87 protein-coding genes are annotated in these 92,129 nt (G+C 60.6%); 56 read left to right on the top strand and 31 right to left on the bottom strand.

The window, feature by feature from the left end:
* The 9 genes from AC07SU_RS22025 to AC07SU_RS21985 form a co-directional block, all read left to right on the top strand.
* The coding region (locus AC07SU_RS22025) for a hypothetical protein (protein ID WP_494998225.1) at nt 1–281 on the top strand (281 nt) is incomplete at its 5' end.
* Nucleotides 207–1,302 (top strand): peptide chain release factor 2 gene (prfB, locus tag AC07SU_RS22020; RefSeq protein WP_095943132.1). Its coding sequence is split into 2 segments (ribosomal slippage): nt 207–278 and nt 280–1,302, totalling 1,095 coding nucleotides; the frame shifts between segments, so codons are not numbered across the junction. The genes AC07SU_RS22025 and prfB, both read left to right, overlap by 75 nt.
* 79 nt (nt 1,303–1,381) lie before the next feature.
* A complete protein-coding gene (lysS, locus tag AC07SU_RS22015; protein WP_008431110.1) occupies nt 1,382–2,884 on the top strand; it encodes a lysine--tRNA ligase in 1,503 nt (500 codons plus the stop codon).
* A gap of 106 nt (nt 2,885–2,990) precedes the next feature.
* The gene (locus AC07SU_RS22010; RefSeq protein ID WP_176999365.1) at nt 2,991–3,707 is read left to right on the top strand and encodes a TetR/AcrR family transcriptional regulator; all 717 of its coding nucleotides are present in this window, start codon (nt 2,991–2,993) and stop codon (nt 3,705–3,707) included.
* A gap of 128 nt (nt 3,708–3,835) precedes the next feature.
* Entirely contained in the window at nt 3,836–4,384 is a 549-nt protein-coding gene (locus AC07SU_RS22005) for a hypothetical protein (RefSeq protein WP_494998222.1), read from the top strand.
* Nucleotides 4,385–4,405: 21 nt separating this feature from the next.
* Nucleotides 4,406–5,683 (top strand): flavohemoglobin expression-modulating QEGLA motif protein, encoded by a 1,278-nt coding sequence (locus AC07SU_RS22000; protein WP_494998221.1) that lies wholly within the window; start codon nt 4,406–4,408, stop codon nt 5,681–5,683.
* A 311-nt stretch (nt 5,684–5,994) separates the two neighbouring features.
* On the top strand, nt 5,995–6,900 hold the full coding sequence (locus tag AC07SU_RS21995) for an alpha/beta hydrolase (RefSeq protein WP_494998220.1): 906 nt from the start codon (nt 5,995–5,997) through the stop codon (nt 6,898–6,900).
* The gene (locus AC07SU_RS21990) at nt 6,897–7,223 is read left to right on the top strand and encodes a PA3694 family proteiin (RefSeq protein WP_176999369.1); all 327 of its coding nucleotides are present in this window, start codon (nt 6,897–6,899) and stop codon (nt 7,221–7,223) included. Before AC07SU_RS21995 ends, AC07SU_RS21990 begins: the two co-directional genes overlap by 4 nt.
* A 123-nt stretch (nt 7,224–7,346) precedes the next feature.
* On the top strand, nt 7,347–7,493 hold the full coding sequence (locus AC07SU_RS21985; protein ID WP_494998219.1) for a hypothetical protein: 147 nt from the start codon (nt 7,347–7,349) through the stop codon (nt 7,491–7,493).
* A gap of 49 nt (nt 7,494–7,542) precedes the next feature.
* Here the strand turns inward: AC07SU_RS21985 and lptF are convergent, their stop codons facing one another.
* The 3 genes from lptF to AC07SU_RS21970 form a co-directional block, all read right to left on the bottom strand.
* Nucleotides 7,543–8,328 carry a lipotoxin F family OmpA-related lipoprotein LptF gene (gene lptF, locus AC07SU_RS21980; protein WP_176999371.1) on the bottom strand — a complete coding sequence of 262 codons (786 nt, stop codon included), beginning with the start codon at nt 8,326–8,328 and terminating at the stop codon, nt 7,543–7,545.
* A 55-nt stretch (nt 8,329–8,383) separates the two neighbouring features.
* Nucleotides 8,384–8,809 (bottom strand): DUF4398 domain-containing protein, encoded by a 426-nt coding sequence (locus AC07SU_RS21975; protein WP_494998218.1) that lies wholly within the window; start codon nt 8,807–8,809, stop codon nt 8,384–8,386.
* Nucleotides 8,810–9,092: 283 nt separating this feature from the next.
* Complete coding sequence (locus AC07SU_RS21970; RefSeq protein ID WP_176999373.1) at nt 9,093–9,437, bottom strand: pilin assembly protein; 345 nt, start codon at nt 9,435–9,437, stop codon at nt 9,093–9,095.
* A 185-nt stretch (nt 9,438–9,622) separates the two neighbouring features.
* On the opposite strand from AC07SU_RS21970, the gene ppc reads away from it, so the two are divergent.
* The 6 genes from ppc (at nt 9,623) to AC07SU_RS21940 (ending at nt 16,120) form a co-directional block, all read left to right on the top strand.
* Entirely contained in the window at nt 9,623–12,250 is a 2,628-nt protein-coding gene (gene ppc / locus AC07SU_RS21965; RefSeq protein WP_494998217.1) for a phosphoenolpyruvate carboxylase, read from the top strand.
* A 280-nt stretch (nt 12,251–12,530) separates the two neighbouring features.
* Complete coding sequence (gene adk, locus AC07SU_RS21960; RefSeq protein WP_010212617.1) at nt 12,531–13,178, top strand: adenylate kinase; 648 nt, start codon at nt 12,531–12,533, stop codon at nt 13,176–13,178.
* 90 nt (nt 13,179–13,268) lie between these two features.
* Nucleotides 13,269–13,955 (top strand): tRNA (adenosine(37)-N6)-threonylcarbamoyltransferase complex dimerization subunit type 1 TsaB, encoded by a 687-nt coding sequence (gene tsaB, locus AC07SU_RS21955; protein WP_176999375.1) that lies wholly within the window; start codon nt 13,269–13,271, stop codon nt 13,953–13,955.
* 160 nt (nt 13,956–14,115) lie between these two features.
* A complete protein-coding gene (locus AC07SU_RS21950) occupies nt 14,116–14,406 on the top strand; it encodes a hypothetical protein (RefSeq protein WP_494998216.1) in 291 nt (96 codons plus the stop codon).
* The gene (locus AC07SU_RS21945) at nt 14,406–15,266 is read left to right on the top strand and encodes a DUF72 domain-containing protein (RefSeq protein WP_494998215.1); all 861 of its coding nucleotides are present in this window, start codon (nt 14,406–14,408) and stop codon (nt 15,264–15,266) included. The genes AC07SU_RS21950 and AC07SU_RS21945 overlap by 1 nt, the downstream gene beginning before the upstream one ends.
* A 26-nt stretch (nt 15,267–15,292) precedes the next feature.
* Nucleotides 15,293–16,120 carry an isocitrate lyase/PEP mutase family protein gene (locus AC07SU_RS21940; RefSeq protein ID WP_494998214.1) on the top strand — a complete coding sequence of 276 codons (828 nt, stop codon included), beginning with the start codon at nt 15,293–15,295 and terminating at the stop codon, nt 16,118–16,120.
* A 1-nt stretch (nt 16,121) separates the two neighbouring features.
* Here AC07SU_RS21940 and AC07SU_RS21935 read toward each other — a convergent pair whose 3' ends face one another.
* Nucleotides 16,122–16,742 (bottom strand): energy transducer TonB, encoded by a 621-nt coding sequence (locus tag AC07SU_RS21935; protein ID WP_494998213.1) that lies wholly within the window; start codon nt 16,740–16,742, stop codon nt 16,122–16,124.
* A gap of 96 nt (nt 16,743–16,838) precedes the next feature.
* Here AC07SU_RS21935 and AC07SU_RS21930 point away from each other — a divergent pair, with 96 nt between their 5' ends.
* Nucleotides 16,839–17,621: a class I SAM-dependent methyltransferase gene (locus AC07SU_RS21930; RefSeq protein WP_176999380.1), complete on the top strand. Its 783-nt coding sequence runs from the start codon at nt 16,839–16,841 to the stop codon at nt 17,619–17,621.
* A gap of 114 nt (nt 17,622–17,735) precedes the next feature.
* Here AC07SU_RS21930 and AC07SU_RS21925 read toward each other — a convergent pair whose 3' ends face one another.
* Nucleotides 17,736–18,371: a TetR/AcrR family transcriptional regulator gene (locus AC07SU_RS21925; protein WP_494998212.1), complete on the bottom strand. Its 636-nt coding sequence runs from the start codon at nt 18,369–18,371 to the stop codon at nt 17,736–17,738.
* Between the two features lie 93 nt (nt 18,372–18,464).
* On the opposite strand from AC07SU_RS21925, the gene AC07SU_RS21920 reads away from it, so the two are divergent.
* The 4 genes from AC07SU_RS21920 to AC07SU_RS21905 all read left to right on the top strand — a co-directional run bounded on the left by AC07SU_RS21920 (nt 18,465) and on the right by AC07SU_RS21905 (nt 23,659).
* Nucleotides 18,465–19,565 carry an efflux RND transporter periplasmic adaptor subunit gene (locus AC07SU_RS21920; RefSeq protein ID WP_494998211.1) on the top strand — a complete coding sequence of 367 codons (1,101 nt, stop codon included), beginning with the start codon at nt 18,465–18,467 and terminating at the stop codon, nt 19,563–19,565.
* A gap of 6 nt (nt 19,566–19,571) precedes the next feature.
* Entirely contained in the window at nt 19,572–22,637 is a 3,066-nt protein-coding gene (locus AC07SU_RS21915) for an efflux RND transporter permease subunit (RefSeq protein ID WP_494998210.1), read from the top strand.
* A 2-nt stretch (nt 22,638–22,639) separates the two neighbouring features.
* The gene (locus AC07SU_RS21910; RefSeq protein ID WP_494998209.1) at nt 22,640–23,233 is read left to right on the top strand and encodes a LysE family translocator; all 594 of its coding nucleotides are present in this window, start codon (nt 22,640–22,642) and stop codon (nt 23,231–23,233) included.
* Between the two features lie 159 nt (nt 23,234–23,392).
* On the top strand, nt 23,393–23,659 hold the full coding sequence (locus AC07SU_RS21905; protein WP_494998208.1) for a hypothetical protein: 267 nt from the start codon (nt 23,393–23,395) through the stop codon (nt 23,657–23,659).
* 70 nt (nt 23,660–23,729) lie between these two features.
* On the opposite strand, the gene AC07SU_RS21900 is transcribed toward AC07SU_RS21905, so the two are convergent.
* The 3 genes from AC07SU_RS21900 to plsB are packed head-to-tail and all read right to left on the bottom strand — an operon-like array spanning nt 23,730 to nt 27,427.
* A complete protein-coding gene (locus AC07SU_RS21900; protein WP_176999385.1) occupies nt 23,730–24,419 on the bottom strand; it encodes a DUF4197 domain-containing protein in 690 nt (229 codons plus the stop codon).
* Between the two features lie 35 nt (nt 24,420–24,454).
* A complete protein-coding gene (locus AC07SU_RS21895) occupies nt 24,455–24,856 on the bottom strand; it encodes a YbaY family lipoprotein (protein WP_494998207.1) in 402 nt (133 codons plus the stop codon).
* Nucleotides 24,857–24,907: 51 nt separating this feature from the next.
* Nucleotides 24,908–27,427, bottom strand: coding sequence for a glycerol-3-phosphate 1-O-acyltransferase PlsB (plsB, locus tag AC07SU_RS21890; RefSeq protein WP_494998206.1), 2,520 nt, complete (start codon nt 27,425–27,427; stop codon nt 24,908–24,910).
* Between the two features lie 181 nt (nt 27,428–27,608).
* On the opposite strand from plsB, the gene AC07SU_RS21885 reads away from it, so the two are divergent.
* Nucleotides 27,609–27,818: a cold-shock protein gene (locus tag AC07SU_RS21885; RefSeq protein ID WP_003219353.1), complete on the top strand. Its 210-nt coding sequence runs from the start codon at nt 27,609–27,611 to the stop codon at nt 27,816–27,818.
* 163 nt (nt 27,819–27,981) lie between these two features.
* On the opposite strand, the gene AC07SU_RS21880 is transcribed toward AC07SU_RS21885, so the two are convergent.
* The 4 genes from AC07SU_RS21880 to AC07SU_RS21865 all read right to left on the bottom strand — a co-directional run bounded on the left by AC07SU_RS21880 (nt 27,982) and on the right by AC07SU_RS21865 (nt 33,203).
* Nucleotides 27,982–28,359 (bottom strand): hypothetical protein, encoded by a 378-nt coding sequence (locus AC07SU_RS21880; protein ID WP_176999388.1) that lies wholly within the window; start codon nt 28,357–28,359, stop codon nt 27,982–27,984.
* Between the two features lie 48 nt (nt 28,360–28,407).
* Nucleotides 28,408–29,217 carry a putative RNA methyltransferase gene (locus AC07SU_RS21875; RefSeq protein WP_494998205.1) on the bottom strand — a complete coding sequence of 270 codons (810 nt, stop codon included), beginning with the start codon at nt 29,215–29,217 and terminating at the stop codon, nt 28,408–28,410.
* A complete protein-coding gene (gene dapE, locus AC07SU_RS21870) occupies nt 29,217–30,368 on the bottom strand; it encodes a succinyl-diaminopimelate desuccinylase (RefSeq protein ID WP_494998204.1) in 1,152 nt (383 codons plus the stop codon). The genes AC07SU_RS21875 and dapE overlap by 1 nt, the downstream gene beginning before the upstream one ends.
* A 243-nt stretch (nt 30,369–30,611) precedes the next feature.
* On the bottom strand, nt 30,612–33,203 hold the full coding sequence (locus tag AC07SU_RS21865; RefSeq protein ID WP_176999391.1) for a glycosyltransferase: 2,592 nt from the start codon (nt 33,201–33,203) through the stop codon (nt 30,612–30,614).
* A gap of 217 nt (nt 33,204–33,420) precedes the next feature.
* On the opposite strand from AC07SU_RS21865, the gene tcdA reads away from it, so the two are divergent.
* On the top strand, nt 33,421–34,230 hold the full coding sequence (gene tcdA / locus AC07SU_RS21860; RefSeq protein ID WP_494998203.1) for a tRNA cyclic N6-threonylcarbamoyladenosine(37) synthase TcdA: 810 nt from the start codon (nt 33,421–33,423) through the stop codon (nt 34,228–34,230).
* Between the two features lie 124 nt (nt 34,231–34,354).
* Here tcdA and AC07SU_RS21855 read toward each other — a convergent pair whose 3' ends face one another.
* The 4 genes from AC07SU_RS21855 to AC07SU_RS21840 all read right to left on the bottom strand — a co-directional run bounded on the left by AC07SU_RS21855 (nt 34,355) and on the right by AC07SU_RS21840 (nt 37,404).
* Nucleotides 34,355–34,762, bottom strand: coding sequence for a SufE family protein (locus AC07SU_RS21855; RefSeq protein WP_494998202.1), 408 nt, complete (start codon nt 34,760–34,762; stop codon nt 34,355–34,357).
* On the bottom strand, nt 34,759–35,964 hold the full coding sequence (locus AC07SU_RS21850) for an aminotransferase class V-fold PLP-dependent enzyme (RefSeq protein WP_494998201.1): 1,206 nt from the start codon (nt 35,962–35,964) through the stop codon (nt 34,759–34,761). Before AC07SU_RS21850 ends, AC07SU_RS21855 begins: the two co-directional genes overlap by 4 nt.
* 64 nt (nt 35,965–36,028) lie before the next feature.
* The gene (dapD, locus tag AC07SU_RS21845; RefSeq protein ID WP_494998200.1) at nt 36,029–37,063 is read right to left on the bottom strand and encodes a 2,3,4,5-tetrahydropyridine-2,6-dicarboxylate N-succinyltransferase; all 1,035 of its coding nucleotides are present in this window, start codon (nt 37,061–37,063) and stop codon (nt 36,029–36,031) included.
* A 32-nt stretch (nt 37,064–37,095) separates the two neighbouring features.
* A complete protein-coding gene (locus AC07SU_RS21840) occupies nt 37,096–37,404 on the bottom strand; it encodes an arsenate reductase (RefSeq protein ID WP_494998224.1) in 309 nt (102 codons plus the stop codon).
* Between the two features lie 267 nt (nt 37,405–37,671).
* On the opposite strand from AC07SU_RS21840, the gene AC07SU_RS21835 reads away from it, so the two are divergent.
* Nucleotides 37,672–39,315 (top strand): Na+/H+ antiporter, encoded by a 1,644-nt coding sequence (locus tag AC07SU_RS21835; RefSeq protein ID WP_494998199.1) that lies wholly within the window; start codon nt 37,672–37,674, stop codon nt 39,313–39,315.
* Here the strand turns inward: AC07SU_RS21835 and AC07SU_RS21830 are convergent.
* From AC07SU_RS21830 to map, 4 genes are all read right to left on the bottom strand, one after another.
* Entirely contained in the window at nt 39,308–40,045 is a 738-nt protein-coding gene (locus AC07SU_RS21830; RefSeq protein ID WP_494998198.1) for a M12 family metallopeptidase, read from the bottom strand. The genes AC07SU_RS21835 and AC07SU_RS21830 overlap by 8 nt on opposite strands.
* Before the next feature lie 124 nt (nt 40,046–40,169).
* Nucleotides 40,170–41,369, bottom strand: a complete 1,200-nt coding sequence (gene dapC, locus AC07SU_RS21825) for a succinyldiaminopimelate transaminase (RefSeq protein ID WP_494998197.1) — start codon at nt 41,367–41,369, stop codon at nt 40,170–40,172.
* A 144-nt stretch (nt 41,370–41,513) separates the two neighbouring features.
* Nucleotides 41,514–44,216, bottom strand: coding sequence for a [protein-PII] uridylyltransferase (locus tag AC07SU_RS21820; protein WP_494998196.1), 2,703 nt, complete (start codon nt 44,214–44,216; stop codon nt 41,514–41,516).
* A gap of 64 nt (nt 44,217–44,280) precedes the next feature.
* Entirely contained in the window at nt 44,281–45,075 is a 795-nt protein-coding gene (gene map / locus AC07SU_RS21815; RefSeq protein ID WP_176994689.1) for a type I methionyl aminopeptidase, read from the bottom strand.
* 387 nt (nt 45,076–45,462) lie between these two features.
* Between map and rpsB the strand changes: the two genes are divergently transcribed.
* The 23 genes from rpsB (at nt 45,463) to ispD (ending at nt 71,687) form a co-directional block, all read left to right on the top strand.
* Complete coding sequence (gene rpsB / locus AC07SU_RS21810) at nt 45,463–46,200, top strand: 30S ribosomal protein S2 (protein WP_003189158.1); 738 nt, start codon at nt 45,463–45,465, stop codon at nt 46,198–46,200.
* 202 nt (nt 46,201–46,402) lie between these two features.
* A complete protein-coding gene (tsf, locus tag AC07SU_RS21805; protein ID WP_176994690.1) occupies nt 46,403–47,266 on the top strand; it encodes a translation elongation factor Ts in 864 nt (287 codons plus the stop codon).
* 211 nt (nt 47,267–47,477) lie between these two features.
* Nucleotides 47,478–48,221 carry a UMP kinase gene (gene pyrH, locus AC07SU_RS21800; protein ID WP_003189161.1) on the top strand — a complete coding sequence of 248 codons (744 nt, stop codon included), beginning with the start codon at nt 47,478–47,480 and terminating at the stop codon, nt 48,219–48,221.
* Complete coding sequence (gene frr / locus AC07SU_RS21795) at nt 48,218–48,775, top strand: ribosome recycling factor (RefSeq protein WP_016974404.1); 558 nt, start codon at nt 48,218–48,220, stop codon at nt 48,773–48,775. The genes pyrH and frr overlap by 4 nt, the downstream gene beginning before the upstream one ends.
* Nucleotides 48,776–48,792: 17 nt before the next feature.
* Nucleotides 48,793–49,548, top strand: a complete 756-nt coding sequence (gene uppS / locus AC07SU_RS21790) for a polyprenyl diphosphate synthase (protein ID WP_016974405.1) — start codon at nt 48,793–48,795, stop codon at nt 49,546–49,548.
* Nucleotides 49,549–50,358 carry a phosphatidate cytidylyltransferase gene (locus AC07SU_RS21785; protein ID WP_494998195.1) on the top strand — a complete coding sequence of 270 codons (810 nt, stop codon included), beginning with the start codon at nt 49,549–49,551 and terminating at the stop codon, nt 50,356–50,358. It abuts the gene before it with no gap.
* Complete coding sequence (ispC, locus tag AC07SU_RS21780) at nt 50,355–51,545, top strand: 1-deoxy-D-xylulose-5-phosphate reductoisomerase (RefSeq protein WP_494998194.1); 1,191 nt, start codon at nt 50,355–50,357, stop codon at nt 51,543–51,545. Before AC07SU_RS21785 ends, ispC begins: the two co-directional genes overlap by 4 nt.
* A gap of 52 nt (nt 51,546–51,597) precedes the next feature.
* Nucleotides 51,598–52,950 (top strand): sigma E protease regulator RseP, encoded by a 1,353-nt coding sequence (gene rseP, locus AC07SU_RS21775; protein ID WP_494998193.1) that lies wholly within the window; start codon nt 51,598–51,600, stop codon nt 52,948–52,950.
* A 74-nt stretch (nt 52,951–53,024) separates the two neighbouring features.
* The gene (gene bamA / locus AC07SU_RS21770) at nt 53,025–55,412 is read left to right on the top strand and encodes an outer membrane protein assembly factor BamA (RefSeq protein WP_176994694.1); all 2,388 of its coding nucleotides are present in this window, start codon (nt 53,025–53,027) and stop codon (nt 55,410–55,412) included.
* Between the two features lie 45 nt (nt 55,413–55,457).
* Nucleotides 55,458–55,961: an OmpH/Skp family outer membrane protein gene (locus tag AC07SU_RS21765; RefSeq protein ID WP_003172279.1), complete on the top strand. Its 504-nt coding sequence runs from the start codon at nt 55,458–55,460 to the stop codon at nt 55,959–55,961.
* Between the two features lie 3 nt (nt 55,962–55,964).
* Nucleotides 55,965–57,020 carry a UDP-3-O-(3-hydroxymyristoyl)glucosamine N-acyltransferase gene (lpxD, locus tag AC07SU_RS21760; protein ID WP_176994695.1) on the top strand — a complete coding sequence of 352 codons (1,056 nt, stop codon included), beginning with the start codon at nt 55,965–55,967 and terminating at the stop codon, nt 57,018–57,020.
* Between the two features lie 110 nt (nt 57,021–57,130).
* A complete protein-coding gene (fabZ, locus tag AC07SU_RS21755; RefSeq protein ID WP_003172281.1) occupies nt 57,131–57,571 on the top strand; it encodes a 3-hydroxyacyl-ACP dehydratase FabZ in 441 nt (146 codons plus the stop codon).
* The gene (gene lpxA / locus AC07SU_RS21750; protein ID WP_176994696.1) at nt 57,568–58,344 is read left to right on the top strand and encodes an acyl-ACP--UDP-N-acetylglucosamine O-acyltransferase; all 777 of its coding nucleotides are present in this window, start codon (nt 57,568–57,570) and stop codon (nt 58,342–58,344) included. Before fabZ ends, lpxA begins: the two co-directional genes overlap by 4 nt.
* A gap of 2 nt (nt 58,345–58,346) precedes the next feature.
* Entirely contained in the window at nt 58,347–59,486 is a 1,140-nt protein-coding gene (lpxB, locus tag AC07SU_RS21745) for a lipid-A-disaccharide synthase (RefSeq protein WP_494998192.1), read from the top strand.
* Complete coding sequence (gene rnhB, locus AC07SU_RS21740; RefSeq protein WP_178919020.1) at nt 59,483–60,115, top strand: ribonuclease HII; 633 nt, start codon at nt 59,483–59,485, stop codon at nt 60,113–60,115. The genes lpxB and rnhB overlap by 4 nt, the downstream gene beginning before the upstream one ends.
* Before the next feature lie 73 nt (nt 60,116–60,188).
* Entirely contained in the window at nt 60,189–63,710 is a 3,522-nt protein-coding gene (dnaE, locus tag AC07SU_RS21735; protein WP_494998191.1) for a DNA polymerase III subunit alpha, read from the top strand.
* Nucleotides 63,711–63,838: 128 nt separating this feature from the next.
* A complete protein-coding gene (locus AC07SU_RS21730; RefSeq protein WP_016974415.1) occupies nt 63,839–64,786 on the top strand; it encodes an acetyl-CoA carboxylase carboxyltransferase subunit alpha in 948 nt (315 codons plus the stop codon).
* A gap of 192 nt (nt 64,787–64,978) precedes the next feature.
* Nucleotides 64,979–66,298, top strand: a complete 1,320-nt coding sequence (gene tilS / locus AC07SU_RS21725; RefSeq protein ID WP_494998190.1) for a tRNA lysidine(34) synthetase TilS — start codon at nt 64,979–64,981, stop codon at nt 66,296–66,298.
* A gap of 273 nt (nt 66,299–66,571) precedes the next feature.
* Nucleotides 66,572–68,203, top strand: a complete 1,632-nt coding sequence (pyrG, locus tag AC07SU_RS21720; protein WP_034096253.1) for a CTP synthase — start codon at nt 66,572–66,574, stop codon at nt 68,201–68,203.
* Between the two features lie 5 nt (nt 68,204–68,208).
* Nucleotides 68,209–69,054: a 3-deoxy-8-phosphooctulonate synthase gene (gene kdsA / locus AC07SU_RS21715; RefSeq protein ID WP_176994701.1), complete on the top strand. Its 846-nt coding sequence runs from the start codon at nt 68,209–68,211 to the stop codon at nt 69,052–69,054.
* 171 nt (nt 69,055–69,225) lie between these two features.
* Nucleotides 69,226–70,515, top strand: coding sequence for a phosphopyruvate hydratase (eno, locus tag AC07SU_RS21710; protein ID WP_176994702.1), 1,290 nt, complete (start codon nt 69,226–69,228; stop codon nt 70,513–70,515).
* Between the two features lie 183 nt (nt 70,516–70,698).
* Entirely contained in the window at nt 70,699–70,977 is a 279-nt protein-coding gene (gene ftsB / locus AC07SU_RS21705; protein WP_017137157.1) for a cell division protein FtsB, read from the top strand.
* A complete protein-coding gene (ispD, locus tag AC07SU_RS21700; RefSeq protein WP_494998189.1) occupies nt 70,974–71,687 on the top strand; it encodes a 2-C-methyl-D-erythritol 4-phosphate cytidylyltransferase in 714 nt (237 codons plus the stop codon). The genes ftsB and ispD overlap by 4 nt, the downstream gene beginning before the upstream one ends.
* 75 nt (nt 71,688–71,762) lie before the next feature.
* Here ispD and AC07SU_RS21695 read toward each other — a convergent pair whose 3' ends face one another.
* On the bottom strand, nt 71,763–72,665 hold the full coding sequence (locus tag AC07SU_RS21695) for a LysR substrate-binding domain-containing protein (RefSeq protein WP_176994704.1): 903 nt from the start codon (nt 72,663–72,665) through the stop codon (nt 71,763–71,765).
* 109 nt (nt 72,666–72,774) lie between these two features.
* Here AC07SU_RS21695 and AC07SU_RS21690 point away from each other — a divergent pair, with 109 nt between their 5' ends.
* The 8 genes from AC07SU_RS21690 to rpoS all read left to right on the top strand — a co-directional run bounded on the left by AC07SU_RS21690 (nt 72,775) and on the right by rpoS (nt 79,904).
* A complete protein-coding gene (locus tag AC07SU_RS21690) occupies nt 72,775–73,887 on the top strand; it encodes an S-(hydroxymethyl)glutathione dehydrogenase/class III alcohol dehydrogenase (protein ID WP_010212435.1) in 1,113 nt (370 codons plus the stop codon).
* Nucleotides 73,888–73,895: 8 nt separating this feature from the next.
* On the top strand, nt 73,896–74,741 hold the full coding sequence (gene fghA, locus AC07SU_RS21685; RefSeq protein WP_176994706.1) for an S-formylglutathione hydrolase: 846 nt from the start codon (nt 73,896–73,898) through the stop codon (nt 74,739–74,741).
* Nucleotides 74,742–74,795: 54 nt separating this feature from the next.
* Nucleotides 74,796–75,269 carry a 2-C-methyl-D-erythritol 2,4-cyclodiphosphate synthase gene (gene ispF / locus AC07SU_RS21680; protein ID WP_176994707.1) on the top strand — a complete coding sequence of 158 codons (474 nt, stop codon included), beginning with the start codon at nt 74,796–74,798 and terminating at the stop codon, nt 75,267–75,269.
* On the top strand, nt 75,266–76,324 hold the full coding sequence (gene truD, locus AC07SU_RS21675) for a tRNA pseudouridine(13) synthase TruD (protein WP_494998188.1): 1,059 nt from the start codon (nt 75,266–75,268) through the stop codon (nt 76,322–76,324). The genes ispF and truD overlap by 4 nt, the downstream gene beginning before the upstream one ends.
* Entirely contained in the window at nt 76,312–77,061 is a 750-nt protein-coding gene (surE, locus tag AC07SU_RS21670) for a 5'/3'-nucleotidase SurE (RefSeq protein WP_494998187.1), read from the top strand. Before truD ends, surE begins: the two co-directional genes overlap by 13 nt.
* A 41-nt stretch (nt 77,062–77,102) precedes the next feature.
* Nucleotides 77,103–77,738, top strand: coding sequence for a protein-L-isoaspartate(D-aspartate) O-methyltransferase (locus AC07SU_RS21665; protein ID WP_169850588.1), 636 nt, complete (start codon nt 77,103–77,105; stop codon nt 77,736–77,738).
* 209 nt (nt 77,739–77,947) lie between these two features.
* Entirely contained in the window at nt 77,948–78,790 is an 843-nt protein-coding gene (locus AC07SU_RS21660) for a peptidoglycan DD-metalloendopeptidase family protein (protein WP_494998186.1), read from the top strand.
* Nucleotides 78,791–78,896: 106 nt separating this feature from the next.
* Entirely contained in the window at nt 78,897–79,904 is a 1,008-nt protein-coding gene (gene rpoS, locus AC07SU_RS21655) for an RNA polymerase sigma factor RpoS (RefSeq protein ID WP_176994711.1), read from the top strand.
* Nucleotides 79,905–80,143: 239 nt separating this feature from the next.
* Here the strand turns inward: rpoS and AC07SU_RS21650 are convergent, their stop codons facing one another.
* On the bottom strand, nt 80,144–80,353 hold the full coding sequence (locus AC07SU_RS21650; protein WP_002554837.1) for a cold-shock protein: 210 nt from the start codon (nt 80,351–80,353) through the stop codon (nt 80,144–80,146).
* Nucleotides 80,354–80,743: 390 nt separating this feature from the next.
* Here AC07SU_RS21650 and dcd point away from each other — a divergent pair, with 390 nt between their 5' ends.
* On the top strand, nt 80,744–81,310 hold the full coding sequence (gene dcd, locus AC07SU_RS21645; RefSeq protein ID WP_016973172.1) for a dCTP deaminase: 567 nt from the start codon (nt 80,744–80,746) through the stop codon (nt 81,308–81,310).
* A gap of 107 nt (nt 81,311–81,417) precedes the next feature.
* On the top strand, nt 81,418–81,618 hold the full coding sequence (locus AC07SU_RS21640) for a hypothetical protein (protein ID WP_176994712.1): 201 nt from the start codon (nt 81,418–81,420) through the stop codon (nt 81,616–81,618).
* Nucleotides 81,619–81,648: 30 nt separating this feature from the next.
* Here AC07SU_RS21640 and pdeM read toward each other — a convergent pair whose 3' ends face one another.
* From pdeM to AC07SU_RS21595, 9 genes are all read right to left on the bottom strand, one after another.
* On the bottom strand, nt 81,649–82,299 hold the full coding sequence (gene pdeM / locus AC07SU_RS21635) for a ligase-associated DNA damage response endonuclease PdeM (protein ID WP_176994713.1): 651 nt from the start codon (nt 82,297–82,299) through the stop codon (nt 81,649–81,651).
* On the bottom strand, nt 82,299–84,779 hold the full coding sequence (locus AC07SU_RS21630) for a ligase-associated DNA damage response DEXH box helicase (protein ID WP_494998223.1): 2,481 nt from the start codon (nt 84,777–84,779) through the stop codon (nt 82,299–82,301). The genes pdeM and AC07SU_RS21630 overlap by 1 nt, the downstream gene beginning before the upstream one ends.
* Nucleotides 84,780–84,836: 57 nt before the next feature.
* Nucleotides 84,837–85,601: an ABC transporter ATP-binding protein gene (locus AC07SU_RS21625; RefSeq protein ID WP_012722621.1), complete on the bottom strand. Its 765-nt coding sequence runs from the start codon at nt 85,599–85,601 to the stop codon at nt 84,837–84,839.
* Nucleotides 85,602–85,614: 13 nt separating this feature from the next.
* The gene (locus AC07SU_RS21620; protein WP_494998185.1) at nt 85,615–86,733 is read right to left on the bottom strand and encodes a succinylglutamate desuccinylase/aspartoacylase family protein; all 1,119 of its coding nucleotides are present in this window, start codon (nt 86,731–86,733) and stop codon (nt 85,615–85,617) included.
* Between the two features lie 9 nt (nt 86,734–86,742).
* Nucleotides 86,743–87,453 (bottom strand): ABC transporter permease, encoded by a 711-nt coding sequence (locus tag AC07SU_RS21615; protein WP_176994715.1) that lies wholly within the window; start codon nt 87,451–87,453, stop codon nt 86,743–86,745.
* Nucleotides 87,450–88,178, bottom strand: a complete 729-nt coding sequence (locus tag AC07SU_RS21610; RefSeq protein WP_176994716.1) for an ABC transporter permease — start codon at nt 88,176–88,178, stop codon at nt 87,450–87,452. Before AC07SU_RS21610 ends, AC07SU_RS21615 begins: the two co-directional genes overlap by 4 nt.
* Nucleotides 88,179–88,237: 59 nt before the next feature.
* Complete coding sequence (locus AC07SU_RS21605; protein ID WP_176994717.1) at nt 88,238–89,017, bottom strand: transporter substrate-binding domain-containing protein; 780 nt, start codon at nt 89,015–89,017, stop codon at nt 88,238–88,240.
* A 328-nt stretch (nt 89,018–89,345) separates the two neighbouring features.
* Nucleotides 89,346–90,980 carry an ATP-dependent DNA ligase gene (locus AC07SU_RS21600; protein ID WP_494998184.1) on the bottom strand — a complete coding sequence of 545 codons (1,635 nt, stop codon included), beginning with the start codon at nt 90,978–90,980 and terminating at the stop codon, nt 89,346–89,348.
* Nucleotides 90,977–91,981: a ligase-associated DNA damage response exonuclease gene (locus AC07SU_RS21595; RefSeq protein ID WP_494998183.1), complete on the bottom strand. Its 1,005-nt coding sequence runs from the start codon at nt 91,979–91,981 to the stop codon at nt 90,977–90,979. The genes AC07SU_RS21600 and AC07SU_RS21595 overlap by 4 nt, the downstream gene beginning before the upstream one ends.
* Nucleotides 91,982–92,129 lie beyond the last annotated feature (148 nt).

Here is a 92,129-nt window from a genome sequence, read left to right as displayed (position 1 = left end):
CGAGTGTTGGGGCAAGAGCCCTTTGCTTACTTTGGGGCTTTTCCAAAGTGAGTCGCCGTAAGGGCGAAACCATACTCCGCCATCACCCAAATAACGGATATGCCCACCACCAACCCCAACCCTTTTCGCCCAGCGGACTGCCGCTCCCCCCCATTTCCCGTTATACTCGCCGGCTTTCAAAAGTTCGCCAACGAGTGCTGCCCGCCATGGAAATCAACCCGATCCTTAACACCATCAAGGACCTGTCCGAGCGCTCCGAAACTATTCGGGGGTATCTTTGACTACGATCAAAAGCATGAGCGTCTGACCGAAGTCAATCGCGAGCTTGAAGATCCTGCTGTCTGGAACAAACCCGAATACGCCCAAGAGCTGGGCCGCGAGCGCGCTGCGCTGGCGCAGATCGTCGACACCCTCGACGAACTGAACACCGGTCTGGCCGATTGCCGTGACCTGCTGGACATGGCCGTCGAAGAAAACGACGAAGGCGCAGTGGGCGATGTCGTCGCCGAGCTGGCCCGTCTCGAGGAAAACCTCGCCAAGCTTGAATTCCGCCGCATGTTCAGCCATGAAATGGACCCGAACAACGCCTACCTGGACATCCAGGCCGGCTCCGGTGGCACCGAGGCCCAGGACTGGGCCAACATCCTGCTGCGCATGTACCTGCGCTGGGCGGACAAACGCGGTTTCGACGCGACCATCATGGAACTGTCGGCCGGTGAAGTCGCCGGTATCAAGGGCGCGACCGTGCACATCAAGGGCGAATACGCCTTTGGCTGGCTGCGGACCGAGATCGGCGTACACCGTCTGGTGCGCAAGAGCCCGTTCGACTCCGGCAACCGTCGCCACACGTCGTTCTCCGCCGTGTTCGTCTCGCCAGAGATCGACGACAAGGTGGAAATCGAGATCAACCCGGCTGACCTGCGGATCGACACCTACCGTTCCTCCGGTGCCGGTGGCCAGCACGTAAACACCACCGACTCGGCCGTACGTATCACCCACGTACCGACCAACACCGTGGTCAGCTGCCAGAACGAACGTTCCCAGCACGCCAACAAGGACACCGCCATGAAAATGCTGCGGGCCAAGTTGTACGAGCAGGAAATGCAGAAACGCAATGCCGCGTCGCAAGCGCTGGAAGACACCAAGTCGGACATCGGCTGGGGTCACCAGATCCGCTCCTATGTGCTCGATGCGTCGCGGATCAAAGATCTGCGCACTAACATCGAACGCAGCGACTGCGACAAGGTGCTCGACGGCGACATCGACGAATACCTGGAAGCCAGCCTGAAATCAGGCCTGTAACACCCCCTGTAGGAGCCGGCTTGCCGGCGATCCCCGGCCGCAGGCCGGGGGCAACGAACCTGATGGAAAATCTAAAGACATGAGCGACCAACAACTCGACCCGCAAGCCCTGCAACAGGAAGAAAACTCCCTGATCGCCCTGCGCAAGGAAAAGCTTGCTGCCGAGCGCGCCAAGGGCAATGCCTTCCCCAACGACTTCCGCCGCGAAAACTACTGCGATGCCTTGCAGAAACAGTACGCGGACAAGACCAAGGAAGAGCTGGCAGAGGCTGCGATCCCGGTCAAGGTGGCAGGTCGCATCATGCTCAACCGTGGCTCGTTCATGGTGATCCAGGACATGACCGGTCGCATCCAGGTCTACGTCAACCGCAAGACCTTGTCCGAAGAAACCCTGGCCTCGGTGAAAACCTGGGACATGGGCGACATCATCGCGGCCGAAGGCACCCTGGCCCGTTCCGGCAAGGGCGACCTGTACGTTGAAATGACCAGCGTGCGCCTGCTGACCAAGTCCCTGCGCCCACTGCCGGACAAGCACCATGGCCTGACCGACACCGAGCAGCGCTACCGCCAGCGCTACGTTGACCTGATCGTCAACGAAGAAGTGCGCCAGACCTTCCGCGTACGTTCGCAAGTGATTGCCCACATCCGCAGCTTCCTGATGAAGCGTGACTTCCTGGAAGTGGAAACCCCGATGCTGCAAACCATCCCCGGTGGTGCCGCAGCCAAGCCGTTCGAGACCCACCACAACGCGCTGGACATGGAAATGTTCCTGCGTATCGCGCCAGAGCTGTATCTGAAGCGTCTGGTGGTTGGCGGCTTCGAAAAAGTGTTCGAGATCAACCGCAACTTCCGTAACGAAGGCGTTTCGACCCGTCACAACCCAGAATTCACCATGTTGGAGTTCTACCAGGCCTACGCCGACTACGAAGACAACATGGACCTGACCGAAGAACTGTTCCGCGAACTGGCACAGCTGGTCCTGGGCAGCACCGACGTGCCGTACGGCGACAAGGTGTTCCACTTCGGCGAGCCGTTCGTGCGCCTGTCGGTGTTCGACTCGATCCTCAAGTACAACCCTGAGCTGACCGCTGACGACCTGAACGACATCGACAAGGCTCGCGCCATTGCCAAGAAAGCCGGCGCCAAGGTGCTGGGCTTCGAAGGCCTGGGCAAGCTGCAAGTGATGATTTTCGAAGAGCTGGTGGAGCACAAGCTGGAACAGCCGCACTTCATTACCCAGTACCCGTTCGAAGTGTCGCCGCTGGCCCGTCGCAACGACGACAACCCGAACGTCACCGACCGTTTCGAGCTGTTCATCGGCGGCCGTGAAATCGCCAACGCCTACTCCGAGTTGAACGACGCGGAAGACCAGGCCGAGCGCTTCATGGCCCAGGTGGCCGACAAGGACGCCGGTGACGACGAAGCCATGCACTACGACGCCGACTTCGTGCGTGCCCTCGAATACGGCATGCCGCCAACGGCCGGTGAGGGGATCGGCATCGACCGACTGGTGATGTTGTTGACCAACTCGCCGTCGATCCGCGACGTGATCTTGTTCCCGCACATGCGGCCACAAGCGTAACCGTAGCGAAATCCGAAGCCGCCTTTTATAAGGCGGCTTTTTTATGTGGCGTTTATAAGCGTCAAGCGAACAGCGCCAGGTTTTGATCTATTCAAGGATGTGTGTCGTGAACCGCGTAATGGCTCAAGAAGGCGCCGCCGGCATTGCGGCTGCCGTGGCTGAAAGTGTCCAGTACCAGGGCCGCAAGGCCAGTCGCCGGGGCAGCGAGCAACGCAGGCAAGACATTCTCGACGCGGCCATGCGCATTGTGGTCCGTGAAGGTGTGCGTGCGGTGCGCCACCGGGCGGTGGCGGCGGAGGCGGGGGTGCCGCTGTCGGCCACCACCTATTACTTCAAAGACATCGATGATCTGCTCACTGATACCTTCGCCCAGTACGTCGAACGCAGTGCCGCCTTCATGGGCAAGCTGTGGGTGCGCAACGAAGGGCTACTGCGCGAGATGGTCGCCTACGGTGATGGCAGCCCGCAGTCACGCTCGCAACTGGCCGATGACATTGCGCGCCTGACCGCCGACTACGTGATGCGCCAACTGACCAACCGCCGCGAACACCTGATGGCCGAGCTGGCTTTTCGCCAGGAAGCCCTGCTGAACCCGCGTCTGGCGGAGTTGGTGCGCTCCCACCAGCAAATCCTGCTGCAGGGCACCGGGCAGTTTTTCCAGGTATTGGGCTCCCGAGAGCCGCAGCAGGATGCCAAAGTGTTGACGGCGATAATCAGTCGGATGGAATATCAGGGCCTGCTGGGCGGCGCAGAGCCTCTGACCGGTGAAGAGATGCTTGAGATCCTCAAGCGTTACATGCATTTGGTGTTGGCCTCGGTCTAGCCAAACCCGCGTGCGATCCGCTTTATGTGGGAGCTGGCTTGCCTGCGATAGCATCACCTCGGTTTACCTGAAGCATCGAGGTGCCTGTATCGCAGGCAAGCCAGCTCCCACACTTGATGGGGAATGTAATGAAAACCTGGCGCGTCGCGGTAATTGCCTTATCGTTCCTGCTACTGAGCGGTTGCCTGGTGACCTTCAAGGACCCGCTGCCGGCCCACGAAGCCGCGCCGCCCGGGCTGATCGGCCAGTGGGCCAGTAAAAACGCCTGGGGCGAATCGCTCAACCTGCAGATCACCCGCGCCGGGGACCACCGTTACAAAGCCGTGAGCTACCCTACAGGCAAACCCGGCCAGCGCGATGAGTACCTGTTTACCGTGTCGCGCCACGGCAGCCGCTGGTATTTGTCGGCACCGTTGCCGGCAAAACTCGGTGGGCATTACATCCTGGCCGGCTTTGAGTTCGACGAAAAACACGAATTGGTGGTCTACAACCTGGATCTGGAGCAGATCCACCAGGCCATCGGCCAAAAGGCCTTGCACGGCTCTACCGTGGACACCGTCGAAGGCGCCGGTGTCGTGGTCGACAGCCCCATGGACCAGGTGTTTGCCTACCTGGATGACCCGGCCAATGCCGATGTGTTCGTTGAAGCCGTGCGCTACCAGCGCACGGGCAAATAACGTTTAAAGAGGAAGTACCGGGTGGACGATTACCAGCAGACGATACGCACCTTGTCTGATCGCATTGTGCTGGCGCAAACACCGATTCGCGTCCTCGACGCCGTGAAGTGGGACGAGAACATTCGCCAGGGATTCCTCAAGGCCAAGGGCAAGGCACTGCCCGCCGTGGACCGCGATTACTACCTGAACCGGCCGCTGTCGTTCGATTCCAGTGCAGTGAAGCTGGAGTTCCAGAACATCGAGCGCGATATCACCCGCCGCCTCGGCCAGTTCAGCCCCGTGGGGCAGATCATGCGCCGCATGTGCCGCGAATACCGCATGGTGGTGCGCATGCTGGAAGCGCGTGGCACCGAGGATTTCGGCCTGATTTCCCAAGAGCTCTATGGTGCCGCGTCCGATGCGTTCCACGCCGGTGACCCGACCCTGGCCGACCTGGGCCTGATGCTCTCTGACTACCTCAACAACATCGACGGCCGCGGCGACTTGAAGGATGAGGCCAAGACCCTCACCGCCAAGGACGCGGTCAGCTTGCTGCAAACCCGCCTGAACAAGGTGTTTGGCGAGGCTGAAGAGACCATTCGCGTGTTCGAGTCTGACGGTATCGTCGCCGACGCGGCGGCGGGCGCCGACTACATCAAGATCCGCGCCGATGCGATGTTCAACGAGCGCGATGTGCGTGCGCTGGAAGTGCATGAAGGTCTGGTGCATGTCGGTACCACCCTCAATGGCCAGAACCAGCCGATCTGCACCTTCCTGTCCAAGGGCCCGCCGTCGTCCACCGTGACCCAGGAAGGCCTGGCGATCCTGATGGAGATCATCACGTTCGCCTCCTACCCGAGTCGCCTGCGCAAACTCACCAACCGCACCCGCGCCATCCATATGGTGGAGGAGGGCGCCGACTTCCTGCAGGTGTTCGAATTCTTCCGCGAGCAAGGCTTTGAAATGGCTGAAAGCTACGGCAACGCCAGTCGCGTGTTCCGTGGCTCGATACCGACCGGTCTGCCGTTTACCAAGGATTTGTCCTACCTCAAGGGCTTTATCATGGTCTACAACTACATCCAGCTGGCTGTGCGCAAAGGCAAGCTGGAACAAGTGCCGCTGCTGTTCTGCGGCAAGACCACTTTGGAAGACATGCGTACCCTGCGCCAATTGGTGGATGAAGGCCTGGTGGTGCCGCCCAAGTACCTGCCGGAACAATTCCGCGACATGAATGCGTTGGCGGCCTGGATGTGTTTCTCCAACTTCCTCAACCACCTGAGCCTGGACCGGATTGAGGCGGATTACTCCAATATCCTCTAACGGCACCCCATGACCCTGTAGGAGTCGGCTTGCCGGCGATAGCGGTGCATCAGCCACCACTGTTTTAGCTGAAAAAACGCCATCGCCGGCAAGCCGGCTCCTACAGGGTTAATGGTTGTGGCCGACGAAACCGAACCAAAAATGTGGGGTTTGGTGGTGATGGCTGACGAAACCGGGTCAAAAATGTGGGAGCTGGCTTGCCTGCGAAAGCGGTCTTTCAGCTAATACAATGCCGGCTGGTACCGCGCCATCGCCGGCAAGCCGGCTCCTACAGGTGATCTCCTGTGCTCTTAATTACGAGGCTTCAACGGATGAGAATCCTCGGCATTCTATGCCTGCTACTCACTTTGAACGGCTGCAGCTCCCTGCTGTTCTACCCCGAACCCGGCCTGCCGTTCACGCCGGAAAAAGCCCACCTGGCCTACCGTGACGTCACCGTGGTCACCGCCGATGGCGTGAAGCTGCATGCCTGGTGGCTACCGGCCAAACCCGGCGTTCCGCTCAAGGGCACCGTGCTGCACCTGCACGGCAACGGCGGCAACCTGGCCTGGCACCTGGGGGGCAGTTGGTGGTTGCCGGAGCAGGGTTATCAGGTGTTGCTGCTGGACTATCGCGGGTATGGCCTGTCTGGAGGCAAACCCTCATTGCCGGCGATCTACCAGGACATCGATGCGGCCTTCAACTGGCTCGACAAGGCGCCTGAAACCCAGGGCCAGCCATTGGTCATCCTCGGCCAGAGCCTGGGCGGCGCACTGGCGGTGCATTATTTGGCGGCCCATCCCGAACGCCAGGCGCAGCTCAAAGCTTTGGTTCTGGACGGAGTGCCAGCCAGTTATCGTGACGTAGGACAATTCGCCCTCAGCACCTCGTGGTTAACATGGCCCTTCCAGGTGCCCTTGTCCTGGCTGGTGCCGGACGCCGACAGCGCGATCAATGCCATGCCGCAACTGACCGGTGTGCCGAAGTTGCTATTCCACAGCCTGGACGACCCGATCGTGCCACTGTCCAACGGCATTCGCCTGTACCAGGCTGCGCCGCCGCCCAGGGTCCTGCAATTGACCCGTGGGGGGCATGTGCAGACCTTTGCCGACAAGACCTGGCAAACCGTGATGCTGCGTTACCTGGATGACCCGCAGCATTTCAACGGCCTGCGCCGCCTGGGCGAGATTCCGAACTACCCCATTCCCAAAGTTGATTCATCAGAGAGCCCGCAATGAGCGAAGAACGCAACATGATCCCGCTGATCCTCACCGGCATCGGCACCATCATCGGTACTGTCGGCTGCCTGTGGTACTACGGTTACCTGCACTTCGCCAAGCCGGAAGATGCGTTGCTGCTCAGCGACTTCACCATGCTCAAGACCATCCCCGGCGAGGACTACAAGATCTCCCTGACCCCGGCCGCACAGGTGGCACAGTGCGTCGACGGTGTGCTGGTGATGTTCGACACCGAGCAAAAAGGCTTGAGCGGCGTGCTGGTGAACAACAAGAAACAGGCCGTGCGTTGCATGGGCCAGGAAACACCGCAATTGGAGCAATAAAGCCGCATCCTCGAAATATTTGGAACCGTATTCCCTCAGACGCCACAGATTCCCTCGTAACTTAGGCAGAACGGGGCAGGGACGGTGGCGATAACCATTGGTGCGATACGCAACATGCTGGACATGGCCAGAGGGCAAGAGGCGCTGGAGCGCCAGGACGCGCAAGCGAATGCACTCAGCCAGCTACTGGAGAGGCTGTCGGATAATGCTTATGGCGTGAAGGCCATCAAGCTGCCAGACGATAACGACAGTCCAATCACCTTTGGCTAGCCAAAAAAAACCCACCATACGGTGGGTTTTTTCATGCCGCTTGAATCACTCAGTTAGCAACCGAAGACCGTGGCTTGACCGGCTGGTTGTCGTTGGAAATGGTCACTTCCACACGACGGTTCATGGCACGGCCCGACACGCTGCCGTTGTCGGCAACCGGGTATTCCTTGCCATAACCCTGGGTCACGATGCGCGAGATATCCACGCCCTGTTGCGCCAGTGCACGTTGCACAGAGGCTGCACGGCGCTCCGACAGGCTCTGGTTGTACGAGTCGGAACCGGTGCTGTCGGTGTAGCCTTCGACGATCACTTTACGGTCCGGGTTGTCGCGCAGGAACTGCGCCAGCTTGGTGATGTTCACCAGGCCGCTGGACTTGAGGTCAGACTTGTTGGTGGCAAACAGCACGTCACCAAAGGTCACCAGCGTACCGCGATCGGTTTGCTTGGCATTCAAGCTGTCTTGCAGTTGCTTGATCTGCGCGTCGCGAGCTTGCAGCAGCGCGCGGGCACGTTCGTCGCCAGCGTTTTTCAGCTTGGCTTCGGATTCGCGCAGCACGATGGTGTCCTTGGCCACTTCAACGCGCTGGTTGGTCAGGTAGGCCAGTTGGTCGACCTTCTTCTGGTCTTCCTTGTCGCGGTAGGCTTTGTCAGCCTTGTCCAGCCATTCGCTGGCGTCCTTGGTTTCCAGCGCCGCGAGCTTGGTGGCCTGCGGGTTGGTCTGCAGGGACGAGAAGTTGGTCCGTGCGTTTTCCAGGTTCGCGTTCGGCGGGGTGGAGCAGGCCGCCAGGGCAACGCTCATCGCCAGCAGGGCAGGGATCATCAATTGTTTACGCATAGTCGTGTCGTCCTTTCAATTCGATATCGGGTGCAATGCAATCAGGGGCGGCGGCTTATTGCTGTGGGATAACAGCCGGGCGCATGCCTTCCTGACGCAGCTCCTGAACAGCTTTCTGGGAGTCCTTCACAGCCTGTTCAGCCTTGGCGGCCTGGGACTTGCGTTCGGCTACGCGAGCATCCCACTCGGCTTGTTCGGCCAGGCGGCGGGCTTCGTCATAGTTCTTGTCGTGCATGGCGATTTCGGCTTGCTTGAGCTTGTCCTGGGCCGACTTCATTTCCACGGCGGCGTGCTCGGTACCGCCGGCGCTGACAGCGCTGTTGACCGCCGATTGAGTCACCGCGTATTGCTCGGTCGGCGGGTTACCGGCGCAGCCCGCCAGAACGAAGCTGGTGCCGATTGCCAGCGCGGCCAATTTGAGCCCGCGCAGGTGGTTAAACGAGGATTTGGCAGTGCTGGTCTTCATCGTCTTCAACTCCATTGGATAACTCCTGAAAAACATCAACATCCATCTCAGGTGGTCAGCGGCTAAGGGCCCGGCAGTGATGCGCATGGCGCCTTTCAAACGGCTGTTCCAAGTGATGGCTTACTCGGTGTGACCGGAGGCTTTTTTGAATAGTTCAGAGAAGATGGCGATTTGCCTAAAAAAATATCTGACTGTTTGGTCAGCGTATAAAAGTTGGAACTTTCAGAGAGCGCGGCGGTACACCGAGCCTCTGCGAGGCCCGGAATACGCGGGTTGGGTGGGATTCAGCGGATGTTTATCAATGCTTCTTCTCGTCGGCACTGGCTGACAAATCATGCAGATAGCGCCGCGACAATGTCAGGAAGCGCGGGGTAGGGCCGACGTCTTCGTACAGCGGGTCGCCCTCTTCATCGGTGGCAATCACCTGTTGCCCCTTGATGTAGGGAAAGCTCGCTTCAAGCTCTTCCAGGGCGGCGCCGATCAGCTCGCCGAGCAACTCTTCGGTGCGGCGCTTGGGGTACATTTCGGCAATCGCCGCCAGCCGCGCGGCGGATTCCACGTCCAAATGGATCGCGTATTCAGTCTTGGTCAGGCGACCCTTGGCGTTCTCTTCCCACTGTTGGGCCAATTCTCGAATTTTCATGGCAACCTCAGTAAAGCCCGCGGTAGCAGGCGGTGATGAGTGACCCGCCGCCCGCGTGGATAAACACAGGCGACTTAATGTTGAGACTAGCTGCAACCCACAAGGTTTAAAGTCTTGTCATAAATGGATGCTGGCGGCACTCTGGAAACCCTGCGCGTCCCGGATTTCTGGCTGGAGATTGGCTGATGAGTGATATCGATGCACGCTTGCGTGAGGATGTTCACCTGCTGGGTGAGCTGTTGGGCAACACCATTCGAGAGCAGTACGGCGATGAGTTTCTCGACAAGATCGAGCAGATTCGCAAAGGTGCCAAGGCCGACCGGCATGGCGCCGGTGATGAACTAAGCGCCAGCCTCAACCAGTTGCAGGAAGACGAACTGTTGCCCGTGGCCCGGGCGTTCAACCAGTTCCTCAACCTGGCCAATATCGCCGAGCAGTACCAACTGATCCATCGACGCGATGAGTCGCAACCGGCACCGTTTGAATCCCGTGTATTGCCCGAGTTGCTGGCGCGCTTGCAAAGCGAAGGCCACAGCAACGAATCCCTGGCCCGCCAGTTGGCGCGGCTGGACATTGAGCTGGTGCTCACCGCCCACCCCACCGAAGTTGCCCGCCGTACCCTGATCCAGAAGTACGACGCGATCGCTGCGCAACTGGCGCTGCAAGACCATCGCGACCTCACCACGGCCGAGCGCACGCAGATCCGCGAACGCTTGCAGCGGCTGATCGCCGAAGCCTGGCACACCGAAGAAATCCGCCGCATTCGGCCCACCCCGGTGGACGAAGCCAAGTGGGGATTCGCGGTGATCGAGCATTCGCTGTGGCACGCCATCCCCAACTACCTGCGCAAGGCTGACCAGGCGCTGCACGCCGCGACCGGCCTGCGTTTGCCTCTGGAGGCGGCGCCGATTCGCTTTGCCTCGTGGATGGGTGGCGACCGTGATGGCAACCCGAATGTCACCGCGCCCGTCACCCGTGAAGTGCTGTTGCTGGCGCGCTGGATGGCTGCCGATTTGTACTTGCGTGATGTCGATCACCTGGCCTCGGAGTTGTCCATGCGCCAGGCCAGTCCGGCCCTGCAGGCCAAGGTCGGCGACAGCGTCGAGCCTTACCGCGCGCTGCTCAAGCAGTTGCGCGAACGTCTGCGCGCCACGCGCCAATGGGCGCACACGGCGTTGACCTCCAACACCGTGGCGCCGGCTGACGTGCTGCAAAACAACCGCGATCTATTGGACCCGCTGGAGCTGGTCTACCAATCGCTGCACGAGTGCGGCATGGGCGTAATTGCCGACGGCCCGTTGCTCGATTGCCTGCGCCGTGCGGTGACCTTTGGCCTGTTCCTGGTGCGCCTGGATGTGCGCCAGGATTCCAGCCGCCATTGTGCGGCGATGACCGAAATCACCGATTACCTGGGCCTGGGCCGCTATGAAGATTGGGATGAAGAAGCGCGCATCAGCTTCCTCACCCAAGAACTGGCAAACCGCCGGCCATTGCTGCCGGGTTACTTCAAGCCGTCGGCAGACACGGCTGAAGTCTTGAATACCTGTAAGGAAATTGCCGCCGCACCGGCCGCTTCGTTGGGGTCGTACGTCATCTCCATGGCAGGAGCGGCGTCGGACGTATTGGCAGTGCAACTGTTGCTTAAAGAGTCGGGTGTGCAACGGCCTATGCGCGTGGTGCCGCTGTTCGAAACCCTGGCCGACCTGGACAACGCCGGGCCGGTGATGGAGCGCTTGCTGCAATTGCCGGGTTACCGCGCGCGCTTGCAAGGCCCGCAGGAAGTGATGATCGGCTATTCCGACTCGGCCAAGGACGCGGGCACCACCGCAGCGGCCTGGGCACAGTACCGCGCGCAGGAACGCCTGGTGGATATCTGCCGCGAGCAGCAGGTGGAACTGCTGTTGTTCCACGGCCGCGGCGGCACCGTTGGCCGCGGCGGCGGCCCGGCCCACGCAGCGATCCTGTCGCAGCCACCGGGCTCGGTAGCGGGGCGTTTCCGCACCACCGAGCAGGGCGAGATGATCCGCTTCAAGTTCGGCCTGCCGGACATTGCCGAGCAGAACCTCAACCTTTATCTCGCCGCCGTATTGGAAGCCACGTTGCTGCCACCGCCCCCTCCGGAGCCGGCCTGGCGCCATTTGATGGATGAATTGGCGGCAGACGGTGTCAGCGCCTATCGCGCCGTGGTGCGGGAAAATCCGCAGTTCGTCGAGTACTTCCGTCAATCCACCCCTGAGCAGGAACTGGGGCGCTTGCCGCTGGGCAGCCGTCCCGCAAAACGACGTGCCGGTGGGATTGAAAGCCTGCGTGCGATCCCGTGGATCTTCGGCTGGACTCAAACTCGCCTGATGCTGCCGGCCTGGCTCGGCTGGGAAGCGGCGCTGAGCAAGGCGCTGGAACGCGGCGAAGGTGATCTGCTGGAGCAGATGCGCGAGCAGTGGCCGTTCTTCCGCACCCGCATCGATATGCTGGAAATGGTGCTGGCCAAAGCGGACGCCGACATCGCTCAGCTCTATGACGAACGTTTGGTGCAGCCAGACTTGCTGCCGTTGGGTGTGCACTTACGCGACCTATTGTCGCAGGCGTGCAGCGTGGTGCTTGGCCTGACTGGCCAGTCGCAACTGCTGGCCCATAGCCCAGACACCCTGGAGTTCATCCGCCTGCGCAACACCTACCTCGACCCCTTGCACCTGTTGCAGGCCGAGTTGCTGGCGCGGTCACGTCAGCAGGAAGCGGCGCAGGACAGCCCTCTGGAACAGGCGCTGCTGGTGTCTGTGGCCGGTATTGCCGCCGGTTTGCGCAACACCGGTTGAGGTTTCTTGCGTGTTCTCAATAGCTTGCAGATGAACCACACAGGCCGTCCCGAGAGGGGCGGCCTGCGTTTGCAGGGCGGGGTTGCACTCAGGCGCACCCTTCCTATGGCGCATGCCCGACGAGGGTTCCTGCGACTTTTGGCGGCTTGTATGGTGAGGGCCCGCTGTGTATCTTGATCAGCCTTTGGCCGTTTGATTGGCCTAGACCCATATTTCTACGAGATTGGCCCCACGCGGCGAATCCGAGCGTCATCTCTATAAAAAATTGAGGAGCACATCGATGCGCGTCATTCTGCTGGGAGCTCCCGGGGCCGGTAAAGGTACTCAGGCAAAGTTCATCACTGAAAAATTCGGCATTCCACAAATCTCCACTGGCGACATGCTGCGCGCTGCCGTCAAGGCCGGCACCGAGCTGGGCCTGATCGCCAAGAGCGTGATGGACAGCGGTGGCCTGGTTTCCGATGACTTGATCATCAACCTGGTCAAGGAACGCATCAGCCAGGAAGACTGCAAGAACGGTTTCCTGTTCGACGGTTTCCCGCGCACCATTCCCCAGGCTGAAGCCCTGGTGAAAGCTGGCGTCGAGCTGGACGCTGTGGTTGAAATCGCCGTTGAAGACGAAGAAATCGTCCAGCGCATTGCCGGTCGCCGTGTTCACGAAGCCTCGGGCCGTGTGTACCACACCGTCTACAATCCGCCAAAGGTTGAAGGCAAGGATGACGTCACCGGCGAAGACCTGGTGCAGCGTAAAGACGACACTGAAGAAACCGTACGTCATCGCCTGTCGGTCTACCATTCGCAGACCAAGCCGCTGGTGGATTTCTACCAGAAGCTGTCTGCCGCCCAAGGCAAGCCGAAGTACAGCCACATCCCTGGCGTTGGCTCGGTAGAAGCCATCACCGCCAAGGTGCTGCAAGCGTTGAGCTGATCCTTCGGTCGGCTTCACAGACAACGGCCCGCTTGCGGGCCGTTGTTGTTTATACTGGCGCACTTTTTTTCGACCTGGACACCCGCACCGATGAGCACCCTGTTGGCCCTGGATACCGCGACTGAAGCTTGCTCCGTTGCCCTGCTGCACGATGGCAAGGTCACGAGCCACTACGAGGTGATCCCGCGCCTGCACGCGCAGAAGCTGTTGCCGATGATCAAACAACTGCTGGAAGACGCCGGCACCACCTTGTCGGCAGTCGATGCCATCGCCTTTGGCCGTGGCCCGGGCGCGTTTACCGGTGTGCGCATTGCCATCGGTGTGGTGCAGGGGCTGGCGTTTGCGCTGGAGCGTCCGGTGTTGCCGGTGTCCAACCTAGCGGTGCTGGCGCAGCGCGCTTTGCGTGAACACGGCGCCAAGCAAGTGGCAGCGGCAATCGATGCACGCATGGACGAAGTCTATTGGGGTTGCTACCGCGAAACGGCAGGTGAGATGCGCCTGGTAGGCGAGGAGGCCGTGCAGGCACCGGAGGCGTCGGCACTGCCGCAGGATGCCAGCGGTGACTGGTTCGGTGCTGGCACCGGTTGGGGGTATGGCCAGCGCATCGGTGTTAAAACGGTTGGCCAGGACGCCACGATGCTGCCCCACGCTGAAGACTTGCTGGCCCTGGCACGCTTTGCGTTCGAACGCGGCGAGGCCATCCCGGCCGACCAGGCGGCACCGGTTTACCTGCGCGATAAGGTGGCGCAGACCAAGGCCGAACGCGGGATTATTTGACGCCAAAAATGCTGGCATTTTGGTGTGAATTTCACCAATCGTCAGAATTTGCCCGTGTGTTTAAACCTTTTTCAAATTATGTGTTCTAGTTATCACCAGAGCATTTGCGCACTACGGACAGTGCTGCCAAAATGCCATTACTGATAGCGAGTTCGCGCCCATGCGTATTGATGGCTTTTCCTCACAGTCGTACCCGATCAAGCGCAAGCCGCGTAAGGCCAGCGCTACGGTGGACGATTCCGTCGAGGATTCGCCGGACTTCATCGAAGTCCAGTCCGATGCGCAAGCCAATGGCCAAGCGCGTATCAGCGGTCTTCCCGCCCGTCAGCAAGACATGGTCTTCCCCCGCTCCATGAGCAAAAACGTCGCCACCGCCCTGGCCAGTTACCTGACCACCGCCGGTTTTGTCGAATGGGATATGGAAGTGCTGGGTCTCGACATCCACATCTGATGCGCCTGCCTTACTACATCGGCTGCCCGTCCTGGAGTGAAAACGCCTGGCGCGAGTACCTGTACCCCGCCGATGCCCGCTCCAGCGATTACCTTGGCCTGTATTCCCAGGTCTTCAACGCCGTTGAAGGCAACACCACGTTTTACGCTCGCCCCTCGGCCGCCACGGTGCAGCGCTGGGCCGAAATCATGCCCGATGATTTTCGGTTCACGGCCAAATTCCCGGGTGATATCAGCCATGGTGGCGACTTGCGCGAACAGTTGCCGGCTGCCGAGAGTTTTGTCGGCTTGATGAGCCCGTTGGGTGAGCGTGTTTCGCCACTGTGGCTGCAACTGTCTGCGAGTTTCTCGCCGCAGCGCCTGGGCGAGCTGGCCGGGTTTATCGACGGCCTCGAGCGCCCCTTGGCGGTAGAAGTGCGCCACCCGGAGTTCTTCGCCAAGGGGGATGCCGAGCGCATGCTCAACCGCTTGCTGCGTGATCGGGGTGTGGAGCGCATCTGCCTTGACCCGCGTGCGTTGTTCAGTTGCACCTCGACCTCGGCGGCGGTGCTGCACGCCCAATCGAAAAAGCCCAAGGTACCGCCCCGTCCGGCAGCGCTCACTCAATTCCCACAGGTGCGTTTCATTGGCCACCCGGAGCTGGAAGCCAACGATCCGTTCCTGATCCCCTGGGTTGAAAAGATCGCCACCTGGATCGAAGAGGGGCGCACGCCCTACGTCTTTTTGCACACCTCGGATAACCGCCTCGCAGCGCAACTGGCGCTGCGCTTTCACGACAGGCTGATGGCGCGCCTGCCCGGTTTGCCAGCGTTGCCGACCTTGCATCGGGAACCCGCTGCGGAGCAACTGGGGTTACTCTAAGGCTCCTTTTTCGCCTGGAGTCAGCCATGGATGCCCAAACCCTTCGCGCCGAAACCTTCAAGGCCCTGCATGAGCGTGATCGTGCCTTCGTGATGCCCAACCCGTGGGATGCGGGTTCCGCGATCATGCTGGCGAGCGTTGGCTTCGAAGCCCTGGCCACCACGAGTGCGGGCTTTGCCTTCAGCCTCGGCCGGCCGGATGCAGAAGGCGCGCTGTCCCTCGAAGACACCCTGGGCAACGCCGGCACCATCGCCCGCGCGACTTCGCTGCCGGTGGCGGCGGACCTGGAAAACGGCTTCAGCGATACCCCCGAAGGTTGTGCCCAGACCATTCTGCGGGCGGCGGCCACGGGTATTGTCGGTGGCTCTATCGAAGATGCCACCGGCATTGCTGCTGACCCGATCTATCCTTTCGATCTCGCCGTCGAGCGCGTAGAAGCAGCCGTCGCCGCCGCCCGCAGCTTGCCATTCCCATTCACGCTGACGGCGCGTGCGGAAAACCTCCTGCATGGTCGCCTGGATTTGCCCGACACCATTCGCCGCCTGCAAGCCTACGCCGAAGCCGGTGCCGACGTGCTGTACGCGCCGGCGTTGCGCAATGCCGAAGAAGTGCTGGCGGTGGTCAAGGCAGTCGCCCCCAAACCGGTGAACGTGTTGATGTCCGGTGGGCTGAACCTCAGCGTGGCGCAATTGAGCGAGATGGGGGTGCGGCGTATCAGCGTCGGTTCGGCCCTGGCCTTGGCAGCCTATGGCGAGTTCTACCGTGCAGCGCAGGAGGTGTTTGAGTTGGGCACGTTCACGTTTACCGAACGCAAGATGCCCTTTAGCCAGGCCAACGCCTTTTTCAAGGGGTGAGTCAGGCTGCCAGGCGCAGGTTCTGAGTGACCAGCGGGCGGGCCCAGTAGTAGTCGAAGTCCAAGGCCTTCTGTTGTGCCACCAGCTCTTCGGTGGGATACGGCGTCGCAGCCGGTGGCAGGAGGTCCAGTTCGAACTCGGCAATCGGCAAGTGCAGTGGGCGCGGGTCGGGGGCCGGGCCTGGTTCTGGCAGGGGCTGGCCTGCGTTCAATACGAGCGGGCGGACCCATTCGCTGTCGAAATTCTGTTGGCGTTGTTGCGCGACGATTTCGTCTGCCGGGAATGGCGTCGCGGCCGGTGGCAGCAAATCGGTTTCGAATTCGGCGATCGGCAGGAACAGCGGCTCAGGCGGAGCGATTTCGGTGTCGGTCACGTCGCACTCACGCTGGGTGAGGATCTGCGACAGCAGGTCGGCGCCTTCGCGCGGTTCTACCGTTGGGTCTGCCGGTGCAGGCGCCTTGGCGGCGAGCGCGTCCGGCGTTTCGCCAAGCTGCTCGGCCAGCGCACGGGCGAAGAAGTCCTGCCACACATGGCTCACCCCGGCCAGCGCTTGGGTATTGCGCAGGCCGTAGTGGTTGTGGGTCGGCAGTACACCGATGGTTAGGGGAAGAATGTCTGACATTTTTCTCGGTCGACGCTCAGCTCTGGCAAAATACCTGACTGTTATTTTTATCGGCCGTTGTTTGCCGATCCTTAATATTTTTGAGCGTAGCGATTGATGAGCGAACAACCAGCGGCCAGCCGCATTCAGGTCGAAGCCTTGGCCGAAGGTTTCCAGGCCCTTGCCGAGCAGTGGGCGGCGCGACTTGGCTTGCCGTTAGCGCTGGCAGACGCGGACTTTTCCCTGCAGGTCGGCGAACAAGGCCTGCAGTTGCAACAGCTCGGGCCTGACGCGCCGGGGCCGGTGCGGGTGGACTTTGTTGAAGGTGGCGCGGCCCATCGGCGGTTGTACGGCGGTGGCAGCGGGCAGATGATTGCCAAGGCGGTCGGCATTGCCCAGGGCGTGCGCCCCCGGGTGCTGGATGCCACGGCGGGGTTGGGCAAGGACGCGTTCGTGCTGGCCAGCCTGGGCTGCGACATGAGCCTGATCGAGCGCCAGCCGCTGATTGGCGCCTTGCTGGAGGACGGCCTGGCGCGCGGTGCCGACGATTTTGAAGTGGCCCCCATTGTGGCGCGCATGAAGCTGCTCAAGGGCAATTCCATTGAGGTGATGCGCAACTGGGAAGGTGAGCCGCCCCAGGTGATCTACCTCGACCCGATGTTTCCTCATCGTGAGAAAACCGCCCTGGTGAAGAAGGAAATGCGCCTGTTCCGGCCCTTGGTGGGCGATGATCCGGATGCCCCCGCCTTGCTGGCTGCGGCGTTGGCATTGGCCAGCCACCGGGTGGTGGTCAAGCGCCCGCGCAAGGCGCCGTGCATCGAAGGGCCCAAGCCGAGCCATGCGCTGGATGGGAAATCCAGCCGGTATGACATTTATCCGAAGAAGGCGCTCAAGGCCTGACTCTTCATTGGCCTTTAGGGCCCTATCGCAGGCAAGCCAGCTCCCACATTGGAATGCATTCCCCTGTGGGAGCCGGGCTTGCCCGCGATGGCGTCCGCCCAAGCAATGAAATATTCAGGGGCGATACGCCCGCATAAACAACCCCACCACATCCTGCACATGCGCTTCGGCGGCTTCCTCACTCAGGTGCCCGCCACAGCCATACAGCAGACAGAAATTTGCCGTGCCCTTGAGCAGGCAGAAGAAGTGCTCGGCTGCCGTAAATGGCTTGTCGATGCTCAGGGCGCCGCTCTGGTCGATCCGGCTGAGCAGGCGCTCCATGCCTTGCAGCATGCGCATCGGGCCTGCCTCGAAGAAGATCTGCGAGAGTTTCACGTCCTGGTTGCCGGTGGTCATCATCAGGCGATGCAGGTTCACCGACTCTTCGCTGTTGATCAGCCGATGGAACCCCCGCGCAATATTCAGCAGCACCGTTTCCACGGGCATGCCTTCGGGCAATTCGAAATACATCACCGGTAACTGTTCCTCGCACGTCGCCACGACGGCCGCGGTGAACAAGGTCTCTTTGTCGGTGAAGTGGCTGTAGACGGTCAGCTTCGACACGCCGGCTTCCAGCGCCACGGCATCCATGCTGGTGCTGGCGTAGCCATTGCTCAAAAACAGGATTTTCGCGGCTTCGAGGATAGCCTGGCGTTTTGCCATGTCCTTGGGACGCCCGGGGCTATTGGTGTTGGTGGGATTGTCGGACATTTTCACCTTTAATACTGGACTGGTGAGTTTGGTATTAATAACATACCCGCCAGTATAATTATTCCTAGCTCCATTTGCGAAAGGTCCTTCAGCATGCGCAGTACTTTCCTGCCCCTTGCGTTGCCTGCCAGCCTGGTCTTCCTCTTGGCCGCTTGCGGCCATGAAGAAGCGGCCCAGACCACCGTCCGCCCGGCCATGGTGGTGCAACCACAGCCGTCGGCGCAGGCGATGGACAGCTACCCGGGCGAGGTGCGCGCGCGTTACGAGCCGGACCTGGCTTTTCGCATCGGTGGCAAGGTCAGCAAGCGCCTGGTGGAAGAGGGTGAACGGGTCAAGGCCAACCAACCGCTGGCTGAACTTGACCCTCAGGACGTACGCCTGCAACTGGAAGCCACCCGCGCCCAAGTGGCCGCCGCCGAGGCCAACCTGAGCCTGGTGCGCGCCGAGCGCGACCGCTACAAGACCCTGATGGACCGTCAGATGGTCAGCCGCTCCCAGTACGACAATTCCGAAAACCTCTACCGATCCGGTGAAGCACGCCTCAAGCAGATCAAGGCCGAGTTCGACGTGTCCAGCAACCAGGCCGGCTATGCCGTGTTGCGGGCGCCCCAGGACGGTGTGGTCGCCAAGCGCGCGGTCGAAGTGGGCCAAGTGGTGTCCGCTGGCCAGACCGTATTCACCCTGGCCACCGATGGCGAACGCGAGGTGTCTATCAGCCTGCCCGAGCAAGGCTTCGGCCGTTTCAAGATCGGCCAGCCGGTGTCGGTGGAGCTGTGGAGCCAGCCGGACCAGCGTTTTGCCGGGCGCATCCGCGAGCTGTCGCCGGCCGCAGATCCCAAATCCCGCACCTTTGCCGCCCGTGTGGCCTTCACCGGTGGCAAAGTCCCCGCCGAGCTGGGCCAGAGTGCCCGCGTATTCATACAAGCCGACGGCGTGATTCCGTTGTCGGTGCCGTTGTCGGCCCTCAGCGCGGAGAACGGCGCGTCCTACGTGTGGCGCGTGCAACCGGACAACACGCTCAAACGCACCCCGGTGCGCATCGGTGCGTTTGGCGAGAAAACCGTGCCGGTGCTCGAAGGCTTGAGCCCCACCGATTGGGTGATCGCAGCCGGTGTGCATGTACTCCATGAGGGGCAGCAAGTGCGCCCGGTGGATCGCTCCAACCGAGTTGTGAATCTGGCGGCCAAGGAGTAGTCCCCGATGGGTTTCAATCTTTCCGAATGGGCGTTGCGTAATCGCCAGATCGTACTGTTCCTGATGATCCTGTTGGCCGTCGTCGGCACCTTGTCCTACACCAAACTGGGGCAAAGCGAAGATCCTCCCTTCACCTTCAAGGCCATGGTCATCAAGACCAATTGGCCGGGGGCGACGGCCCAGGAAGTCTCGCGCCAGGTCACCGAGCGAATTGAAAAGAAGCTGATGGAAACCGGCGAGTACGAGCGCATCGTGTCCTTCTCGCGCCCGGGGGAATCACAGGTCACCTTCATGGCTCGCGACTCCATGCACTCGGCGCAGATTCCCGAGCTGTGGTACCAGGTGCGCAAGAAGATCAGCGACATCCGCCAGACCTTGCCGCCGGATATCCAGGGGCCGTTTTTCAACGACGAGTTCGGCACCACCTTCGGCAATATCTACGCCCTGACCGGTGACGGCTTCGACTACGCCGTGCTCAAGGACTACGCCGATCGCATCCAGATTCAACTGCAACGCGTGCCGGATGTGGGCAAGGTTGAGTTGCTGGGTCTACAAGACGAGAAGATCTGGATCGAACTGTCCAACCTCAAGCTGGCTACCCTGGGCCTGCCGTTGGCCGCAGTGCAGCAGGCCTTGCAGGAACAGAACGCGGTCTCCACCGCGGGCTTCTTTGAAACCCCGACCGAGCGTGTGCAACTGCGGGTGTCGGGTAACTTCAAAAGTGTGGAGGAAATCCGTAATTTCCCGATTCGCGTAGGCGACCGTACCTTTCGCATCGGCGATGTCGCCGACATCCACCGTGGTTTCAACGACCCGCCCGCGCCGCGCATGCGCTACATGGGCGCCGATGCGATCGGCCTGGCCGTGGCCATGCGTGACGGCGGCGACATCCTGGTACTGGGCAAGGCGCTGGAAGGCGAGTTCGCACGCCTGCAGAAGAACCTTCCGGCCGGCATGGAGCTGCGCAAGGTGTCAGACCAGCCGGCGGCGGTGAAAACCAGCGTCGGTGAATTCGTCCAGGTGTTGGCCGAAGCCTTGGCGATTGTGTTGCTGGTGAGCTTCTTCTCCCTCGGCGTGCGCACCGGCATGGTGGTGGCCCTGGCGATTCCGTTGGTGTTGGCGATGACCTTCGCCACCATGTATTACCTCGGCATCGGCTTGCACAAGATTTCCCTCGGCGCGTTGGTGCTGGCGTTGGGCTTGTTGGTGGATGACGCGATCATCGCCGTGGAAATGATGGCGATCAAAATGGAGCAGGGGTTCGACCGGCTCAAGGCCGCCAGCTTTGCCTGGACCAGCACCGCGTTCCCGATGCTCACCGGCACCCTGATTACGGCGGCGGGCTTTCTGCCGATTGCCACCGCGCAATCGAGTACCGGCGAATACACCCGCTCGATTTTCCAGGTGGTGACCATCGCGCTGCTGGCCTCGTGGGTCGCGGCGGTGGTGTTTGTGCCGTACCTGGGGGAAAAACTCCTGCCAGACCTGGCGAAGATTCACGCGGCCAAGCATGGCACCGACGGCCCTGATCCCTACGGCACGCCGTTCTACCAGCGTGTAAGGCGCTTGGTGGAGTGGTGCGTGCGTCGGCGCAAAACCGTGATCGTCCTGACCCTGCTGCTGTTTATCGGCTCGGTGGCGCTGTTTCGTTTTGTGCCGCAACAGTTCTTCCCGGCTTCCGGTCGCCTGGAGTTGATGGTCGACTTGAAACTGGCCGAAGGCGCCTCCCTGAGCAACACCGCCGATCAGGTCAAGCGCCTGGAGGCACTGCTTAAGGAACACGCGGGCATCGATAACTACGTGGCCTATGTCGGCACGGGCTCACCACGTTTCTACCTGCCTCTGGATCAGCAATTGCCTGCCGCCAGCTTCGCCCAGTTTGTCGTGCTGGCCAAAACCATCGAGGAGCGTGAAAGCCTGCGTACCTGGCTGATCGAGACCCTCAACGAACAATTCCCCGACCTGCGTTCGCGTGTCACCCGTTTGGAAAACGGCCCGCCTGTAGGCTACCCAGTGCAATTTCGCGTGACCGGTGAACACATCGAAGAAGTGCGTGCGCTGGCGCGCAAGGTGGCAGCCAAGGTTCGCGAAAACACCCACGTGGTCAACGTGCACCTGGACTGGGAGGAGCCGAGCAAGATCGTCTACCTGAATATCGATCAGGACCGCGCCCGTGCCCTCGGCGTGAGTACCGCCAACCTGTCGAAATTCCTGCAGAGTTCGTTGACCGGCTCCAGCGTCAGCCAATACCGGGAGGACAACGAGTTGATCGAGATCCTCCTGCGCGGCACCGTGCATGAGCGCACCGAGTTGTCGCTGCTGCCAAGCCTGGCGGTGCCGACCGACAACGGCAAAAGTGTTGCGCTGTCGCAGATCGCCACCCTCGAATACGGTTTTGAGGAAGGCATCATCTGGCACCGCAACCGCCTGCCAACGGTCACCATCCGCGCCGATATATATGGCAAGGAACAGCCGGCCACCCTGGTCCAGCAAATCCTGCCGACCCTGGAAGGTGTGCGCGCCGAATTGCCGGACGGCTACCTGCTGGAAGTAGGCGGCACGGTTGAAGACTCCGCCCGTGGGCAGAACTCCGTCAAAGCCGGTGTGCCGCTGTTTATCGTGGTGGTGCTGACGTTGCTGATGCTGCAACTGCGCAGTTTCTCACGTACCGCGATGGTGTTTCTGACCGCGCCATTGGGCTTGATCGGGGTGACCCTGTTCCTGCTGGTCTTCCGCCAGCCCTTTGGCTTCGTGGCCATGCTGGGCACCATCGCCCTGTCGGGGATGATCATGCGTAACTCGGTGATCCTCGTGGACCAGATCGAACAGGACATCAAGGCCGGCCTGGCCCCGTGGCAGGCGATCATCGAGGCCACTGTCCGACGTTTCCGGCCGATCGTTCTCACCGCCCTCGCGGCGGTGCTGGCGATGATCCCGCTGTCACGCAGTGTGTTCTTCGGCCCGATGGCCGTGGCGATCATGGGCGGCTTGATCGTGGCGACGGCGTTGACCCTATTGTTCTTGCCAGCCCTGTATGCTGCGTGGTTCCGAGTGAGGAAGGACGTCGCGTAATCATGCTGGCCACCGTTTCAGCCCTGCTGTTGTTGCTGCTTGCCCCCGGCCCGACCAATACCCTGTTGTTTCGCGCCGGGGTGTTGTTCGGGTATCGGGCGTCGTGGCGGCTGGTGCTTGTCGAATGCCTGGCGTACCTGCTCCAGGTCTCCGTGTGGGGCGTGGCGCTGCTGTACCTGGCAACCTACTCGCCGTGGGCGTTGAAGCTCACCCAGTTGGTCGCGGCCTGTTACTTGCTGTATGTCTCGTTCAAGTTATGGCAGCGAAAAAGTGGCGACAGCGATCCTGGAAGGGATCGTTTCAGCGGGCTGTACTTTTTCTGGCTGACAGTGATGAACCCCAAAGGCCTGCTGATTGTTTCGTTTATCGCACCGATAAACGCATTTGCCACGCTGCAAGGGTATGCGGGCTTCATGCTGACGCTCGCGTTGGTGGTGATACCGGTAGGGACGGCTTGGATCCTGTTGGGCAGTCGGTTCGAAGGTATTCAGAAGGCGTGGCTGACGCCGTTGAAGATCAACCGCGCGACGTCCGTGGCGATTTGCTGCTTTGCCACACTCATGATGGGCCGGCTGGCCGACTCGGTTTTTCACTGAAGCCGCTTTGTGCGGTTTTACATGCAGATGCAAACGGGCGTCAGGGCGTTCGGAACGTTTGCCCGTGGCACTCCACTCAGACTCGCCTGATGGACAGGCACAGGCCTGGACCTCGCCAGTGGCGAGCCGGCCTATTTCATTGAGTGTATGGAGTATCACATGACGATTTTCAAGGTGATTGCAGAAATCAAAGGCGCGTTTCTCGGGGCCTTGCTTGGGAACAACCTGCCACACAAGGGCTTTGAGCCTGCTAACCCACAGAGGCCTTGGTATGGGGGGCCTGGACATCATCACCGCCCACATCCAACCCAGCCAGGCTACGGTCACGGCCATCACTGCAAGCCTGGTCACGGCAAGCCCTACCCCGATGCCGGGCAGGCCTATCCCCACCGACCTTCGTACCCGCTGTTTTCGATTAATCGCTAAACGGATCGTCTGAAACAACTGCGCCCAGATCCGTGGTCAGCGATCTGGGCGCAGTGAAAGGGTAGGGCGCTTATAGCGCGCCAAACACCTTTTTCGCCAGGCTGGTGGCTGCCGCCGCCGGGTTCTTGCGAATGGTTTCTTCCTGTTGGGCAATCATCTTGAACAGGCCGTCCAGCGCTTGTTCGGTTACATAGTTCTCGACGTTGGCGCTCTTGGCATCCACTGCGCCAAAGGCCGCAGCCTTGCCGGCCAGGGCGTTGTATTGCTGGGCCACGCCGACCTTGTCGGTCGCTGCCTTGACGATGGGCAGGAACTTGGCGCGGATCTCTTCGCGGCTGCTCTTGTTCAGGTATTGGGTTGCCGAGTCCTGGCCTCCGGTGAGGATGCCCTTGGCGTCGGTCACGCTCATGTTTTTCACCGCATTGACCAGGATCGGCTGAGCCTGGGTCACGGCAGATTCAGCCGCCTTGTTCATGCTGGTTTCCAGTTGCGTGACCTGGTCACCCATGCCGAACATCTTCAGCTTGTCGGCCACTTTGCCCAACTTGCCTGGCAGGCCGATCTTCACTTCAGGGTTGTTGCTGAAACCACCGGGCACACCCAGTTGTTTCACGGCGATCTGCGCGCCTTGAGTCAGTGCGTCCTTGAGGCCGCCAGAGGCGTCGCCCTGGGACAGGCTGCCAAGGTCCAGGGCCATGGCGTTGGCACCGAGCAGCAGGCCGGCACACAGGGCAGTGAGGCGAAGGGAGTTACGGAGCATGGGCGCTTCCTTTTGATCGGGTGTACTGGAAAGTGTCAGTGCGCGACGGCGTCAACCCGCAGGCGCAGCGGTTGTGGGTCCTGGCCGTTGAGCTGCACAGCGTGCCGCTCGGTGGTGATAAACAGTAGCTTGCCATCCAGCTCGATGCGAGCGCTCACCGAGTAACTGTGGCCTGGCTTGACCTGGGCAGGGTCGTAGCTCAAGTGAAACGGCAGCGGCACCTGGCCTTTGACCGGGCCTTTCTGTTCGGCGAGGGTCACGGCCGGCGCGTCCATCAACGACACGTCTTGCAGGCTCACGCTCAGGGTGGCCGCGGGTGGCAGGGCGATGCGTTGCAGGTAGAACACTTCGCCGTCGAGGCTGGCTTTCGGCGCAGGGTTCATCGATTGGCAGGCTCCGAGCAGGGCCGTGAGGCCGAGGAGAATGATCTTTTTCATGCTACAGCTCCTTGTCAACGGCGTCGGAAACCGCCCGACGCCTTATTCAATCTAGCGGCTTTCTTCAGGTTTGGGCGCTTCGGGCTCCACCGGCGCTTCGGCAGCACCGTCGACGCGATGCAACGCCACTTGGCGAATCGACAGGCGAATCTCGGCGGGCAGCACGCGTTTGGCCGCGCCTTCGGCCAGTTCGCCGAGCAGGTCGTGGTAGCTCAGCTTGCCGGCTTCATCGCGGCGCAGTACATCTTGCTCCAGCAGGGTCTGGATGAAATGTCGGAAAAGGCTCTTGTCGAAGAATTCCGGCGCGTTCAGGCCATGCAGGATCGACAGGCGTTGGGCCATGATCGTGCACAGGTCTTCCAGCTCTTCGGCACTGATGCTGTTCTGGCCACTGTTGAGCAGCAACGAGATCGCCATGTAGAAGCGTTGCAGGGTCTGGGCAATGCTCTTGGACAGCAGGGTCAGCAACACAAAGTGCCGCGAACTGGGCGCCGGGCGCAGGTACACGTTGTTTTCGAAACGGAGCAGACCTTGCTCGACAAAGGCTTCCAGCCATTGGTCGATCACTGTGTCCAACTCGTCCAGCGACCAGCGGATGAACAGCTCCGATTGCAGGTACGGGTACAACGCGTGGGTGTAACGCAGAATCTGTTCGCGACTCATGCGCGAGCTGCTCTGGAAGAAGCTCGCCAGCAACGCCGGCAGGGCAAAGATGTGCAGCACGTTGTTGCGGTAGTAGGTCATCAGGACGGCGTTTTGTTCGTCCAGGTACAGGATCTTGCCCAGAGCATCACTTTGCTCCGACAGCAGGTCCATGTCCTTCACATGCTTGATCAGCGCCAGGCCATCGCCTTCGGGCAAGGTGGTATGGGGCGAATAGGGCACACGGCGCAGCAGGGCCAGGTACAGGTCAAGCTGGCGCGCCATGGCCTGTTCGTCCAGGGCCAGGCGGGTGGTGGACAGCAGCGCCAGCGCCACCAGGTTGACCGGGTTCACCGCCGCGGCTTCGTTCAAGTGGCGCGCCACCTGTTCGCCGAGGCGGTTGGTGGTTTCATTCAGCCAGGCCGGTTTGTAGTTCGGGCCCAGCTCCTGGGCGCGCCAGTCTGGCTGCTCGGCGTCGAGGAACTCTGCCAGCTTGATCGGTTCGCCGAAGTTGACCGCAACCTGGCCAAACCGCTGCTTGAGGGCGCCGACCACTTTGAAGATATCGAAGATCGATTCTTTCTTCTTGCTCGCGCCCCGCAGTTCGCCGAGATAGGTACGGCCTTCGAGCACGCGCTCATAGCCGATATACACCGGCACGAACACGATGGGCATGCGCGAGGAACGCAGGAAACTGCGCAGGGTAATCGCCAGCATGCCGGTCTTCGGTTGCAGCATGCGCCCGGTGCGCGAACGCCCGCCTTCGACGAAGTATTCCACCGGAAAGCCCTTGGTGAACAAGGTGTGCAGGTATTCGTTGAACACCGAGGTGTACAGCGGGTTGCCCTTGAAGGTGCGGCGCATGAAAAACGCACCGCCACGGCGCAGCAGGCTGCCGATGACGGGCATGTTCAGGTTGATCCCGGCGGCGATGTGCGGCGGGGTCAGGCCGTTCTTGAACAGCAAATAGGACAGCAACAGGTAGTCGATGTGACTGCGGTGGCAAGGCACGTAGATGACCTCGTAACCCTGGGCAACCTTTTGCACACCTTCGATGTTATTGACCTTGATGCCGTCGTAGATCTTGTTCCAGAACCAACTCAGCACCACTTCCAGGAAGCGGATCGCGGTGTAGGTGTAGTCCGAGGCGATCTCGTTGCCGTAGCGCAGGGCCTGGGCCTTGGCCTTTTCCGGGCTGATTTTTTCTCGCTCGGCCTCGTCGGCAATGGCCTGGCGCACCAGTGGCATGTTGACCAAGCCTTTCACCAGGTTGCGACGGTGGGACAAATCGGGACCGATTACGGCGGTTTTCAGGTTACGAAAGTGCACGCGCAGGATGCGCTGGGCCATGCGCACGGTGCGTTCGTGGCCTTTATTGTGCTCGATCAATTCACGCAGGTTGATAGGCGCAGAGAATTGCACGCGGGTCTTGCGACCCAGAATCAGGATGCTCAACAAGCGGCGCAGACGCCCGGTGACGGCCCAGCTGTCGGCAAACAGCAGCTTCCACGGGCTGGACTCGCTTTCGGGTGACTGGCCCCAGAACACACTGACCGGAATGATTTGTGCATTCTCTTCGGCGTGCTCGGTCAGGGTGTTGACCAGCCGGGTCAGGGTGGGCGGTGCGCCGCGTTTGTCCTGGCGGCCGAGCCAGTCGGGCTCCGGCGTGAGGTAGAAGAACGCCGCCGGTTCCATCAACGGGCCGACTGACACCGGCAACACCGGGCGCGGCAGGCCGGCCTTGGTGCACTCGGCATCGACCACCGCCAGTTCGGTGAGGGAGGGCGATTGCAGGACGTAGAACACCGGCCGGCTGCGGTCCAGGTTAAGGGTTAGGGACGACTGGTTGATCGTCTCCGAGCGAACCCAGAGGTACAACAGTCGGCGCAAGGTGCCAAACACCAGACGGCGGAACGGGGAGCGGGTCATAGGCGTGCTGCTTCAAGTGGAAAAAACCGAGCAGATGCTCGGGCGGGTAGTGTGCCGTATTCGCCGAAAATCGGCAAAAAAGCGGCTAAATAAACTTGAGTTGAAGCTTTTTGAGCCTGTCATATACTCGGCAGTTCAATGCGACTGACTCAACAATAAAAAGCATGTGGGAGCAAAACAGATGGCAACGCGCGAAACCGGCAATGTGAAGTGGTTCAACGATGCAAAGGGCTATGGCTTTATTCAGCGCGAGGATGGCAAGGATGTGTTCGTGCACTACCGCGCCATTCGCGGTGAGGGCCACCGTTCCCTGGCTGAAGGCCAGCAGGTGGAGTACGCCGTGGTGACCGGCGAGAAGGGCTTGCAGGCTGAGGATGTGGTGGGGCTGTAAGGCTAACCAAATTCTACTGTGGTAACCCAATCAAACTGTAGGAGCCGGCTTGTGTGGGAGCTGGCTTGCCTGCGATAGCATCACGCTGGTCTGCCTGACAGACCGAGGTGCTTGCATCGCGGGCAAGCCCGGCTCCCACATTGATCGGCTTTGTGGTGTCAGGTCAGGCCGTTTTCCAGGTGATCTGCTCTTCACCGTCGGCGCTGATGCGAACCCAGGTGTCGGCGCTTTCTTCACCTTCTTCCTCGACCCAGGTCCCCGGCGCGCAACGCACTTCAACGTTCAGCGCAGCAAACGCAGCGCGGGCGCAGGCGATGTCGTCGTCCCACGGCGTCTGGTCGCTTTCCAGGTACAGGCTGTTCCATTTGCCTACCGCTTTCGGCAGCCAGGTGACGGGCACGCTGCCGGCCTTGCACTTGTAGGTCTGGCCTTTCTGGACCCAGTCGGAGCACGGGCCCAGAGCGGCGCCCAGCCAGGCGGCAATGGCCTTGTGGTCGACGTCGGCGTCCTTCAGGTAAATCTCGATATCAGGTTGGCGCATGGATGTTCCTCGTTGCGGGATTCGAAAATCCATTCGCGGAAAAGTCGGTTATTGAAGCACGAAATAATCGTAGCGCATCGACACCGTGACCTTCAGTGGTTCGGCGGCCTCGATCACTTCGTTGCGGCGCTCGGCGCTGGCCCGCCAGCCGTGGGGCGTCATGGCCAGCAGGTTGGCGCGGTCTGCAGGCTCGGCCAGGCTCAGGGTGAACTCTAGCGTCTCGCTGTGAGCCAGGCTCATGCCCTCTGGGACCAGGGCCAGGTGCTTGTCGTCGGTGTACTCGCGCACTTCGTCGTACAAACGCTCGCGCAGTTCCATCAGGTGGCCACTGGTCGGGCCGACCTTCATCAAACCACCGCCAGGGCTGAGCAGGCGTTTGGCCTCTTCCCAATCCAACGGGCTGAACACGCTGGCCAGAAACTGGCAACTGCCTGACGCCAACGGCACGCGGGCCATGCTCGCAATCAACCAGGTCAGCGCCGGGTTGCGCTTGCAGGCCCGCTTGACCGCTTCCTTGGAGATGTCCAGCGCGTAGCCATCGGCCTGGGGCAGGGCGTCGGCGATCTGGGCGGTGTAGTAACCCTCGCCACAGCCGATGTCGACCCAGCGCTGCGGTGCGCGTTCGGCGGCCAGTTCCGCCAGGCGTTGGGCCACCGGGGCGTAGTGCCCGGCGTTGAGGAAGTCGCGGCGCGCCTCCACCATCGCCAGGTTGTCACCCGGGTCGCGACTGTTCTTGTGCTGCACCGGCAACAGGTTCAGGTAGCCCTGGCGCGCGCGGTCGAAACGGTGCCCGGCCGGGCAGGCCACACCGTTGTCCACCGCGTTGAGCGGGGCGCTGCAAAGGGGGCAGGCGAGCATCAGGCGAGCAACTTGATCAGGGTCTGGTAGTAGATTTCGGTCAGCACATCGAGGTCGCTGGCCAGGATGCGTTCGTTGACCTGGTGGATCGTCGCGTTGACCGGGCCCAGCTCGACCACTTGGGTGCCGAGGGTGGCGATAAAACGCCCGTCGGAGGTGCCACCACTGGTGGACGCCTTGGTTTCACGGCCGGTGACCGCCTTGATGCTGGCCGAAACGGCGTCCAGCAGGGCACCGGGTTCGGTGAGGAACGGCAGGCCCGACAGCGCCCACTCCACGTGCCAGTCCAGGTTGTGCTTGTCGAGAATCGCCGCAACGCGTTGCTGCAGGCCTTCGACGGTGGACTCGGTGGAAAAACGGAAGTTGAACACCGCCGTCAGATCGCCCGGGATCACGTTGGTCGCGCCGGTGCCGGAATTGAGGTTGGAGATCTGAAAACTGGTTGGCGGGAAGAAGGCATTGCCGTCATCCCAGTGCTCGGCCGCCAGTTCAGCCAGGGCCGGTGCAGCCAGGTGGATCGGGTTCTTCGCCAGGTGCGGATAGGCCACGTGGCCCTGCACACCGCGTACGGTCAGGGTAGCGCCGAGGGAGCCGCGACGGCCGTTCTTGACCACATCGCCCACCAGTGTGGTGCTCGATGGCTCGCCGACGATGCACCAGTCCAGGCGCTCCTTGCGGGCTGCCAGGCGTTCGATCACGGCTTTGGTGCCATGGTGCGCCGGGCCTTCTTCATCGCTGGTGATCAGGAACGCGACCGAACCGCGGTGGTCCGGGTAGTCGGTGACGAAACGCTCCGACGCCACGAGCATGGCCGCCAGGCTGCCCTTCATGTCTGCCGCGCCACGCCCGCAGAGCATGCCGTTTTCATCGATCAGTGCGTCGAACGGGTCGTTCTGCCAGGCCTTGACCGGGCCGGTGGGCACCACGTCGGTGTGACCGGCAAAGCACAGCACCGGGCCTTCGTGCTTGCCGTGGGTGGCCCAGAAGTTGTCCACGTCTTCAATGCGCATCGGCTCGAGCGCAAAACCGGCGTCGCCCAGGCGCTGCATCATCAGCTTCTGGCAATCGGCGTCGATCGGCGTGACCGAGGGGCGACGGATCAGGTCGATGGCAAGTTGAAGGGTCGGCGAAAGGTCGGCATGGGCCGTCATGGAAAGCTCCGGAAGCGTGTAATGGGCGCAGGACGCATGTGGACTTGAAACAACGCAGATCCAATGTGGGAGCTGGCTTGCCTGCGATAGCATCGCCACGGTCTACCTGCCAAACCGCGGCGTTTGCATCGCAGGCAAGCCAGCTCCCACAGAGAGCAGCGCTCGGCTAAGACCCACAAAACGGCCGTTATCTTATAGCAAAACGGCGGCCAGAGGCCGCCGTTTAGTGCATTGCGCAAGTTTTTACACGGCCGGTTCAGGCGCCGGCGTCGCTGCGGGTTTGGGCAGCGACGAAAGGAACGCCATGATCAGCGCCGCCACGTACGGCAGCGACTGCACCAGCAGCATCACCACCCAGAAGCGGATGTCATTGCTGGGCAGGCCTTGCACCAGGTAGATCCCCAGTGCCGCGCCCCAGAGCAGCAGCATGATGAACATCTCTTCCCGGGCTTCGGAAATCGCGACCCAGAAGCCGTGGTTGTCGGCGTTCTTCGGTGTACGGAAGAACGGAATGCTACTGGTGAAGAAGCCGTACAGCACCGCCTTGGCGATGGTGTGCGACAACGCCAGGCCCGCCAGGGCCGCGCAGAACGCGTCCTTGAGGTTCACGCCCACGGCGCGGCGGTACAGGAAGATGATCTTGCCCACCTTGAACACGAACAACGCCAAGGGCGGGATCGCGAAAATCAGCAGCGGCGGGTCGACCCGCGTTGGCACGATGATCATCGCCGCCGACCACAACAGCGCGCCCACGGTGAAGAAGATATTCATGCCGTCCGCCACCCACGGCAGCCAGCCCGCGAGGAAGTGGTAGCGCTGGCCACGGGTCAGCTCGGTGTCCTTGCCGCGCAGCAGGCTGGCGGTGTGGCGCTTGATGATCTGGATCGCGCCATACGCCCAGCGGAAACGCTGTTTCTTGAAGTCGATAAAGGTATCCGGCATCAGGCCTTTACCGTAGCTGTCGTGGTAATACGCCGCCGACAGGCCTTTCTCGAACACGCGCAGGCCCAGTTCGGCGTCTTCGCAGATACACCAGTCGGCCCAGCCCAGTTCCTCGAGCACCGAGCGACGGGTCATGGTCATGGTGCCGTGCTGGATGATCGCGTCCCGGTCGTTGCGGGTGACCATGCCGATATGGAAGAAACCCTTGTATTCGGCGTAGCAGAGCTTCTTGAAGGTACTTTCGTTCTGGTCGCGGTAGTCCTGCGGCGACTGCACCACGGCGATTTTCGGGTCGGCGAAGTGCGGCACCATGTGCTTGAGCCAGTTCGGCGACACGCAGTAGTCCGAGTCGATCACCGCGATCACTTCGGCATCCTTGGCGGTGTGCGGGATCAGGTAGTTCAGCGCGCCGCCCTTGAAACCGGCCAGGGGCGAGACGTGGAAGAACTTGAAGCGCGGGCCGAGGGTTTCGCAGTAATCACGCACGGGTTCCCAAACAGCCGGGTCCTTGGTGTTGTTGTCGATGATCAGGACTTCGTAGTCCGGGTAATCGAGTGCTGCCAGGGCGTCGAGGGTCTGTTTGACCATCTCCGGCGGCTCGTTGTAGCACGGCACGTGGATCGACACTTTCGGGCGGTAATCCGAATCCCCTTCAACCGGCAGGAATTCACGCCGGCGCTTGTGGGTCCACACCGCCTCAGCCAGTTCATGGGCTTCGGTCAACAGCACGATAAACACGCCGAGGGCGCCGAGTGCCAGCAAGATACCCACGGTCACGCTGAACCAGGTGCTGTATTGCTGGCTGTAGTCGTAGCCGATCCACACCAGCACCGAACCGCACAGGAACGCGATAAAGGTCAGGAAGGTACGGCCACGCTGGCGCAGGGCCGAGCCGTCGATCATCAGCAGGGTCAGCGACAGCAGTGCCAGTACCACCGAGCCGATGGCCAGTACGCGCCATTGCGGGATCGCAACCACCGGGCCTTCAAAGTTGAATTTCTGCTGGCGCGCGGCGTTGTACACGCCCCAGTAGGCGCCGGCAGAACCTTCGTCGCTGACCTTCCACGGCTGGTCGAACGCTTCGATCACGAAGTAGTTGTAGCCCTGGCGGTTGAGCTTGTTCACCAGCGTGCGCAGGTAAATGGCCTGGTCGGCTGGCGACGTTTCGTTCCCACCGCGCATACGGCCGTTACTCGGCCAGCCCACTTCCGACAGCAGCAAGGGCTTTTTCGGGAACAGTTTTTTCAGGTCTCGGGCACGGTCGAGTACGTATTGGCCGGCCTTGTCCATCGGGATGTATTCCCAGAACGGCAGGATGTGCGCGGCGATCAGGTCGACGTGCTTGGCCAGTTGCGGGTTCTTTTCCCAGATGTGCCATTGCTCGGAGGTGGTCACCGGCACTTTCACGGCGGCGCGCACCCGGTCGAGCAGCACGATCAGCGCTTCGGGGGTGATCTCTTCGCGGAACAACGCTTCGTTGCCGACCACCACCCGCACCACGCTGCGCGAGCTGTTGGCGATTTCGATGGCGCGCTGGATCTCACGTTCGTTGCGTTCCAGGTCCGGGCTGATCCAGATCCCCAGGGTCACTCGCAGGCCGAATTCTTCCGCCAGCTTGGGGATGTCCCCCAGGGTGCCGTCAACCGAGTAGGTACGGATGTTGTCCGTCAGCTTGCTCATGATCGCCAGGTCCTGGCGCATCTGATCGTCGGTCGGGTATTGGTCTTTCTGTGGGAACTGGCCTTGTTGGAACGGCGAGTACGAAAACCCGGAGATCTGTTCAGGCCAGTTGGGGGTGGTGACCGGGCGGTTGATCAGCGCCCAGAAGCCGGTGAACAGCGCGGCGATTGCCAGCACGATCACCAGGTTGAGTCCAAATTTACGCGATGCCATGGCTATTTCGGGTTCCAAAGGGTGTGGAACGAAAAGAGGTGTCGGCCTGCGCCGAACGGCGCGCATCCTACACCGGCCCTTCCCTGACCGTACAGCAAGCAGAGAAAAACCGGACATTAGTCAGCGAAAGGCCATCTAAGTTCTTTACTTGTAGCTTGTCGCTTCGAACTTGTCGCTCTGTAGTCCATAATGCGCGCCGGTTTTTGGGGTAATGGTCATGAGTACAGAAGATCCACGGTTTGCAGGCGTCGCCCGCTTGTATGGCATTGAAGGCCTGGAACGCTTGAAAGCGGCCCATGTGGCGATCGTCGGCGTCGGCGGCGTGGGCTCCTGGGCGGCGGAAGCCATGGCCCGTTGCGGGGTGGGCGAGATTTCGCTGTTTGACCTGGACGACGTCTGCGTCAGCAACAGCAACCGCCAGTTGCATGCCCTGGACAGCACCGTGGGCAAACCCAAGGTCGAGGTGATGGCTGAGCGCCTGCGCGGCATCAACCCGGATTGCACGGTGCACGCGGTCGCGGACTTCGTGACCCGCGACACCATGGCCGAATACGTCACGCCAGACATCGACTGCGTGATCGACTGCATCGACGCGGTCAACGCCAAGGCGGCGCTGATTGCCTGGTGCAAGCGCCGCAAGATCCAGATCATCACCACCGGGGGCGCCGGCGGGCAGATCGACCCGACGTTGATCCAGGTGTGTGACCTCAACCGTACCTTCAACGATCCGTTGGCTTCCAAAGTGCGCTCAACCCTGCGCCGCGACTACGGCTTCTCGCGCACCGTGACCCGCCATTACAGCGTGCCGTGTGTGTTTTCCACCGAGCAACTGCGCTATCCCAAGCCGGATGGCAGCATCTGCTTGCAGAAGAGTTTTGTCGGGGATGGGGTGAAGCTGGACTGCGCGGGTGGGTTTGGCGCGGTGATGATGGTGACGGCGACGTTTGGCATGGTCGCGGCGACCAAGGCGGTGGACAAGATCGTTGCCGGGGTGCGTAGGCCGTCGGAGCGAACCAAACCCGCTTAGATTTCGCTGCCCTGCACATATTCAAAATGTGGGAGCTGGCTTGCCTGCGATTGCAGTATGTCAGTCACTGAAAATGTTGACTGATCCACCGCTATCGCAGGCAAGCCAGCTCCCACATTTGTTTTTATGTATGGCCCAACGCTCGCATGCGCTGCAGGACCGCGTTAAGGCCATTGCTGCGGGACGGCGACAGTTGGCGGGAAAGCCCCAGCTGGTTGAACCAGTCCGGCAGATCAACAGCCTGCAACTCAGCGGCCGTCAACCCATTGACCCGCGCCAGCAACAGCGCCACCAACCCGCGAATCATCCGTGCATCGCTGGCGGCAGCAAACTGCCAACGGCCATCCTGCAAGTGCCCCACCAACCAGACCAGGCTTTCACAGCCCTGCACCAGGTTGGCGTCGACTTTATCCCCGTCGGCCAGGGCCGGCAGACGTTCGCCCCATTGCATCAGCATCCGCGCGCGCTGTTCCCAACTGCCGACAGCCTGGAAGGCTTCAAGCGCTGCCACTGCATCCACCGGCAAACTCATCGCAGCATATCCAGCGCTTGATCCAGCGCTTCAAAGAAACGCTCCAGATCGTCGGAGTCGTTGTACAGCGCCAGGGACACACGAATCGCCCCCGACAGCTGCATCGCCTTGAGCAACGGCATCGCACAATGATGACCGGCCCGCACGGCAATGCCTTGCTCAGTCAGCAGGTGGGCGAGATCAGCGTTGTGCACGCCCTCGACCACAAAACTGACCAAGGCCACCTGTGGCGCTCCGAGTACCTGCACGCCATTGCGCGCTTTGAGCCCGCGCAACAAATAGTCGTGCAAGGCGGCTTCGTGGGTGATCACTGCGTTTTGGTCCAGCGAACCCAGGTAGTCCAGGCTGGCCCCCAGGCCGATTACGCTGGCGATCGGCGGCGTGCCGGCTTCGAAACCCAGGGGCGCCGGGCGAAAGCTGGCGCTGTGGTAGTCGGCCTGTTGCACCATCTCGCCCCCGAACTGCCAGTGGCGCAGGTGATGCAGGGCTTCGTTGCGACCAAACAGCACGCCGACGCCGTCCGGCCCGTAGAGTTTGTGGCTGGAGAAGACATAGAAGTCGCACCCCAGGGCCTGTACGTCGTGACGGCCATGGACGATGCCCTGGGCACCGTCAATGATGGTCAGTGCGCCATGTGGCTGGGCCAGCGCGAGCAGGGCGTCGAGTGGCTGCCAGGCGCCGAGCACGTTGGACAACTGGCTCACCGCCAGCAGGCGCGTGCGCGGGCCGATCAGTTCGGCGGCGGCGGCAAGGTCAATCACGCCGTCTTCACCCAGGGGCAATACCACCAGGTTCAGCGCGCGGCGTTTGGCCAGTTGCTGCCAGGGCAGCAGGTTGGCGTGGTGCTCCAGGGCGCTGATGACAATCTCATCGCCCGCATTGAATAAGTGCTCAAGGCCATAGGCCAAGAGGTTCAGCGACGACGTCGCGCCGTGGGTGAACACGATTTGCCCGCTGTCACCTGCATTCAACCACTGCGCGACCTTGCTGCGGCTGTCTTCAAACGCCTGAGTCGCGTGAGCCCCTGGCAAATGCTGGGCACGGTGCACATTGGCTGCGCCATTGGCGTAGTAATGGCTGATGGCATCCAACAGGGCTTGGGGTTTTTGTGTGGTGGCGGCGTTGTCCAGGTAGGTCTGGTCTTGCCGTTGCAGGGTGGCGATGGCCGGAAAGTCGGCGCGCCAGGGAGAGGGCACAAGCATGGTGATAAAGACTCGTATAAGCGAGCCCCGGGGTAGGGGCCCGCTAGTGGCATCGAGTGGCTGCTTAGTTGTGAGCGTGCAGCGCTTCGTTCAGTTCGATGGCCGATTTGTGGGTTTTGCACTCCACAGCACCGGTCTCGGAATTGCGGCGGAACAGCAGGTCCGGCTGGCCGGCCAGTTCGCGTGCCTTGACCACCTTGACCAGTTGGTTCTGCTCGTCCAGCAGCGCAACCTTGGTGCCAGCGGTGACGTACAGGCCCGATTCCACGGTGTTGCGGTCGCCCAACGGGATACCGATACCGGCGTTGGCGCCGATCAGACAGCCTTCGCCCACCTTGATCACGATGTTGCCGCCACCCGACAGGGTGCCCATGGTGGAGCAACCGCCGCCCAGATCCGAGCCCTTGCCGACGAACACGCCAGCCGATACACGGCCTTCGATCATGCCCGGGCCTTCAGTGCCGGCGTTGAAGTTGACGAAACCTTCGTGCATCACGGTGGTGCCTTCGCCCACGTAGGCGCCCAGGCGCAGACGCGCTGCGTCAGCGATACGCACGCCGGCCGGAACCACGTAGTCGGTCATTTTCGGGAACTTGTCCACCGAGAACACTTCCAGCAGCTCGCCACGCAGGCGCGCTTCCAGTTGGCGTTCGGCCAGTTCGCTGATGTCGATGGCGCCCTGGCTGGTCCAGGCCACATTCGGCAGTTGCGGGAACACACCGGCCAGGCTCAGGCCGTGGGGCTTGACCAGGCGATGGGACAGCAGGTGCAGCTTGAGGTAGGCCTCCGGCGTGGAGGTCAGTGCGGCGTCTTCGGCCAGCAGGGTGGCGACCAGTGGCGTGTGGCTTTCAGCCAGGCGATTGAGCAGCGCGGATTGGGTCGCATCGACATTCTTGAGCGCATCAGCCAGTTGCAGTGCTTGGCTGATGGTGAAGGTGATCGCCTGGTTGCCTTCGGTGTAACCGAGGATCGGTGCAATGGCGGCGATGATCTCGGCCGATGGGTTGAGCAGCGGTTGTGCGTAAAACACTTCCAGCCAAGCACCTTGGCGGTTCTGAGTGCCGACGCCGAAGCCCAGGCTGAACAGGGAATTGGACATGCTGTTACCTCTACAAAATGGAAAGGGCTGGCCTACTTGAGGGCCGCCGAATAACTATCTGGCTTGAAGCCAATCAGGGTTCTGTCACCGAGATCAAGCACCGGGCGCTTGATCATCGAAGGTTGCGCGAGCATCAATTCAATGGCTTTCGACTGATCGAGATCGGCTTTGCGTTCGTCTTCGAGTTTGCGAAAGGCGGTGCCCGCACGGTTCAAAACCACCTGCCAACCGTGCTCGTTGCACCATTGGGTCAAGTGTTCGCGGTCGATACCGGCTGTTTTGTAGTCGTGGAACTCATAGCTCACAGCGTGCTCATCGAGCCAGGTGCGGGCCTTTTTCATGGTGTCGCAGGCTTTGATGCCGAAAAGGTGCAACGTTTTGCTTGAAGCGGTCAAGGAATTGCCCCCTTTGAGCGTGTGAAAACGGAAGGTCACGGATTATGCCACGACCAGCGGGTTTGGGTGCCGCTCGTCATGCCGGCGTGCGACTTATGTGCAAATGTCAGGCTACAGCCAGGTGGGTAACATAGCTGGGTTATATGGCACTTCAACGGCGAGTTGTTGCCGTATGTGTGTCGTTGCACGTCGATTGTCCGGGAAACCCGCGTTATGCAAACCGCCTACACCGTTCTTATTCTGCTGATGCTGGTCAGCGTTTCGCGTCTGGTCGGGCGTGTCATTCCTCTGCCGTTGCCCCTGGTGCAGATTGCCGCCGGCGCCTTGCTGGCGTGGCCTACGCTGGGGTTGCACGTGGCACTGGACCCGGAGCTGTTCCTGTTTCTGTTCCTGCCGCCGTTGTTGTTCTCCGATGGTTGGCGCATGCCCAAGCGAGAGCTTTGGCGGCTGCGCGGGCCGATCCTGACGCTGGCGGTGGGGCTGGTGCTGTTCACGGTGGTCGGTGCCGGTTATTTCATTCACTGGATATTGCCTACGATCCCGCTGCCGGTGGCCTTCGCCCTGGCGGCGGTTTTGTCGCCGACGGATGCTGTGGCCGTGTCCGCCATTTCCCAGAACCGTTTGCCTACTCCGCTGATGCACATGTTGCAGGGCGAGGCATTGATGAATGATGCGTCGGGCCTGGTGACCTTCAAGTTCGCCCTGGCGGCGGCGTTGACCGGGGTGTTTTCCCTGGCCGATGCCAGCCTCACGTTTGTCTTGGTGGCCGTCGGTGGCCTGGCCGTGGGGGTTGCGCTGAGCTGGCTGGTGGGCCGTTTGCGTGCGTGGATGATTGCCCGGGGTTGGGATGACCCGGCGACCCACGTGGTGTTCATGTTGCTGCTGCCGTTTGCCGCTTATGTGTTGGCTGAGCGTTTGGGCGCGTCGGGGATTTTGTCGGCGGTAGCAGCGGGCATGATGCAAAGCTGGCTCGACCTGCTGCCGCGCCAGACGAGCACGCGTTTGCTCAACCGCAGCGTCTGGTCGTTGTTGGAGTTTGCTTTCAACGGCTTGATCTTCCTGCTGCTGGGCCTGCAGTTGCCGGACATTATCAAGGCGGTGGTCAGCCATGAGCCGACACTGTGGCCAACTCTGTTTTATCGCTGCCTGGATGTGGTCGCGATCTTCCTGGTGCTGGTGGTGCTGCGTTTTATCTGGGTGCAGAGCATCTGGCGGCTGTCGGGTTTACTGCGCAGGTTGCGTGGGAAAAGTGAATTGACGCTGGTACCGACCGCCCGTTCCTGCTGGCTGTTGACGGTCGGCGGCGTGCGCGGTGCGGTGACGTTGGCGGGTGTGATGTCGGTGCCGTTGTTGCTGGCGCCTGGACAGGTTTTTCCTGAACGTGACTTGCTGATTTTCATCGCGGCCGGGGTGATTCTGTTGTCGCTGATTGCCGCCTGTATCGCTTTGCCATTGTTGCTGCGAGGCATTGAGAAGAGCCCGGACGAAAAACGCCACAAGGAAGTGCGCGAAGCCTGGAAGAAGACTGCCGTCGCGGCAATCCATGCGCTTGAGGCAGAAGAGCCCGCAGACGCCGAAACTCAGGACGCCGCCCAAGCCGCGCTTGCCACTGAGCTCAAGGCACGGCTGATGTCGGAATATCGTCATCAATTGGACGTGTTCAACGACTCCGCCGAAGCCCAGGCGCTGGCACAGCAGATGGACCTGTTGGAGCGAAAATTGCGGCTCAAGGCCCTGCGGGCGCAGCGGTTGGAGTTGTACAGTCTGAGTCGTCATCACCAGATTGGTGATGACGTGCTACGTGAGGTGCTGGCGGATCTGGATATGAGTGAGGCGAACCTGGGCAAGATCAGGTGACTGGCGACTCAGTTGGCTGTTCTTTGGGGTAGGCTTTTTTCGCCCAGGCAATATCGCCGTCACTCAACGACCAGGTTTCGGACTGGCCCCAGCTCCCATCCGTAACGTCCGGCTTGATTTCATAGTGCATGATAGAGTCTCCGTCATAGGGAAGCAGGTCGTATTTCGGCCGTTTGGGCAAGGGGAGGACATTGTTGTCTACTTCAGACTTACCCATGTTGTGGGTTTTCTTGTAGTACTCGTAGGTCTTATCTCTGTTCCACGGAATGTTCGAGTCTGGATGTTGGTGGGCGTGATGAGCCCCCAGCATATGTCCAAACTCATGCATGACAACGTATGCGAACCTGGGGTGCTTGTGGTCTGTCGGTAGTGTCATGGACGGGATCGCCTGGCCCATGCGATTCGACGTTTTGCCGATGACTGAGTGGCCGGCGCTGTTTCTGACGGCTTCAATTCGAACATCGCCTTTGTTGCCTGCCACGAATTCGAATTTGAGATTGATATGGGGCAACCACTCGCTCGCGGCTGCTTTGACCGCCTTCGCATATTCACTGTCCGGGGCGTGTTCGAATAGGGCGATTTTGATCGTGCTGTTCTGCGGCCAGTACTTGCGAGGCTCACCAATGTTGCGCCGATGCCTTGAAAGAGCGGGCGCGTCGGTGGTGGGGTCAGCGCTTTGAGTGGTGGCTGGTGAGTAGCGAGTAGCTGGATGAGCGGCTGCACTGATCATGGTTGTTCCTGTGGTCAGGTAGGACGAAGGTATTGGTTTATTCGTCCAGACCACAAGAACGTTCCTGATCATGCTGTGTGAGAGTGTAAGCCCATGTATGTGTGGAGCGCGTGGGCTCGGCCTTTCATCGTCTGCGTTGAATAAAGTCGCGAATCCGCTCCGCTGCTTCCACGCACTCCGCCAACGGCGCGACCAGTGCCAGACGTACACGACCGGCGCCTGGGTTAAAGCCGTCCACCTCGCGAGACAGGTACGAGCCCGGTACCACGGTCACGTGTTCTTCCACGAACAGGTCGCGACAGAACGCGGTGTCGTCGCCCTTCACATTCGGCCACAAATAGAAGCCGCCATCCGGGCTCTCTACGTCCAGCACCGGCTTGAGAATCGCCAACACAGCGTCGAATTTTTCGCGATACAAGTCACGATTGTCGAGCACGTGGGCTTCATCCTGCCAGGCTGCAATGCTGGCCAGTTGCGTCTGCACCGGCATCGCGCAGCCGTGATAGGTGCGGTACAGCAGGAACGCCTTGAGGATGTCGGCGTCGCCGGCCACAAAACCGGAGCGCAGGCCTGGCAGGTTGGAGCGCTTGGACAGGCTATGGAATACCACGCAGCGCTTGAAGTCCTGGCGGCCCAGCTCGACGCAGGCGCTCAACAGGCCCGGTGGTGGGGTTTGTTCGTCGAAGTACAGTTCGCTGTAGCACTCGTCGGCGGCGATGACGAAGTCATGTTCGTCGGCCAGGGCGATGAGTTTTTTCAGGGTATCGACCGGGATCAGCGCGCCGGTCGGGTTACCCGGGGAGCACAGGAACAGGATCTGGCAGCGTTTCCAGATGTCCGGCGTCACGGCATCGAAATCCGGGTTGAAGCCGTTGGCATCCAGGCAAGGCAGGTAGTGTGGCTTGGCACCGGCCAGGAACGCCGCGCCTTCGTAGATCTGGTAGAACGGGTTCGGGCTCACCACCAGGGCGTCGTCACCGCGATTGACCACGGTCTGGGTGAAGGCAAACAGCGCCTCGCGGGTGCCGTTCACCGGCAGGATGTTGCGCGCAGGGTCCAGCCAGCCCTTGGGCACGTTGAAACGGCGTTCGCACCAGGCGCCAATGGCCTCGCGCAAGGCCGGGATGCCCAGGGTGGTCGGGTACACCGCCATCTGGTCGAGGTTGTCGGCCAAGGCCTTGGCGACGAACTCCGGGGACGTGTGCTTGGGTTCGCCGATGGACAGCGCGATCGGGCGCTTGTCCGGGTTGGGCGTGACGCTGCCGAGCAGGGCGCGCAGTTTTTCGAACGGGTAGGGCTGGAGCTGGTTCAGGGCGTTGTTCATGTAAGCCTCTATCACGGTAAACACAGACCCTGTAGGAGCTGGCTTGCCAGCGATGGCATCGCCTCGGTACACCTGAGGCACCGAGGTGGCCGTATCGCCGGCAAGCCGGCTCCTACAAAAGGGTGTGTTCACAAAGTTGAAAATTCAAAGGGTCAGGCGCGTGAGCTCGACGCCGGGTTCCTGGGTCACGCTCAACTGCTGCACGATGGCTTCCTGCAAGCGCAGGCACAGCTCCGGGTCGGACAGCGGTTGGTTATCGGCGTCGGTGATGAAGAACACGTCTTCCACGCGCTCGCCGAGGGTCGCAATCTTGGCGTTCTGCAACGACAGGTCGAACTCCAGGAAAATCCCGCCGATGCGTGCCAGCAGGCCCGGGCGGTCCGGTGCGCTGAGTTCCAGCACGGTCACCGGCCGTTGGGCGTCGTTGGAGATGGTCACCTGGGGCGCAAACGCAAAGTGCTTGAGCTGGCGCGGTACCCGGCGCTGGATGATGGTCGGGTAGTCGTCAGGGTTGCGCAGGGCCTCGGTAAGGCCTTCGCGGATCTTTTTCACCCGCACCGGGTTGTCACCGATCGAGTCGCCGTCGGTGTCGAGCACAATGTAGGTGTCGAGGGTGAACTGACTGCTGGAGGTGATGACCCGTGCGTCATGAATGTTCAGGTTGAGCTGGTCCATGGCGGCCACGGTCACGGCGAAGAAGTCGTGCTGGTCCGGCGCATAGATGAAAATCTGCGTGCCGCCTTCGAATTCGCGCTGGGTGGTTTCCTTGATCAGCACCAAAGGCCCGCCATCGGCCGGCTGCTGCAGGATCGCGTCACTGTGCCAGGCCACATCGCCGGCGGTGTGGCGCAGAAAGTAGTCGTCGCCCAGTTGCGACCAGAGTTGCTCGACATCGTCCGGGTCGTTGCCGCCACGCACCAGGATGTCCAGGGCTGCGCTTTGGGTGCGGCGGATCTGCTCTTCGCGGTCCACTGGGTTTTCCAGGCCACGGCGCAGGGCGCGCTTGGTCTCGGTGTAGAGCTGGCGCAGCAGGCTGGCGCGCCAGGAGTTCCACAGCGTGGGGTTGGTGGCGTTGATGTCGGAGACCGTCAGCACATACAGGTAGTCGAGGCGGGTTTCATCGCCAACGATGCCAGCGAAGTCGTGGATCACCTGCGGGTCGGACAAGTCCTTGCGCTGGGCGGTGGTTGACATCACCAGGTGGTTCTGCACCAGCCAGACGATCAGGCGGCTGTCCCACAGCGGCAACTGGTGGCGCTGGCAGAACGCCTCTGCGTCGACGGCGCCGACTTCGGAATGATCGCCATGGCGGCCCTTGCCGATGTCGTGGTACAGGCCGGCGAGGTAGATCAGCTCGGGCTTGGGTAGCTTGGCCATGAGTTTGCTGGCCAGCGGGAATTTCTCTGACACCTGGGTGTACTGCAGCTTACGCAGGTGCTTGATCAGGTTCAGGGTGTGGGCGTCCACGGTGTAGATGTGGAACAGGTCGTGCTGCATCTGCCCGACGATAAAGCCGAACTCCGGCAGGTAGCGCCCGAGGATGCCGTAGCGGTTCATGCGCCGCAGGTTGCGGTGGATGCCGATCTTGCACTTGAACAGCTCGATGAACAGGCTGGTGTTGCGGATATCGTTGCGAAAGTCATCGTCGATCAGGTGACGGTTTTCCCGCAGCAAACGGATGGTGTCGGCGCGCACGCCCTTGATTTCCGGCTGCTGGGCCATCAGCACGAAGATTTCCAGCATGGCGAACGGGGTGCGTTTGAAGACGTTGTCGTTGCGCGCCTCGATATAGCCGTCGTGCAATTGGAAGCGTGAGTTGATCGGCTGAGGTGGTGCTTCGTCCTCAGGAGCGAGGATCACTTCTTCGAAGTGCTGGATGATCAGGTCGCTGAGCTGGGCAATGCTCATGACCACCCGGTAGTACTGCTGCATGAAGCTTTCGATGCTGGTCTTCGCGTCTTCGCCTTCAAACCCCAACAGGGTGGCGATGGAGCGTTGGTGGTCGAACAGCAGGCGGTCTTCGGAGCGCCCGGCGAGCATGTGCAAGGCGTAGCGCACTTTCCACAGAAACTCCTGGGAGGCGGCCAGCAGGGCGTTTTCGCTTTCCACCAGGAAGCCTTCGCCCGCCAGGGCACGCAGGTTCAGGGTGCCGTACTGGCGACGGGCAACCCACAAAATCGTCTGGATATCCCGCAGGCCACCGGGCGAGCCTTTGACGTTGGGTTCCAGGTTGTATTCGGTGTCGTTGTATTTGTGGTGCCGGGCCTTCTGCTCGGCGCGTTTGGCCAGGAAGAAGTCCTTGCTCGGCCACATGTGCGCGGTGCTGGTGACTTCGAGCATGCGCTGGCGCAGGCGTTCGGGGCCAGCGATGGTGCGGCTTTCCATCAGGTTGGTGATGACGGTCAGGTCGGCGCGGGCCTCTTCGGCGCATTCGTCCACCGAGCGCACGCTCTGGCCAACTTCCAGGCCGATGTCCCACAGCAACGTGAGAAAACGCTCGATGGAATCGCGAAAGATCTCATGGTCGGCGCTGTCCAGCAGGATCAGCAGGTCGATGTCGGAGTAGGGGTGCAGTTCGCCGCGCCCGTAGCCGCCGACCGCCACCAGAGCGATGTCGGCGTCTTCGCTCCAGCTGAACTGCTCCCAAGCCTTTTGCAGGATGTTATCGACGAACCAGGCGCGGTCCTCGATCAGCCTGCGGATGTCCCGGCCACTGCGAAAGCGCTCATCGAGCACCTCGCGGGCCTGGCGGATAGCCTTCTTGAAGGCGGCGATGGGGCTTGCCTTCAACGCCAGTTCGGCCTGGAACTGGCCACGGTCGAAGAGTTCGGGATCCACCTGGGGCATCGATCGGCTTTCCTTTCTATCTATCAGTCAGTCACAACACAGTGGGGGAAAACCTAAGCAAGCTTTACGCCGAAGCCGCACCCGACGTGCGCGGGATCGTGTCGTCGGCGCGCAGGGTGAAGATCTCGTAGCCGGTTTCGGTGACCAGCAAGGTATGTTCCCACTGGGCCGAGAGCTTGCGGTCCTTGGTGATGGCAGTCCAGCCGTCGCCCAGCACCTTGGTGTCGGCCTTGCCCTGGTTGATCATGGGCTCGATGGTGAAGGTCATGCCTGCTTTCAGCTCCATGCCGGTGCCGGCGCGGCCGTAGTGCAGGATCTGTGGCTCTTCGTGGAACACGGTGCCGATGCCGTGGCCGCAGAACTCGCGCACCACCGAGAAGCCGTTCTTTTCCGCGTGCTTCTGGATCACTTCACCGATGTCGCCCAGGCGGCAGCCGGGTTTGACGATTTCGATGGCCTTGTACATGCATTCCTGGGTCACCTGGGACAGGCGCTCGGCCCAGACCGGCACAGTGCCGACATGGAACATGCGGCTGGTGTCGCCGAAGTAGCGGTCCTTGATCACGGTGACGTCGATGTTCAGGGTGTCGCCGTCCTTCAGGGGTTTGTCGCCCGGGATCCCGTGGCAGACCACGTGGTTGACCGAGGTGCAGATCGACTTGGGGAAACCCTTGTAGTTCAGCGGGGCAGGGATGGCCTTTTGCACATTGACTATATAGTCGTGGCAGATCTGGTTCAGGGTGTCGGTGGTGACGCCGGGCTTGACGTGTTCGGCGATCATTTCCAGCACGTCGGCAGCCAGTTTGCCGGCGATGCGCATGCCGGCGATGTCTTCGGCGGTTTTCAAACTTACGGTCATACAGGCTCTCTCTAGCGCGACGCGCTGAAATCAATACGGTTTACGGGCGTGCGACAAAAGGTTACAGAATTCGCACAAGCCACAAAAAACGCGATTCTAACAGACGATGGCGTCAAATCATGAGCCTCTGATAATCGCTTCTCTCTATAAGGTAGGGGGTTGTGGGCTCTATTCAAGGGCTTGCGTGAAAGCGGTCGACGGCAGATGTGATTGCGGGTTTCGTTTTCGTCGATGCTGTGGTATAAAATGCGCCGCTTTCCGGGGATACCCCGCAAAGCTTAAATCCACACACGTGTCGACACGATGACCTGGGTGCCGGAGGCCTTGATGCCGCTGGTTGGTCATTGGGATACGTGGAGGCCAAACCCGACTTATTAAGGAACTATCATGTCCCAAGTCAACATGCGCGATATGCTGAAGGCCGGTGTGCACTTCGGTCACCAGACCCGTTACTGGAACCCGAAAATGGGTAAATACATTTTCGGCGCGCGTAACAAGATCCACATCATCAACCTTGAAAAAACCCTGCCAATGTTCAACGAAGCTCTGACTTTCGTAGAGCGTCTGGCCCAGGGCAAAAACAAGATTCTGTTCGTCGGCACCAAGCGTTCCGCTGGCAAGATCGTTGCTGAAGAAGCAGCACGTTGCGGTTCGCCGTACGTCGATCACCGCTGGTTGGGCGGCATGCTGACCAACTTCAAAACCATCCGTGCTTCCATCAAGCGTCTGCGTGACCTTGAAGTACAAGCCGAAGACGGTACTTTCGCCAAGCTGACCAAGAAAGAAGCGCTGATGCGCTCCCGTGACCTGGAAAAGCTCGATCGTTCCCTGGGTGGTATCAAGGACATGGGCGGTCTGCCTGACGCACTGTTCGTTATCGACGTTGATCACGAGCGCATCGCGATCACCGAAGCCAACAAGCTGGGCATCCCTGTTATCGGCGTAGTCGATACCAACAGCAGCCCGGAAGGCGTTGACTACATCATCCCAGGCAACGATGACGCAATCCGCGCTATCCAGCTGTACATGGGTTCGATGGCTGACGCTGTAATCCGTGGTCGCAACCACGTTGCTGGTGGTACCGAGCAGTTCGTTGAAGAAGCTCCGGTAGCTGCCGCTGAGTAATAGCGCCCTGGCGTTGACTCAGTAAGCAAAAAGGGGGCTTGGCCCCCTTTTTGCCACCTCGAAAACCATTTGTCGGCGCTCACTTGTGACAGCGCAACCTAGCGACTGTAACGTGCAGCAGCCTACAAAGGTGATTCGGGAAGAATTGATCGCCCGTTTGATCGGGTGGAATGGTTGAAAACCTATCCAAGAGGATTTTGAAATGGCAGAGATTACTGCAGCGTTGGTTAAAGAACTGCGTGAGCGTACCGGCGAAGGCATGATGGATTGCAAAAAGGCCTTGACCAAGGCCGGCGGCGACATCGAAAAAGCCATCGACGACATGCGTGCTTCGGGCGCCATCAAGGCCGCCAAGAAAGCCGGCAACGTCGCTGCTGAAGGCGCTATCGCTCTGAAAGAAGACGGTAAATCCGCCGTTCTGCTGGAAGTGAACTCGCAGACCGACTTCCTGGCTCTGCAGGACGACTTCAAGGCATTCGTAGCTGCCAGCGTTGAAAAAGCATTCGCTGACAAGCTGACTGCTGTTGAGCCTCTGATCGAAGCTCAAGAAGCCGCTCGCCTGGTACTGGTCGGCAAGGTTGGCGAAAACGTCAACATCCGTCGCCTGGTCCGCGTTGAAGGTGACGTGGTTGGTGGCTACCTGCACGGCAACAAGATCGGTGTAGCGGTTGTTCTGAAAGGCGGCGACGTAGAGCTGGCCAAAGACATCGCTATGCACGTTGCTGCAAGCAACCCTGAGTTCCTGCTGCCTTCGGAAGTTTCGGCCGAAGCGATCGAGCGTGAAAAAGCTGTATTCCTGCAGCTGAACGAAGAAAAAATCAAAGGCAAGCCAGAAAACATTGTTGAGAACATGGTCAAAGGCCGTATCAGCAAGTTCCTGGCTGAAGCGAGCCTGGTTGAGCAGGCGTTCGTCAAGAACCCTGAAATCAAGGTTGGCGACCTGGCCAAGAAAGCCGGTGCTGAAATCGTTTCCTTCACCTACTTCAAAGTAGGCGAAGGCATCGAGAAGCCGGTCGACAACTTCGCTGAAGAAGTTGCTGCCCAGCTGGCTGCCGCCAAGCAATAAGACAGTTTTAAACTGTCGCCCGAAAGAGGCTGCCCGCTCACGCGCGCAGCCTCTTTTCAAATGGGAAGGCCGATTTTATTTGGCTTCCCCTCGGAACTGGCTTACAAAGCCGTGTTCCGATGGCGCTGTGATAGCGTCCAGCTAGAGTGAACGCAAGCCGTAAACGGCTCGCCAAGAATTTTTAAAAAATACGCCGCAGGAGAGATTCGCAATGGCTCAGCAGGGCAGTGGTTATCAGGCTCGCTATAAACGCATTCTACTCAAGCTTAGCGGCGAGGCCCTGATGGGCTCGGAAGAGTTCGGGATCGATCCCAAGGTGCTCGACCGCATGGCGCTGGAGGTCGGCCAATTGGTCGGTATCGGCGTACAAGTCGGCCTGGTGATCGGTGGCGGCAACCTGTTCCGCGGCGCGGCGCTGAGTGCAGCCGGCATGGATCGGGTCACGGGCGACCACATGGGCATGCTGGCCACTGTGATGAACGCCCTGGCTATGCGCGACGCCCTGGAGCGCGCCAATATCTCGGCCATCGTGATGTCGGCTATTTCCATGGTCGGCGTGACCGATCACTATGATCGTCGTAAAGCCATGCGCCACCTGAACTCCAAGGAAGTGGTGATCTTTGCCGCCGGCACGGGTAACCCGTTCTTCACCACCGATTCGGCTGCCTGCCTGCGTGCCATCGAGATCGATGCCGATGTGGTGCTCAAGGCCACCAAGGTGGATGGTGTGTACACCGCAGACCCATTCAAAGACCCGCATGCCGAGAAGTTCGATCATCTGACCTACGATGAAGTACTGGATCGCAAGCTGGGCGTGATGGACCTGACGGCTATTTGCCTGTGCCGCGACCACAAGATGCCGCTGCGCGTATTTAACATGAACAAGCCCGGCGCCCTGCTGAATATCGTACACGGCGGCGCGGAAGGGACTCTGATCGAGGAAGGCCAACAATGATCAACGAAATCAAGAAAGACGCCCAAGCGCGTATGCAGAAATCCCTGGAGTCTCTGAGCCACGCATTCGGCCAGATTCGTACCGGCAAGGCGCACCCGAGCATCCTGGGCAGCGTGATGGTGCCTTACTACGGCGCTGACACCCCGCTGAGCGGCGTGGCCAACGTTACCGTGAAAGACTCGCGTACCCTGCAGGTCGTGGCATTCGAGCGCAACATGCTCGCCGCGGTCGACAAGGCAATCCAGAGCGCCGGCCTGAACCTCAACCCGACCAACCTGGGTGAGTTGCTGCTGATCTCCATGCCAGCCCTGACCGAAGAAACCCGCAAGGGCTTCACCAAGCAGGCGCGCAGCGCAGCAGAAGATGCCCGTGTTGCCGTGCGCAACATCCGTCGCGATGCCTTGGGTGACCTGAAGAAGCTGGTCAAGGACAAGGAAATCAGCGAAGACGAAGAGCGTCGTGCCGTTGCCGATATCGACAAGCTGACCAAAGATGCCGAGGCCCAGATCACCAAGGCCACGGAAGAAAAAGAAAAGGACCTGATGGCCGTATAAGGGGTCAGGACGCCTTCATGGAAAAGACCAAGCAGACTGTACCCTCTGTGGTGCCGCGCCATGTCGCGATCATCATGGATGGGAATAATCGCTGGGCGAAGAAACGCTTTATGCCGGGTGTAGCCGGGCATAAAGCGGGTGTCGATGCGGTGCGGGCTGTGATTGAGGTGTGCGCCGAAGCCAAGGTCGAAGTGCTGACCTTGTTCGCCTTCTCCAGTGAAAACTGGCAGCGCCCTGCCGAAGAAGTCAGTGCCTTGATGGACCTGTTCTTCAAGGCCCTGCGTCGTGAGGCCAAACGTCTCAACGACAACAACATCAGCCTGCGCATCATTGGTGATCGCTCGCGGTTTCACCCGGAGCTGCAGGCAGCCATGCGCGAGGCGGAAGCTATCACGGCCGGCGCCAACCGTTTTGTGCTGCAGATTGCCGCCAACTACGGCGGTCAGTGGGATATCGCGCAAGCGGCGCAACGCCTTGCCCGCGAAGTGCAGGCCGGTCATCTGCGGCCGGACGACATTACGCCCGAACTGCTGCAAACCTGCCTGGTCACCGGTGACCTGCCGTTGCCGGACCTGTGCATCCGTACCGGTGGTGAGCACCGCATCAGCAACTTCCTGCTGTGGCAGCTGGCTTACACCGAGCTGTACTTCTCCGACCTGTTCTGGCCGGACTTCAAACACGATGCCATGCGCAATGCGCTGGCCGATTTCGCTTCCCGTCAGCGTCGCTTCGGTAAAACGAGCGAGCAGATCGAAGCTGGAGCCCGGGTTTAAATGCTTAAACAACGAATCATCACTGCACTGATCCTGCTGCCGATCGCCTTGTGCGGGTTCTTCCTGCTCGATGGTTCCGGCTTTGCGCTGTTTATCGGCCTAGTCGTGACCCTGGGCGCCTGGGAATGGGCGCGCCTGGCGGGTTTCAATGCGCAATTGCCGCGCGTGGTGTACGCCGCCGTGGTCGCGGTGCTGCTGTTTCTGATGCATACCCTGTCGAGCATCGTCGTGCCTTGGGTGTTGGGGGCGGCTGTGTTGTGGTGGGCGCTTGCGACTTTCCTGGTGTTGACGTTTCCGCGCACCAGCGGTCACTGGTCCAGCGTTGCCAGCAAGCTGGTGATTGGTTTGTTGATTCTGCTGCCGGCCTGGCAAGGGTTGGTGGAAATCAAGAATTCGCCCATGGGCAACTGGCTGATCATGGCGGTAATGGTCTTGGTGTGGGGCGCTGATATCGGCGCGTACTTCTCAGGTCGGGCCTTCGGCAAGCGCAAGCTGGCGCCGGCTGTCAGCCCGGGCAAGAGCTGGGAGGGGGTGTACGGCGGTCTGGCATTGACCCTGGTCATCACGCTGGTGGTCGGTGTTGTACGCGATTGGTCAGCCAAGGAGATCTTCCTGGCGCTGTTGGGTACCGCTGTCGTCGTGTTTATCTCCGTAGTCGGTGACCTCACTGAAAGCATGTTCAAGCGCCAGGCCGGGATCAAGGACAGCAGCAACCTGCTGCCAGGTCACGGTGGTGTGCTGGACCGTATCGACAGCCTGACTGCTGCGATTCCTATCTTCGCCGTACTGTTGTGGATGACCGCTTCGTGAGCCGCCTGCAGCAAGTGACCGTGCTGGGTGCAACCGGCTCGGTAGGGTTGAGCACCCTGGATGTGATCGCGCGTCACCCGGACCGTTATCAAGTTTTCGCCCTGACCGGGTTTACCCGCCTGAGTGAGCTGCTGGCCTTGTGCGTGCGCCACGCGCCGCGTTTTGCTGTAGTGCCTGAGGCGGCAGCAGCCCGTGGCTTGCAGGAAGACCTGCGGGCAGCCGGTCTTGCCACTCAAGTGTTGGTGGGCGAGGAGGGGCTTTGCCAGGTTTCGGCAGATGCCGAGGTCGATACCGTCGTGGCAGCCATCGTTGGTGCTGCGGGCCTACGTCCGACGCTCGCGGCTGTTGATGCGGGCAAGAAGATCCTGCTGGCCAATAAAGAAGCGCTGGTGATGTCCGGCGCACTCTTCATGCAGGCGGTGCGCAAGAGCGGCGCCGTATTGCTGCCTCTCGACAGTGAGCACAATGCGATCTTCCAGTGCATGCCGGGGGATTTTTCCCGTGGTCTGAGCCAGGTCGGTGTGCGTCGCATTCTGCTGACCGCTTCGGGTGGCCCGTTCCGTCAGACGCCGTCGGCGGAGCTGGAGCATGTCTCTCCTGACCAGGCTTGTGCTCATCCGAACTGGTCTATGGGGCGCAAAATCTCCGTAGACTCAGCCAGCATGATGAACAAGGGCCTGGAGTTGATCGAAGCCTGCTGGCTGTTCGATGCCCGGCCGGATCAGGTTGAGGTGGTGATTCACCCACAAAGTGTGATTCATTCCCTGGTCGACTATGTGGACGGTTCGGTATTGGCGCAGTTGGGCAACCCCGACATGCGCACACCGATCGCCAATGCCCTGGCGTGGCCTGAGCGGATCGATTCCGGGGTCGCGCCTCTGGATCTGTTTGCCATCGCCCGCCTGGACTTCGAGGCGCCGGACGAGCAGCGCTTCCCTTGTCTGCGCCTGGCGCGACAAGCGGCCGAGGCCGGCAACAGTGCGCCGGCCATGCTCAATGCGGCTAACGAAGTGGCGGTGGCGGCGTTTCTTGATGGGCGCATCCGCTTTCCGCAGATCGCGAGTATCATCGAGGACGTGCTGAGCCTTGAGCCTGTGGTCGCGGTGAATGACCTGGGCGCGGTGTTCGAGGCGGATGCAAAGGCTCGAGCGCTGGCCGGGCAATGGCTGAACCGCAATGCGCGTTAGTCTGTCGGCGCAGTAGGCCTTCGGGCACTGGATTGGAATGCGGAGAAATTAGATGAGTGCGCTCTACATGATTGTCGGCACCCTGGTTGCTCTGGGTGTGTTGGTTACCTTCCACGAATTCGGCCACTTTTGGGTGGCGCGTCGTTGCGGCGTCAAGGTATTGCGCTTTTCCGTCGGTTTCGGCATGCCGCTGGTACGCTGGCACGACCGCCATGGCACCGAGTTCGTGATTGCGGCCATTCCGCTGGGCGGCTACGTCAAGATGCTCGATGAGCGTGAAGGCGAAGTGCCGGCCGATCAACTGGACCAGTCCTTCAACCGCAAGACCGTTCGTCAGCGCATTGCCATTGTTGCCGCGGGCCCGATTGCCAACTTCCTGTTGGCGATGGTGTTTTTCTGGGTCTTGGCGATGCTGGGTAGTCAGCAAGTGCGTCCGGTTATCGGTGCGGTCGAGGCAGATAGCATGGCGGCCAAGGCCGGCCTGGTTGCTGGGCAAGAAATTGTTTCCATTGATGGCGAACCCACCACTGGCTGGGGCGCGGTCAATCTGCAGTTGGTTCGTCGCTTGGGCGAAAGCGGCACCGTCAATGTGGTGGTGCGCGAACAAGACTCCACCACTGAGACGCCACGTGAGTTGGCCCTGGATCATTGGCTTAAAGGCGCCGATGAGCCGGACCCGATCAAATCCCTGGGTATTCGCCCATGGCGCCCTGCGCTGCCGCCGGTCCTTGCGGAGCTGGACCCGAAAGGTCCGGCCCAGGCTGCCGGCTTGAAAACCGGCGATCGACTGCTGGCGCTCGATGGTCAGTCGCTGGGCGACTGGCAACAAGTGGTCGATCTGGTGCGTGTACGCCCTGATACCAAAATTGTGCTGAAAGTTGAGCGCGATGGTGCTCAAATCGACGTCCCTGTGACCTTGTCGGTGCGGGGCGAAGCCAAGGCGGCCGGGGGCTACCTGGGTGCTGGAGTCAAGGGCGTAGAGTGGCCGCCGTCGATGGTGCGCGAGGTCAGCTTCGGGCCTTTGGCAGCGATTGGCGAGGGTGCGAAACGCACTTGGACCATGAGTGTGCTGACCCTCGAATCCCTCAAGAAAATGTTGTTCGGCGAGCTCTCGGTAAAAAACTTGAGTGGACCGATAACCATTGCTAAAGTGGCGGGCGCTTCTGCCCAGTCGGGTGTCGCAGATTTCCTGAATTTCCTGGCTTATCTGAGTATTAGCCTGGGGGTTTTGAATTTGCTGCCCATTCCAGTATTGGATGGGGGGCATCTGTTGTTTTATCTGGTCGAGTGGGTGCGTGGTCGCCCCTTGTCGGATCGGGTGCAGGGTTGGGGGATACAGATCGGTATCAGTTTGGTGGTCGGGGTGATGTTGTTAGCTCTGGTCAACGATCTGGGACGACTGTAACGCTTCGCTGAATTGCGAATCTGCCGCATTTTGCGGCAGTTTGTTTATTGCCAGTTGGAATAAGAAAGGACTTCATGAAACGTCTGCTGCTAACTGCGGTTCTCACCGTATTGATGATCGCCGAAGTTCACGCCGAGTCCTTCACTATCTCCGATATTCGCGTCAACGGCCTCCAGCGGGTTTCCGCAGGTAGCGTCTTTGGTGCCTTGCCGTTGAACGTCGGGGAACAGGCTGATGACCGTCGCCTGGTGGAATCCACTCGTGCGCTGTTCAAAACCGGGTTCTTTCAAGATATCCAACTGGGTCGCGAAGGCAACGTCCTGGTCATCACCGTGGTCGAGCGACCTTCCGTCGCTAGTATCGAGATCGAGGGTAACAAGGCGATCTCTACTGAAGACCTGATGAAGGGCCTCAAGCAATCCGGCCTGGCCGAAGGCGAGATCTTCCAGCGCGCCACACTCGAGGGTGTGCGTAACGAACTGCAACGCCAGTACGTTGCCCAGGGCCGCTATTCCGCGACCGTGGAAACGGAAGTGATCCCGCAGCCTCGTAACCGTGTCGGCCTGAAGGTCAACATCAACGAAGGCACCGTGGCCGCCATTCAGCACATCAACGTGGTGGGCAACACCAAGTTCTCTGATGACGACCTGATCGACCTGTTCGAACTCAAGACCACCAACTGGTTGTCGTTCTTCAAGAACGATGACAAGTACGCCCGTGAAAAGCTGTCCGGTGACCTGGAGCGCCTGCGTTCCTACTACCTGGACCGTGGCTATATCAACATGGATATCGCTTCGACCCAGGTGTCCATCACCCCTGACAAGAAGCATGTCTACATCACTGTCAACGTCAACGAAGGCGAGAAGTACACCGTTCGTGACGTGAAGCTCAGCGGCGACCTGAAAGTCCCTGAAGACCAGGTCAAGGCCCTGCTGCTGGTGCAGAAGAACCAAGTGTTCTCGCGCAAGCTGATGACCACCACTTCCGAGCTGATCACCCGTCGCCTGGGTAACGAAGGCTACACCTTCGCCAACGTCAACGGCGTACCGACCCCGCATGATGATGACCACACCGTGGACATCACCTTCGTTGTCGATCCAGGCAAGCGTGCCTACGTGAACCGTATCAACTTCCGTGGCAACACCAAGTCTGCGGACGAAGTGCTGCGCCGTGAAATGCGCCAGATGGAAGGTGGCTGGGCGTCGACTTACCTGATCGACCAGTCCAAGACCCGTCTTGAGCGCCTGGGCTTCTTCAAGGAAGTCAACGTTGAGACCCCGGCTGTACCGGGTGTGGATGACCAGGTTGACGTGAACTACGCCGTAGAAGAGCAAGCGTCGGGTTCGATCACCGCCAGCGTCGGCTTTGCACAGAGTGCCGGCCTGATCCTCGGTGGTTCGATTACCCAGAACAACTTCCTCGGTACCGGTAACAAGGTTTCCATCGGCCTGACCCGAAGCGAATACCAGAGCCGCTATAACTTCGGTTATGTCGACCCCTACTGGACTGCCGACGGTGTGAGCTTGGGCTACAACGCCTTCTACCGCACCACCGACTACAAAGACCTCGACGTTGACGTTGCAAGCTATGCAATCGACAGCCTCGGTGCCGGTGTCAACATCGGTTACCCGATCAGCGAAACCTCGCGTCTGACGTTCGGCCTGACCGCGCAACAGGATGAGATCAAGACCGGTGTGTACACCGTGGACGAGATCTTCAACTTCGTGCGTACCGAAGGTGACAAGTTCCTGAACTTCAAGGCATCGGCCGGTTGGTCCGAGTCGACCCTGAACAAAGGCGTACTGGCGACCCGTGGCCACTCCCAGAGCCTGACTTTGGAAGCAACCACGCCGGGCAGCGACCTGTCGTTCTTCAAGCTCGACTACCGTGGCCAGTTGTTCCAGCCACTGAGCGATAACTACACCATGCGCCTGCACACCGAATTGGGTTATGGCGATGGTTATGGTTCGACTCATGGTCTACCGTTCTACGAGAACTACTACGCAGGTGGCTTCAACTCTGTACGTGGTTTCAAGGACAGCACCCTCGGCCCGCGTGGTACTCCGAGCCGTGGTGTTGGCGTAACCGGCAACAATGGCACAGTGGCTGACTCGGACAACGACCCGCTGCCGTTCGGTGGCAACGTGTTGATCCAGGGTGGTGCGGAAATTCTGTTCCCGCTGCCATTCGTCAAGGATCAGCGTTCGCTGCGGACCTCGGTATTCTGGGACGTGGGTAACGTGTTCGACTCCAAGTGCGACCAGATCACCAACCCGAGTGGCGTGAAGTCTCAGACTCAGTGCAACGATATCAGTCTGAGTAACCTCGCCAGTTCCGTGGGTGTGGGTGTGACGTGGGTGACTGCGCTCGGCCCGTTGAGCTTTGCTCTGGCCATGCCGATCAAGAAACCGGATAACGCTGAAACCCAGATTTTCCAATTCTCCCTCGGCCAGACGTTCTAAGCGTCTGACCCAAGATAACGACAACGGATTCTGTAGGAGTACATCGTGCGTAAGTTGACTCAATTGGTTCTGCTGGCAACTGTGCTGGTAACCACCCCGGCCTTCGCCGAAATGAAAATCGCCGTCCTGAACTATCAGATGGCTCTGCTGGAGTCGGACGCGGCCAAGAAATACGCCGTGGATGCCGAGAAAAAGTTCGGTCCGCAACTGACCAAGCTCAAGACGCTGGAAAGCAGCGCCAAGGGTATCCAGGATCGTCTGGTTGCCGGTGGTGACAAAATGCAGCAAGGCGAGCGCGAGCGCCTGGAGCTTGAATTCAAGCAAAAGGCCCGTGACTACCAGTTCCAGTCCAAAGAACTGAACGAAGCCAAGGCTGTTGCCGACCGTGAAATGCTGAAACAGCTGAAGCCGAAACTCGACAGCGCTGTGGAAGAAGTCATCAAGAAAGGTGCCTTTGACCTGGTGTTCGAGCGTGGCGCTGTGATCGACGTCAAGCCTCAATACGACATCACCCGTCAGGTGATCGAGCGCATGAACCAGCTGAAGTAAGCCATGACCGCGACTATCAAGCTCGGCGAGTTGGCCGAGTTCCTGGGGGCCACCTTGCGTGGCTCCAAGGAGAAAGAAATCACTGGGCTAGCCACCTTGCAGGAGGCTGGCCCAGCTCAGTTGAGCTTCCTCGCAAATCCTCAATACCGTAAATACCTGGTTGATAGCCAAGCCGCAGCCGTGTTGCTGAAGGCCGCCGACGCCGAAGGGTTTACGGGGGATGCATTGGTGGTAGCTGACCCGTACCTGGCTTATGCACGGGCGTCGCACCTGTTCGATCCAAAACCCAAGGCCGCAGCCGGGATTCATCCGTCTGCGGTGATCGCCGATGATGCCCAGGTTGATCCTGCGGCAAGCATTGGCGCCTTTGCGGTGATCGAAAGTGGCGCGCGCATTGCGGCCGGGGTAACGGTGGGTGCGCACTGCTTTATCGGCGCCCGCTGCACCATTGGTGCCGATGGCTGGTTGGCGCCCCGTGTGACCCTGTATCACGATGTACGTATCGGTGAGCGCGTGGTCATCCAGTCGGGTGCCGTGATCGGTGGCGAGGGCTTCGGCTTCGCCAATTCGAAAGGCATCTGGAACAAGATCGCCCAGGTGGGCGGTGTATTGATCGGCGATGATGTGGAAATCGGCGTCAACACCGCTGTCGATCGCGGGGCCCTGGCCGATACCGTGCTGGGCAATGGCGTGAAGCTCGACAACCAGATTCAGATCGCCCACAACGTACAGGTCGGCGATCACACCGCCATGGCTGCGTGCGTAGGTATTTCCGGCAGCACCAAGATCGGCAAGCATTGCATGCTCGCCGGTGGCGTTGGGCTGGTGGGGCATATCGAAGTGTGCGACAACGTTTTCATTACCGGCATGACCATGGTCACCCACTCGATTACCGAGCCCGGGGCCTACTCATCCGGAACCGCCATGCAGCCCGCCGCTGAATGGCGCAAGAGTGCAGCGCGCTTGAGGCAGCTCGACGACATGGCTCGACGTCTCAAGCAGCTGGAAAAGCGTGTTGGAGACGTGACCCCTGGCGGTAATGCTTCATCAGAAGGCTGATACCATTTCCATATCAAGTGTGCACAGCCGCTAGACTGCCTCCTTGATTTGCTAGCGGGGCGTGCTTTAGTTCGCCCGCCCCCAATCTTTATTACAGGCTTCCCCCCGAAATGATGGACATCAACGAGATTCGCGAATACCTGCCTCACCGTTACCCGTTCCTGCTGGTGGACCGCGTAGTGGACCTCAATGTCGAGGAAAAGCGCATTCGTGCCTACAAGAATGTCAGCATCAACGAACCGTTCTTCAATGGTCACTTTCCTGCGCATCCAATCATGCCAGGCGTGCTGATCATCGAAGCGATGGCCCAGGCTGCCGGTATCCTTGGTTTCAAAATGCTCGACCTCAAGCCTGCCGACGGCACGCTTTACTATTTCGTGGGCTCCGACAAGCTGCGCTTCCGCAACCCGGTCACGCCAGGTGACCAGTTGATCCTGGAAGCCAAGTTCATCAGCTGCAAGCGCCAGATCTGGAAGTTCGAGTGCCAGGCCTCGGTAGACGGCAAGCCAGTGTGCTCCGCTGAGATCATCTGCGCGGAACGCAAACTATGAGTTTGATTGACCCTCGCGCAATCATCGATCCGTCGGCCGTACTGGCCGCCGACGTTGAGGTCGGCCCTTGGTCGATCATCGGCGCAGGTGTGGAAATCGGCGAGGGGACAGTCATCGGGCCGCACGTGATCCTCAAAGGTCCGACCCGCATTGGCAAACACAATCGCATCTACCAGTTCTCCTCGGTAGGCGAAGACACCCCGGACATGAAGTACAAGGGTGAAGAAACGCGCCTGGTAATCGGTGATCACAACATCATCCGTGAAGGCGTGACCATTCACCGTGGCACCGTGCAGGATCGTGCCGAGACCACGCTGGGCGACCACAACCTGGTCATGGCCTATGCGCACATCGGCCACGACAGCGTGATCGGCAACCACTGCATCCTGGTCAACAACACCGCCCTGGCGGGCCATGTGCACGTTGATGATTGGGCGATCCTGTCCGGTTTCACCCTGGTGCATCAGTACTGCCATATCGGCGCCCACAGCTTTTCCGGCATGGGCACCGCCATCGGCAAGGATGTACCGGCGTTTGTCACGGTATTCGGCAACCCGGCTGAAGCGCGCAGCATGAACTTCGAAGGCATGCGCCGTCGTGGTTTCAGCGAAGATGCGATTCACGCCCTGCGTCGTGCCTACAAGGTGGTCTACCGCCAGGGGCTGACCGTTGACCAGGCGTTGGCCGAACTGGCCGAGCCGGCAGCACAGTTCCCGGAAGTCGCCGTGTTCCGCGACTCGATCCAGGCGTCGACTCGCGGCATCACCCGCTGATCATGGCCAATCTGCGTATCGCGTTGGTGGCCGGAGAAGCTTCCGGCGATATTCTGGGTGCAGGTTTGATGCGGGCCCTCAAGGCCCGGCATCCTGCGGTGGAGTTTATTGGCGTGGGTGGCCCGCTGATGGAGGCCGAAGGCCTCACTTCCTACTTTCCCATGGAGCGTTTGTCGGTCATGGGGTTGGTGGAAGTGCTGGGCCGGCTGCGTGAGCTGCTCGCCCGCCGCAAGCTGCTGATCCAGACGCTCATCGAAGAAAAGCCCGACGTCTTTATCGGAATCGACGCGCCGGACTTCACCCTTAATATCGAACTCAAGTTGCGTCAGGCCGGGATCAAGACCGTGCATTACGTCAGTCCGTCAGTGTGGGCGTGGCGGCAGAAGCGCGTGCTGAAGATCCGTGAAGGCTGCGACCTGATGCTGACCCTGCTGCCGTTTGAGGCCAGGTTCTACGAAGAAAAGGGCGTACCGGTGCGGTTTGTTGGCCACACCCTGGCCGACGCCATTCCGCTGCAAGCCGACCGCGCGGCTGCCCGTGCCGAGTTGGGTTTGCCTGACGGCCCGTTGGTCGCATTGATGCCGGGTAGTCGCGGCGGTGAAGTCGGTCGGTTGGGGGCGCTGTTTTTTGATGCTGCCGAGCGTTTGATGGCCTTGAAGCCCGGGGTACGTTTTGTGCTGCCGTGCGCCAGCCCGCAACGCCGGGCACAGATCGAAACACTGCTGGAAGGCCGCAACCTGCCGTTGACCTTGCTCGACGGTCAGTCGCACCTGGCGTTGGCGGCCTGCGATGCGGTGTTGATCGCCTCCGGTACCGCCACCCTGGAAGCCTTGCTGTACAAGCGCCCGATGGTCGTGGCCTATCGTCTGGCGCCGCTGACCTTCTGGATTCTCAAGCGCATGGTCAAAAGCCCTTACATCTCCTTGCCCAACCTGCTGGCCCAGCGCCTGCTGGTGCCGGAGTTGTTGCAGGACGATGCGACGCCGCAAGCCCTGGCACAAACGCTCTTCCCGCTGATCGAGGGTGGCGAAGAGCAAACCCGTGGCTTTGACGAGATTCACCGCACCCTTCGCCGTGATGCGTCGAACCAGGCGGCGGATGCCGTGCTGACCTTGATCGGCCACAAACAGGAAGCCCTATGACGACGCAAATGGGTCTGGATTTCAGTCTGGTTGCCGAAGCCCATGAATTGGTGGCCGGCGTTGACGAAGTAGGGCGCGGCCCGTTGTGCGGTGCTGTCGTCACGGCCGCGGTGATTCTTGATCCGAACCGCCCGATCCTCGGTCTCAACGACTCGAAAAAGCTCACTGAGGCCCGCCGCGAAAAGCTTTTCGACGAGATCTGCGAGAAAGCCCTGAGCTGGCATATCGCCCGAGCCGAAGTCGAGGAAATCGACGAGTTGAACATCCTCCATGCCACCATGCTCGCGATGCAGCGCGCGGTGGAAGGCCTGCACGTCACGCCCAAACTGGCGATGATCGACGGCAACCGTTGTCCCAAGCTGGCCATGCCAGCTGAAGCGGTGGTGAAGGGGGACAGTAAGGTGCCAGCCATTGCCGCCGCCTCGATCCTGGCCAAGGTCAGCCGTGACCGTGAAATGGCGGCTTTTGAGTTGATCTACCCCGGCTACGGTATCGGTGGTCATAAAGGCTACCCGACGCCCGTTCATCTGGAAGCCCTGGCTCGCCTGGGCCCCACGCCGATCCACCGCCGCTCGTTCGCCCCGGTGCGCCAGGCTTACGAGGCGCGGGAGAGCCTCAGCGAGGTTTAGTCGCGAGGCTGATGTTTTTGCCAAGGCCCGGTACAATCCGGGCCTTGTTGTTTTCCACGTATAAGAGATCACTATGCCGGCTTCATTCGTTCACCTACGCCTGCACACTGAATACTCCCTGGTCGACGGCCTGGTACGGATCAAACCGCTGGTCAAAACCCTGGTGGGCATGAACATGCCTGCGGTCGCGGTGACCGATCAGAACAACATGTGTTCCCTGGTCAAGTTCTACAAGAACGCCATGGGCGCTGGCATCAAGCCGATCTGCGGCGCCGACTTGTGGCTCTCCAACAAAGACCCGGATAACCCCCTGAGCCGCATCAGCCTGCTGGCGATGAATGGCGTCGGTTATCGCAACCTCACTGAACTGATTTCCCGTGGTTTTATCGACGGCCAGCGCAACGGCTCGATCATCATCGAGCGCGAGTGGGTCGCCGAGGCCAGCGAAGGCCTAATCATGCTGTCGGCCGCTAAAGAGGGTGAGATCGGTATCGCGCTGCTGGGCGGCAATCCCCAGGAAGCTGAAGTGCTGGCCAGCGAGTGGATGCAGGTCTTTCCCGACCGTTTCTACCTGGAAGTCCAGCGCACCAACCGCCCCAACGATGAAGAGCACCTGCACGCAGCCGTGGCCCTGGCCGACAAGCTGGGCGCGCCACTGGTGGCCACCAACGACGTGCGCTTTATCAAGAAGGAAGACTTCGAGGCCCACGAAACTCGCGTGTGTATCGGCGAAGGCCGGGCCCTGGATGACCCGCGTCGTTCGAAGAACTACAGCGAAGAGCAGTACCTCAAAAGCGCCGATGAAATGGCCGAGCTGTTCAGCGACCTGCCCGAGGCGCTGGAAAACTCCGTCGAAATCGCCAAACGCTGCAATATCGAAGTGAAGCTGGGCAAGCACTTCCTGCCCAACTTCCCGATTCCCGATGGCATGACCATCGATGAGTATTTCCGCAAAGTGTCGTTTGACGGTCTGGAAGAGCGGCTCGCGGTCCTCCTGCCCAAGGACACCACCGAAGATTACGACGCCAAGCGCCAGGTGTATGTCGACCGGCTGAATTTCGAGCTGGATATCATTATCCAGATGGGGTTCCCCGGTTACTTCCTGATCGTGATGGACTTTATCCAGTGGGCCAAGAATAACGGCGTGCCTGTGGGGCCTGGCCGGGGGTCAGGTGCTGGCTCGCTGGTGGCCTATGTGCAGAAGATCACCGACCTTGACCCGCTGGAATATGACCTGCTGTTCGAACGGTTCCTGAACCCGGAGCGGGTTTCCATGCCCGACTTCGACGTCGACTTCTGCATGGACGGTCGTGACCGCGTCATCGAATACGTGGCCGAGAAATACGGTCGCAACGCGGTCAGCCAGATCATCACCTTCGGCTCCATGGCGGCCAAGGCGGTAATCCGTGACGTGGCGCGGGTGCAGGGCAAGTCCTACGGCCTGGCGGATCGCCTGTCGAAGATGATCCCGTTCGAAGTCGGCATGACCCTGGAAAAGGCCTTTGAGCAGGAAGAGATCCTGCGTGACTTCATCAAGGTCGATGAAGAAGCCGCCGAAATCTGGGATATGGCCCGCAAGCTCGAAGGCGTGGTGCGTAACGTTGGCAAGCACGCCGGTGGTGTGGTTATCGCCCCGACCAAGCTCACAGACTTTTCGCCGATCTATTGCGACGAAGAAGGCGACGGCCTTGTAACCCAGTTCGACAAGGATGACGTGGAGGCGGCCGGCCTGGTGAAGTTCGACTTCCTCGGCCTGCGAACCCTGACGATCATCGACTGGGCGCTCAAGACCATCAACCGCGACCGCGCCAAGGTGGGCGAGGAGCCGCTGGACATCGCGTTCATCCCGCTGGACGACAAGCCGACCTACACCCTGCTGCAAAAAGCTGAAACCACGGCGGTGTTCCAGCTTGAATCCCGCGGCATGAAGGAGCTGATCAAGAAGCTCAAGCCCGACTGCCTGGAAGACTTGATCGCACTGGTGGCCCTGTTCCGTCCGGGCCCGCTGCAATCGGGCATGGTGGATGACTTCATCAACCGTAAGCACGGCCGCGCCGAGCTGGCGTACCCGCACTCCGACTACCAGTACGAAGGCCTCAAGCCTGTATTGGCACCGACCTACGGCATCATCCTGTACCAGGAACAGGTGATGCAGATCGCCCAGGTAATGGCCGGTTACACACTCGGCGGCGCGGACATGTTGCGTCGAGCCATGGGTAAGAAAAAACCCGAGGAAATGGCCAAGCAGCGTGGCGGTTTCATTGAGGGTTGCGCCACCAACAATATTGACGCGGACCTGGCCGGTAACATCTTCGATCTGGTAGAGAAATTCGCCGGCTACGGCTTCAACAAATCCCACTCCGCCGCCTACGGCCTGGTGTCGTACCAGACCGCCTGGCTGAAAGCTCACTACCCGGCGCCGTTCATGGCCGCGGTACTCTCGGCGGATATGCACAACACCGACAAGGTCGTGACCTTGATCGAGGAAGTGCGCACCATGAAGCTGCGCCTCGACGCGCCGGACGTGAACGCCTCGGAGTTCAAGTTCACGGTGAACGACGAAGGCCGCATCATCTATGGCCTGGGCGCGATCAAGGGTGTGGGTGAAGGTCCGGTGGAAGCGATCACCGAGGCGCGTCAGGACGGGCCGTTCAAGGACCTGTTCGACTTCTGTGCGCGGGTTGACCTCAAGCGCATCAACAAGCGAACCCTCGATGGCCTGATCCGCAGCGGTGCACTCGACCGTCTTGGCCCGTATTTCCATGATGAGCCCAAGGCCTACCAGGCGAACATCGACCGTAACCGCGCGGTGCTGTTGACCGCCATGGAAGAAGCGATCAAGGCCGCCGAGCAAACCGCGCGCACCCACGACAGTGGTCACGCCGACCTGTTTGGCGGGCTGTTCGTCGAGGAAGATGCCGATGTGTACGGTAACCACCGCAAGGCCAAGGAGCTGACCCTCAAGGAGCGCCTCAAGGGTGAAAAAGACACCTTGGGCCTGTACCTCACCGGTCACCCGATTGACGAGTACGAAGGCGAGATCCGCCGCTTCGCCCGTCAACGCATCATCGACCTCAAGCCTGCACGGGATACCCAGACCGTTGCCGGCATGATCATCGCCCTGCGGGTAATGAAGAACAAAAAGGGCGACAAGATGGGCTTCATCACCCTTGACGACCGCTCGGGCCGTATCGAAGCCTCGCTGTTTGCCGACGCGTTCCACTCCGCCCAGTCGCTGCTGCAGACCGACGCCATGGTGGTGGTGGAAGGGGAGGTCAGCAACGATGACTTCTCCGGCGGCCTGCGCCTGCGGATCAAGCGGGTGATGAGCATGGAAGATGCCCGCACCAACCTGGCTGAAAGCCTGCGCTTGAAGGTGAAAACCGAAGCGCTCAAGGGCGATCAGCTACGCTGGTTGGGTGACCTGCTCAAACGCCACCGTGGCGCGTGCCCGGTGACCATGGAGTACACCGGCAACGACGCCAAGGCCATGTTGCAGTTTGGCGAGACCTGGCGAATTGATCCCGCCGATGGCTTGATTCAAGCTTTGCGTGACCAGTTCGGGCGAGACAACGTCTTCCTCCAATACCGTTGACGGTCAGGGCACCTGATCTCGACTGAACATTTAATCTCGACCTAAACGCGCCTCTCCCTTAAGGTAGGGCGCGAATAGACAACCGGCTGGCCAGGCACTCCCTGGCCGTCGACCCAAGACGGACGCTTATGAACCCGAATTTTCTTGATTTCGAACAGCCGATCGCTGACCTGCAAGCCAAGATCGAAGAGCTGCGCCTGGTCGGCAATGACAATTCGCTGAATATCGGCGATGAAATCTCCCGCCTGCAAGACAAGAGCAAGACGCTCACCGAAGACATCTTCGGCAAGCTGACCAGCTGGCAGATCGCGCGCCTGGCCCGCCACCCGCGCCGTCCGTACACCCTGGACTACATCCAGCACATTTTCACCGAGTTCGATGAACTGCACGGCGACCGTCACTTCTCTGACGACGCGGCCATCGTGGGCGGTATCGCTCGCCTGGACGACCAGCCGGTGATGGTGATCGGTCACCAGAAAGGCCGTGAAGTGCGCGAGAAAGTGCGCCGCAACTTCGGTATGCCGCGTCCGGAAGGTTACCGTAAAGCCTGCCGCCTGATGGAAATGGCTGAACGTTTCAAGATGCCGATCCTGACCTTCATCGACACCCCGGGTGCTTACCCAGGTATCGACGCCGAAGAACGCAACCAGAGCGAAGCCATCGCCTGGAACCTGCGCGTCATGGCCCGCCTGAAAACCCCGATCATCGCCACCGTGATTGGTGAAGGTGGTTCCGGTGGTGCACTGGCCATTGGCGTGTGCGACCAACTGAACATGCTGCAATACTCGACCTACGCGGTGATCTCGCCTGAAGGTTGCGCCTCGATTCTGTGGAAAACCGCAGAAAAGGCACCGGACGCTGCGGAAGCCATGGGCATCACCGCTGATCGCCTCAAAGGCCTGGGTATCGTGGACAAAGTGATCGCCGAGCCATTGGGCGGCGCCCACCGCGACCCGGCTGCCGCGTCTGCCACCATCCGTGCTGAGCTGGCTTCGCAATTGGCGATGCTCAAGAAGCTGGACAACGAAGCGCTGCTGGCCCGTCGCTACGAGCGCCTGATGAGCTACGGTCTCTGAGCATCCCGCAATACCCAATGTGAGGGCTGGCTTGTGTGGGAGCTGGCTTGCCTGCGATAGCATCACCTCGGTGCAACTGCAAAACCGAGGCGTCTGCATCGCGGGCAAGCCACGCTCCCACACAAGCCCGCTCCCACATTTGCTTTGTGTATGCTGGGCTATCGCATTCCGGATTGATGGCGGTACCTTGCTATGAAGCCCACCTTAATCGCCAAACTCCTGCAAACCCTGGCCCCCTGGCGCAATGCCCCGGCCTGGCACATCGCATTCTCGGGTGGCCTTGATTCCACCGTCCTGCTGCACCTCCTGGCCTCCCTGGCAAACACCGAAACCCTGCCACACCTCAGTGCTGTGCATGTGCACCATGGCCTGCAAGCGGCTGCTGACCTGTGGCCGGAGCATTGTCAGTCGGTATGCGACAAGTTGGGCGTGCCGCTGCGGATCATGCGTGTGCAGGTCCAGCCCGGTGCCAGCCTTGAGCGTGCTGCCCGTGACGCACGCTACCAGGCCTTTGCCGAGGTGACCGGGGCAGGGCACGTGCTGCTGACGGGCCAGCATCGCGATGACCAGGTTGAAACCCTGCTCTTCCGCTTGCTACGCGGGGCAGGCGTGCGCGGGTTGGCGGCCATGCCGGTGCAGCGCCCATTGGCGGATGGTTACCTGGTGCGGCCTCTGCTGGATGTCTCGCGTGAAGCACTGGAAGCTTACGCCCACGCGCATCAGCTCAAATGGATCGAAGACCCGTCCAATGCCGACCCGCGTTTTTCCCGCAACTACCTGCGTCATCGCGTCTTTCCCGTGCTCACTGAGCGCTGGCCCCAGGCCGTCTCGAGCCTGGCGCGTACTGCTGAGCATCTGAGTGAAGCCCAGGGCCTGTTGGATGAGCTGGCTCGGATGGATCTGCACGCTGCCGATCAACCCTCACCCTTTCCCTGGCTGCCTTTACCATCCCTGGCTCTTGCGCCATTGCGCGAGCTTTCTGACGCCCGTCAAAGAAATGCCTTGCGTCATTGGTTGAACCCTCTGACCCGTTTGCCCGACAGCGACCACTGGGCAGGCTGGAACGCCTTGCGCGACGCCAAGGGTGATGCACAACCCCTATGGCGCCTGGCGGACGGTGAATTGCACCGTTGTGGCGAGCGCATCTGGTGGTTGCCTGTCACTTGGTCGGATTTTTCGGGCGACGCAGTGAGTTGGATTCGTCCAAAAAAACCACTGGCGTTGCCCGGCAATGGCCAGCTGGAATTTGTCGGCAAGGCGCCCGAAGGGCCCTTTGAGGTTCGCTATCGCCACGGCGGTGAAATCGTGGAAGTGCCAGGTCGCGGGCGGCGTGACTTGAAGCGCCTGCTTAATGAATGCGGGGTGCCGGGCTTCATCCGTGGCAGATTGCCGCTGCTGTATGAGGGCGAGCAATTGCTGGCTGCCCCAACCCTTGCCGGGCTGTGGCGCGGCCCGGCAACCGACTGGCAATTGCATTGGACGCCACAGAGCTGCGATAGAGGTTTGAGCTGATAGAGCCTTTCCGGTAGACTACGCTCCCTTCTTGATACAACTTCTGTGGATTCTCCTGAATCGCAGCAGTTGCCGATTACCAAGCAGTCTTTGCTGGGCGATTCCAAAAAATGTGTAGCGATCAACGTACCGGTGTTTCACTGCTGGTCTGTCACAACGCGGCGGTTTTTTTGAAAGGTGCACTGTGATTAATGCAGGTGATCGGGGGCTTCGGCCTTCCTTCGCTTTCCCCGGCGGCTCGGACCGCTTTAACGCAGACTTCTAGGGTTTTTCATGACGCGCTACATATTCGTCACGGGCGGTGTTGTTTCTTCATTGGGGAAAGGCATTGCCTCCGCTTCATTGGCGGCCATCCTGGAGGCGCGGGGACTTAAGGTCACCATGCTCAAGCTGGACCCGTACATCAACGTTGACCCGGGCACCATGAGCCCGTTCCAGCACGGTGAAGTGTTCGTCACTCATGACGGCGCCGAGACCGATCTGGACCTGGGCCACTACGAGCGGTTCATCCGCACGACCATGACCCAGAACAACAACTTCACCACTGGCCGTGTTTACGAGCACGTGCTGCGCAAAGAGCGCCGTGGTGACTACCTGGGTGCAACCATCCAGGTGATCCCGCACATCACCGACGAAATCAAGCGCCGCATCATCAAGGGTGCAGGCGACGCCGACGTGGCGATGGTCGAGATCGGTGGCACCGTGGGTGACATCGAATCCCAACCGTTCCTCGAAGCCATCCGCCAGTTGCGTTTCGAAGTCGGTGCCAAGCGCGCGATGCTGATGCACCTCACCCTGGTGCCGTACATCGCCACCGCCGGCGAGACCAAAACCAAGCCCACCCAGCACTCGGTCAAGGAACTGCGTTCCATCGGCCTGCAGCCGGACGTGCTGGTGTGCCGCTCCGATCACCCGATCGACATTTCCTCGCGTCGCAAGATCGCGCAGTTCACCAACGTTGAAGAACGCGCGGTGATCGCGCTGGAAGACGCCGATACCATCTACAAGATCCCGGGCATCCTGCACTCGCAAGGCCTGGACGATTTTGTGGTCGAGCGTTTCGGCCTGCAATGCGGTGGTGCGGACCTGTCCGAGTGGGACGCCGTGGTTGACGCCAAGCTCAACCCTGAGCACGAAGTCACCATCGCCATGGTCGGCAAGTACATGGAGCTGCTGGACGCGTACAAATCGCTGATCGAAGCGATGAGCCACGCCGGTATCAGCAACCGTACCAAGGTCAACCTGCGCTACATCGACTCTGAAGACATCGAGAACCAGGGCACTGCGCTGCTCGAAGGTGTCGACGCGATCCTCGTCCCGGGCGGTTTCGGCCTGCGTGGCGTGGAAGGCAAGATCACTGCGGTGCAGTACGCTCGTGAGAACAAGGTGCCGTACCTGGGTATCTGCCTGGGCATGCAAGTGGCCGTCATCGAGTTCGCTCGTAACGTGCTGGGCTGGAAAGACGCCAACTCCACTGAGTTCGACAGCAAGAGCGGCCACCCGGTCGTGGGCCTGATCACCGAGTGGGAAGATGCCACCGGTGCCGTTGAAGTCCGTACCGAAGCGTCCGACCTGGGCGGCACCATGCGCCTAGGCGCGCAAGACTGCCTGCTGGAGCCGGGCTCGCTGGTTCACGACTGCTACGGCAAGGATGTGATCGTCGAGCGTCACCGTCACCGCTACGAAGTGAACAACAACCTGCTGCCGCAGATCAAAGAAGCCGGCCTGAAAATCTCCGGTCGCTCCGGTGATGGCGCGCTGGTTGAAGTGGTTGAAGCACCGGATCATCCATGGTTCGTGGCGTGCCAGTTCCACCCTGAGTTCACTTCGACGCCGCGTGACGGTCACCCGCTGTTCAGCGGTTTCGTCAAGGCTGCACTGACGCAACACCAGAAGAAGGCGTAACCCTGATGGCCCAGAAGATCATTCGCGTCGGCGACATCGAGATTGCCAACGACAAGCCCATGGTGCTGTTTGGCGGCATGAACGTGCTGGAAAGCCGCGACATGGCGATGCAGGTCTGCGAAGAGTACGTCAAGGTTACCGAGAAACTCGGTATTCCTTACGTATTCAAGGCCAGCTTCGACAAGGCCAACCGTTCGTCCGTGACCTCCTATCGCGGCCCGGGCCTTGAAGAAGGCATGCGGATCTTCCAGGACATCAAGCAAGCCTTCGGCGTGCCGATCATCACCGACGTCCACGAGCCTGAGCAGGCTGCCGTGGTCGCCGAGGTGTGCGACATCATCCAGTTGCCGGCCTTCCTGTCGCGCCAGACCGACCTGGTCGTCGCGATGGCCAAGACCGGCGCTGTGATCAATATCAAGAAAGCCCAGTTCCTCGCACCCCAGGAGATGAAGCACATCCTGAACAAGTGCGTGGAAGCGGGTAACGACCAGTTGATCCTCTGCGAGCGGGGTTCGAGCTTCGGCTACAACAACCTCGTGGTGGACATGCTCGGTTTCGGCATCATGAAACAGTTCGAATACCCGGTGTTCTTCGACGTGACCCACGCGCTGCAAATGCCCGGTGGTCGCGCCGATTCCGCGGGCGGGCGCCGTGCCCAGGTGCTGGACCTGGCCAAGGCGGGCATCAGCCAGTCGCTGGCGGGCCTGTTCCTGGAAGCCCACCCGGACCCGGACAACGCCAAGTGCGATGGCCCTTGCGCCCTGCGCCTGGACAAGCTGGAGCCGTTCCTGACCCAGCTCAAGCAGTTGGACGAACTGGTCAAGCGTTTCCCTGCCGTCGAAACCGCGTAACATCACGATCCCTGTGTAGGATCCGGCTTGCCGGCGATGGCGCCTTCAAGCCTTGTGGCGATCTAACGGGCCCCGTCGCCGGCAAGCCGGCTCCTACAAAGAAGCAATTTGCACCACAAGTTAAATCGAGCGGTATAGAGCGTTTTCGTCAACTTTGGAGTGTTTACAACAATGGCAAAAATCGTCGACATCAAAGGTCGTGAAGTTCTCGACTCCCGTGGCAACCCCACCGTCGAAGCCGACGTGCTTCTCGATAACGGCATCATCGGCAGCGCTTGCGCGCCGTCCGGTGCGTCTACCGGTTCGCGCGAAGCGCTGGAACTGCGTGATGGCGACAAGAGCCGTTACCTGGGCAAGGGCGTGCTCAAGGCCGTCGCCAACATCAACGGCCCGATCCGCGACCTGCTGCTGGGCAAAGACCCTGTTGACCAGAAAGCCCTCGACCTGGCGATGATCAAGCTCGACGGCACCGAGAACAAAGGCAGCCTGGGCGCCAATGCCATCCTCGCTGTGTCCCTGGCCGCTGCCAAGGCTGCTGCCCAGGACCAGGACCTGCCGCTGTACGCTCACATCGCCAACCTGAACGGCACCCCGGGTGTGTACTCGATGCCCGTTCCGATGATGAACATCATCAACGGTGGCGAGCACGCCGATAACAACGTCGACATCCAGGAATTCATGGTGCAGCCGGTTGGCGCCAAGACCTTCTCCGAAGGCCTGCGCATGGGCACCGAGATTTTCCACCACCTCAAGGCTGTGCTGAAGGCCCGTGGCCTGAGCACTGCAGTGGGTGACGAAGGTGGTTTTGCACCAAACCTGGCGTCCAACGAAGATGCGCTGAAAGTGATCTCCGAAGCCGTGGCCAACGCTGGCTACAAGCTGGGCACCGACGTGACCCTGGCCCTGGACTGCGCGGCCAGCGAGTTCTACGAGGACGGTAAATACAACCTGTCCGGCGAAGGCCACGTGTTCACCTCCGAAGGTTTCGCTGACTACCTCAAAGGCCTGACCGAGCGCTACCCGATCATCTCGATCGAAGACGGCCTGGATGAGTCTGACTGGGCTGGCTGGAAAGTCCTCACCGACAAAATCGGCGAGAAGATCCAGCTGGTGGGAGACGACCTGTTCGTGACCAACACCAAGATCCTGAAAGAAGGCATCGACAAGTCGATCGCCAACTCGATCCTGATCAAGTTCAACCAGATCGGCACCCTGACCGAAACCCTGGAAGCCATCCAGATGGCCAAGGCTGCGGGCTACACCGCCGTGATCTCCCACCGCTCCGGCGAAACCGAAGATTCCACCATTGCCGACCTGGCCGTGGGTACTTCGGCGGGTCAGATCAAGACCGGTTCCCTGTGCCGTTCCGACCGCGTTTCCAAGTACAACCAATTGCTGCGCATCGAAGAGCAACTGGCTGGCAAGGCCAAGTACAACGGTCGTGGCGAGTTCCGCGGCTGATCGCTACTTGATGTAAAGCATGGTAAAAAGTCGACGGGTTGCGTCGGAAAAAACTCAATGGAGTGGATTTCGGCGCTAATCTGATGGCTATCAAGCACAAGCCTGGTTTTTCCAGGCTTCGTGCTATCAGTTGCTTCAAAAGTTTTGCATGGCTGTCTTTTTTTACTGGATACCCGGATTTCGATGCGCAGTCCCAATTGGTTGTTCCTCGTCTTGCTCTTGTTGCTGGCTGGCCTGCAATACCGCCTTTGGGTGGGTAATGGCAGCTTTGCGCAGGTGAAAGAACTGACCCAGCAAATTGCCGACCAGCATGCCGAAAACGAACGTCTGCTGGAGCGCAACCGCGTCCTCGATGCCGAAGTGCTTGAGTTGAAAAAAGGCACGGAGACCGTTGAAGAACGGGCTCGTCATGAATTGGGCATGGTCAAGGAGGGTGAAACCCTCTACCAGTTGGCCCAATGAGCAACTCCTTACCGGCCTTCTGGGCCGTGATTCCTGCCGCGGGCGTGGGTGCCCGTATGGCTGCGGACCGTCCCAAGCAGTACTTGCAACTGGGCGGGCGCACTATTCTTGAACACAGCCTCGGCTGTTTCCTCGACCATCCTTGCCTCAAGGGCCTGGTGGTCAGTCTTGCTTCTGATGACCCTTATTGGCCTGGCCTTGCGTGTGCGGCCGACCCGCGTATTCAGCGTGCGGACGGCGGCTCGGAACGATCGGGCTCGGTACTCAATGCCTTGCTGCACCTCAATGCCCTGGGCGCCAGCGATGACGACTGGGTATTGGTGCATGATGCGGCGCGGCCGAACCTGAGTCGCGACGATCTCGACAAACTGTTGGTTGAACTGGCGGACGACCCCGTCGGCGGCCTGTTGGCGGTGCCAGCCCGCGACACGCTCAAGCGGGTCGACAAGCACGGTCGGGTGGTGGAAACCGTCGACCGCAGTTTGATCTGGCAGGCCTACACGCCGCAGATGTTCCGCCTAGGTGCTTTGCATCGTGCGCTGGCTGACAGCCTGGTGGCCGATGCGGTGATCACCGATGAAGCCTCGGCCATGGAATGGTCCGGCCAGGCACCGCGCCTGATTGAAGGGCGTTCGGACAATATCAAAGTAACCCGGCCGGAAGATCTGGAGTGGCTCAGATTGCGATGGGCTAACCGGGATCCCTTGTAGGAGTCCGGCTTGCCGGCGATGGCGTCCTCAAGGCTTACGATGATGCAACTGGCCTCATCGCCGGCAAGCCGGCTCCTACAGAGGGTGTTCATACTCGGGGCGTTCGGCTAAACCAGCCTTCAAAAAGTCCACCAACTTCCTGACCTTCGGCGACAAATGCCGCTGCTGCGGATACAACGCCCACACCGCCGTATTCGGCGGCTGATGCGCTTCCAACAGCGACACCAACGCACCACTGTGCAGATGCTCCAGCACGTAATAATCCGGCAACTGGCACAACCCCACGCCCTGAAGTGCGGCATCCAGCACCGCCTGCCCACTGTTGCAGCGCCAGTTTCCCTGCACACGCTGGGAAAATTCCCGCCCGTCCTGTGCCAGTTGCCAGATATCCGAGCTGCCGATCAGGCAATTGTGCCGACTCAATTCCGACAAACTATGTGGCCGACCATACCGCTCCAGGTAGGACGGCGAAGCGCACAAGTACATGCGCCGGGGCGCCAGGCGGCTGGCAACCATGCGTGAATCCTGCAGGCGGCCCAGGCGGATCGCCAGGTCGAGGCCTTCGTGCACCAGGTCCAGTTGGCGGTTGGTCAGTTCGATGTCCACGCGCAATTGCGGATAGAGCGCCATGAACCGCGTGACCAGCGGCACGATAAAGCGTTCGCCGTACGCCACCGCGCAGGTCATGCGCAACATGCCCTTGGGCTCGCTGGTGAGGTCGCCGACTGCGCGCAGGGCTTCTTCACGTCCATCCTGCAGGCGCTGGCAATGCTGCAGAAAGGTCTGTCCCGCTTCGGTCAGCGTCACCTTGCGCGTACTACGATAGAGCAGGCGGGTTTGCAGGCGCTCTTCCAGGCGCGCCACTTGCCGGCTGATGTGTGACGAAGACACCCCAAGTCGCTCGGCCGCCGCCGTGAATTGGCTGCATTCGGCTACAGCGACGAACTCATCGATGCCTTCCCAGCGGTTTTCCAGCATGGCAATTATCCCTGTACAGCAATAAAGTTTTGCTTTTGGCTGGATTATTAATCACCGGGCCATGTTTTACACTCACCGTCTCAGTTTTTAACCCCCTGGAGAAACCCGGATGATCAAGTCCCGCGCCGCCGTAGCCTTCGAAGCCAAGAAGCCCCTCGAGATCGTGGAAGTGGATGTGGCCATGCCCAAGGCCGGTGAGGTGCTGTTGCGCGTGGTCGCCTCCGGTGTCTGCCATACCGACGCCTACACCCTGTCGGGCGCAGACCCGGAAGGTATCTTCCCGTCGATCCTCGGTCACGAAGGCGGCGCGGTAGTAGAGGCAATTGGCGAGGGCGTGACCTCGGTGGCCGTGGGCGACCACGTGATCCCGCTGTACACCCCGGAATGCGGCAAGTGCAAATTCTGCCTGTCGGGCAAGACCAACCTGTGCCAGGCCATTCGTTCCACCCAGGGCAAGGGCCTGATGCCGGACGGCACCACGCGTTTCTCCTACAAGGGCCAGCCGATTTTCCACTACATGGGCACCTCGACCTTCTCCGAGTACACCGTGCTACCGGAAATTTCCGTGGCCAAGATTCCTAAAGAAGCGCCGCTGGAAAAGGTCTGCCTGCTGGGTTGCGGCGTCACCACCGGCATCGGTGCGGTGATCAACACCGCCAAGGTCAAGCCGGGTGACACCGTGGCCATCTTCGGCCTGGGCGGTATCGGTTTGTCGGCGGTCATCGGCGCGGTGAAGGCCAAGGCTGGTCGCATCATTGCCATCGATATCAACCCAGCCAAGTTCGAAATCGCCAAGCAACTGGGCGCTACCGATTGCATCAACCCGAAAGACTACGATCGCCCGATTCAGGATGTGATCGTCGACCTGACTGACGGCGGCGTGGACTTCTCCTTCGAATGCATCGGCAACGTGCAACTGATGCGCGCCGCCCTAGAGTGCTGCCACAAAGGCTGGGGCGAGTCGGTGATCATCGGCGTGGCCGGTGCAGGCCAGGAAATCGCTACCCGCCCATTCCAATTGGTCACCGGGCGCGTCTGGCGTGGTTCGGCGTTCGGCGGTGTGCGCGGCCGCAGCGAATTGCCAAGCTACGTGGAAATGGCCCAGACCGGCGAGATCCCGCTGGACACCTTCATCACCCACACCATGGGCCTGGAAGACATCAACAAAGCGTTTGACCTGATGCATGAAGGCAAGAGCATTCGTACCGTCATCCACTTCTGAGGTCGGCCATGAGTCTGGAAAACCTGTCGTGCCAGAAAAGCTTCGGCGGCTGGCATAAACGCTACAAGCATCATTCCGATGTGTTGGGTTGTGACATGACCTTCGCCGTCTACCTGCCGCCGCAAGCGGAGCAGGGCGGCAAGCTGCCGGTGTTGTACTGGCTGTCCGGTCTCACCTGCACCGACGAGAACTTCATGCAGAAGGCCGGCGCCCAGCGCATGGCGGCCGAACTGGGGTTGATCATCGTGGCACCGGACACCAGCCCCCGTGGCCCCGGTGTGCCGGGCGACCCGGACAACGCCTGGGATTTCGGCCTTGGCGCGGGCTTCTATCTGAATGCCACGCAGGAGCCTTGGGCCAAGCACTATCGGATGCATGACTACGTGGTGCAGGAATTGCCGGCACTGGTTGAAGCGCATTTCCCGGCTTCGGACAAGCGTGGCATCAGTGGCCATTCCATGGGTGGCCATGGCGCGCTGGTGTGTGCACTGCGCAACCCCGGGCGTTACCAATCGGTGTCAGCGTTCTCGCCGATCAACAACCCGATGGATTGCCCGTGGGGCCAGAAGGCCTTCTCGCGTTATTTGGGCGAAGAGCGCTCCAAGTGGCGCGAATGGGACGCCTGCGTGCTGATCAGCGAAGCCTCGGAAAAACTGCCACTGCTGGTGGATCAGGGCGACCGTGACGATTTCCTCGCAGTCCAGCTCAAGCCCGAAGCCCTGCAGCAAGCGGCCAAGGCGGCCAACCATCCGCTGGAACTGCGCCTGCAACCCGGCTATGACCACAGTTACTTCTTTATCGCCAGCTTCATTGACGATCATTTGCGTCATCACGGACGTGCTTTGCTCGGTTAATGTCAGGCAAAAGTAGGTAGAATCACGCCCTGAATTAAATCGGGGCGTTTTTTTATGCGTATTGGTCACGGCTATGATGTGCACCGTTTCGCCGACGGCGATTTCATCACCTTGGGTGGCGTGCGCATTGCACATCACCATGGGTTGCTGGCTCATTCCGACGGCGATGTCGTGTTGCATGCCTTGAGCGATGCCTTGCTCGGCGCTGCGGCGTTGGGTGACATCGGCAAGCATTTTCCGGACACCGACCCGACCTTCAAGGGCGCGGACAGCCGTGTGCTGTTGCGTCACGTGGTCGGCCTGATCCACGCCAAGGGCTGGAAGGTCGGCAACGTCGACAACACCATCGTGGCCCAGGCACCGAAAATGGCGCCGCATATCGAGTCGATGCGTACGCTGATCGCCGCAGACCTGCAAATTGAACTGGATCAAGTGAACGTGAAAGCCACCACCACCGAAAAGCTCGGGTTTACCGGTCGTGAAGAGGGCATCGCGGTGCACTCCGTTGCCTTGTTGCTGCGCGCATGAATGACCTGCAACTGCTGGGCCCGCGGGCCTATGGCGAGGCCTTGGGCAGCGCGGTACTCAAAGCCACGGCTGAAGATTTTCAGGTCGACGAAGTGCTGGACATCCCGCTGACCGGCGACGGCGAGCACCTCTGGCTGTGGGTGGAGAAGCGCGGGCTCAATACCGAAGAGGCTGCGCGGCGTATCGCCAAGGCGGCGGGCGTGCCGTTGCGCACGGTCAGCTATGCCGGGCTCAAGGATCGCCAGGCGCTGACCCGCCAGTGGTTCAGCGTGCAGCTGCCCGGCAAGGCCGACCCGGACATGAGCGGTGCAGAAAACGACACGCTCAAGATCCTGAAAATCGTGCGTCACAAACGCAAGCTGCAACGCGGCGCGCATTCGGCCAATGGTTTCACCCTGCGCCTGACCCAGCTGGCCGGTGACACCGCCGCCATCGATGCGCGGTTGCAACTGATTGCGCAACACGGCATTCCCAATTATTTCGGCGCCCAGCGCTTCGGCCACAACGGTGGCAATGTGGTGGATGCCCGCGAGTGGGCGGCGCGCAAAGCCTTGCCAGAGCAGCGCAATGTGCGTTCGCGCCTGCTGTCCACGGCGCGCAGTTACCTGTTCAACAAAGTGTTGGCGGCGCGGGTGGCCGATGGCTCCTGGCAGCGTGCGCAAGTCGGCGATCTGCTGGCGTTCACCGACAGCCGCAGTTTCTTCCCGGCCGGGGAGGCTGAATGCAGCGACCCGCGCCTGGCGATTCTCGACCTGCACCCCACCGGGCCGCAGTGGGGCGAAGGTGATTCACCGGCCACGGGCGCAACCTTTGAACTGGAGCAGTCGGTCGCCGCCGGTGAAGCGGACTTGCGCGATTGGCTGGTGAAGGCGGGCATGAGCCAGGAACGTCGCATTCTGCGACTGCCCATTGGCGGGTTGACGTGGCATTATCCGTCGCTGGACATTCTGCAATTGGAATTCGTCCTGCCGGCCGGATGCTTCGCCACTGTCTTGGTGCGCGAGCTTGTTGATCTGGTGCCGGTGGGGCAGACGGACAACCCATGCGTATTCTGATATCAAACGATGACGGTGCCACCGCACCCGGCCTTGCTGCGCTCTATGCTGCGCTGCAGGATTACGCCGAGTGCGTGGTGGTCGCCCCGGACCAGGACAAGAGCGGCGCCAGCAGTTCGCTGACGCTCGACCGTCCGCTGCACCCGCAAGTCCTGGCCAATGGCTTTATCAGTGTGAACGGCACGCCCACCGACTGTGTGCACCTGGCAATCAACAGCCTGCTGGACCGTGAGCCGGACCTGGTAGTGTCGGGGATCAACCTCGGCGCCAACCTGGGCGATGACGTGCTGTATTCCGGCACGGTGGCGGCGGCCCTTGAAGGGCGCTTTCTTGGCCGGACCTCGTTTGCCTTTTCCTTTGCCTCGCGGCAACTGGATAACCTGCCCACTGCCGCCTATTTCGCGCGCAAGCTGGTAGAGGCCCACGGTTCGCTGGACCTGCCGCCGCGTACTGTGCTCAACGTCAATATTCCCAACCTGCCGCTCGACCACATCCGCGGTATCCAGCTCACGCGCCTGGGCCATCGTGCCCGTGCGGCGGCACCGTTGAAGGTGGTCGACCCGCGTGGCAAGGAAGGCTATTGGATTGCCGCAGCGGGCGATGCCGAAGACGGTGGCCCCGGCACGGACTTTCATGCGGTGATGCAAGGTTATGTTTCGATTACCCCGCTGCAACTTGATCGCACCTTCAGTGATGCCTTCAGTCGTCTCGATGGCTGGCTGGAGAGGCTGCGCTGATGGCTCGTGAACAGGATGACCTGCTGCGCCGTGGCATCGGGATGACCTCCCAGCGCACCCGCGAGCGTTTGATCCAGCGCCTGTATGAAGAAGGCCTGTCCAATGCGCAGGTGCTGGAAGTGATCCGGCGCACGCCACGGCACTTGTTTGTCGATGAAGCCCTGGCGCACCGCGCCTACGAAGACACCGCGTTGCCGATCGGCCACAACCAGACCATCTCCCAGCCTTATATGGTGGCGCGCATGAGCGAGTTGCTGCTGGCGGCGGGGCCGTTGGACAAGGTGCTGGAGATCGGCACCGGTTCGGGTTACCAGACCGCCGTGCTTTCGCAGTTGGTGGAGCGGGTGTTCTCGGTGGAGCGCATCAAGGTCCTGCAGGACCGCGCCAAGGAACGCCTGGTGGAGCTGAATCTGCGCAACGTGGTGTTCCGCTGGGGAGATGGCTGGGAAGGCTGGCCGGCACTCGCGCCGTACAACGGCATCATTGTCACCGCCGTGGCGACCGATGTTCCCCAGGCACTGCTCGATCAACTGGCCCCAGGCGGTCGGCTGGTGATCCCCGTGGGCTCCGGCGAAGTGCAACAATTGATGCTCATTATCCGTGAGGACGAAGGTTTTTCACGGCATGTGCTGGGTGCCGTGCGCTTTGTGCCGTTGCTCAACGGCCCGCTGGCCTGATCATTTGTGCGCGGGCAGTGAATTCTGCTGGTGGGGATGTGTCTTACAGCGGGGTTCATGAAGTCAACATGATCTGTTGTTGGCTTTAAACACGATGAATTTTTCGTTTCGGTCGTGTGCCGGTAAAAAACCAATGCCCAGTTATACTTGCGTCATATTTCAAGCCTGATACAGGCATTCATGTTCAGCCACCATAAAGGGAGCGGCGGGTGAGTCTCACAGGTCTTGCGCAGCGTATGAGTAAAACAAGCTTTCAGCGACTGGTGCTTGGCCTTGTCTTGAGTTCCTTGTTGGCGGGCTGCTCCAGCTCTCCCTCCAGCGGCGCGCGGGTTGTCGACCGCAACAACGCCAGTGCCGTACCTCAAAAGCCGACGGTCACCACCGGGCAATATGTGGTACGAAAGGGGGACACGCTGTTCTCGATCGCCTTCCGATACGGTTGGGATTACAAGGCGCTCGCAGCTCGTAACAATATTCCTGTGCCCTATACGATACAAATAGGTCAGGTCATTCGCTTTGACGGGCGCACGGGTTCAACGCCTACGCGAGTTGTGACAAACACCGGATCTTCGCCGTCGTCTTCGAGCCGAACCACCGTCATTACCCGGCCTGCAGGCACCGCCGCGCCTGCGGTTGCGACCAAGCCGGCACCCGCGCCGTTGCCGCCTCCAGGCCCTGCGCCGACCGGTTGGGGATGGCCTTCGAACGGTGTATTGATTGGAAAATTCTCTTCAAACGGTAGTTTGAATAAAGGCATTGATATCGCCGGAGATTTGGGACAGCCTGTTTTAGCTGCGTCTGATGGGACAGTGGTGTACGCCGGGAGTGGTTTACGGGGCTACGGCGAGCTGGTCATCATCAAGCACAGCGAAACCTACGTCAGTGCTTACGGCCACAACCGTAGGCTGTTGGTTCGGGAGGGGCAGCAGGTCAAAGTCGGACAGACAATTGCCGAAATGGGGTCAACTGGTACAGACCGGGTGAAACTGCACTTTGAGATTCGCCGCCAAGGAAAACCTGTAGATCCGCTGCAATTCCTGCCCCGTCGTTGATGTGTTGCACAGCCTGTTCCCTCACGTAGAAGGAACAGGCTCCAGCGTTGCCAAGGATAAAGGCGTCGCTTGAGCTTGAGGTCGAACTCACCAAAGGACTATAACAATGGCTCTCAGTAAAGAAGCGCCGGAGTTTGACATCGACGATGAGCTTCTCCTTATGGGAGAACCCATCGATACGGAATCGATGTCGAATAATGAGGGGGCTGCTGCACCTTCAGTTCGCACCAAATCCAAGAACTCCACCGCGTTAAAGCAACACAAGTACATTGATTACACACGGGCGCTCGACGCGACCCAGCTGTACCTCAATGAAATCGGCTTTTCCCCTCTGCTGACTCCCGAAGAAGAAGTCCATTTTGCGCGCTTGTCGCAAAAGGGCGATCCGGCTGGGCGCAAGCGCATGATTGAAAGCAACCTGCGCCTGGTGGTGAAAATCGCCCGACGTTATGTCAATCGTGGGCTCTCCCTGTTGGACCTGATCGAGGAAGGCAACCTGGGCCTGATCCGGGCGGTGGAGAAGTTTGACCCTGAGCGGGGCTTCCGCTTTTCAACCTATGCCACCTGGTGGATTCGCCAGACCATCGAACGGGCGATCATGAATCAGACCCGTACGATCCGGTTGCCGATCCATGTGGTCAAGGAGCTCAACGTCTACCTGCGGGCAGCGCGTGAGCTTACCCAAAAACTCGATCATGAACCTTCGCCCGAAGAAATCGCCAACCTGCTGGAGAAACCGGTAGGTGAGGTCAAGCGCATGCTCGGCCTGAACGAGCGTGTGTCTTCGGTCGATGTCTCGCTGGGTCCGGATTCGGATAAAACCCTGCTGGACACCCTGACGGATGATCGCCCTACAGATCCTTGCGAGCTGTTGCAGGACGATGATCTTTCCCAAAGCATTGACCAGTGGCTGTCGGAGCTTACGGACAAACAGCGTGAGGTGGTGATTCGCCGCTTCGGTCTGCGCGGCCATGAGAGCAGCACCCTGGAGGATGTAGGCCTGGAGATCGGCCTGACCCGCGAGCGGGTGCGTCAGATCCAGGTAGAGGGCCTCAAGCGCTTGCGTGAGATCCTCGAGAAGAATGGCTTGTCGAGTGAGTCGTTGTTCCAGTAACGATCAGGACGGCTATAGCAAAACGCCCGGTGTATGGGAGTGCACCGGGCGTTTTGCTGTGTGCTGATCATTCATAGCAAGCACCTCCCCTGTAGGAGCCCGGCTTGCCGGCGATGGCGGCTCTGAGATCGCTATCGCCAGCAAGCCGGGCTCCTAAGAGGGAAGGTGTAGCGCCGAATGGCAGGCATAAAAAAACCCCGCTTTTAAGGGCGGGGTCTTTTCGACTAAGTCAGTACAAGTTAGATAACTTGAACTTCTTCAGCTTGCATGCCTTTCTGACCGCGGGTAGCGATGAAAGAAACCTGTTGGCCTTCTTTCAGGCTTTTGAAGCCGTCGGATTGGATAGCTTTGAAGTGAACGAACAGGTCGTCACCGGATTGTGGAGTGATGAAGCCGAAGCCTTTTTCATCGTTGAACCACTTAACGGTACCAGTTTGGCGATTAGACATGGTGTATCTCCTTGGACAAAGTTAACTGCGACTCAGGAAAAGCCCTGGCCGAGACTGAGTGCAAAGAGCAGGAAAAATTCTTGGAGATGGTTGGATCGAAATTCAACATATCGTGTAGAGATTCTCAGTGACACAAGCAGCACAGTGGCGCCACCTTAACCCTTTTTCCGGGACGTGCCAATGATATTTCCGAAGGTTTCTCTATTTTCGTGACTGGCGGTGGTATTTACGGTCACCGGCCGCCTGCAACGCAGGTCCCGGCCCCGCTGGCCGCGGCTTACAGCAGCCTGTGCATTCGTCAAGAAAAGCCCCATGGCCTTTGAACCCCGGGGCCGGCCCCGGTAAGATGCCCCACAGAATTTTTCCACCTCGCTATTCAGGACACCCGCCATGAGCATCAAATCGGACAAGTGGATTCGCCGCATGGCGCAAGAGCACGGCATGATCGAGCCCTTCGTAGAGCGCCAGATGCGCGGTGAAGGCGCCGAACGCCTGATTTCGTACGGGGTTTCCAGCTACGGCTACGACGTGCGTTGCGCCGATGAGTTCAAGGTGTTCACCAACATCAACTCGGCGACCGTCGATCCGAAAAACTTCGACGAAAAGAGCTTCGTCGACATCAAGAGCGACGTGTGCATCATCCCGCCCAACTCCTTCGCCCTGGCACGCACCGTGGAGTTCTTCCGTATCCCCCGCGACGTGCTGACCATTTGCCTGGGTAAAAGCACCTACGCGCGTTGCGGCATCATCGTCAACGTGACACCGCTTGAGCCTGAGTGGGAAGGGCACGTGACCCTGGAGTTCTCCAACACCACCACGCTGCCGGCGAAGATCTACGCCAACGAAGGCGTGGCACAGATGCTGTTCCTGCAGTCCGACGAGGCCTGTGAAGTGTCCTATAAAGACCGTGGCGGTAAGTACCAGGGCCAGCGCGGCGTTACTCTCCCACGCGCTTGATCGAAAGGTCTTACACGCAAAGGGAATTTGTCTGCGGGAAGTGACTCTATTGGGTGTACTGCCTCGGCGCGTGCAAAACGCGCCGAGCCACGCTTGAGGAGTACTTTATGAAGCTCGACCCGCGAATAAGCGCCGAACTCGCCCGGCTTGAACCCAACCAGATTGGCGTTCTGGCCTGGTCCCTGATGGCTGACCCAGCGTTTGCGGGCGGCATTCCCGGCCAGCCCGATGAAGACTGGCCACAGCAGCCCACCGAGCCCGGTGAGCCCACCCTTCCTGATGAGCCGCCACCCGCACCTGTCGCCTGATTGAGGTGTGCAGCAGACATGGCCGGTTCTTCAGCGTACCGGCCATACCTCTGCATCGCCGATCACGAATACCTGCTGATCGTCGTTCGATTCCACTGAATAACCGCCCGTAAAGGCACCAAACGCTGGCAGCAAGCTCACGCGTTTGCCGATCTGAAAGCACGGCAGGCGCAAGCTCTGCCGGCCTTTACCGCGCAAGCGATACACCGGGTGCACATGCCCCGCCAGCACGTGGTGGCTGAGATGGGCCTGAGGTTCATGCTGCAGGGCAAATGGTCCCATCAGCAACGGCTCTGCAACCACCTCGATGTTCAAATCGATGGGCGGGTCGCCAGCACGTTTGTCGTGATTACCGCGGACCAGCACCAGGGACAGCGAGGCGTTTTGCGCTCGCCACGCCCTCAACGCGCCCAGGGTGCCCGATGCATGGGAGCCCGGACCGTGCAGGAAGTCGCCGAGAAAAATTACCTGCTCGCACGCAAAAGCCGCCAGAAGCCGATCCAGCACCGCCAGGTTTTCCGTGGTGGTGCCTTGGGGCACCGGCTGCCCCAGGCGGCGATAGGCCGAGGCCTTGCCAAAGTGCACGTCTGCGATCAGCAGGCAGCGGCGAGCGGGCCAATAAACCGCCTTGTCTGCCAGCAGCCACAGTTCTTCACCCTCAAGCATGACTGAACAGGCCATCAACGCTTCCCGTTGTCCGCGACTTTTTCAAGGTCCCTGACCATCCGTGCGATGCGTTCCGAGAGTTTTTCCGAACTCATGCTTTCGCGCATCCGCTCCACCAGCAGTGGGAAGGCCAGGGGCGTGGGACGTTCGATCAGATGCATGTCCAATTTCAGTGTCGACAGGTGACGTAACGTCTGTTCCAGCCGGCGAATATCCAATTCATCACGCAAGACTTCTTCCCCCGCCTGGGCCAGCAGCAGGTTCTGCGGGTCATATTGCTTGAACACCTCAAAGAACAACCCGCTGGAAGCCTGTACCTGCCTCGTACTTTTCGGCGCGCCGGGGTAGCCGGCGAATACCAGCCCGGCAATGCGTGCTATCTCGCGAAAGCGCCGCAGGGCCAGTTCTCCCGCGTTCAGGCTGGCAACGACGTCTTCCAACAGCGTGTCGGGGCTCAACAACGCCTCGTTCAGCAAGGTCGGCCATTGCACTTCTGTGGCGCTCAATAATTCCATCCCGTAATCGTTGACCGCGATCGAGAAAGTGACTGCTTGATCACGGCTGACCCGCCACGCCAACAGGCTCGCCAGCCCCAGGTGCACCTGCCGACCGGCGAAGGGGTAGAGAAACAGGTGCCACCCCTCACGAGACTTCAGGGCCTCGGCCAATAAATGCTTGCGTGTCGGTAGCCCGGACCAGCGCAACTGTGTTTGCAACAAGGGTTGCACTGCCTGCATTTCCGGGCCATCGAAGTGCCCGTGTGCAGCAGCGTCAAAGCGTTCCACCACCGCCTGCGCCAACTCATTGGAAAGCGGCATTCGCCCGCCATTCCAGCGCGGCACGGCGGCCTTTTTCGCAGTGCTGCGCTTTACGTACGCGGTCATGTTTTCCACCCGCACCAATTCCAATAGGCGCCCGCCGAACAGAAAGCCATCCCCCGGTTTTAGCCGTGCAATAAAGCCCTCCTCGACACTCCCCAGGTTTTTGCCGCCGCCGCCCTTGCTCCAGAACTTCAGGTGGATACTGGCATCGCTGACAATCGTGCCCACGCTCATGCGATGCCGACGTGCCAGGCGTGCATCCGGGACGCGCCAGATGCCGTGCTCATCCGGCTCGACGCGGCGGTAATCCGGGTAGGCCGTCAGCGACAGGCCTCCATGGCGCACAAACCCCAGGGCCCAGGCCCAATCGGCGTCGGTGAGATCGCGATACGCCCAGGCGCCGCGAACTTCAGCCAAAAGTGCATCCGGCGTAAAACCGCCTCCCAAAGCCATACTCACCAGATGTTGTACGAGTACGTCCAACGGCTTGTGGGGGGATTCCCGGGCTTCGATATGCCGCCGGGCAATGGCGTCCTGGGCCGCGGCGGCCTCCACCAACTCCAGGCTATGGGTCGGCACCAGCGTCACCCGCGAGGGGCGCCCCGGCGCATGCCCCGAACGCCCGGCGCGTTGCATCAGGCGCGCCACGCCCTTGGCCGAGCCAATTTGCAGCACCCGCTCCACCGGTAGGAAATCCACCCCCAGGTCCAGGCTGGAGGTGCACACCACGGCCTTGAGCTGGCCTTCTTTCAATGCCCGTTCGACCCAGTCGCGGGTTTCCCGGGACAGCGAACCGTGATGCAACGCGATCAGCCCCGCCCAATCCGGCCGCGCCTCCAGCAGCGCTTGATACCAGATCTCGGATTGCGCACGGGTGTTGGTAAACACCAGGCAACTGGTGTTGGCGTCCACCTCGGCGACCACTTGCGGCAGCATCTTCAAACCCAGATGTCCGGCCCACGGAAAACGCTCGGTCACTGGGGGCACCAGGGTATCGACGATTAACTGCTTGGCGGTTTGCCCCTGCACATTGATTCCGTTGCCTTGCGGGACCAATACCTCAAAGGCGTGGGACTGATTACCCAAGGTTGCCGAGATCCCCCACACCATCAGCTCAGGGTGCCAGCGCCGCATCCTGGCCAACGCCAGTTGCAGTTGCACGCCGCGCTTATTCCCGATCAGTTCGTGCCATTCATCCACGATGACCATGCGCAGGTGCCCAAGGCTCGCCTCGCTGTCGGCGCGGGCGAGCATCAGCGTCAGGCTTTCCGGGGTGGTGACCAGTGCGGTGGGCTGGCGGCGGGTCTGGCGCGCGCGCTCGCTGCTGCTGGTGTCGCCGGTACGCAGGCCGACGCTCCACGGAATCTGCAGCGCCTGCAATGGCGCCTCAAGGGCGCGCGCGGTGTCGGCGGCCAGCGCACGCATCGGCGTGATCCACAGCACAGTCAAAGGCTCGGCAGGCGGTTTACGCTTTGCGGTGACAGGCGGGCGAATGATGGCGAAACGATTGAGGGCCGCAAACCACAGCGCGTAGGTTTTACCCGCGCCGGTGCTGGCATGCAGCAAACCGGACTGACCGTCCTTCACCGCTGCCCACACGGCTTTCTGGAAGGCGAACGGTTTCCAGCCTTTGGCGGCAAACCATTTTTTGGCGAAGTCGACGGGTTTTGCCATTCGGCGGCTGACGCTCTGGAGGCTCTCTTTCAAAGACCCTCCAGGCGCAGCAAAGGTTTACTTCAAGTTACCGCTCAAGAACTGTTGCAGGCGCTCGCTCTTCGGATTGCCCAATACATCCTCAGGCGCGCCTTGTTCCTCAACCAGGCCCTTGTGCAAGAACAGCACCTGGCTCGACACCTTGCGCGCAAAGCTCATCTCGTGGGTCACCATGATCATGGTGCGGCCTTCCTCGGCCAGGCCCTGGATGACCTTCAACACTTCACCCACCAGTTCCGGGTCAAGGGCCGAGGTGGGTTCGTCGAACAGCATCACCTCCGGTTCCATGGCCAGCGCGCGGGCGATGGCTACCCGTTGCTGCTGGCCACCGGACAGGAATGCCGGGTACTGGTCGGCCACGCGTGCCGGCAGGCCCACCTTGTCGAGGTAACGGCGGGCGCGGTCTTCGGCGTCCTTCTTGCTGCAGCCCAGCACCCGGCGCGGGGCCATGGTGATGTTTTCCAGCACGCTCATGTGGCTCCACAGGTTGAAGTGTTGAAACACCATCGCCAGGCGCGTGCGCAGGCGTTGCAGTTCGGCATCGTCGGCCACGCGCATGCCGTGGCGGTCGCTGACCATTCGGATCGGCTGGCCGTCGAGGGTCATCGCGCCGTCATTGGGGGTTTCCAGGAAGTTGATGCAGCGCAAAAAAGTGCTTTTGCCCGAGCCGCTGGCGCCGATCAGGCTGATCACGTCACCGGTCTTGGCTTTGAGTGAGACACCTTTGAGCACTTCATTGTCGCCATAGCTTTTATGCAGGCCTTCAACGGTCAATTTGTACATGGGGCGTGCATCCTCAAGGCGAAAGTAGGTAGCCGCTGCGGTAGGCCTCGCTGCCAGCGACATGGCTGATGACCATCCCGGCAGTGGCCATGCGCCGTAGCGAACGGGCGTAAAGCAGGCCGGCCTTCTGGCAGTGCACAGGCGTTACGCGGTCAGTAATGGGGTCGATGATTTCGGCGATCAGTTGCCCGGCTTCCAGGTATTCGCCGGGCAGGGCGCTGAACACCAGCAAACCGCCGACAGGAGTGGCCACCGGTTCCACCCCCGCCAACGGCGTGGCCGGGTAGGGCAGGTCGGGCAGTGGCGCCACGTCACCGGCAATCGCGCCGAAGTGGATCAGGTAGTCGATGATCGCCTGGCAGTCGAGGGCGGCCAGGCCGTGATTGACGTCACCTTGGCCGCGCAGCTCGACGGTCACCGAAAAGCTGTCCATGGGGATTGGGAACCGCCCGTCGAAGCGTTGCTGCAGTTGCCACCACACCAGGGTGAAACACTCATCGAAGGACTGCCCGCCCGAATCGGTGGCGAGCAGGTTGGCTTCCGAGCCGATATAGCGCGCCAGCGGTTCCACCTGCGGCCAGGCTTCAGGCGTGGTGTACAGGTGTGCCACGGCTTCGAAATCACAATGCAGGTCCAGCACCATGTCGGCATCGCAGGCCAGGCGTTGCAGCACCAGGCGTTGGGAATGCAGCTGGGTGTCGGCGGTGTGTGCTGCCAAGGCAGTGGACAGCGCGGCGCGGATCAGGTCGACGTTGTGCTGGGGATCGTCCCCCAGCAGGTCCTCGACCCTGTTGCCGACTTCGTCGCTGAGGTCCACGAACCAGCGGTTGAAGTTCTGCCCGCTTTCCAACTCGTAGCGGCCCAGCGGAATATCCATCAGCACCTGTTCCAGGCCCACCGGGTTGGCGACGGGCACCAGCACGATTTCACTGCGCAGGCGCCCGGCGGCGGCCAACTCGGCCAGGCGTACTTTCAAGTGCCAGGTCACCAGCATGCCCGGTAGCTCATCGGCGTGCAGCGACGATTGGATGTAGACCTTGCCAGCGGCTGCTTCCGGGCCGAAGTGGAAACTGTGAATCTGCCGCGCCGTACCTGGCACCGGCGCGATCAGATCATGTACCTGATGACGCATGAAGACTCCTTAGTGGCTCGGCCCGAGGAAGGCCAGCCAACGGCGCTCCGCCAGGCGAAACAGACCGACCAGGGCAAAGGTCACGGTCAGGTAGATCAGCGCAGCGATGCCGAATGATTGAAAGGTCATGTACGTGGCCGAGTTGGCGTCCCGGGCCACTTTGAGAATGTCGGGCACGGTCGCGGTAAAGGCCACGGTGGTTGAGTGAAGCATCAGGATCACTTCGTTGCTGTAGTAGGGCAACGAACGGCGTAACGCCGAGGGCATGATCACGTAGGCATACAGCTTCCAGCCGGTCAGGCCATAGGCCTTGGCCGCCTCGACTTCGCCGTGGGCCATGCTGCGAATCGCACCCGCGAAGATCTCCGTGGTGTAGGCGCACGTGTTGAGGGCAAAGGCCAGGATGGTGCAGTTCATCGCATCGCGAAAGAACGCGTCCAGCACCGGTTGCGCACGCACCGCCGCGATGCTGTAGATGCCGGTGTAGCAGATCAGCAACTGGATATAGAGCGGTGTGCCGCGAAACAGGTAGGTGTAGAACTGCACCGGCCAGCGGATGTAGCGCTTGCGCGAAACCCGGGCGATGGACAGCGGGATCGACACCACGAAACCGATGACCAAGGCCGCGCTGAGCAGCCACAGGGTCATGGCCAGCCCGGTGATGTGCTGGCCGTCGCTATACAGGAAGGGCCGCCAGTATTGCTGGATAAGTTCGATCATCGCACGGCCTCCCGGGCCCCAGCGGAGTAACGGCGCTCAAGCCAGCGCAGTACGACGTTGGACGCGCTGGTGATCAGCAGGTAGATCAAGGCGGCGAGCACCAGGAAATAGAACAGTTGATAGGTGCTTTTGCCCGCATCCTGGGCGGCCTTTACCAGGTCTGCCAGGCCGATGATCGACACCAGCGCCGTGGCCTTGAGCATCACGCACCAGTTGTTGTTAATGCCGGGCAGGGCAAAGCGCATCATCTGCGGGAAGGTTACGAAGCGAAACCGCTGGCCACGGGTGAGCCCGTAGGCGGTCGCCGCTTCAAGCTGGCCACGGGGCACCGCGAGGATCGCGCCGCGAAAGGTCTCGGTGAAATAAGCACCGTAGATAAAGCCCAGGGTAATGACCCCGGCGCTGAATGGGTCGATCTCGATGTACTCCCATTCCATGAAGTCGGTGAGGCCGGTCAGCCAGATCTGCAGGCTGTAGAAAATCAGCAGCATCAGCACCAGGTCGGGTATGCCGCGAATCAGGGTGGTGTAGATCTGCGCCGGAACGCGCAACAGGGCGACGCTGGAGAGTTTGGCGCTGGCGCCGAGCAGGCCCAGCAAGACGCTGACAGCCAGGGAGGCGACCGACAACTTCACGGTCATCCACGTACCTTGCAGCAACAGTGGGCCGAACCCTTTCAAGCTGAAGGCACTCAGCCCCAGGGTTTGTAAAAGATCTTCAAACATGAATTCAGGACCTATGGCGATAAAAAAGCGCCCACCTGAAACAGGTGGGCGCCGGGGTGTTATTTACCGCTGTACAGGTTCAGGTCGCCGAAGTGTTTCTTCTGGATGGTGGCGTAGGTGCCATCATCGTGTAACGCTTTGATACCTTTATCCAGCAAGGCCTTGAGCTCTTTGTTACCTTTTTTGATACCGACCGCAGTTTTGGACGGCAGCAGTGGGTCGTCGATGGCCTTGCTGACTTCGTAGTCAGCACCGGCTGGCGACTTCAGGAAACCCAGCTCGGCTTGCAACATGTCCTGCACGGAAGCGTCCAGACGGCCCGAGGTCAGGTCGGCGTACACCTGGTCCTGGTTGGCGTAGGCCTTAGTGGTCACACCGGCTTTGTCCAGCACGGCCTTGGCGTAGGCTTCCTGGATGGTGCCTTGCTCGTAGCCCACGGATTTGCCCTTGAGGGACTCAGGCGTGGAGTAGTTCGCGCCTTTTTTGAACACCAGGGACGTCGGGCCGGAGAACAGCTCGCTGGAGAAGTCGATCGCCTTTTCACGGGCTTCGGTCACGGTCATCGAGGAGATCACGCCGTCGAACTTGTTGGCGTTGAGGCCCGGAATCATGCCGTCGAAGTCACTTTCAACCCACTTGCACTTGACCTTCAGCTCGGCGCAGATCGCATTGCCCAGGTCGATATCGAAGCCCACCAGGCTGCCATCAGCGGCCTTGGACTCGAACGGCGCGTAGGACGGATCGACACCAAAACGCAATTCCTTGTATTCCTTGGCTGTCGCAACACCTGCAGCCATGCACAGAGCCAGTGCAGAAAGGGTCAGCAATGCTTTTTTCATTATGTAATCCCTGGAAACCAAGATAAGCGCTTGTGGCGCGTTTAGGACTGTTACTGAACGGTGTCAGACGGATCTCAAGTAGCAATTTCTGCACCATAGTTCCGAATGAGCGTTTTAAAAGGTGAGACGAGGGCGTTTTGAGTGTAGGAGATGCCCGAAAATGGGCATTGGTTTTTCAGTGCACTATTTTGGATCCTGGCATTGATCAAAATGTGGGAGCTGGCTTGCCTGCGATAGCGATGGGTCAGCTACATCGCTCTGTCTGATCCACCGCTATCGCGGGCAAGCCCGGCTCCCACATTGATTTGCAGTGTTTGCCAGGGAGATGTCAGGTCAGGAGATCTTGCAGGGTGGCAAGGTTGTCGGCGTCTTCCACCGTCTTATCCTGCCGCCACCGCAACATCCGTGGGAACCGCACCGCAATCCCGCTTTTGTGCCGCTTCGACAAGGCAATCCCCTCAAACCCCAGCTCAAATACCATGCTCGGCGTTACGCTGCTGACCGGGCCGAACTTCTCCACCGTGGTCTTGCGCACAATCGCGTCGACTTTGCGCATCTCTTCGTCGGTGAGCCCTGAATACGCTTTGGCGAACGGCACCAACGTGCGCTCGCTGCCGGGCGGGCCGTCCCACACGGCAAAGGTGTAGTCGCTGTACAGGCTGGCGCGCCGGCCGTGGCCGCGCTGGGCGTAGATCAATACGGCATCGACGCTGAACGGGTCGACCTTCCATTTCCACCAGACGCCCATGTCCTTGGTGCGACCCACACCATAGAGGCCGTCGCGTGCCTTGAGCATCATGCCTTCCACACCAAGGCTGCGAGAGGCTTCGCGTTGTTTCGCCAGCGCTTCCCAGCTCGTGCCTGTCAGCAGTGGCGAGGCGAGCAACACGGGCTGGTTACACAGGGTAATCACCTGTTCGAGTTGGGCGCGGCGCTCAGCCTGGGTATGGTTGCGCCAGTCGTCGCCCTGATACTCCAACAGGTCGTAGGCGAGGACCACGACGGGCGCCTCGTCGAGCACCTTTTTGCTCAGAGTCTTGCGACCAATGCGCTGTTGCAGCAGGGCGAAGGGTTGCACCGCGTCCTTCCACACCACAATTTCACCGTCGATCACCGTGCCGTCCGGCAAACCACTTACCAGGCTGTGCAGTTCAGGAAAACGCTCGGTAACCAGTTCTTCACCTCGCGACCAGATCCACAAGCGCCCCTCACGCTTGACCAGTTGCGCGCGGATACCGTCCCACTTCCACTCCACCTGCCAGTCGGCGGGCGAACCGAGCAGGGCGTCGAATTGTTCCAGCGGTTGCGACAAACCATGGGCGAGAAAAAACGGATAGGGCTGCCCGCCTCTTTGCGCGTGCTCGTCCGAAGATTCAGCCGCGATCAGCTTGAGGTAACCCTCTGCTGTCGGACGGTTGGATAAATCGGTGTAGCCCACCAGCCGCTGGGCCACGCGTTTGCTGTCCAGGTCAGCCATGGCAGCGAGAGCCCGGGTGACGAGCAACTTGGACACGCCCACGCGAAAACTGCCGGTGATCAACTTGATGCACACCATCAGGCTGGGTTGATCCAGTTGTGCCCATAACGCGGGCAGGCGTTCGGTCAAGTCCCCGGGTGGCAAGCCTCTCAAGGGCAGGAGTTTTTCTTCCAGCCACACCGCCAGGCCGTCTTCAGAGGTATAGGGCGATTCTGGCAACAGCAGCGAAATGGTTTCGGCCAGGTCACCCACCGATTGGTAGCTTTCTTCAAATAACCAAGGCTCGATGCCTGACGCTGCAGTGGCCATGTCCCGCAGCAGGCGCGTGGGCACCAGTTGCCGAGGCCGCCCACCAGACAAGAAGTACACCGCCCATGCCGCATCGGCGGGCGGCGCGTGCCGAAAATAGGTTTGCAAGGCCGCCAGCTTGGCATTGCTGGAGGTGGTGGCGTCGAGGTTGGCGTACAGCTCGGCGAAGGCTTTCATGCCGTGGCCTCTTCTTCGTCATCGCCGTATTCGGTGGTGAAACCTTGAGCATCCAGGCCTTTTTCCCGCAGGTGGCGCACCAGTACGCCGACAGAACCGTGGGTGACCATTACGCGCTCGGCGCCGGTCTGCTCAATGGCCCACAGCAGGCCCGGCCAATCGGCGTGGTCTGAAAGCACAAAACCGCGGTCCACGCCGCGGCGCCGCCGCGTACCACGCAGGCGCATCCAGCCGCTGGCAAACGCGTCGCTGTAATCGCCGAAGCGCTTGATCCAGCTGCTGCCACCGGCTGAGGGCGGGGCGATGATCAGGGCCTGGCGCAGCAGCGGGTCAGTCTTCTTGAAATCACCGGCGTAGAGGGTTTCGGGGATATACACCCCGGCTTCGCGGTACACCCGATTCAGCGGTTCGACCGCGCCATGGCTGAGGATCGGGCCGATGCTGGCGTCGATGCCATGCAGGATGCGCTGGGCTTTGCCGAAGGAATAACAGAACAACACGCTGGCCTTGCCGGCCGCGATATTCGCCTGCCACCAGTCGTTGATCCCGGCGAAGATGTGCGCTTGAGGCTGCCAGCGGTAGATCGGCAGGCCAAAGGTCGACTCGGTAATAAAGGTGTGGCAGCGCACTGGCTCGAACGGCGCGCACGTTCCATCGGGCTCTACCTTGTAGTCGCCGGACGCGACCCACACTTCGCCCCTGTATTCCAGGCGCACCTGGGCTGAACCGAGCACGTGGCCGGCGGGGTGAAAGCTCAAGGTCACGCCGTGATGCACCAAGGGTTCGCCGTAGGCCAGGGTTTGCAGGTTGATGTCCTGCCCCAGGCGCGAACGCAGGATGCCTTCGCCCGGTGCAGCGGCCAGGTAGTGTTGATTGCCGGTGCGGGCGTGATCGCCGTGGGCGTGGGTGATGACCGAGCGTTCGACGGGTCGCCAGGGGTCGATGTAGAAATCACCGACGGGGCAGTAGAGGCCTTCGGGGCGGGCGATGACAAGGTCCATGGGCGTGCCGGGGCAATGGGCTTATCAGTTAGGAGGCAAACCCGTCGCAACAAGTTCGATCTGATTCAACGCCCCTGTAGGAGCCGGGGGGGGGGGGGGGGGGGGGGGGGGGGGGGGGGGGGGGGGGGGGGGGGGGGGGGGGGGGGGG

Source organism: Pseudomonas sp. GW821-FHT05H12 (assembly GCF_059419385.1).
This window is presented reverse-complemented; position numbering and strand designations above follow the sequence as displayed.

What these genes read in the sequence shown, in the direction of transcription:
- lysS (WP_008431110.1), top strand. Translation starts at nt 1,382, where the DNA reads ATGAGCGACCAACAACTCGACCCGCAAGCCCTGCAACAGGAAGAAAAC.
- AC07SU_RS22005 (WP_494998222.1), top strand. Translation starts at nt 3,836, where the DNA reads ATGAAAACCTGGCGCGTCGCGGTAATTGCCTTATCGTTCCTGCTACTG.
- AC07SU_RS21995 (WP_494998220.1), top strand. Translation starts at nt 5,995, where the DNA reads ATGAGAATCCTCGGCATTCTATGCCTGCTACTCACTTTGAACGGCTGC.
- AC07SU_RS21990 (WP_176999369.1), top strand. Translation starts at nt 6,897, where the DNA reads ATGAGCGAAGAACGCAACATGATCCCGCTGATCCTCACCGGCATCGGC.
- AC07SU_RS21985 (WP_494998219.1), top strand. Translation starts at nt 7,347, where the DNA reads ATGGCCAGAGGGCAAGAGGCGCTGGAGCGCCAGGACGCGCAAGCGAAT.
- lptF (WP_176999371.1), bottom strand. Translation starts at nt 8,328, where the DNA reads ATGCGTAAACAATTGATGATCCCTGCCCTGCTGGCGATGAGCGTTGCC.
- AC07SU_RS21975 (WP_494998218.1), bottom strand. Translation starts at nt 8,809, where the DNA reads ATGGAGTTGAAGACGATGAAGACCAGCACTGCCAAATCCTCGTTTAAC.
- AC07SU_RS21970 (WP_176999373.1), bottom strand. Translation starts at nt 9,437, where the DNA reads ATGAAAATTCGAGAATTGGCCCAACAGTGGGAAGAGAACGCCAAGGGT.
- ppc (WP_494998217.1), top strand. Translation starts at nt 9,623, where the DNA reads ATGAGTGATATCGATGCACGCTTGCGTGAGGATGTTCACCTGCTGGGT.
- adk (WP_010212617.1), top strand. Translation starts at nt 12,531, where the DNA reads ATGCGCGTCATTCTGCTGGGAGCTCCCGGGGCCGGTAAAGGTACTCAG.
- tsaB (WP_176999375.1), top strand. Translation starts at nt 13,269, where the DNA reads ATGAGCACCCTGTTGGCCCTGGATACCGCGACTGAAGCTTGCTCCGTT.
- AC07SU_RS21950 (WP_494998216.1), top strand. Translation starts at nt 14,116, where the DNA reads ATGCGTATTGATGGCTTTTCCTCACAGTCGTACCCGATCAAGCGCAAG.
- AC07SU_RS21945 (WP_494998215.1), top strand. Translation starts at nt 14,406, where the DNA reads ATGCGCCTGCCTTACTACATCGGCTGCCCGTCCTGGAGTGAAAACGCC.
- AC07SU_RS21940 (WP_494998214.1), top strand. Translation starts at nt 15,293, where the DNA reads ATGGATGCCCAAACCCTTCGCGCCGAAACCTTCAAGGCCCTGCATGAG.
- AC07SU_RS21935 (WP_494998213.1), bottom strand. Translation starts at nt 16,742, where the DNA reads ATGTCAGACATTCTTCCCCTAACCATCGGTGTACTGCCGACCCACAAC.
- AC07SU_RS21930 (WP_176999380.1), top strand. Translation starts at nt 16,839, where the DNA reads ATGAGCGAACAACCAGCGGCCAGCCGCATTCAGGTCGAAGCCTTGGCC.
- AC07SU_RS21925 (WP_494998212.1), bottom strand. Translation starts at nt 18,371, where the DNA reads ATGTCCGACAATCCCACCAACACCAATAGCCCCGGGCGTCCCAAGGAC.
- AC07SU_RS21920 (WP_494998211.1), top strand. Translation starts at nt 18,465, where the DNA reads ATGCGCAGTACTTTCCTGCCCCTTGCGTTGCCTGCCAGCCTGGTCTTC.
- AC07SU_RS21915 (WP_494998210.1), top strand. Translation starts at nt 19,572, where the DNA reads ATGGGTTTCAATCTTTCCGAATGGGCGTTGCGTAATCGCCAGATCGTA.
- AC07SU_RS21910 (WP_494998209.1), top strand. Translation starts at nt 22,640, where the DNA reads ATGCTGGCCACCGTTTCAGCCCTGCTGTTGTTGCTGCTTGCCCCCGGC.
- AC07SU_RS21905 (WP_494998208.1), top strand. Translation starts at nt 23,393, where the DNA reads ATGACGATTTTCAAGGTGATTGCAGAAATCAAAGGCGCGTTTCTCGGG.
- AC07SU_RS21900 (WP_176999385.1), bottom strand. Translation starts at nt 24,419, where the DNA reads ATGCTCCGTAACTCCCTTCGCCTCACTGCCCTGTGTGCCGGCCTGCTG.
- AC07SU_RS21895 (WP_494998207.1), bottom strand. Translation starts at nt 24,856, where the DNA reads ATGAAAAAGATCATTCTCCTCGGCCTCACGGCCCTGCTCGGAGCCTGC.
- plsB (WP_494998206.1), bottom strand. Translation starts at nt 27,427, where the DNA reads ATGACCCGCTCCCCGTTCCGCCGTCTGGTGTTTGGCACCTTGCGCCGA.
- AC07SU_RS21885 (WP_003219353.1), top strand. Translation starts at nt 27,609, where the DNA reads ATGGCAACGCGCGAAACCGGCAATGTGAAGTGGTTCAACGATGCAAAG.
- AC07SU_RS21880 (WP_176999388.1), bottom strand. Translation starts at nt 28,359, where the DNA reads ATGCGCCAACCTGATATCGAGATTTACCTGAAGGACGCCGACGTCGAC.
- AC07SU_RS21875 (WP_494998205.1), bottom strand. Translation starts at nt 29,217, where the DNA reads ATGCTCGCCTGCCCCCTTTGCAGCGCCCCGCTCAACGCGGTGGACAAC.
- dapE (WP_494998204.1), bottom strand. Translation starts at nt 30,368, where the DNA reads ATGACGGCCCATGCCGACCTTTCGCCGACCCTTCAACTTGCCATCGAC.
- AC07SU_RS21865 (WP_176999391.1), bottom strand. Translation starts at nt 33,203, where the DNA reads ATGGCATCGCGTAAATTTGGACTCAACCTGGTGATCGTGCTGGCAATC.
- tcdA (WP_494998203.1), top strand. Translation starts at nt 33,421, where the DNA reads ATGAGTACAGAAGATCCACGGTTTGCAGGCGTCGCCCGCTTGTATGGC.
- AC07SU_RS21855 (WP_494998202.1), bottom strand. Translation starts at nt 34,762, where the DNA reads ATGAGTTTGCCGGTGGATGCAGTGGCAGCGCTTGAAGCCTTCCAGGCT.
- AC07SU_RS21850 (WP_494998201.1), bottom strand. Translation starts at nt 35,964, where the DNA reads ATGCTTGTGCCCTCTCCCTGGCGCGCCGACTTTCCGGCCATCGCCACC.
- dapD (WP_494998200.1), bottom strand. Translation starts at nt 37,063, where the DNA reads ATGTCCAATTCCCTGTTCAGCCTGGGCTTCGGCGTCGGCACTCAGAAC.
- AC07SU_RS21840 (WP_494998224.1), bottom strand. Translation starts at nt 37,404, where the DNA reads ATGAAAAAGGCCCGCACCTGGCTCGATGAGCACGCTGTGAGCTATGAG.
- AC07SU_RS21835 (WP_494998199.1), top strand. Translation starts at nt 37,672, where the DNA reads ATGCAAACCGCCTACACCGTTCTTATTCTGCTGATGCTGGTCAGCGTT.
- AC07SU_RS21830 (WP_494998198.1), bottom strand. Translation starts at nt 40,045, where the DNA reads ATGATCAGTGCAGCCGCTCATCCAGCTACTCGCTACTCACCAGCCACC.
- dapC (WP_494998197.1), bottom strand. Translation starts at nt 41,369, where the DNA reads ATGAACAACGCCCTGAACCAGCTCCAGCCCTACCCGTTCGAAAAACTG.
- AC07SU_RS21820 (WP_494998196.1), bottom strand. Translation starts at nt 44,216, where the DNA reads ATGCCCCAGGTGGATCCCGAACTCTTCGACCGTGGCCAGTTCCAGGCC.
- map (WP_176994689.1), bottom strand. Translation starts at nt 45,075, where the DNA reads ATGACCGTAAGTTTGAAAACCGCCGAAGACATCGCCGGCATGCGCATC.
- rpsB (WP_003189158.1), top strand. Translation starts at nt 45,463, where the DNA reads ATGTCCCAAGTCAACATGCGCGATATGCTGAAGGCCGGTGTGCACTTC.
- tsf (WP_176994690.1), top strand. Translation starts at nt 46,403, where the DNA reads ATGGCAGAGATTACTGCAGCGTTGGTTAAAGAACTGCGTGAGCGTACC.
- pyrH (WP_003189161.1), top strand. Translation starts at nt 47,478, where the DNA reads ATGGCTCAGCAGGGCAGTGGTTATCAGGCTCGCTATAAACGCATTCTA.
- frr (WP_016974404.1), top strand. Translation starts at nt 48,218, where the DNA reads ATGATCAACGAAATCAAGAAAGACGCCCAAGCGCGTATGCAGAAATCC.
- uppS (WP_016974405.1), top strand. Translation starts at nt 48,793, where the DNA reads ATGGAAAAGACCAAGCAGACTGTACCCTCTGTGGTGCCGCGCCATGTC.
- AC07SU_RS21785 (WP_494998195.1), top strand. Translation starts at nt 49,549, where the DNA reads ATGCTTAAACAACGAATCATCACTGCACTGATCCTGCTGCCGATCGCC.
- rseP (WP_494998193.1), top strand. Translation starts at nt 51,598, where the DNA reads ATGAGTGCGCTCTACATGATTGTCGGCACCCTGGTTGCTCTGGGTGTG.
- bamA (WP_176994694.1), top strand. Translation starts at nt 53,025, where the DNA reads ATGAAACGTCTGCTGCTAACTGCGGTTCTCACCGTATTGATGATCGCC.
- lpxD (WP_176994695.1), top strand. Translation starts at nt 55,965, where the DNA reads ATGACCGCGACTATCAAGCTCGGCGAGTTGGCCGAGTTCCTGGGGGCC.
- fabZ (WP_003172281.1), top strand. Translation starts at nt 57,131, where the DNA reads ATGATGGACATCAACGAGATTCGCGAATACCTGCCTCACCGTTACCCG.
- lpxA (WP_176994696.1), top strand. Translation starts at nt 57,568, where the DNA reads ATGAGTTTGATTGACCCTCGCGCAATCATCGATCCGTCGGCCGTACTG.
- lpxB (WP_494998192.1), top strand. Translation starts at nt 58,347, where the DNA reads ATGGCCAATCTGCGTATCGCGTTGGTGGCCGGAGAAGCTTCCGGCGAT.
- rnhB (WP_178919020.1), top strand. Translation starts at nt 59,483, where the DNA reads ATGACGACGCAAATGGGTCTGGATTTCAGTCTGGTTGCCGAAGCCCAT.
- dnaE (WP_494998191.1), top strand. Translation starts at nt 60,189, where the DNA reads ATGCCGGCTTCATTCGTTCACCTACGCCTGCACACTGAATACTCCCTG.
- AC07SU_RS21730 (WP_016974415.1), top strand. Translation starts at nt 63,839, where the DNA reads ATGAACCCGAATTTTCTTGATTTCGAACAGCCGATCGCTGACCTGCAA.
- tilS (WP_494998190.1), top strand. Translation starts at nt 64,979, where the DNA reads ATGAAGCCCACCTTAATCGCCAAACTCCTGCAAACCCTGGCCCCCTGG.
- pyrG (WP_034096253.1), top strand. Translation starts at nt 66,572, where the DNA reads ATGACGCGCTACATATTCGTCACGGGCGGTGTTGTTTCTTCATTGGGG.
- kdsA (WP_176994701.1), top strand. Translation starts at nt 68,209, where the DNA reads ATGGCCCAGAAGATCATTCGCGTCGGCGACATCGAGATTGCCAACGAC.
- eno (WP_176994702.1), top strand. Translation starts at nt 69,226, where the DNA reads ATGGCAAAAATCGTCGACATCAAAGGTCGTGAAGTTCTCGACTCCCGT.
- ftsB (WP_017137157.1), top strand. Translation starts at nt 70,699, where the DNA reads ATGCGCAGTCCCAATTGGTTGTTCCTCGTCTTGCTCTTGTTGCTGGCT.
- ispD (WP_494998189.1), top strand. Translation starts at nt 70,974, where the DNA reads ATGAGCAACTCCTTACCGGCCTTCTGGGCCGTGATTCCTGCCGCGGGC.
- AC07SU_RS21695 (WP_176994704.1), bottom strand. Translation starts at nt 72,665, where the DNA reads ATGCTGGAAAACCGCTGGGAAGGCATCGATGAGTTCGTCGCTGTAGCC.
- AC07SU_RS21690 (WP_010212435.1), top strand. Translation starts at nt 72,775, where the DNA reads ATGATCAAGTCCCGCGCCGCCGTAGCCTTCGAAGCCAAGAAGCCCCTC.
- fghA (WP_176994706.1), top strand. Translation starts at nt 73,896, where the DNA reads ATGAGTCTGGAAAACCTGTCGTGCCAGAAAAGCTTCGGCGGCTGGCAT.
- ispF (WP_176994707.1), top strand. Translation starts at nt 74,796, where the DNA reads ATGCGTATTGGTCACGGCTATGATGTGCACCGTTTCGCCGACGGCGAT.
- truD (WP_494998188.1), top strand. Translation starts at nt 75,266, where the DNA reads ATGAATGACCTGCAACTGCTGGGCCCGCGGGCCTATGGCGAGGCCTTG.
- surE (WP_494998187.1), top strand. Translation starts at nt 76,312, where the DNA reads ATGCGTATTCTGATATCAAACGATGACGGTGCCACCGCACCCGGCCTT.
- AC07SU_RS21665 (WP_169850588.1), top strand. Translation starts at nt 77,103, where the DNA reads ATGACCTCCCAGCGCACCCGCGAGCGTTTGATCCAGCGCCTGTATGAA.
- rpoS (WP_176994711.1), top strand. Translation starts at nt 78,897, where the DNA reads ATGGCTCTCAGTAAAGAAGCGCCGGAGTTTGACATCGACGATGAGCTT.
- AC07SU_RS21650 (WP_002554837.1), bottom strand. Translation starts at nt 80,353, where the DNA reads ATGTCTAATCGCCAAACTGGTACCGTTAAGTGGTTCAACGATGAAAAA.
- dcd (WP_016973172.1), top strand. Translation starts at nt 80,744, where the DNA reads ATGAGCATCAAATCGGACAAGTGGATTCGCCGCATGGCGCAAGAGCAC.
- AC07SU_RS21640 (WP_176994712.1), top strand. Translation starts at nt 81,418, where the DNA reads ATGAAGCTCGACCCGCGAATAAGCGCCGAACTCGCCCGGCTTGAACCC.
- pdeM (WP_176994713.1), bottom strand. Translation starts at nt 82,299, where the DNA reads ATGGCCTGTTCAGTCATGCTTGAGGGTGAAGAACTGTGGCTGCTGGCA.
- AC07SU_RS21630 (WP_494998223.1), bottom strand. Translation starts at nt 84,779, where the DNA reads ATGGCAAAACCCGTCGACTTCGCCAAAAAATGGTTTGCCGCCAAAGGC.
- AC07SU_RS21625 (WP_012722621.1), bottom strand. Translation starts at nt 85,601, where the DNA reads ATGTACAAATTGACCGTTGAAGGCCTGCATAAAAGCTATGGCGACAAT.
- AC07SU_RS21620 (WP_494998185.1), bottom strand. Translation starts at nt 86,733, where the DNA reads ATGCGTCATCAGGTACATGATCTGATCGCGCCGGTGCCAGGTACGGCG.
- AC07SU_RS21615 (WP_176994715.1), bottom strand. Translation starts at nt 87,453, where the DNA reads ATGATCGAACTTATCCAGCAATACTGGCGGCCCTTCCTGTATAGCGAC.
- AC07SU_RS21610 (WP_176994716.1), bottom strand. Translation starts at nt 88,178, where the DNA reads ATGTTTGAAGATCTTTTACAAACCCTGGGGCTGAGTGCCTTCAGCTTG.
- AC07SU_RS21605 (WP_176994717.1), bottom strand. Translation starts at nt 89,017, where the DNA reads ATGAAAAAAGCATTGCTGACCCTTTCTGCACTGGCTCTGTGCATGGCT.
- AC07SU_RS21600 (WP_494998184.1), bottom strand. Translation starts at nt 90,980, where the DNA reads ATGAAAGCCTTCGCCGAGCTGTACGCCAACCTCGACGCCACCACCTCC.
- AC07SU_RS21595 (WP_494998183.1), bottom strand. Translation starts at nt 91,981, where the DNA reads ATGGACCTTGTCATCGCCCGCCCCGAAGGCCTCTACTGCCCCGTCGGT.